General features: G+C 49.0%; 85 protein-coding genes, 2 tRNA genes and 1 pseudogene (1 of these 88 running past the window's edge). 25 read left to right on the plus strand and 63 right to left on the minus strand.

The features are described from left to right. Positions 1 to 2: 2 nt before the first annotated feature. Both LDN30_RS10485 and msrC (LDN30_RS10490) read left to right on the plus strand, forming a co-directional pair. Positions 3 to 1,247 carry an IS1380 family transposase gene (locus tag LDN30_RS10485; protein ID WP_223929452.1) on the plus strand — a complete coding sequence of 415 codons (1,245 nt, stop codon included), beginning with the start codon at positions 3 to 5 and terminating at the stop codon, positions 1,245 to 1,247. A 196-nt stretch (positions 1,248 to 1,443) separates the two neighbouring features. Next, positions 1,444 to 1,899: a free L-methionine (R)-S-oxide reductase MsrC gene (gene msrC, locus LDN30_RS10490; RefSeq protein WP_223928148.1), complete on the plus strand. Its 456-nt coding sequence runs from the start codon at positions 1,444 to 1,446 to the stop codon at positions 1,897 to 1,899. Between the two features lie 188 nt (positions 1,900 to 2,087). On the opposite strand, the pseudogene LDN30_RS10495 reads toward msrC (LDN30_RS10490), so the two are convergent. Together LDN30_RS10495 and LDN30_RS10500 are read right to left on the minus strand one after the other, a co-directional pair. Further along, positions 2,088 to 3,293 (minus strand): annotated as a pseudogene (locus LDN30_RS10495) (helix-hairpin-helix domain-containing protein). A gap of 115 nt (positions 3,294 to 3,408) precedes the next feature. Continuing rightward, entirely contained in the window at positions 3,409 to 4,299 is an 891-nt protein-coding gene (locus LDN30_RS10500) for a helix-turn-helix domain-containing protein (RefSeq protein ID WP_223928147.1), read from the minus strand. A 126-nt stretch (positions 4,300 to 4,425) separates the two neighbouring features. Here LDN30_RS10500 and LDN30_RS10505 point away from each other — a divergent pair, with 126 nt between their 5' ends. Beyond that, positions 4,426 to 5,037: an HXXEE domain-containing protein gene (locus tag LDN30_RS10505; protein WP_223928146.1), complete on the plus strand. Its 612-nt coding sequence runs from the start codon at positions 4,426 to 4,428 to the stop codon at positions 5,035 to 5,037. Positions 5,038 to 5,596: 559 nt separating this feature from the next. On the opposite strand, the gene LDN30_RS10510 is transcribed toward LDN30_RS10505, so the two are convergent. The 6 genes from LDN30_RS10510 to LDN30_RS10535 form a co-directional block, all read right to left on the minus strand. Continuing rightward, positions 5,597 to 5,923, minus strand: coding sequence for a hypothetical protein (locus LDN30_RS10510; RefSeq protein WP_223928145.1), 327 nt, complete (start codon positions 5,921 to 5,923; stop codon positions 5,597 to 5,599). A gap of 59 nt (positions 5,924 to 5,982) precedes the next feature. Further along, positions 5,983 to 6,492 carry a thioredoxin family protein gene (locus LDN30_RS10515; protein ID WP_223928144.1) on the minus strand — a complete coding sequence of 170 codons (510 nt, stop codon included), beginning with the start codon at positions 6,490 to 6,492 and terminating at the stop codon, positions 5,983 to 5,985. A gap of 194 nt (positions 6,493 to 6,686) precedes the next feature. Beyond that, a complete protein-coding gene (locus LDN30_RS10520; RefSeq protein WP_223928143.1) occupies positions 6,687 to 6,893 on the minus strand; it encodes an ACT domain-containing protein in 207 nt (68 codons plus the stop codon). Further along, a complete protein-coding gene (locus LDN30_RS10525; RefSeq protein ID WP_223928142.1) occupies positions 6,844 to 6,960 on the minus strand; it encodes an ACT domain-containing protein in 117 nt (38 codons plus the stop codon). The genes LDN30_RS10520 and LDN30_RS10525 overlap by 50 nt, the downstream gene beginning before the upstream one ends. 2 nt (positions 6,961 to 6,962) lie before the next feature. Continuing rightward, positions 6,963 to 7,466 (minus strand): pyridoxamine 5'-phosphate oxidase family protein, encoded by a 504-nt coding sequence (locus LDN30_RS10530; RefSeq protein WP_373316569.1) that lies wholly within the window; start codon positions 7,464 to 7,466, stop codon positions 6,963 to 6,965. An 84-nt stretch (positions 7,467 to 7,550) separates the two neighbouring features. Then, the gene (locus LDN30_RS10535) at positions 7,551 to 8,138 is read right to left on the minus strand and encodes a LysE family transporter (RefSeq protein WP_223928140.1); all 588 of its coding nucleotides are present in this window, start codon (positions 8,136 to 8,138) and stop codon (positions 7,551 to 7,553) included. A 261-nt stretch (positions 8,139 to 8,399) separates the two neighbouring features. Between LDN30_RS10535 and LDN30_RS10540 the strand changes: the two genes are divergently transcribed. The 3 genes from LDN30_RS10540 (at position 8,400) to LDN30_RS10550 (ending at position 12,232) form a co-directional block, all read left to right on the plus strand. Further along, positions 8,400 to 9,056, plus strand: coding sequence for a flavin reductase family protein (locus LDN30_RS10540; RefSeq protein ID WP_223928139.1), 657 nt, complete (start codon positions 8,400 to 8,402; stop codon positions 9,054 to 9,056). A 434-nt stretch (positions 9,057 to 9,490) separates the two neighbouring features. Beyond that, positions 9,491 to 10,891, plus strand: a complete 1,401-nt coding sequence (locus LDN30_RS10545) for a transposase (RefSeq protein ID WP_223929453.1) — start codon at positions 9,491 to 9,493, stop codon at positions 10,889 to 10,891. A 141-nt stretch (positions 10,892 to 11,032) separates the two neighbouring features. Further along, positions 11,033 to 12,232 (plus strand): IS4 family transposase, encoded by a 1,200-nt coding sequence (locus LDN30_RS10550; RefSeq protein WP_223925691.1) that lies wholly within the window; start codon positions 11,033 to 11,035, stop codon positions 12,230 to 12,232. A gap of 278 nt (positions 12,233 to 12,510) precedes the next feature. On the opposite strand, the gene LDN30_RS10555 is transcribed toward LDN30_RS10550, so the two are convergent. Beyond that, positions 12,511 to 13,374 carry a helix-turn-helix domain-containing protein gene (locus tag LDN30_RS10555; RefSeq protein WP_223928138.1) on the minus strand — a complete coding sequence of 288 codons (864 nt, stop codon included), beginning with the start codon at positions 13,372 to 13,374 and terminating at the stop codon, positions 12,511 to 12,513. A gap of 237 nt (positions 13,375 to 13,611) precedes the next feature. On the opposite strand from LDN30_RS10555, the gene LDN30_RS10560 reads away from it, so the two are divergent. The 5 genes from LDN30_RS10560 to LDN30_RS10580 all read left to right on the plus strand — a co-directional run bounded on the left by LDN30_RS10560 (position 13,612) and on the right by LDN30_RS10580 (position 21,704). Beyond that, positions 13,612 to 14,919, plus strand: a complete 1,308-nt coding sequence (locus tag LDN30_RS10560) for a TolC family protein (protein WP_223928137.1) — start codon at positions 13,612 to 13,614, stop codon at positions 14,917 to 14,919. Positions 14,920 to 14,921: 2 nt separating this feature from the next. After that, positions 14,922 to 16,127: an HlyD family secretion protein gene (locus LDN30_RS10565; RefSeq protein ID WP_373316561.1), complete on the plus strand. Its 1,206-nt coding sequence runs from the start codon at positions 14,922 to 14,924 to the stop codon at positions 16,125 to 16,127. Positions 16,128 to 16,151: 24 nt separating this feature from the next. Continuing rightward, a complete protein-coding gene (locus LDN30_RS10570) occupies positions 16,152 to 17,687 on the plus strand; it encodes an efflux MFS transporter permease (RefSeq protein WP_223929454.1) in 1,536 nt (511 codons plus the stop codon). A 515-nt stretch (positions 17,688 to 18,202) separates the two neighbouring features. After that, positions 18,203 to 20,311 (plus strand): choice-of-anchor J domain-containing protein, encoded by a 2,109-nt coding sequence (locus tag LDN30_RS10575; protein WP_223929455.1) that lies wholly within the window; start codon positions 18,203 to 18,205, stop codon positions 20,309 to 20,311. Between the two features lie 940 nt (positions 20,312 to 21,251). Continuing rightward, the gene (locus LDN30_RS10580; RefSeq protein WP_223929456.1) at positions 21,252 to 21,704 is read left to right on the plus strand and encodes a BRO-N domain-containing protein; all 453 of its coding nucleotides are present in this window, start codon (positions 21,252 to 21,254) and stop codon (positions 21,702 to 21,704) included. Positions 21,705 to 22,652: 948 nt separating this feature from the next. Here the strand turns inward: LDN30_RS10580 and LDN30_RS10585 are convergent. The 15 genes from LDN30_RS10585 to fabG form a co-directional block, all read right to left on the minus strand. Continuing rightward, on the minus strand, positions 22,653 to 27,101 hold the full coding sequence (locus tag LDN30_RS10585; protein WP_223929457.1) for a choice-of-anchor J domain-containing protein: 4,449 nt from the start codon (positions 27,099 to 27,101) through the stop codon (positions 22,653 to 22,655). Positions 27,102 to 27,381: 280 nt separating this feature from the next. After that, positions 27,382 to 28,674: a YihY/virulence factor BrkB family protein gene (locus tag LDN30_RS10590; RefSeq protein WP_223929458.1), complete on the minus strand. Its 1,293-nt coding sequence runs from the start codon at positions 28,672 to 28,674 to the stop codon at positions 27,382 to 27,384. Positions 28,675 to 28,714: 40 nt separating this feature from the next. Continuing rightward, a complete protein-coding gene (gene msrC, locus LDN30_RS10595; RefSeq protein ID WP_223929459.1) occupies positions 28,715 to 29,182 on the minus strand; it encodes a free L-methionine (R)-S-oxide reductase MsrC in 468 nt (155 codons plus the stop codon). 456 nt (positions 29,183 to 29,638) lie between these two features. Beyond that, positions 29,639 to 29,727, minus strand: a tRNA-Ser gene (locus LDN30_RS10600). 225 nt (positions 29,728 to 29,952) lie between these two features. Beyond that, the gene (locus LDN30_RS10605; protein ID WP_223929460.1) at positions 29,953 to 31,194 is read right to left on the minus strand and encodes a type IX secretion system plug protein; all 1,242 of its coding nucleotides are present in this window, start codon (positions 31,192 to 31,194) and stop codon (positions 29,953 to 29,955) included. Positions 31,195 to 31,264: 70 nt separating this feature from the next. After that, positions 31,265 to 31,846 carry an IMPACT family protein gene (locus LDN30_RS10610; RefSeq protein WP_223928125.1) on the minus strand — a complete coding sequence of 194 codons (582 nt, stop codon included), beginning with the start codon at positions 31,844 to 31,846 and terminating at the stop codon, positions 31,265 to 31,267. Further along, positions 31,846 to 33,102, minus strand: a complete 1,257-nt coding sequence (locus tag LDN30_RS10615) for a DUF1015 domain-containing protein (RefSeq protein WP_223928124.1) — start codon at positions 33,100 to 33,102, stop codon at positions 31,846 to 31,848. The genes LDN30_RS10610 and LDN30_RS10615 overlap by 1 nt, the downstream gene beginning before the upstream one ends. Before the next feature lie 49 nt (positions 33,103 to 33,151). After that, entirely contained in the window at positions 33,152 to 34,543 is a 1,392-nt protein-coding gene (gene glmM, locus LDN30_RS10620) for a phosphoglucosamine mutase (RefSeq protein WP_223928123.1), read from the minus strand. An 18-nt stretch (positions 34,544 to 34,561) separates the two neighbouring features. After that, positions 34,562 to 35,221, minus strand: coding sequence for a BamK family beta-barrel-assembly machinery protein (bamK, locus tag LDN30_RS10625; protein ID WP_223929461.1), 660 nt, complete (start codon positions 35,219 to 35,221; stop codon positions 34,562 to 34,564). A gap of 30 nt (positions 35,222 to 35,251) precedes the next feature. Further along, a complete protein-coding gene (locus tag LDN30_RS10630; protein ID WP_223928121.1) occupies positions 35,252 to 36,307 on the minus strand; it encodes a DHH family phosphoesterase in 1,056 nt (351 codons plus the stop codon). Further along, on the minus strand, positions 36,308 to 37,222 hold the full coding sequence (locus LDN30_RS10635; protein ID WP_223928120.1) for a glycosyltransferase family protein: 915 nt from the start codon (positions 37,220 to 37,222) through the stop codon (positions 36,308 to 36,310). A 100-nt stretch (positions 37,223 to 37,322) separates the two neighbouring features. After that, positions 37,323 to 39,725: a translocation and assembly module lipoprotein TamL gene (gene tamL / locus LDN30_RS10640; RefSeq protein ID WP_223928119.1), complete on the minus strand. Its 2,403-nt coding sequence runs from the start codon at positions 39,723 to 39,725 to the stop codon at positions 37,323 to 37,325. Next, positions 39,712 to 44,856, minus strand: coding sequence for a translocation/assembly module TamB domain-containing protein (locus LDN30_RS10645; RefSeq protein ID WP_223928118.1), 5,145 nt, complete (start codon positions 44,854 to 44,856; stop codon positions 39,712 to 39,714). Before LDN30_RS10645 ends, tamL begins: the two co-directional genes overlap by 14 nt. Then, positions 44,844 to 45,527, minus strand: coding sequence for an RluA family pseudouridine synthase (locus LDN30_RS10650; protein WP_223928117.1), 684 nt, complete (start codon positions 45,525 to 45,527; stop codon positions 44,844 to 44,846). The genes LDN30_RS10645 and LDN30_RS10650 overlap by 13 nt, the downstream gene beginning before the upstream one ends. A gap of 3 nt (positions 45,528 to 45,530) precedes the next feature. Then, positions 45,531 to 46,283 carry a 3-oxoacyl-[acyl-carrier-protein] reductase gene (fabG, locus tag LDN30_RS10655; protein ID WP_223928116.1) on the minus strand — a complete coding sequence of 251 codons (753 nt, stop codon included), beginning with the start codon at positions 46,281 to 46,283 and terminating at the stop codon, positions 45,531 to 45,533. Positions 46,284 to 46,653: 370 nt separating this feature from the next. Between fabG and LDN30_RS10660 the strand changes: the two genes are divergently transcribed. After that, positions 46,654 to 47,091 carry a lysozyme family protein gene (locus LDN30_RS10660; protein ID WP_223952288.1) on the plus strand — a complete coding sequence of 146 codons (438 nt, stop codon included), beginning with the start codon at positions 46,654 to 46,656 and terminating at the stop codon, positions 47,089 to 47,091. A gap of 118 nt (positions 47,092 to 47,209) precedes the next feature. Here LDN30_RS10660 and LDN30_RS10665 read toward each other — a convergent pair whose 3' ends face one another. Then, positions 47,210 to 47,635 carry a hypothetical protein gene (locus LDN30_RS10665; RefSeq protein WP_223929463.1) on the minus strand — a complete coding sequence of 142 codons (426 nt, stop codon included), beginning with the start codon at positions 47,633 to 47,635 and terminating at the stop codon, positions 47,210 to 47,212. A gap of 535 nt (positions 47,636 to 48,170) precedes the next feature. On the opposite strand from LDN30_RS10665, the gene uvrA reads away from it, so the two are divergent. Continuing rightward, positions 48,171 to 51,035, plus strand: a complete 2,865-nt coding sequence (uvrA, locus tag LDN30_RS10670) for an excinuclease ABC subunit UvrA (protein ID WP_223929464.1) — start codon at positions 48,171 to 48,173, stop codon at positions 51,033 to 51,035. Between the two features lie 672 nt (positions 51,036 to 51,707). Here the strand turns inward: uvrA and LDN30_RS10675 are convergent. The 4 genes from LDN30_RS10675 to LDN30_RS10690 all read right to left on the minus strand — a co-directional run bounded on the left by LDN30_RS10675 (position 51,708) and on the right by LDN30_RS10690 (position 55,241). After that, entirely contained in the window at positions 51,708 to 52,274 is a 567-nt protein-coding gene (locus LDN30_RS10675; protein ID WP_223929465.1) for a hypothetical protein, read from the minus strand. A gap of 251 nt (positions 52,275 to 52,525) precedes the next feature. Continuing rightward, positions 52,526 to 53,524 carry an acyltransferase family protein gene (locus tag LDN30_RS10680; protein WP_223929466.1) on the minus strand — a complete coding sequence of 333 codons (999 nt, stop codon included), beginning with the start codon at positions 53,522 to 53,524 and terminating at the stop codon, positions 52,526 to 52,528. Between the two features lie 2 nt (positions 53,525 to 53,526). Continuing rightward, positions 53,527 to 54,921, minus strand: coding sequence for a hypothetical protein (locus LDN30_RS10685; protein ID WP_223929467.1), 1,395 nt, complete (start codon positions 54,919 to 54,921; stop codon positions 53,527 to 53,529). A gap of 17 nt (positions 54,922 to 54,938) precedes the next feature. Continuing rightward, positions 54,939 to 55,241: a hypothetical protein gene (locus LDN30_RS10690; protein ID WP_223928108.1), complete on the minus strand. Its 303-nt coding sequence runs from the start codon at positions 55,239 to 55,241 to the stop codon at positions 54,939 to 54,941. A 309-nt stretch (positions 55,242 to 55,550) separates the two neighbouring features. Between LDN30_RS10690 and LDN30_RS10695 the strand changes: the two genes are divergently transcribed. Further along, positions 55,551 to 55,955, plus strand: coding sequence for a hypothetical protein (locus LDN30_RS10695; protein ID WP_223929468.1), 405 nt, complete (start codon positions 55,551 to 55,553; stop codon positions 55,953 to 55,955). 205 nt (positions 55,956 to 56,160) lie between these two features. Here the strand turns inward: LDN30_RS10695 and LDN30_RS10700 are convergent, their stop codons facing one another. The 8 genes from LDN30_RS10700 to LDN30_RS10735 form a co-directional block, all read right to left on the minus strand. Next, positions 56,161 to 57,756, minus strand: a complete 1,596-nt coding sequence (locus LDN30_RS10700; protein ID WP_223929469.1) for a hypothetical protein — start codon at positions 57,754 to 57,756, stop codon at positions 56,161 to 56,163. A 109-nt stretch (positions 57,757 to 57,865) separates the two neighbouring features. Continuing rightward, complete coding sequence (locus LDN30_RS10705) at positions 57,866 to 59,569, minus strand: helix-turn-helix domain-containing protein (protein ID WP_223929470.1); 1,704 nt, start codon at positions 59,567 to 59,569, stop codon at positions 57,866 to 57,868. A gap of 915 nt (positions 59,570 to 60,484) precedes the next feature. Further along, the gene (locus LDN30_RS10710) at positions 60,485 to 61,522 is read right to left on the minus strand and encodes a leucine-rich repeat domain-containing protein (RefSeq protein WP_223929471.1); all 1,038 of its coding nucleotides are present in this window, start codon (positions 61,520 to 61,522) and stop codon (positions 60,485 to 60,487) included. A 1,773-nt stretch (positions 61,523 to 63,295) separates the two neighbouring features. After that, a complete protein-coding gene (locus LDN30_RS10715) occupies positions 63,296 to 63,796 on the minus strand; it encodes a hypothetical protein (protein WP_223928072.1) in 501 nt (166 codons plus the stop codon). 104 nt (positions 63,797 to 63,900) lie between these two features. Further along, positions 63,901 to 64,224 carry a cation transporter gene (locus tag LDN30_RS10720; protein ID WP_223929472.1) on the minus strand — a complete coding sequence of 108 codons (324 nt, stop codon included), beginning with the start codon at positions 64,222 to 64,224 and terminating at the stop codon, positions 63,901 to 63,903. A 191-nt stretch (positions 64,225 to 64,415) separates the two neighbouring features. Further along, positions 64,416 to 66,449, minus strand: coding sequence for a TonB-dependent receptor plug domain-containing protein (locus LDN30_RS10725; protein ID WP_223929473.1), 2,034 nt, complete (start codon positions 66,447 to 66,449; stop codon positions 64,416 to 64,418). 80 nt (positions 66,450 to 66,529) lie between these two features. Further along, a complete protein-coding gene (locus tag LDN30_RS10730; RefSeq protein WP_223929474.1) occupies positions 66,530 to 66,898 on the minus strand; it encodes a hypothetical protein in 369 nt (122 codons plus the stop codon). A gap of 574 nt (positions 66,899 to 67,472) precedes the next feature. Then, positions 67,473 to 68,591, minus strand: coding sequence for a helix-turn-helix domain-containing protein (locus LDN30_RS10735; RefSeq protein WP_223929475.1), 1,119 nt, complete (start codon positions 68,589 to 68,591; stop codon positions 67,473 to 67,475). A 257-nt stretch (positions 68,592 to 68,848) separates the two neighbouring features. Between LDN30_RS10735 and LDN30_RS10740 the strand changes: the two genes are divergently transcribed. Further along, the gene (locus LDN30_RS10740; protein ID WP_223928067.1) at positions 68,849 to 69,553 is read left to right on the plus strand and encodes a hypothetical protein; all 705 of its coding nucleotides are present in this window, start codon (positions 68,849 to 68,851) and stop codon (positions 69,551 to 69,553) included. 303 nt (positions 69,554 to 69,856) lie between these two features. On the opposite strand, the gene guaA is transcribed toward LDN30_RS10740, so the two are convergent. From guaA to dnaB, 3 genes are all read right to left on the minus strand, one after another. Beyond that, positions 69,857 to 71,401 carry a glutamine-hydrolyzing GMP synthase gene (gene guaA, locus LDN30_RS10745; RefSeq protein ID WP_223929476.1) on the minus strand — a complete coding sequence of 515 codons (1,545 nt, stop codon included), beginning with the start codon at positions 71,399 to 71,401 and terminating at the stop codon, positions 69,857 to 69,859. Position 71,402: 1 nt separating this feature from the next. Beyond that, positions 71,403 to 72,230 carry a sugar phosphate nucleotidyltransferase gene (locus LDN30_RS10750; protein WP_223929903.1) on the minus strand — a complete coding sequence of 276 codons (828 nt, stop codon included), beginning with the start codon at positions 72,228 to 72,230 and terminating at the stop codon, positions 71,403 to 71,405. A gap of 324 nt (positions 72,231 to 72,554) precedes the next feature. Next, the gene (dnaB, locus tag LDN30_RS10755) at positions 72,555 to 74,078 is read right to left on the minus strand and encodes a replicative DNA helicase (RefSeq protein ID WP_223928064.1); all 1,524 of its coding nucleotides are present in this window, start codon (positions 74,076 to 74,078) and stop codon (positions 72,555 to 72,557) included. Between the two features lie 159 nt (positions 74,079 to 74,237). Here dnaB and ispE point away from each other — a divergent pair, with 159 nt between their 5' ends. Then, positions 74,238 to 75,077, plus strand: a complete 840-nt coding sequence (gene ispE / locus LDN30_RS10760; RefSeq protein ID WP_223929477.1) for a 4-(cytidine 5'-diphospho)-2-C-methyl-D-erythritol kinase — start codon at positions 74,238 to 74,240, stop codon at positions 75,075 to 75,077. Between the two features lie 193 nt (positions 75,078 to 75,270). On the opposite strand, the gene LDN30_RS10765 is transcribed toward ispE, so the two are convergent. From LDN30_RS10765 to LDN30_RS10785, 5 genes are all read right to left on the minus strand, one after another. Then, the gene (locus tag LDN30_RS10765) at positions 75,271 to 76,542 is read right to left on the minus strand and encodes an NAD(P)/FAD-dependent oxidoreductase (protein ID WP_223929905.1); all 1,272 of its coding nucleotides are present in this window, start codon (positions 76,540 to 76,542) and stop codon (positions 75,271 to 75,273) included. 236 nt (positions 76,543 to 76,778) lie between these two features. Next, positions 76,779 to 77,702, minus strand: coding sequence for an alpha/beta hydrolase family protein (locus LDN30_RS10770; RefSeq protein ID WP_223929478.1), 924 nt, complete (start codon positions 77,700 to 77,702; stop codon positions 76,779 to 76,781). A gap of 145 nt (positions 77,703 to 77,847) precedes the next feature. Further along, on the minus strand, positions 77,848 to 78,297 hold the full coding sequence (locus LDN30_RS10775; protein WP_223929479.1) for a hypothetical protein: 450 nt from the start codon (positions 78,295 to 78,297) through the stop codon (positions 77,848 to 77,850). Continuing rightward, positions 78,291 to 78,539, minus strand: a complete 249-nt coding sequence (locus LDN30_RS10780; protein WP_223929480.1) for a hypothetical protein — start codon at positions 78,537 to 78,539, stop codon at positions 78,291 to 78,293. Before LDN30_RS10780 ends, LDN30_RS10775 begins: the two co-directional genes overlap by 7 nt. A 33-nt stretch (positions 78,540 to 78,572) precedes the next feature. Continuing rightward, positions 78,573 to 79,790 carry a T9SS type A sorting domain-containing protein gene (locus LDN30_RS10785; protein WP_223929481.1) on the minus strand — a complete coding sequence of 406 codons (1,218 nt, stop codon included), beginning with the start codon at positions 79,788 to 79,790 and terminating at the stop codon, positions 78,573 to 78,575. A gap of 404 nt (positions 79,791 to 80,194) precedes the next feature. On the opposite strand from LDN30_RS10785, the gene LDN30_RS10790 reads away from it, so the two are divergent. Further along, positions 80,195 to 82,030 carry a helix-turn-helix domain-containing protein gene (locus tag LDN30_RS10790; protein WP_223929482.1) on the plus strand — a complete coding sequence of 612 codons (1,836 nt, stop codon included), beginning with the start codon at positions 80,195 to 80,197 and terminating at the stop codon, positions 82,028 to 82,030. Between the two features lie 322 nt (positions 82,031 to 82,352). On the opposite strand, the gene LDN30_RS10795 is transcribed toward LDN30_RS10790, so the two are convergent. Continuing rightward, positions 82,353 to 83,825 (minus strand): fibronectin type III domain-containing protein, encoded by a 1,473-nt coding sequence (locus tag LDN30_RS10795; protein WP_223929483.1) that lies wholly within the window; start codon positions 83,823 to 83,825, stop codon positions 82,353 to 82,355. Between the two features lie 27 nt (positions 83,826 to 83,852). Next, positions 83,853 to 84,395 carry a YncE family protein gene (locus LDN30_RS10800; protein ID WP_223928057.1) on the minus strand — a complete coding sequence of 181 codons (543 nt, stop codon included), beginning with the start codon at positions 84,393 to 84,395 and terminating at the stop codon, positions 83,853 to 83,855. A 767-nt stretch (positions 84,396 to 85,162) separates the two neighbouring features. Here LDN30_RS10800 and LDN30_RS10805 point away from each other — a divergent pair. Then, the gene (locus tag LDN30_RS10805) at positions 85,163 to 85,807 is read left to right on the plus strand and encodes a C40 family peptidase (RefSeq protein ID WP_223929484.1); all 645 of its coding nucleotides are present in this window, start codon (positions 85,163 to 85,165) and stop codon (positions 85,805 to 85,807) included. 12 nt (positions 85,808 to 85,819) lie between these two features. Next, the gene (locus LDN30_RS10810; RefSeq protein ID WP_223929485.1) at positions 85,820 to 86,224 is read left to right on the plus strand and encodes a nuclear transport factor 2 family protein; all 405 of its coding nucleotides are present in this window, start codon (positions 85,820 to 85,822) and stop codon (positions 86,222 to 86,224) included. A 136-nt stretch (positions 86,225 to 86,360) separates the two neighbouring features. Here LDN30_RS10810 and LDN30_RS10815 read toward each other — a convergent pair whose 3' ends face one another. From LDN30_RS10815 to ric, 7 genes are all read right to left on the minus strand, one after another. Then, positions 86,361 to 87,323 carry an HPP family protein gene (locus LDN30_RS10815; RefSeq protein ID WP_223929486.1) on the minus strand — a complete coding sequence of 321 codons (963 nt, stop codon included), beginning with the start codon at positions 87,321 to 87,323 and terminating at the stop codon, positions 86,361 to 86,363. 90 nt (positions 87,324 to 87,413) lie between these two features. Next, a complete protein-coding gene (locus tag LDN30_RS10820) occupies positions 87,414 to 89,006 on the minus strand; it encodes a glycoside hydrolase family 28 protein (protein WP_223929487.1) in 1,593 nt (530 codons plus the stop codon). A 253-nt stretch (positions 89,007 to 89,259) separates the two neighbouring features. After that, on the minus strand, positions 89,260 to 90,051 hold the full coding sequence (gene pflA, locus LDN30_RS10825) for a pyruvate formate-lyase-activating protein (RefSeq protein ID WP_223929488.1): 792 nt from the start codon (positions 90,049 to 90,051) through the stop codon (positions 89,260 to 89,262). Then, positions 90,038 to 92,284, minus strand: a complete 2,247-nt coding sequence (pflB, locus tag LDN30_RS10830; protein WP_223929489.1) for a formate C-acetyltransferase — start codon at positions 92,282 to 92,284, stop codon at positions 90,038 to 90,040. Before pflB ends, pflA begins: the two co-directional genes overlap by 14 nt. A gap of 120 nt (positions 92,285 to 92,404) precedes the next feature. Continuing rightward, entirely contained in the window at positions 92,405 to 92,899 is a 495-nt protein-coding gene (locus LDN30_RS10835; protein ID WP_223928050.1) for a pyridoxamine 5'-phosphate oxidase family protein, read from the minus strand. A gap of 210 nt (positions 92,900 to 93,109) precedes the next feature. Continuing rightward, positions 93,110 to 94,762, minus strand: a complete 1,653-nt coding sequence (gene hcp / locus LDN30_RS10840) for a hydroxylamine reductase (RefSeq protein WP_223928325.1) — start codon at positions 94,760 to 94,762, stop codon at positions 93,110 to 93,112. 48 nt (positions 94,763 to 94,810) lie between these two features. Continuing rightward, entirely contained in the window at positions 94,811 to 95,530 is a 720-nt protein-coding gene (ric, locus tag LDN30_RS10845) for an iron-sulfur cluster repair di-iron protein (protein ID WP_223928049.1), read from the minus strand. Positions 95,531 to 95,808: 278 nt separating this feature from the next. Here ric and LDN30_RS10850 point away from each other — a divergent pair, with 278 nt between their 5' ends. Then, positions 95,809 to 96,744 carry a LysR family transcriptional regulator gene (locus LDN30_RS10850; RefSeq protein WP_223928048.1) on the plus strand — a complete coding sequence of 312 codons (936 nt, stop codon included), beginning with the start codon at positions 95,809 to 95,811 and terminating at the stop codon, positions 96,742 to 96,744. Between the two features lie 98 nt (positions 96,745 to 96,842). Continuing rightward, positions 96,843 to 98,438 (plus strand): ArnT family glycosyltransferase, encoded by a 1,596-nt coding sequence (locus LDN30_RS10855; protein ID WP_223928047.1) that lies wholly within the window; start codon positions 96,843 to 96,845, stop codon positions 98,436 to 98,438. Positions 98,439 to 98,899: 461 nt separating this feature from the next. On the opposite strand, the gene LDN30_RS10860 is transcribed toward LDN30_RS10855, so the two are convergent. Next, positions 98,900 to 101,071, minus strand: a complete 2,172-nt coding sequence (locus tag LDN30_RS10860; protein WP_223928046.1) for a choice-of-anchor J domain-containing protein — start codon at positions 101,069 to 101,071, stop codon at positions 98,900 to 98,902. A gap of 354 nt (positions 101,072 to 101,425) precedes the next feature. On the opposite strand from LDN30_RS10860, the gene LDN30_RS10865 reads away from it, so the two are divergent. After that, positions 101,426 to 101,773, plus strand: coding sequence for an MmcQ/YjbR family DNA-binding protein (locus tag LDN30_RS10865; protein ID WP_223928045.1), 348 nt, complete (start codon positions 101,426 to 101,428; stop codon positions 101,771 to 101,773). 152 nt (positions 101,774 to 101,925) lie between these two features. On the opposite strand, the gene LDN30_RS10870 is transcribed toward LDN30_RS10865, so the two are convergent. Then, a tRNA-Val gene (locus tag LDN30_RS10870) sits at positions 101,926 to 101,999 on the minus strand. Positions 102,000 to 102,262: 263 nt separating this feature from the next. Between LDN30_RS10870 and LDN30_RS10875 the strand changes: the two genes are divergently transcribed. The 3 genes from LDN30_RS10875 to LDN30_RS10885 all read left to right on the plus strand — a co-directional run bounded on the left by LDN30_RS10875 (position 102,263) and on the right by LDN30_RS10885 (position 106,133). After that, positions 102,263 to 103,975, plus strand: coding sequence for a glutamine--tRNA ligase/YqeY domain fusion protein (locus LDN30_RS10875; RefSeq protein WP_223928044.1), 1,713 nt, complete (start codon positions 102,263 to 102,265; stop codon positions 103,973 to 103,975). Positions 103,976 to 104,044: 69 nt separating this feature from the next. Beyond that, positions 104,045 to 105,421 carry a tetratricopeptide repeat protein gene (locus tag LDN30_RS10880; RefSeq protein WP_223928043.1) on the plus strand — a complete coding sequence of 459 codons (1,377 nt, stop codon included), beginning with the start codon at positions 104,045 to 104,047 and terminating at the stop codon, positions 105,419 to 105,421. A gap of 61 nt (positions 105,422 to 105,482) precedes the next feature. Continuing rightward, positions 105,483 to 106,133, plus strand: coding sequence for a DedA family protein (locus LDN30_RS10885; protein WP_223928042.1), 651 nt, complete (start codon positions 105,483 to 105,485; stop codon positions 106,131 to 106,133). Between the two features lie 761 nt (positions 106,134 to 106,894). On the opposite strand, the gene LDN30_RS10890 is transcribed toward LDN30_RS10885, so the two are convergent. The 7 genes from LDN30_RS10890 to LDN30_RS10920 all read right to left on the minus strand — a co-directional run. Further along, a complete protein-coding gene (locus tag LDN30_RS10890; RefSeq protein WP_223929907.1) occupies positions 106,895 to 108,034 on the minus strand; it encodes a cytochrome d ubiquinol oxidase subunit II in 1,140 nt (379 codons plus the stop codon). Then, entirely contained in the window at positions 108,034 to 109,596 is a 1,563-nt protein-coding gene (locus LDN30_RS10895; RefSeq protein WP_223929490.1) for a cytochrome ubiquinol oxidase subunit I, read from the minus strand. The genes LDN30_RS10890 and LDN30_RS10895 overlap by 1 nt, the downstream gene beginning before the upstream one ends. Before the next feature lie 34 nt (positions 109,597 to 109,630). Then, positions 109,631 to 109,882 carry a DUF4492 domain-containing protein gene (locus tag LDN30_RS10900; protein ID WP_223929491.1) on the minus strand — a complete coding sequence of 84 codons (252 nt, stop codon included), beginning with the start codon at positions 109,880 to 109,882 and terminating at the stop codon, positions 109,631 to 109,633. Positions 109,883 to 109,967: 85 nt separating this feature from the next. Further along, a complete protein-coding gene (locus LDN30_RS10905) occupies positions 109,968 to 110,351 on the minus strand; it encodes a DUF4186 domain-containing protein (RefSeq protein WP_223928039.1) in 384 nt (127 codons plus the stop codon). 136 nt (positions 110,352 to 110,487) lie between these two features. Continuing rightward, positions 110,488 to 110,769: a hypothetical protein gene (locus LDN30_RS10910; RefSeq protein ID WP_223929492.1), complete on the minus strand. Its 282-nt coding sequence runs from the start codon at positions 110,767 to 110,769 to the stop codon at positions 110,488 to 110,490. Positions 110,770 to 110,811: 42 nt separating this feature from the next. Beyond that, the gene (locus LDN30_RS10915) at positions 110,812 to 114,819 is read right to left on the minus strand and encodes a DEAD/DEAH box helicase (protein ID WP_223929493.1); all 4,008 of its coding nucleotides are present in this window, start codon (positions 114,817 to 114,819) and stop codon (positions 110,812 to 110,814) included. A gap of 360 nt (positions 114,820 to 115,179) precedes the next feature. After that, positions 115,180 to 115,343, minus strand: partial view of a ferritin gene (locus LDN30_RS10920; RefSeq protein ID WP_223929494.1) — the 3' end only. It continues 358 nt past the right edge of the window; the window shows 164 of its 522 coding nt (coding positions 359-522); the start codon falls outside the window, past its right edge; the stop codon is at positions 115,180 to 115,182.

Here is a 115,343-nt window from a genome sequence, read left to right on the forward strand (position 1 = left end):
CTATGAACGAATTTAAACGCGCAGGACTGGACAAACTGGTAGACGGGCGGCTTAATCTCCGCTGTGCGAACTATGGCTACCAGTACAGCGATATTATGCTTGCGCTATTCTGCATATATCTCTGCGGCGGTGACCACATAGAGGATATTACAACCATATTGAACAAGTATCTGAGCACTGCCCCAGATGCGAGGATACCAAGTTCTGACACCATCGCCCGTGGGCTGAAGGAGCTGAGCGCCATGAGTATAGCCTATACGAGTAAAGCTGGCAATGTATATGCGCATGATCCTGCCATGAAACTAAACTCCTTGATGCTTGACATGGCATTGCTGCTTGGCCTTCTGAAAAAGGGGCAGGGCATTGATGTCGACTTTGACAACGAGTTCATCCCCGCTGAGAAAAGCGACGCGCTGTATTCCTATAAAAAACAGCGCGGCTACTTCCCGGGCGTGATGACATCCGGTCCGCTGATAATCGGCATTGAAAACAGGCAGGGCAACTCGAATGTCAAGTTTGAGCAAGTGGAAGAGCTGACACGCATGCTGGACAATATCGAGGCTCACGGACTTTATGTGCGCATGTTCCGTGCCGATTGCGGCTCGTTCATCAAGGAACTTGTTGAGGAGCTCTTTCTTCGGACAGAGACGTTTTACCTCCGTGCCAGCAGCTGTGCGGACCGCAGGCAGATGTATGAACAGTGCAAGGATTGGCGTCACACGTCGGTAAACGGCCAGGAGATGGATGTCACGTCATTTGAATTCACCGAATTCCTTTCCGACTGGCATTTGCGGCTTGTAGTGCAGCGCACCAAGATGGATGCGGAACAGGGAGAGCGGTTCCTGCCCGGCATGGAATATATGTACCGCGCCATACTGACCAGCGACCATAACAGCACCGAAGAACAAGTCATTGACAAGTACAATCAGCGAGGCGCCTGCGAGAAGAATTTCGACGTTCAGAATAACGACTTCGGTTGGGCTCATCTCCCGTTCTCAACCATGGAGGACAACACGGTGTTCCTTCTCTTTACCGCCATGCTGAAGAATTTCTATCAGTACTTGTTGTCAAAGGTCAGCGCAATCTTTCCCGGTATAGACATGAAAAGTCGCCTTAAGCGCTTTGTCTTTGCCTTCATTGTTGTTCCGGCTAAATGGGTCCGTGTCGCCAGGCAATGGACTCTGAATATCTACACTAAGAACAGATGGTTGCACTACTGGACCATTTTCAACGCCAGCTACGGATGAGCCAAACGTTTTGGAGGGTTAACAATTTAACATCCCTAATGGGGGTAAGGGGGGCTTTATACGCTCATATCAGTTAGGATATGGCAAAAAGTCAGTTTGAACAAGAGAAATCGCATTCTGGGCGGTTTTGACCGCAATGACCTGAGACTATTAGTAGGGTTGCGGAATTGAGGAGGCAGAGATAGAAGATTTCAAGATGGAGAAAGAACAGATTTATCGGCAGACCACTTCACAGATAAAGTCGCTTATTGACGGCGTTGACAACAAAGTTGGCGCTCTAGCCAATGTTGCAGCTGCATTGAAAGAGACATTCAGCTATTACTTCTGGGTGGGCTTTTATATTGTCAAAGGTGAGATTCTTGAACTTGGACCGTTTCAAGGACCAGTTGCCTGCTACACAATAAAGGAAGGAAAGGGCGTTTGTGGTACTGCTTGGAAACTGAGGAAAACTATCGTTGTTCCCGATGTCGAGAAGTTCCCCGGTTACATTGCATGCTCGTCAAAGTCACGTTCGGAGATTGTCGTACCAGTCTTCAAAGGCAGTGATGTCGTTGCTGTTATAGATGTCGACAGCGCCAACCTTAATGCCTTCGATGATAAAGACAAGGAAGGACTGGAAACTATAGCGAAAATGATTGAACCTTTATTCTGAATCTGTATAAACGGAAAGAGGGGCTATCTGAATTTCAGGTAGTCCCTCTCCGAGTTTTTGTGCCCGCCATAGAAGATTATTGATTATAATATGTTATCCATGCAATGAATAGTGTATGGGTATATAATCAAGAAGGGACTTGACTGATATATTGTTATTAATAGACTCCATTAATTTACTTGAGATAACTATGCGGAGTTGAGCAGGCTTTTTATCATCTCGTAAATCTCACGGTTCACTCGGGCAAAGTTTCTGTTCAGCATAACTTCCTTCTGACGGGTATCCTTGAAGGCGTAGATCTTGGGGAGGTCAACGTATTGAGCTTCTTCCTTCTTGATTTCTGCCATATTGAAGTTGGTCTTGCAAAAATACTTGGTTGTCTTGAACTCTGGACTATCCTCAAGATTGATGCTGCTGAAGGAACTGCGCTCCGTGGGGGTGAAGTCACGGGCAGCCTGTCCAGCAAGCCAGCCGGTGGCTATGTCGGGCTCTTTCTCGAACATCTTCTGCTGTCGGGTTGCTAAGAGGGTCTTGAGCTTGTTGGCGGTACCCACCTCACTGAAATAGAACGGTGGCAGCTAGATGGCCTCGTCCTCAGTCTTCAAGCCCTCGGCGGCAATCATTTGGTCAAGGGCGGACTTTATGGAGGCTTTGTCGGTTTCCAAGAGCTTTACTCCTGCTTCCACGAGTTGGTCGCGATGGGCATAGACGTGTCCTTCGTTGACCAATTGGTTGAGGGTGTAGAGGATGCCGCTTCGACAACGCCGCACGTCGTTCTTGCCGTAGCCCATTTTTGCGGCGATGGAGTCAGCGGTCTTGAAGCCGATGCCCCAAATGTCATCGGCAAGGCAATAAGGATTGGCCTTTACCTTGTTGATGCTCTCTTTGCCGTAGGCCTTGTAAATCTTGGCGGCGTAGGCGGTGCTGACACCATTGCCCTGGAGGAACACCATCACGTCCTTGATGTCGAGCTGCTTCATCCACGAGTCGTGAATCTTCTTGATGCGTTTGGGACCGATGCCGTCCACCTCGCCGAGCCGCTGGCTGTCCTTCTCGATAATGTCGAAGGAGTCCATGCCGAACTTGGTTACAATGAGCTTGGAGAATTTTGGACCGATACCCTTGACGAGTCCGCTGCCAAGATACTTTTCCAGTCCGAAGAGCGTGGCGGGCATGGCTTCCTCATAGCTCTCGACGACAAACTGGCTGCCGTACTGCCGGTTGACTTTCCACTGGCCGTCAGCGATGAGCACGGTGCCCACGGTCACGTCGAGCATGTTGCCGACCAAAGTGACGAGGTCGTCATACCCCTTCACCCGTGCCTTCAGTATCGAATAGCCATTCTCGCCATTTTGATATGTAATCCGCTCTATGACCGCGCGCAGCTTCATAATGATGATACAAAAGTACGAAGTTTTGGCGAGAATATATCGAAATATATGAAAAAGCCGGTACCATCAGAAAGGGCAACGGAGTCTGGCTACTGACAACGGTGAGCATGCAATACATCTACAAACTGTTTCTGTACGCCAATGGCGTGACTCCCGTCTGTTTCTTGAAATAGCGGTTGAAAGCGGTGGGCTCCGGGAAGTTCAGCCGTTCGCTGAGTTCGCAAATCATCATGTCGGAGTGCTTTAGCAGGAGCTTGGCTTCCGTCGTCGTTGTGCGATGTATCCAGTCCATCACTGACAGTCCGGATTGCTGCCGTACCACATCGCTGAGGTGGTTGGGGGTAATGTGGAGTTGCTCCGCATAGAAAGGAATGTTTCGCTGTGTGGTTCCATACTGCCGCAGCAAGTGGATGAAACGTGCCATTATTTCTTCTCCTCTTGACTGCCTGCTGTTATTCCCGTCATACATCGTCTTATTGAGGCTTGATGCATCGGCCACCATAGCAAGAAAGAGAAGACTGACGGCGGTGTCGCACACCTTGGCGCGCGTCATTTGTTCGTAAAGAAGGTCAAAGTAAGTGCCGAAGCGCTTGCTGTTGGTTGTATCCAATAACAGGTGTAGCATTTCCTTGGGCAGGAGGCGGCCGGTGCCATTGCTGTCAACACCTGGAAAATCAATAACCGTCAGAGCCTCAGCGGCAAAGTCCTCGCTGAGACTCTGAACCTCTACGACGGTATCTGAAGGAAGGACGAGTATCTCATTGCCTTGCAGAGGATGGTCGACCAGGTTGATACGATACGATGCCCTTCCGGCTAATATATGCAGCAGCCTCCATTCGGCAAGTCTCATAGGCTGCCCGATGATTATTTGTTTTTTTACAATTTCCGACTGTCTCACAAGGATGAAATGTTGTCCCACCACATTCCTATAATCTTGGTTGCGTGACACTTGGTCACCGCTGATGCGATTTTTGATGTCGGCGGCATCTATGGTCTCTATTCCTTTCATGATAAGATGGATTTTTTGCAAAGGTAATACTATTCCGTGAAATTGTACATAAAAGCGGGCTTTTTGTTTGTCTATGGCTTAATGATTCATAGTAATTTTGCATTCGAAATATAAAATATCAGAAAAATGAAAAGGTTTATAAAGTATTATGCGCTGGAAATTTACACCGTATTGGCTCTGTCGTTTATTGTTGCTGCGGCTGTTATAGGCAACTTGTCAACTGTTCAGAAACTTGTGGTCGTCGATGCGCTGTTGTTCGTCCTGCATGAATGGGAGGAAGGGCATTATCCCGGTGGGTTCATCAAACTGATTTCCGGCCTTGTCGGTATAAAAGTGGATGATGAGATGAGCCGTGCCAGCAGGATTCCCGCCGGTATTCTGCTGCTGACCCTTAGCATCGTACCGTTTGTTTTCGACACGACACCTTTGATAACCATTGCAGTGGCAACCTTTGGCATCATAGAATGCTTTGTACATACGCTTGGCATTCGTCTGTTCCACACAAAGCAGTTCTATACGCCCGGTATGGTAACGGCATGGTTGGAGTTTGTCGTAAGCGTTATGATGATAACCTATCTTGCAGTGAACGATATTGCCCGGTGCTATGACTATGTCTTTGGTCCATTGCTAATGATTGTGTGCTTTGGGCTTCTCCAGAAGACCATGACACTCATGGTGGGTATTCGTTACAGTGATATGCCGAAAATGATAAGACGGCAGTGGACGCGGCGTGGTTGAGCCCGCATGCTTTGAAAAATATAAACACCTTTTCGATACCTATCGTTTTGCGTTGCGAAACGGTCCGTTTGAGGACGCGAAACGGTCCATTTCAGCTCGCGAAATGGACTGTTTTGCAACGTCAAATGGGTCAACTTTGTATATGTCTGATACTAAAATAGTTACGGCGTCGGGTTATTTTGTTTGTTAGAACGAAAAATTATGACACTTCCCGCTCCTGCCATCAATTCTTTATGGATAGTCTTTCAGTAATTCTTTCGTCTGTGGGCGGTTGCACGAGTTAGCTTATGGTATCTGAAGGCTGACTTGGCGGGGAGATGCAGACAATAGCGGCATCCACTCGTCGGAAGGGCATCGTCGACAAGTCTGCTCCCTGCCGCGGATCTTGGAGGTTCCCGGGTGCTTCTTTCTTGCCACACGTGCGCGCCTCGGTGAAGAATGCCATATGATTGAGAATTATTGTAAAGTAATTCTGCCCTTGGGCTATCCTCTGCCGAGACCTTACTTATGCGTCTTTTAGTTGTTTCTCCTCAATATTAAAATAGATTTTGCGGATGATCTAAATGCGGAGAAGCCAAACGGCGAAGAAACCGTTGCTGACCATCTCAGAGATGGTTCCCCACGGCTCGGGAACATGTAGTATGCGCTTAAGAAACCATACAACAAGGTCAATGTTAAACAGCCAGTTCCAAATCTTATCCTTGTCGATAAAGGTAAGACATTTGCTTTCACCGATGGGGATATATACATCAGCCGACGATTCTATGAATTTGTACATACTGCGGATGGTCACTTTATATCTGCCGGGAGGTAATTTGACGTGGGCCTCATTTCCCTTGATCACGCCCAATAGCTGGTCGTTGATAAGCAGGTAATGAGGTCTCATTGCCATCAACTTGCCTTTTGGCGATATTATGAGTTGTGATTGCAGCATGATTATTTGCTTTACTTCTGCTCTACTGCCTTGGGGGTCCAGTTGTTGAAGAATCGAAGGACTTTGACTTTGTTGTAGCCTTGGCCTTCTTCCAAGAAGCTGGAGTCCTGAATGTGGATGACTTTACCGTTCGGATCAAGAACGACAAAGACAGGGAAACCAAAACGCTGCGGGTTGTCGAGACGCTGCATCAAGGCTTTTGCTGCCTTGACCTGCTCTTCACCGCCAGACTTGCGTGGATTGTAGTTGACGTGGATGTAGACGAAGTTATCGTTGACAACTTTTGCTATGTCGCTGTCCTTACTGATAAATTCGGCAAAGCGAAGGCACCACGGACACCAGTTGCCACCAACCTGACAAATGACATACTTTTCTGGATTGGCTAACTTTGCCGTTGCTACAGCCTTGTCAATCTGCTCCATAGGGTTGATGGTCTCATCATAGACTTTCTTCAATCCTGTCTGTGCGCTCGCAATGATTGTTACGAGTACAAATGCTATTGTAAGAATGTTCCTCTTCATAATACTACTGTATTTTTTACCACAAAATTAATGAATTAATTGGCAAAGACAAAGAAAGGCAGCCCAAAAAATAATAATGTGAATATAATTTGTTTATTCATAATTGCAGTCCTTTGTTGTTTACGTTGGCAAAGGTACTGCAATTATGCTTTAGTATAGTTTCCTCAAAAGTTATTTGTGTTTTATCGAGAAGTTCAATTATGATTGCGCATCCCTTGTAGAACATTCAAGGCTTTCTCTGCTTTATCGGTTGGCACAAAGATGTGGTCATGGTAGTATGCCGCAACCACATTCGCACTGATACCGGCATTGCCGAGTGCCGTAGAGAATGCAGCTGTAAGTCCTACTGCATCAAGCGATGAATGTACGTGAAGGGATATGAGACGGAAAACAGAACACATATTCGCCTGGCTTTAGTACTGGCTCCATTGAGCCTATAAGCGTCTGTAGATCTGTTATTCCTGACATATTTACTTGCGCATTCTCATTAGTTCAATAGCTTCTTTGCCAGTCATGTGCTCGATATCAAGTTCTATCATGCACATTGCCTTGAAACTCTTGTGAATTTCAGCCACTAATGCCTCTTCGTCGTTTGGATTGTAACGGTTGCCGAGCAGACGTACAGTCTTCATCTTGTCCTCGTCATTGTCCAAAATATGTATATGCCCGAAACAGATGACGGAACGGAAATAAGTCGTGTACTCCTTTGGCTTTACTTCATCCTTCTGAATGACAGAGAACGAAGCCTTGTCGCAACTTCGGATGGCGTCAATCTTATGTCCCTTCAGTGCAGAATGGAAGAAGATTTTACCATCGGCATAGACAAAACTAATGGGAAGTGAGTAAGGGTAACCGCCGTCACCTAACAGAGCGAGAGTGCCTGATGTAGCGTTGTTGAGAATATCAATGCACTCTTCCTCTGAGAGCTGCTGGTGCTTGCGGCGCATAGGACGGAATTCGAATTGTGTTGTCATCATGCTGAAACTGCTTGAAGTCCGATGATGGACAGGATTAATGTTGTGATAAAGAAAAATTATTTGGATTGGGCAAATATTACCTTAACTCAATAGAATATACACTGCGCAGGCTGCCAAAAGTAATGCCATAACTGTGTCAATCTGCCGTGGATAGCGGTTGAAAAAGTTATGTAGTTTTCCTCCGGCAAAGAGATAAACAAGGTTTGCACCGGGACCGGCTATCTCAAAGAGTGCAGTTACTATAAGCAGGTCAGATACTCTGTTTGAATAAGGCAATACGAATGTTGTGTATGCCATTAAGTCGAAGAGGATAATCTTTGCGTTGGTAAGCTGCACTATCATTCCAGAAAGAAATGTGCAAGTCTTGTCGCTTTCCTTTGCCTTGCTGGAACTGCGGTAGATCTGCCATGCTAAATAAAGGATGTATGCACAGCCGATATATTTTAGTATTACCACATATTTACCCATCATCGCTCCGACAAGATGAGTGATGATTGCCACAATGACTGCTGCAATGGTAAAGCCAGCTACCTGTCCGAACCACATAGTCATGGCTTTCCTCGCTCCATTCTTCATTGAGCAATGAAGCGAGAAGAGATTGGCAGGACCCGGCGTGAAGCCCACAAGGACGATTGCCATCAGAAGGGAAGGAAGTAATGTAACAGGCATTTTATATTGTTTCTTAGAATAGAGTAAGGGCATCGAGCATGTTGCCGACCAGAGTGACGAGGACATCGTACCACTTTACCCTTGTATTCAGTATCGAATAGCCGTTCTCACCTTTTCGATATCTAATTGGCTCTATGACTTTGCCCAACTTCATAATGATGTTACAAAAGTACGAAGTTTTGGCGAGAACATAGCAGTAGAGAGAGAAAAAAGCCAGTATCATCATACTATATGCTGGTGATACCGATTAAACAGACAACAATGGAAAAGAAAAACATAGGTGCCAAACTGGCACTCTACTCAACACCGGCGGTCGTCGTCAGAACCGTGGACGACAACGGCAAGGCCAACTTCCTGCTCGTAGCCCATGTGGGCATCGTGTCGCACAACAAGCTGCTGGCCAGCATGCACAATGCCCATTTCGGCAATCACATCATCAAGGAGACCGGCAAGCTGTCGCTCAACATCATCACGCCCGACTTTCTCGCCCAGGCCGACTATACCGGCACCGTCTCGGGAGCCCAGGTCGACAAGAGTCATGTTTTCGACTATTACCTCGGAGAGAACGGCACCCCGGTTATCGAAGCCAGTCCGCTGACCATGGAGTGCGAGGTGGTGGACCGCTACGACATTGACGGCTTTGAGAACTTTATCTGCTCTGTGAAGAACACTTACGTCGCCGAGGACCGCCTTGACGAAAAAGACAAGCCCGATATTCGCGTCTGCGTCCTGTACTCTTGGAGATGCCTACTTATAAGTATCTTGCCACCGGCGAGGTGCTCGGTGACTGTGTCAAGCTCGGCAAGGCATGGTACAAGGAGCAGGAAGAGAAAACAAACACTGCGGGATAACACCCATTGTTCTGGCCTTGCCTCTGTACGGAAAAGTTACGGACAGCGAAAAGCGAAGAAAGATTGACTTTAAGGAGAAAATGGAGTGCGTGAGAATGGCTGATATAAAGGATTGGAAAGACATGACCCTGCTCGAAAACAGGCAAGTAAGGAGACTGCTGGACCTCAAATGTAAGAAAAGAAAAACGGCTTAAATTTTTGACAGCCTATATGAATATATACGCTAAACAAACGAGTCGCATGATTTTCCCGAGCTGCACTTGGTAAATGCGATCAATGCATTAAAGAAACCTCCATTTGAGACACTATACAATTTGGCCCTTGCTTTGCCGTTTCTGGCTTAGCAAGGGCTTTCTTTCGTAGAAAGCCCGTTTAAACTTCCCCTTGTTTTAGTCTCTGCATAATTATTTTTGCCAATATTATTGGTAATTTCTTGCAGATATGGCCATTTATTTGTACCTTTGTATAGTTCTTTTAATTATATAGATACTATACATATTTATGGCTATTCCAGAAGAGATAAAGTCAGTCGCCCGCCCCAAAAGTACGATAGTCCGACAGAGAGGCAGTCGTTTTGTCGTCATAAAAAGGACGAGCAAAAGAATTAACGGGAAGCCTATCCCCGTAGACCAAGGAACGGTAGGAGAAATTGTAAACGGCAAGTTTGTCGAGGGCTCATATATGCGCAAGAAAAATCAAGTGGATATTAAAGATTATGGAGAGGTGGCTCTCTGTGACAAGTACGGCAGTGGACTTCTTCAAGAACTCGCCAAGGTTTGGAATCTCGACGATGCAAAGCGCCTCTATGTCATTGCCTTGCTCCGTGCTTCATATGGAGGCATCATGAACCGTGACTTGCAGATACAGTACCTCTGCTCATTTGCATCAGAGATGTATCCGGGAGTGCATTTGTCTGAGACGGCAGTGTCCGGGTTTCTTGTGAAGATAGGCAAGGCGTACTCCCTTATCTGTGAGTTCATGCGCAATAGGGTGAACACCTTTACCGGCGGTGACATGGTTATCGATGGCATGCTCAAGGACTACAATGCCAAGACGGGGAGTCTGTCGGAGTTCTCGCGCAAGGGAGCGAAGAAAGGCTCCAAAGATATCAGCTTGCTGTATGCTTTCAACCCATTGACGCGTGAGCCCATAGCGGCAAAGCCTTACGCAGGCAACATGCTGGATCAGACGGCGATAGACGACTTTGTAGCGGAGTATGAGATTAAGAATGGTCTGATGGTATTCGACAAGGGTTTCTACAACGACAAGCTTTTTGAGAAAGTCGACAAGATGGAAGGACTGGCATACCTGATACCGTTGAAGCAGAATTCGGCGTTCATAAAGAATTACAAGATGGATGAGCCGACAATGCCATTGAAAGACTATAAGGACGGAACGATTCTATACAAAAAGCAAAAAATGTCAAACGGCAAGTTCCTCTACTCTTTCCGCGACCCGAAGGCAGCCTCCGAACAGGAGATTGGATATGTGCAGAATGCCAACAAGAAAGATAACTTCAAGGCAGAAAGCTATGTCGAGAGGAAAGGTTTATTCGGTCTGATTGTCTTCAAGTCAAAAGCTGACCTTGACCCATTAACCGTCTATTTAGCCTATTCCCAGCGATGGTCTGTGGAGACTCTGTTCTGGCTATACAAGAATATCGTTGACCGTGACACGGTAAACGTGCATTCCGACTACAGCGTATATGCCACCGAACTGATTAATTTTCTCTCCGTCGTCATAACGACAAGGGTTAAAAATGAGTTTGTCAAGCTGGGGCTAAGCAAGAAATATTCTTACAAGGCTATATTCAGATACCTTTCAAAATACAAGAAGGTGAGAACCAAAGATGGTGGTAAATGGGGTACGGCAACCATGCTTAAATATATAGAAGAGCACTAGTGTCCACTTAAATCCTTTAACATTCGCTTAAACTGCCCTTAGGTCAGACATTTACAAGCATATACTTTACGTGTACTTTTCAATTTTGTACCTTTGCATGGCTATAGTCAAAAGTTACAAATTGTAAGTACATCGTAAAATATGCACAAAGGTCAGTTCATCTTCACTCAGGTCTGCAAGTTCTTGCCCAAACGAGCTTTTGATTGTCTTGTAAATAAATATGATGGCAATAAGTGGGTAAAGTCATTCACTTGTTGGAATCATCTCCTTGTTTTGATATACGGTCAACTCTCCAATAGAGAAAGTCTAAGAGACTTGGTGACATCACTCGCTCCCTTTCGTAATATGTTTCATCACCTCGGGTTTGGAGCCAACGTAACGAGGAGCAACTTGTCCAAAGCTAACGAGCAACGCGACCCAAGAATATTTGAGGAGTATGCACTCAAACTTATATCAATAGCAAGAGAGAAACGCACAGGCTTAAAGGACTTCTTCATTAGCAACAATGTGTATGCGTTTGATTCTACCACTATATCTTTATGTTTGTCTGTGTTTTGGTGGACGAAGCTTCATCACGGAAAAAGTGGCGTAAAGGTACATACACTATTTGATGTCAAGAACAGCATTCCTTCGTTTGCCATAATCACTGGCGCGGAAATACACGACTCGCAAGTCATGGATCAGATTCCATATGAGGTGGACAGTTTTTATATCTTTGACCGTGCATACATGGACACAAAGCAATTATATGCCATTGACAAGGTTGGGGCATTCTTCGTTGTGAGAGAAAAACAAAGGATGGTTTACGAAGTAGTAGAAGATAAGCGATACAACAATCCTAAGACGGGGGTCATGTCAGACACTTTGATTAAGCTTACCGGTCAAAAGACCAAGAAGCAATATTCTAAGCCATTGCGGAGAATCGTATTCTATGACAAAGAAAAGAACCGTACCTTCGTTTTTTACACGAACAACATTGAGGTGTCAGCGGAAGACGTAGCCCTGCTGTACAAATACAGATGGAGCGTTGAGCTCTTCTTCAAATGGATGAAGCAGCATCTACGCATAAAGGAATTCTATGGCACGACAGAGAATGCAGTAAAAATTCAAGTATACGCAGCTATCACAACCTATTGCCTTGTGTCTATCATAGAGACAGAAATGGCTGAGGAAATGACAACATACGAGGTACTAAGAGTCTTGTCGACTTCACTACTGATAAAGATGCCACTGAGACAGCTGTTAAGCAGTTGTCAAGAAGAATTACTTCTTGAAAATAAACGTGAGATAATTAACACCAACAAATATATTCAGTTAGAAATACCCTTCGACGAATGGTAAGTTACAATCAGTAAGCAAAGCCGAATGTTAAAGGATTTAAGTGGACACTAGTGATAGAAGAGCTAGTTGCTATGCTTGGTGTATAGTGTCTCAAATGGAGGTTTCTTTAATGCATGAATATGTACGCTAACTCACATTGCAGCTATATTTCTGCTAACCTCCTGATTTCCAGGACTCGTTTTTTTTGATATCTGAATTTAAGAGAATTTACACATAATTGCAGGGGTGAGCCGAGGGTCTGCTGCAATGTGGGTTAAAAGCAGAAATTATTATAGATGCTATGGCCTCTTTACCCATGCCGTTGGCGTAAGACCGGTGTGGGCCTTGAAATAGCGTGTGAAGAAGGCCATATCGGAGAACTTGAATTCGGCGGCAATCTGCTGAAGGGTCATGGTGGTGGAGCGCAGACGGAGTTTGAGCTGCAAGACGATATATTCATCAATGAGACTCTTCGGTGTGAGCTTGGCCTTCTTTGCAGTGATTATCCCAAGGTATTTTCGTGTTATACACATCTCATCGGCATAGTCACCCACCTCGTGCCACTCGCGGTAATGCTCCTCGATAAGTTCCATAAACTTCCTGAAGAGTTCTTCCGTCCGCGATGTGTAGCGACGCACACGCTGCGGATGAGCCTTTGTAATAAAATCGTAGAATCCCAAGAAAAACGTATTCAGCTGGAGCATCACAATACGGTCAATGCTCTGACAGAACTGCTCTTCGAAATAATAGCGCAGAAGATAGAAAAACGTCTTGCCTGCACATTGCGCTATCCGCGTATCAGTACATATCCTGTCATCTTTGAGTTCACGGAAGACAGCCTGCTCGATATTCAGACTCGACTCTCTGAGCAGTTGCGACGAATAGCGAATGATGTCCGCCTGGTAATCATCACTGCATTCAAGCCACCAAACGGTATCGCCGGGGAAAAGAGTCAATACATTGTCGGCATGCATCTCGAAGGTGTCAAAGTTCACTTGAATAGAAGCCCTGCCCGTGTAGCAATAGATTATTGCTCCATGGTCAATGACGTGCCGTTCGCGTTCAAGACTGTCAGCGCCCATTGACGCAAACTCCGATTCATCAGCTGTGTATGTAACACCATGCTTCCGGATAGTGCTATTTATTCCTCTATTGAATTTCATTACTTTTCTTATAACATTATGTAGTATATCATATTACATTATTAAAATAAGAATATTCTTGTTTCATCTGCAAAAGTAGTGATTTTTTTGTATTTATGTGAACATTATTCCCAAATCGTCAATAATCTTGGATTTTTACGAATAGATTTATCCGTCATTTAGCCGTACCTTTGCACCCGAAAAACAAGTACTCAGGAGATCCATGTTTTCAAATAGAATATGCTAACAATACGAATAATGAACAAAAGACTATTTTTGCTTACAATCGGTCTCGTGTCGGCAGCGTTCTGTTTTGCCCAGGGCACACGCCGCCTTACCATCAATGGTGTCTTTGATCTCATAGAGCAGAACAGCACTTCGCTCCGTGAGCAGAAGACCGGGATCGAGTCTGCCGCGGAAGGTGTCAAGGACGCCAAGAGCCAGCGCCTTCCCGACATCGGCACACAACTCTCGGGGTCATATCTTGGCAACGCATTAATGACCGACCGTTCCTTTGGCGACGCGCATGGCCTGCACACTCCTCACTGGGGTAACACACTCAATATTGACGTGCGACAGCCGATATATGCCGGCGGTGCCATAGATGCCGGTATAGAGATGGCCAAGCTCGGCCTCGAGAGCTCTAAGCTCAGCACATCGCTGAACCGCTCGGCTCTTCGATTCAATGCGCTGACGGAGTATCTCAACCTCGAAAAGATAGAGAACCGCAAGCGGGTGCTGAAGGCGAACATTGAGCTGACGCAGAAACTCATCGACGATATCAAGGCACGCTACTCACAGGGGGTAGCACTGAAGAACGATGTCACACGGTATGAGCTCCAGATGCAGCAACTCCGTCTTGCCCTGACAAAAATTGACAACCAGCGTGCAATCATCAACCACCAGCTGTGCAACACCCTCGGACTTCCTGAGGGAACAACAGTAGAGCCTGCCGACGACGTCACGCTGATGACCTTCCCGAAGGACGGTGAGGCCTCATGGCAGCAGACAGCGACTGCAAACAGTCAGCAACTGCAACTCTCTGAGGTCAATGCCAGTCTTGCAAAGCAAAAAGAAAAAATCGCACGCAGCGAGATGTTACCAAAGGTAGCAATCGTGGCCAATAACAACTTCAATGGTCCTATCACCTTCGAATTGCCGCCGATAGACAAGAACCTAAATATATGGTACGTGGGAGTGGGGGTGACTTATCAGCTGTCGTCGCTCTTCAAAAGCAACAAGAAGCTCCGTCAGGCAAAGCTCCAGAGCAGACAGGCACAGGAACAGACAGCCGTGGCACGCGAACAGCTCAACAATGCTGTCCAGGCGTCCTACACTGAATACCTCCAGAGCTATGTGGAACTGGAGACTCAGCAGAAGAACGTCCAGCTCGCCCGTGAGAACTATGATGTCGTGAACGAGAGATACAACAATCAGTTGGCACTTATCACCGACATGCTCGACGCCAGCAATATGCGCCTTGACGCCGAGCTGAGCGAGGCCGACGCAAAGATTGCAGTAGCAGAAGCTTATTATAAGATGAAATATATTTCAGGAGAAATTTGATTATGAGAAAGAGAAAGCAGGTCCTTCAGGCCTATAACATTGTAGTGATAGCCTTACTGGTTATCGGAGTTGTATATATTTGTGTTCGTTTCCTGCATCCGGGATTTAACGAGTGGACCGACAACGCAATGGTTCACCGCGATCTCACGCCGGTCAACGCCCGCGTTCAGGGATTCGTCAAGGAAATCCGTCTTCAGGAATTCCAGTATGTCCATAAAGGTGATACGCTCGTCGTTCTCGAGGATACCGAGCTTGCCCTTCAGGAGCAGCAGGCTGAGGCCAGCGAACAGGGAGCGCAGTCGGGTGAGCAGGCTGTATCAGCCGGTATGACCACCACCGACCGCAATGTTGCCACGGCCAATGCCGGTGCCGCTGTGGCAGGATCGGGCGAGCAGATAGCATCGGCGCAGACATCCGCTGCCGGTGCCGCCGTACAGTCGTCGCAGGCAAGCACTGACGAGATGCGCGTGGAGATGGAGAACGCACATAAAGACTTTAACCGCTACGAGCAACTCCTTGCGAAAGGGGCTGTCACCCAGCAACAGTACGACAACGCACGCACTGCCTATGAGAGTGCACGCAGCCGCTACCAGAATGCTGTGGCACGCCGCAACCAGGCCGTAGCACAGCACAATGTGGCACGTGCCAACCAGAAAGCGGCAAGTGCACGGCTCGCACAGGCGAACGCACAGACTCTGTCCACCGCTTCGATAAAGACACAGCAGGAGCATGCTCTCACACAGAGCCGCGCAGGTGTGAAGGCAGCACACTCCGGCAGTGAGCTCGCACGTCTGCGCCGGTCATACACCGTCATCACAGCACCATGCGACGGATATGTGGGCAGGAAGAATATATACGTCGGACAACTGATACAGCCAGGACAGTTCATCATCAATATCGTAAATACTGACCACGTTTGGATTATTGCCAACTATCGTGAAACACAACTGAAGAATATCACTGTCGGAGCTAAGGCTACCTTCCAGGCCGATGCCATTCCGGGCGTGACATTCAACGGTCGCGTCGAGTCCATATCCCTCGCTACTGGTGCGGCATACGGCAACATGCCTGTCGACAACTCCACCGGCAACTTCGTGAAAGTGGAACAGAGAGTACCGGTCAGGATTGAACTGACGAAAGACAACAACCCGAAGGAAGTGGCGAAACTCATTTCCGGACTGAACGTTGAGACGAAAGTGGATTATTGATTATCGATTAATAAAAAAACAACTATGCCAGGACCACCAATATTAAACGGGCCTTTCACTATGCCCATGGTCAAGGACTTCATACCACGCCGCATGCAGCCATGGCTATATATTGTCTTCGCTGTCATCTTCCAGATGGTCGGCGGAGTATATATGGGCAGCATGCAGCAGATGGTCGGCGAGTGGAGCGTGATGCGCGAGGACGTTACGTTCATAGCCATGTGCGGAATAGTGGGAGTGGCAATGCCATTCCCAATACTCTTCCGACTCAAATTCCGGTATACCAACCGCCAGCTCGAGATCTTCGCCGTCAGCGGAATGATCATTTGCAACTTGCTGACATTATGGGTACGCTGGATACCGCTGCTGTGTGTCATATCATACGTCTGCTGCTACATGAAACTGATGGCAACATTCGAGATAATGTCAAACATTCAGTTGTGGATGACTCCGAAACGGGACTTCCGCATATTCTTCCCTTTACTGTACATTATAGTATTGTGCGATATGAGTCTGTCGAGCTTTATGGCAAAGCAGCTCACCTACTATTTCGGGACATGGGAGGCGATGCAAGTGTTCATCATTGCCCTACTGTCGCTCGTGCTGATATTCTTCATGACATGCACTAAGGACTTCCGATTCATGAAACCGCTGCCATTCGTTTCCATCGACTGGCTCGGCGCGCTCCTCTGGTCCATCGTCCTTTTGCAGGTTATATGGCTCTTCACCTATGGGGAGTACTACAACTGGTTCGACGGAGCCGTCTTCCGGCACGTCCTGTATGCTCTGCCGGTGAGCATCTATTTTGCCATTCAGCGCATGCGGCATGTGCACCATCCGTACATCGACCCGAAGGCATTCCACTATAAGACTCTGTGGCCAATACTCTTCATGTTCGCCGTCGCAGAGCTGATGAACTCGACGCCTATGGCATTGGAGAATGTCTTCACAGGACAGATTCTGCACTATGGCTTCCTCACCTCATCACGCTTCGACCTCATAGTCATTGTCGGGAATATCACCGGCTGTCTGTTCTGTCTGTGGTGGATGAAGATGCTCAAGTTGCCATACACACGACTGCTGACCATCGGATTTGCTTTCCTGTTAGTCTACCAGATATGTATGTACGGACTTATCAGTCCGGTAATAGACATAGAGGTGCTCTACTTCCCGACCTTCATCCGCTCCTTCGGCTATACGATCTTCTTCGTCACGCTGACACTCTATCTTCAGGAGCTCATGCCTTTCGAGCACTTCTTCATGGGACTGACCATTGCGGGATTCATCCGCAACGGCGTCGTCGATTCTGTCTGCACGGGAGTATACTCTTATCTGCTGCGCTATCACGTTGCCGACAACCTCGCCCGCGCCCTGCCCTTCGACACCACGCAGAGCATCATGATGGGCATAAAGCAACTCTACGGCATCACCTGCATCGGAGGATGCGCCTTCATGCTGCTGATGATGCTCTACCATGTGCAGCCCGTCCGCTCCACGCTAAAGCATGTGCCATATTGGAACAAACTCGGACAGCAGATGCGGCGCGAGCTTGAACACTAGACTTAAACTTTTTCATACCCGGCCATGACCCGACCTCGACGGAGGCGGACCATGGCCTTTTTAGCAACAAGGATTCCGGAGCTATCGCTTGTCGTTCAAAAGTATTAGGAATTCATTCCGAAAAGTGTCTAAAACTTGTGCTTACAGTTGCCTTTGTTCATCGTACGATAATCTGGTACTGAGTGGATAAAATTTAACAAATCTCGGCTCAGCAAATGCGGTTTTTCAACCGCCAGGCTCTTAATCCCTTATAGGGAAGAAAAAATGTAAGAAACGAAAAACGGCTTATTTTTTTGACAGCCTACTTTAGGATAATATGTAGAATGTGGCTATCTTTATATCAGACAACAGTTGATTGTTGATTATTTTGCTGATGATACCATGCTACATTTACCGCAGAGTATCCGCAGAATATCGAGACGGATGCTGTAAAACTCCTTATTCGTTCTTATTTTTCGGAATAAAAAGACTACCTTTGTGGCGAGTTAGCATCTTAACTATTTAATAATTACATTATGAACAAACTTTTACTATTGGCAATGGCCGCTGCTTTGCCGTTGCAAACACTTTCAGCGCAGGAGAAGGTGCCCACGCTCTACGGCAACCTCATCTTCATGAACAGCTTCGAGAACACCTATGACAGCCGTTTGGGCGTCTATTCCTTTCCCGCTTCGGAGAACAATTTCGCTCTGACGCCATTGGCGACGAGTGTCAACTTCAACGCTACTGGCAATGGCGTTATGGATGGAAAGACGTATAACTTCCTCATGAGCGACTCTTATGACGGCGAGGATTATACGCAGCTCTACACCTACGACATGGAGACGTGGAAGTTAACGCGCAAGCCCATCGACGTCGACAACACCATGTGCGCGGCCGATTTCACCGTCGACCCCACTACTTGCAAGACTTACGGCCTCTGCACAAGCTGGAGCGGAAAGTTCGAACTCTGCGAGATGGACTTCACGAGCCCCGACCGTAAATCGTTAGGAGTTGTCGACTCTACTTACTGCACACTGGCTGCCGATGCCAAAGGCGACCTCTACTCTATCAGCGCCAAGGGTAATCTGGTTAAGCTCAGCAAGGCAGGTGTGCCTACTTATGAGGGATCACTGGGACTCGACAAGCAGAGTTTGGAAATCTACAACAGGGTCCAGAGCGCGACATTTGACCCGTCGACCGGGCTGATGTATTGGGCTGCACAGCTTTGGGACAATAAGAATGCCAAGTTAGTGAGTGCACTCTACTCGCTCGATGTGGCCACTATGACACTGAATAAGATTGTTGACTTCCCCGAGAACGCGCAAATCGTGTCGCTCTACATACCGAAGCCTAAGGCCGCCGACAATGCGCCAGGAGCGTCAACGGATATCAGCAAGCAGTTTGATGGTGGCTCACTGACGGGAAAAATTCTTTTCACCGCTCCTACAACCACTTATGGCGGTGGCGAGCTGAGTGGCAATCTGACTTACGAAGTCTCTGTCGACGGCGTAGTATTGGCTACCGGCAACACTACCCCCGGTGCCAAGGTCTCGGCCCCTGTAACCGTTGCAAAGGAAGGTACAGCACGCTTCGAAATCACCGTCAGCAACGATGCCGGCAAGGGAGAGCCCGCTGTATGGCGCAGCTATATTGGCCTCGACGAGACATCGGTGCCAACAGACGTGAAGATGACCGTTGCCGACGACAAAGCCACCATCACATGGCAGGCTCCCGACTCTACGCTGCACAAAGGCTATTTCGACCCTAACACGCTGAAATACAACGTATATGCATATCGTGGTACGAATAAACAACTTGTGGCTGAGAATGTTGAGGGCAACAAGGCTGAGTATGCTCTTGCGGCTGATGGTTATGCCAAGTATCAGTTTGGTGTCGTTGCGGTCAATGGTTCGCATCTCTCTGATGAGGCCAAGACTGCCGATTTTGCATATGGTCCAGCTGTCGACGTAACGGAGGATAAACCGTACAAGGAGACATTCGATACCGAGAGCTCTTTCGATGCTTATACCAGCATCGACGCCAATGGCGACAAGAAGGTCGAGGATTATCCCGACTATGGGTTCAGCATCAAGAGCGGATTCTGGGATTATGCCGCTTACGAGGAAGCTCTGGAGTATCAACCCAACAGTTTAGGTGCTGCCGACGACTGGGTGCTCACACCTCGCTTTAATCTCAAGAAGGGCAATACTTACGAGCTCTCGTTCACAGCCTGGAGACAGAACAAACGATACAACGAGAAGTTCCAAGTGGCTTATGGCCAAGGTTATGCCCCGAGTCTCTACACCAATGTCTCGGAGGTGTTCTCGCCCGATACGCTGGCCGGAACCGACAAGGTGGCTACCATCTATACGTTCAACATCAAACCGGAGGCTGACGGTGATTATATGTTCGGTTTTCACGATTTCAGTGATGCCGCTAACAGCTACTACGTTTATCTCGACAACGTACAGCTCAAGCTCGCAGCTGCAACGGGCATCGACGAATTGATGACCGAAGCACGTCCGTCGGCATTCGATGTTTACAGTGTCAGCGGTGTGCTGCTGCGTCGCCACGCCACTTCGCTTGCAGGACTCCCCAAAGGATTATATATCGTTGGCGGCCGTAAAATTTTGGTAAAATAACCTCACTCAGACTGATTCTTTTCGCACGGATTATGCATCCTTATATCGGGATATGTAATCCGTGCGATTTGTTTTATAGCTCCTCTCAAACATAACCATACATTCATTCTGTCGCTTTCAATATTTTCCTCTCGGGAATTAGATCTCTTCTTCGTCGCGGCGAGCGTTCTTATTAGGGCGCAATGGGTAAATGATTGTCTTGGCGTGTGGAAACAGCTCTATGGCTTTCAATATTTTCCTCTCGGAAATTCGGTTTTTTCGCCGTCGCGGCGAGGGTTTGTCAGATGTGCTGCCGGAATCTATGATTGTCGTGGCGGTGGGGGACCGCCCGTGGGGGAAATGGGAATTCGGTGAGGATTCGTTCTGTCGGCAAAGGTAGCAAACAAAATCGCCGATTCCAAATTTTCGCCCTATATTGCCGTTAAAATCTGTTAACAGCGGCCGAAAAACATCATTTTCCCATATTTATTGTTTGCGCGGGGCGTATTTATTGTATAGAAAGCGCATATTTATTGTTTGTCAGTCAATAAGCAGATGCCCATAAAGGGAATGTGGTAATAGGCGACAAAGCAGATTGCTTCCTGTAATATTGTCTACATGCGATAGCTATAAATGTTACGGTGTTACGCTGTTACGTTGTTACGGTTGGGGGAAATTAGGTCGAAGCCAATTAACAATGATGCTCCTAAAATCTAACCCAAAATTCCCATGCGTCGCACCGTCGCATAAGGCCGATTCTGACATGCGACGGGGAATTCGGCCAAAATGAGACTATAGAGTAAAAATATATTATATTATTATATATTATAATATAGTATATATAATTAATAATAAATACTTTATATAATTACATATTATTTCTTCTTATTTTACATTTCTAATTTTGCAGACATGCGATAGCTATAAATGTTGCGTTGTTGCGTTGTTGCGTTTGGGGAGAATGTTCGGAGACATCCGGGCTATCGAAAGAGACGGCGAACCGTGGTTAGTGGGAAAGGACGTGGCCGTGGCACAGGGATACGCTGACGCGTTCGGAGCACCCAAGAAGCATGTTGATGATGAGGATAAGCAAAACTGCCAAAACAGCAGTTTTGAATCTCCACGCGGCATGACCATCATCACCGAGTCGGGGCTCTACTCCCTCGTCCTCTCCTCCAAGCCGCCGCAGGCGAGGCTGTTCAAGCACTGGGTCACGGCCGAGGTGCTGCCCACAATCCGACGCCACGGTGCCTACGTCACGACTTCCACCATGAAGCTCATCACATCGCGCATCCGGAGTTTGGCATCATTACTTGTGCTGCACCTATCCACTTGCAGGGGCGGCCTTTATGGCCGTCCGGTCGGTCGCCAGACCGAATCTCTGCATTTATTTCCGACGCACAACCATGTCTAATGTTCTGCGTAACCATCTGATATTGAGACGTTTGCAGCACTCAACCACAGTAGGGGTGGGATTTATCCCAATCCTCGCTGCTGCTGGGCAATTGCTTTGTATCTTGTCCGCTGTTGGTAGGACGGGGATAAACTCCGCCACTACGGTGGATGAGTGCTGCAATGACTTCATCATCAAGTAATTACGCTCTTCTTCCCACGCTACAAATGCCAATTGATCATGGAATAAAGGTCAATGCTAATTGGATAGAAACGTTATTGAGACGGGTGAGGATGGGGTAACAAAATGTGACCCCATGTTGATCAGGTTGAACGATCGTTCACCCGTTTGCCAGGGTAAGGGAGGATTACGAAACGGGGGGAACAGCCTTCAGCATAGGAAGGGGGACTAAAACGGGGCAGCCTTGTAAACGGAGATTTACGCCCCTCGTCGGCTATAGGCTGCCATAGTGAAGCATAGGAAACTATAGGACTCGATAGGAAACCGCAGGACTCGATAGGCTGGCTATAGGAAACTATAGGAAATCATAGGAACTATAGACAACTATAGGCAACCATAAAACTCGATAGGCTGGCATAGCCTCGACAGACAGCCATAGGAAATTATAGGCAGCAATAGAATAATCGCTTGACCGGCAGCTGCTATAATGGCAATAAGGAGGGAAATGACGTTTTCAGGCTGCTTTTAACGGATTTTAACGGCAATAGATGGCTGAAATTTGGAAAAGCAAAAAGGATGCTATAACTTTGTGGAGTCGTTGCAGGGGGCATGGCGACATGTGGATATAATACTAGGAACGTGGGGGGGCTTACAGCGCTGAGCGGAGAAAATCGGGGGCATCTGAAAACAATGCGGGCATATTTTTTCCGACTTATTATAATAAAAACAAGATGCACCAAAAGACCTAAATCTTCCGGTGCATCTCCTTAAAATTATGATAATGCAGGGTTACTTCCCTATCACAATCTTCTGTCCATCAATAATATACACGCCTTGCGGCAGACCGCTGAGCGTCGTTGCACAATCGCGGACAAGAATGCCGTCGAGCGAGTAGACATTGGCAGGATGGGCTTTGTCGATTTGGATATTATCGATACCGTCGACGATGGTTGCTGTGACGGGCAGCGACTCGCCCTGGTCGTAAACCACACTCAGCTGATATGAATGTCCTGTCTTGCCGTCGCTCTCTATAGAGAATGTTGTAGCATTAGCACCTGCGGTAGCCACGAGCTTTCCATCGCGATAGATGTTATATCCCTCAATAACGAGCGTAGCTGGTGCGTAGGTGATGTCGTCAAGCATGAAAGCTAAGGCATCGTTAGCCACGGATACGACGCGGATGGCGAAGTAGCGTGCACCCTCCGGCAAATCGATATTGTATTCTGTCCAGTTCAGGCCACCGGGAACATTCTGTATGGTCTGTAAGCTTGTGAAAGCTGCCTGGTCGGATGTGGTCGTGGAATACAATACTTCGAATGTCTCGGGATACAACGAGGCCATACTCTTAGCGAAGAAGTTGATAGTCTGCGCCTTGCCCGAGAGTTTGGGGCTGATGAGCCAGTCGTTGGCTTTGTCGGCATACGACGGACTCGGGTCGAAGGCCACAAGATACTGATTGCCACTGTGAGGAGTGAGGAATTTGCGGAATCCGAGGTCGAGGGTCTCATAGCGTGTGTCGAACACCTCGAATGCCATTGGCTTTCCGGCGTTAGGAATCCAGATGTCGGAATATTGCATGGTGTTGACACCATCGCCGTCGTAGACCGTCCAATTGCCAATGCCGTCAGTAATCCAAGGCTCGTAGCTCTCAAAGTCGTCAGTCACTGGTTTGTTGTCTATCACGGGTGCCGTCCAGTTCAGCGTAGCAGTGTTCTGGTTCTCTTGAACGGTCAGCTCAGTAGCCACAGGATAATCCGGCTTACTGGTTCTCACGTTCACGGCTTTCGTTGTATAACTTATCTCACCCTCATCAGCACCGAATGTAACCTTTGCCAGCAGCTGGACGGAATCCTTCGTTTCGGTCACTGATGGATGATAGTTGAAAGTAAGTATCGTGTCGGCAAATGCCTCGATTTCCTCGCCGCTGAGACTGTCGACAGGCTCGCCGTCGGCATATAGCATAGCCTTCCAGCCGTCGACAGCCTCCACACCATTATTCTTCACACTGGCACTTATCGCATTGTCCTGTCCCATGCGGACTACGGCCGGGTCTTGCAGCTCTGCCGATAGGTCACGGGCCTTGAAATCGCGCACATTGATGTCGTCGATGACAAAACGGGTGTTAGTGTCGTTGCCTCCGCCTACAAACGCCAACGTTATGTATTTGGCATCTTTGAGCGGTGTAAGGTCGAAGAATGCCGGACGCCAGCCCACCTTGCCGTTGTCTGATGCCATATCGATGGTTCCAAGATGGGCCACGGAGTCGGTCTGCACTTTCGCGCCGACGCTTATTCTCACATCCTTGCCGGGAACAGCGTAGTAGTAGAACAGCAGTCCGGGGCGGCTGGCTGTAGAAATGTCAATCTTACCTGAATTCAGATATCCTTCACCACCTTGTTCAGATGCTTGGAAGAAAGTAGAACCCGGTGTGCTCTCGTTGCCGCCATCGTAGTTGATGAGGAAGTCGCCACCATCATATTTGGCTCCAAACCACCACATCTTGTTCTCCATGCCTCCATTAGGGAATCCCTCGTGGAACGGCAGTTTGTAAGGTGTTCCGGCAACGATATAGTTGCTCGTTCCGAGCTCGCCAATACCTCCGGCATTGGCTGCTGCCACGCCGTAATAGAGAAGATACTGTTCGCCGGTGCGTGCCGACAATTTGTCGCTGAACTGGCGGTCGGTGATATTACGGATCATGTTGTTGCCGTTTCGGTCGTATACATTATATTTCAGACTCGACAAATCGGCGTAGCCACCGTGCTCTCCCACCGTTGATGTCGGCGCGTCCCAGGTGATGAGGAAGTTGTTTGTCTGGTCTTTAATCTTGATGTTTGTGGGCATGAGCGGTGTGTCGATGCCTATCCATGCCGTAGCAGAGGCTTCTGCCCCGCGTCCGCTATTATTGTAAGCAACGACACTGTATTCATGGTTGCCGTTCGAGGGCTTGTCATCGGTGAAAGTAAGATGATCGCCCGGATTTACGTTTCTGAACACGTTAATCACTTTGCCATCCCTCATCAGTTCTACACTGTCAAGAGCAGTCGTCAGTGGTCCGGCCTTATACGATTTTGTGGGTGCGTCGAATGCAATATCGGCTTTGAGAGCGCCTTTGTCGGCGGGAGTGACAGTTATATTAGTGGCCTTACCCGGTGCAGCAAACAGAGTGCCCTCTGCTATGCTTATGGAGTCTACCGAGATTGTCCAGTTGTTTTTCTCGCTCAGCGCATGGAAGCCCAAGTGATAGTCGCCCTCCTCGCCGGTGGTTATCTCCTGCTCATAGGTGAGATTGCTGCTGGAGTTGAACTCTGTAGGTTCGAGCATGACATCGTATGTCGTCGGGTTATCGCCGGTTCCTATGGCCATGGCGAGTTTCTCGGTGTAAGTCTCCGATGCTGCCTTGAACTTGAATCCGATGACGTAAGAGCGGTCGTTCTTTAGGTGGATGGCAGGAGTGATGAGCCAGTCGTCGGCATCGTTTTTCTCACTGCCGAAGTATCGTGCATCCTGATAGCCATAGTTCCATGTGCTGCCGTCGTGATTGTTGTCGATGACGGTGAACAAATCGAAAGACGAGCGACTGTCGAAATCCTCGAAATAAGGTGCTTGCAGGGCATCGCCGTAAACTACGCGGGCTGATGACGCACTCTTGCCCTCATGTTTTCCGTTGACTGCCTTTACATTATAATAATAAGCTGTAAGGGGCTTGTTTGCAGGCAGATGGTCGGTGAATGTTGTTGCCTTAATACCTTTGGCTACAATGGTGTCGTCGGGCTGCCGTGTGACGGTATAAGTAATATCAGAGGCATTGACGTAGCCGTCGTGAACACCAGCCGTTGGCGCTTGCCAACTGAGAGCAACAGTTCCCTGAGCCTCATTGGCCGTAACGGTAATAGCTTTGGGCTCCAGTGGCTCGTCAGGACCAATCCACATGGAAGTCTGAGCCTTGGGACTCTTTCCTTTGTCGTTGCTGAGAGTTACTTCTATCGTTGCTGTGCCCTCCGGAGCATTTTCGACATTTGCCGTCACCACAGCTCCTGGCGTCGTCGTCCCAGTAGCCTTCTCCTCGCCGTTGATGCTGATGGCGTAGGTGATAGTGCCTTCAAGTTGGCTGCCGTCGTATGTCGTAGTGGGAGCCGTGAAACTAACTGTACCGGTCGTTGAGCCATTAGTGAACGATGCGCTGAGAGTGGTGACCGCTGCCGGAGCTTCATCGCTTGCCTCAGGAAGGAGAATGTATAATCCCGTAACCTCCTGAGCATCATTGAAGTCGGTCACCTTTGTGGCAGCACCTGTCTCGGTGTCGACGGTGTAGAGAGTAGCAGTGCCGTCGCTGAGCTGGGCTGCCCAATAGAGGATGCCGGTTTTAGGGTCGAAAGCGGCGCTCTGGGGAGCTGTACTGACACTGACTCCCGTTTCGCCGACCTGCTCATAGTCGAAGGTGTCGCCATCAATCTTGTAGAGAATGCCATCGCTGCCTATACCATAAATCTCGCCATCCTCATTAGCTGCCATACCCACCATGCGCAGGTCGCCAAGGTCTTCGTTGGCTGCATAGCGATATTGCATGCTGTAGTCGACATAGCCTAACACCCATCCATCGCCGTTGTCGTTGACAAAGCAACCGTCAACCTGGTCGTTTACGGGGTCATAGGTGAGGTCGGAGGCTACTAACGTGGCATCGTCGTAAGCTTCTTTCGTGGTTCGTTCCCATGTGTTGGCGTCATATTCGTAGTATACCACTTTTTCCTCGTTAGTGAAAGGATCGGTATATCGGGTGACGAAATGATAAGTGCCATCGTTGTAGTAAGCTCCGCCGTTGGCATAGAGGTCGTTGCTCTCTACTATCGGGGTGAACGTGGTGTTGTCATTGGCCGTAAAAGAGTAGATACCGAAAGGGAACGACTGGGCACCACTGTTCAGCAAGTCCTCCCACGACTTTGCATAGATTACGTTGCCGTAGAGCTTAGTGCCTGCGGCCGTAGTGTAAAGCGGTGTCGCCGCTTGTGACTTGTGTGTCGTGTTAAAATTTTTGGGAACAATTGGCAATGGTTTTTGACCAGTCCACCGCTGCGGTGTCTTGTCGTTAAAGATACCATGCCTTACGCGTTTTAACTTGGCATTGTCCACTTTTGGAAGTGTCTCTGCCATATCCGTCCGCACCTTATGCAAGGTTTGAGCCTGCATGCTTATCGGCACAACGCATGCCATAAGCAAAGTACTGACAAGAATTTTCATATTTTTTTCATTTATTAGGAAGTAAAAATTTTATTGGTTTGAGGGTGCAAAATTACAAAAAAATACGAAATAAGCGACAATTTTCAGCTATTTATTCGTTTCCGTGTGGACGAATTTAGGTTCATCAGCTTCGCATAACCTATAGACGACTGGCCTCATAGTCGCTTTTTGGGGAACTATGGTATTTGGCTTTTTGGTTGAAGTTTAAAATCTAATGTCGGTGGGGCTATTGCCACCAGAAATGAGTAACACCGGGGATTTGCGGGGAATGGCGGATTCGCTAAGCTTTGGGGCTGTCGACATGAATATGAAAGGTCTTTATCTTGTCGAGAACCTTCGGGTCCATGGGCTGACGACCGGAATCTTTCATGCGGGTGCTCATCAGTCGGACTATGACCTCATCGGCCTTGATGTTCTGAGTGTTCTGGCTAAGAGTGTAGATTGTGCCATTGCGGTGATGCGACTGCGATGCGTAGACGATGCCGCAAGTTTCCATCCGTGAGAGACACTGTGTGAGTTCGGGACGGGAGAAAAGGGTGCGTTGCTGCAACTGCTTGAGACTTAGCGGACTATGGCCTGCCTGCTGTCGGTCGATGAGAATGTCGAGGATGATGAGGCACTGAGCGAGAGACTCATTCATCGTGTATTCTGTAGTCTTGTCGACGTTGCCTATAGCCAAGTCCTGATTGGCGTGGGTGAGTTCAGCGCAGCCAATGCTGATATACCATGAAATCTGCAACCACAACAAAAAGAGAGGAATAGCGGCTAAGCTACCATAAATGATGCTGTAGCTCGTGACGAGAACCTGCAGATGGACATACGCCATCTGGAGCAGCATGATGCAGACACTGGCTAAAAGCGACGGCCACAGAGCATGCCGGAAAGGCACCGGAGTGTGTGGAATGCCGGTATAAACGCACAGAAAGAACAGCCATAGCAGCAGGATGGGTCCGATAATGGCTGTAGCCCAGTGCATGATAGGAGTGATGTACTGGATGGCTGGGAGGTAGTCGAGAAGAACGTAGCTATAGATGGTGAATGAGCTGCAAAGGATGATGACGATGGGTGCACAGAAGATGATGGCAACATAATAGATTAGCCGCTTCTGCAATGGCAGGTCTTCCTCGACTTCCCATATATCGTTGAAAACCCTCTCTATATCCATAAACAACCGGAAGACGCTCCAAAGCATGACGGCGATACCAGCAATGACGATGACGCGGGTGTGGACATACTGGATGTAGGACTCCGACAGGCTCACGATGGCTTTGTAGACTTGAGGTTGGGCCGAGAATACATACTTGCACCAAGAGAGGATATAACCCTCGAATCCTAATCCCTTACCGATGGCGAAGATGATGGCAAAGGCAGGGATAAGGGCCATGAAAGTGTTGAAAGTGAGTTGGGCGGCATAGTCCCAGTGACGCTTGACGAACAGATTCCGGTAGAGCAGATAACCGCGCTGTAGCAGATAGCCTCCAAAGTCGTCGCGCCACGGCAGACTGTAGCTCGTCTCCATCTTCACGCGGAGTTTGCGGATTATGCTGCGGAAGTGAATATTCAGTTTCTTCATACAGATTCGGTTAGTATTTCAGAACGGGCAGCGAGAGAATTCAATATCCCATGGCGAGGAGTGGTGCTACAATCCGGCCTATTGACTCCAATCCACGCTTGTCATCATCGTCGAAAGCATCAAAATCCTCGCTGTCGACATCGATTACGGCAACGACCTCATCGCCATTGATGACGGGTACGACAATCTCGGAATTGGATTGCGACGAACAAGCAATATGACCGGGGAAACGGTGCACATCGGGAACAACGAGCGTCTGGGCCTTAGCCCAGGCAGTGCCACAGACTCCCCTACCCTTCTCAATGCTGTAGCAAGCCACCGGTCCCTGGAATGGTCCGAGCTGCAAACAACCATCCTTTACGATATAGAAACCAACCCAAAAGAAACAAGGCATCTCCTCCTTCAGCAACGCAATCACATTGGCCAAAGCTCCTACCACATTGTCTACGCCATCGACCAGACTCCTCGTCTGCACCGCCATCTGCTCGTAAACTTTATTCTTGTCCATTGTTGCTTATCTTTTCGCTATCTTCTATATTTTTGAAGTAGCAAATGTAGTAACTTTAATCGGAAACAACAAATTTTTCATTCATTATTTGCCTCCTGCTGATAACGCCGCATTTGAACTGCTGAATGGTAAACAACAGTTAGGAGACGATAAGGTCAATGCATCAAGAGCCGGAGAGTTGAAAGTAATATAGAGGAACACTATTTTTCAATTCTTAGCTCTTCTTATTAAATAATTTAACATTGGTAATGCATTTTCTTTTTAAGGGTATTGCATAGGTATCGCACACGTCGGGCGTTATCGAGCATAATCAGGCGTTATAGGGCGTTCGCTTTTTACCATGTCTTTCCCTATATTACCCAATAAATCATTGATATATAAGCTAATAGATTCCTAACTCGTTGGTATATAACGAAAAAAGGAAGCTCACATTGGTCTTCCTTTTTCAGTGCTTTGCGGAAGGTGAGGGATTCAAACCCCCGATACCACGTAATGGGTATACCAGATTTCGAGTCTAGCGCATTCGGTCACTCTGCCAACCTTCCTTGCTTTGTTTGCGGATGCAAAGGTAATGAATATTTTGGAAACTAAGAAAAATTATCCATTATTTTTTCATCTATTGGCAAACTTCAGTTCATTATAGCCCGCTGTTATCCATATTTTTTCATCTATTGGCATACTTCACTTCATTATAGCCCGTTATTATCCATATTTTTTTCACCTATTGGCATACTTCAGTTCATTATAGCCCACTATTATCCATATTTTTTTCACCTATTGGCAAACTTCAGTTCATTATAGCCCACTAATCGATCATATCGTCCGCCAAGGGGGCGGTAGTAGACAAAGGCTTGATAACGGTTTTCCGTCTGATAGAAGTTGCCCTCATAGGGGAGTCGCGATATTTGTCCGTCGGCCGATGTCATTAAATACTGATAGTTGTAATAACCGAATTTAAGTGGTATAACAGCCTCGTAGCGTTGAGAGTTCGGGTTGTAGTTCATTTTGTATTCCGGCAGAAAACGGTCGTTGGTGAACCATCCGTTGACGTAGACGTCGGCTCCTTTTACTTCGGGGCACTGGAGCTGAAAGTGGACGAGCATATAATCACTTTCGTTTTCGGCATTATAGTTATCGGAATTGCGGAGTAAGAATGCGCCGTCGGCATCCTCGTCATATACATAATATGGCCTTGAGGTGTTGATGAATGGGTAGGCATGATATTCGACGGAGTCCCACGATATACGATCGACCCCCATCGATGCAGCGTCGGTCTGAAGTATTTCGAATTTATGATATTCGTTGCCGGCCGGAAAGATTAGTCCGCGGTTGTGTTCCCATCTGAGTTTTCCGGCCATAATATATTGTGGTTTCAGATTGACTCGCGCATCATGCCATTGTCCGTTTTGCAGGACAACGGTTTTTATTTGCGATTCGGGCTGGCTGACGTTATAGTTGTCGAAGCTCACTTCCATGCTAATCTGCTGGTCAGTTTGATTTATCGAAGCGTCGGTGTTGGTGGTGGCACTAAGGCTTACTCCCATCGATTTTTCTTTTGGCTCGGCAACCATGAAATAAGCTTTTATTATGGGGTCGTCATTGTCGTTGTTGTCGTAAACAGTCACGAGATAGTTGCCCGAAAGCAGTATGCCGCTGATATTGAACTTGTAATGTGTGTATTCTTTTGTCGTAAGGAGTGACTCCTTGACATCCTCTATGATGTTGTCGGACGAGAAATCGCAAATATAATCGCTCTCAAAGAGTTGGTCGTTGACGGTCCAGTCGGCATTGCAAGGTTGTATCTTATATGCATAACGGTGGTAGGTGTGGGTCATATCGTCGAAACCAATTTCGATACTTCCACCAAGCTGCACAACCGGCATCGACTGCCAATTTTGATCGGCAACAACGGTAAGGGACCGGATGTTCGGGGCTAAAACCTCATTGCGCTGAGCAAAGGCGCAAAGCGGTGTTAAGGCTATGAGACAGATAGATATCAGTAACTTCATCATAATAGAATTTCGTATGATTATTATTGCTTTGTGGTCCACCCTGCCCGAATGTTCAATACAAGCAAGTTGATTAGTATATTTTGCTTAGTCGCGAGAGCAGCTCTTCGGCCATACTCTTCCTAATGGAGATGGTAATGGAGCAATTGTTGTCGAAGTGCTGCGCTACGATTTTTGCCGGCATAGATTTAATAACGTGCATAACAGAGTTCATCATGGGATAAGTGAACTTGTATTCTATTTTCTCCTCGACAATACGGTCCTCAATCTTACAGTGGCTGATGGCGTCGGCAGCGGCTGTGCGGTAAGCGACGATGAGTCCGCCGGTACCTAAATTTACACCGCCGTAATAGCGTATGACGACGATGAGTATGTCGGTGAGTTCATTGCTGTTAATTTGTCCAAGAATTGGCTTTCCTGCTGTTGACGACGGTTCGCCGTCATCGTTGGCACGAAACTCATTCCTCTCAGGACCAACCATATATGCATAACAGCAGTGGCGCGCATCATAATACTTCTTCCGATATTGCTTTACGATTTCCATGGCCTCATCGGCTGATTCTATGTGATGCGCAAAGGCGAGGAACTTACTACGTTTCTCGGTGTAGTAGCCCTCGCCAATGTTATTGTCTATAGTTCTGTAGGTATCTTCCATCAATCGAGTTTGTGGACAATAAGACCAGAACGGAGTTTCGGTTCAAACCATGTTGCCTTTGGCGGCATAATCTTTCCGCTGTCGGCGATGTTCATAATCTGCTTCATGGTGACAGGATAGAGAGCCAGAGCCCAGCGCATCTCACCATTGTCGACGCGGCGTTTGAGCTCCTTCAGTCCACGGAGTCCACCAACGAAGTCGATGCGCTTATCGGAACGTAAATCCTTGATTCCCATAAGCTTGTCGAGGATCAGACGGCTTGAGATGTCGACATCGAGCACACCGATTGGGTCGTTGTTGTCGTAAGTGCCCTCCTTAGCTTTCAGACTGTACCATTCGCCGTCGAGATAGAGAGAGAACTCATGGAGCTCTTTTGGACGGTATTCGTCGGCACCCTTCTTTTCGACAGCGAAGTCGTCGCCGAGTTTCTTGAGGAATTCCTCCGAAGTCATTCCGTTAAGATCCTTCACGACACGGTTGTAGTCGAGGATAGTGAGCTGTGACTCCTGGAAGCATACAGCCATGAAGTAGTTGAACTCTTCTTTACCGGTGTATGTGCCCTTAGCCTTAGCCTCTTTGGCTTTCTCCTCACCGACACGATATGCAGCTGCTGAGCGGTGATGGCCGTCGGCGATATAAAGGCTCGGCATCTTGCTGAACTCACGTGTAATAGTATCGATATCGTTCTTGTCGCTGACAATCCAGAATTGATGGCGGAAGCCGTCGATAGGAGCTATGAAGTCGTAGACGGGCTCTTCCTTGGCGTATCTGTTGAGCAGGTCGTTGAGAACACTGTTGTCGGGATAGGCGAAGAATACCGGCTCCATGTTAGCGTTGGTGGCAAAGACATGCTTCATTCTGTCGTCTTCCTTGTCGCGACGTGTAAGCTCATGACGCTTGATGACCCCATTGCGGTAGTCGGGAACATAAGCTCCAAGGACGATTCCATACTGGGTCTTGCCGTTCATGGTCTGAGCATAGATGTAGTAGTGCTCATCCTTGTCCTGGACAAGCCATCCGTTGTCCTGGAATTTCTTGAATTGCCGTGTTGCCTCCTCATAAACGCGTGGATCGTACTCGCTGGTGCCCGGTTCGAAGTTAATTTCCGGTTTGATGATATGATAAAGACTCATCTCGTTGTCACCAGCCTCCTGACGGGCCTCCTCAGAATCGAGAACGTCATACGGACGCGATTCTACTTTCTCAACAAGGTCCTTAGGCGGACGAAGTCCTCTGAATGGTTTAACTGTTGCCATAGTTAGAATGATGTTTTATTATGTTATGAATTAGTTGATAAAAAACTATTTACTGTTGCTGACGCACAATCTCCATGAACTCCTTGCCCAGTTTGTCGGCCTCCTCTAAGGTGTGGGCCTCACTGTAAACTCTTATAATCGGCTCAGTGTTGCTCTTACGGAGGTGAACCCACTTGTCGGGGAAGTCGAGTTTCACACCGTCGATATCCGTGACATGTACATCCTTTTCTTTTCCGTACTTCGCCTTAACATTATTAAGAATAGCGTCGATATCCGTTGACGGAGTAAGGTCGATGCGGTTCTTGGCGATGAAATACTGTGGGAACGTCTTTCTGAGCTCTGATGCTTTAACCCCTTTCTGTGCTAAGGAAGAGAGGAAGAGAGCTATTCCCACGAGGGCATCACGTCCGTAGTGAAGTGCCGGATAGATGACTCCGCCGTTGCCCTCACCACCGATTACAGCACCAACTTCCTTCATCTTCGTGGTCACATTGACCTCACCGACGGCTGCTGCATAGTATTTGCATCCATGTTTCTCGGTGACATCGCGGAGAGCGCGGGTGGAACTGAGATTCGATACTGTGGTGCCCTTAACGTGGTCAAGAATATAGTCGGCTACTGTTACAAGCGTGTACTCCTCACCATACATTTTGCCATCCTCCTGAATGAAGGCCAAGCGGTCGACATCAGGGTCAACGACGATGCCAAGGTCATATCCGCCTTTTGCCATCTCACCCATTATTCCTCCGAGATTCTTCTCGAGAGGTTCTGGATTATGCTGGAAGTTGCCATCGGCAGTTCCGTTGAGGAACTTGTAGTCAACATGCAGAGCGTCAAGCAGTTTCGGAAGAATTATTCCACCGACAGAGTTGATTGAGTCGACGATAACCTTGAAGTGTGCATTGCGGATAGCAGTGAGATCGACGAGGCCGAGGGCTGTAACGGCCTCAACGTGTTTCTGGTCGTAAGTATTGTCCTCAGTATACGAGCCAAGAGTGTCGACATCAGCAAATGTAAAGTCCTCTTTATCAGCAATCTCAAGCACTTCGTTGCCGTCATCCTTTGTAAGGAATTCGCCTTCGTTGTTGAGTAGTTTAAGAGCGTTCCAATGGCGCGGATTGTGGCTTGCGGTTATTATTATTCCACCATCGGAATGGCTCATTCTGACGGCAAGTTCTGTTGTTGGTGTTGTGGCGAGACCGATGTTTATAACGTCAGCTCCCATACCCATCAATGTTCCGCACACTACATTCTTAACCATCGGTCCGGAGATGCGTGCATCGCGACCGACGACAATCTGCAATTTCTTTTCTGGATTCTTTCTTCCGATGAAAGTGGCGTAAGCCGAAACGAATTTCACAATGTCAAGCGGATTAAGCGTATCGCCTGACCGTCCACCGATTGTTCCGCGTATGCCCGATATGGATTTGATAAGTGTCATATTCTTAAAATTTTAAATTTATCTTCCACGCTCGAAAGTTATCTCGTAATAGCATGGATAAACGGCTGTTGTAGCGTTCGACTGTCCTTGCGTCGACGGGACTATAAGCCTGACCTTTGCCAACTGATCCGTGGCATTAGCCGGACGTCCCACATTGATGAATGCAAACGGCACTAACCATCCCGACGGCACAGCGGTACCTGATCCTGTAGAACCATAGATTTGGTACATCAGACTCGACTTGGTATCGAAATAGCCAGAGAAGGTTCCACTGGTGTTCGTTACGGTCATCTTGTCGACAATGGCCTGATAATAAAGCACATTATTCGTCGACTGGATGCTGTCAGGACCATTGAGGATGTTCACCTCCGTGTATCGGCATAGAACTCTTGTCGTCTCGCCACGCTTAATCTTCTGTCCGCACCCTTTATTTACAATCTGCATGTAAATGCCTGAATTATGGAAGAATACATATTCGTTGGCAGCTGTATCGGTGACAGAGTCCTTGGCATAGAACTCCGATTCGCTGATGACCTTAATGTGCTTTGTGCTGATATAGCTCTTAATAGCTTTATTCTCACTTTCAAGCTGGTCAGCATAAGTCTCATCATCGTTGCATGATGTCAATGTTGCTGCCACCATGGCGAGTAATAGGAGTAGTGTCGTTAAGTGTTTCATCTATAATAGTTTGAATCTTTAATATTCTTTTCAAGCTTCCAACTGGCTCTTGTAAGCGAGTATAGCCCTTAGAGCAGTCTTCTCGGCCTCTTCAATCGAGCAGTAGAGTTTGCCTCCAGCCGCATCCTCATGTCCACCGCCGTTGAAGAATTCCTCTGCCATTTTACGGCAGTGGAAGCCACATGACGAGCGCAGGCTGACGAGAATGAAGTTTGGTCGGTCGCGGTCCTCACGCAGTGATATCGACAGCTTATGCCCCTTCAGCATCAGCGGGATATTGACGACGCCTTCAAGGTCTCCTTTAATGAAGTGATATTCCTTCATCTCGCTCTTCGTCACCGTATAATATGAGGCATGCAGAGTCTCGACAAGCCGGAGTTTATCCTGGATGATGTGGGCCCTAAAGCGCAGCGCATTGGCACTATAGTTGTGGAACACCTTGTTATAGATAACATCCTTGTCGATATTTTTGCGCAGTAGCTCTGATATAATAAGGTATATGTCGGGATTTGTGCTGTTGAAAGTGAATCCTCCGGTGTCGGTCATCATTCCACAATATACGCACACGGCAGCATCATGGCTAATATCCTGTGTGCCAGTGAGCTGGCTCATAAGCCTGAAGACGAGCTCAGAGGTACTTGAGGCCGCAGGCCGCGAAACGGTGAGTATTGATGGAATTTTCGGTCCTACATGGTGGTCGACGACAATTCTCTTTGCCTTTGAGCCTTCGATGACGGGTTGCATCTCCTCGGTTCTCGACAGTTCGTTATAGTCGAGACAGAACAGCAAATCGGCGTCATTCACGACTTTCTTTACATCCTCAGCGTGCTTGTCATAAGTTATGATGGTGTTGTACTGTGGCAGCCAGTGAAGAAAATCGGGAGCTGCATCGGGAAGTACGACAACAGCATCCTTACCGAGAGCAGCAAGATAATGCTTCCAGGCCAGCGTTGATCCCACGGCATCGCCATCGGGCGACTTATGGGCTGTGATCACAATTCTGTTGGCAGACGAGATGCTGTCTTTCAAGATGCTCAGTTCCTCGTCTGTCAACAGAAATAAAGTATTGTCTTGGATATTGTCCATTTAGAAGAGTTTGTTTGGATAAACGCCGTCGTCGACGAGTTTCTGTATTTTAGCAACGACTCCCGGACGGTCGGCAGAGTATGTCACACCGAACCATTTGCTTGTGGTGTCAAGCACTTCGCATGTGGCTGTTCCGTCATTGATGAGTTTGTTCACGACCCAAGGAATAAGGTATTCAGCCTTCGGATTTGTCTTTGTCGTAGGAGCGTCGAGGAAGTCCTTGAAGAACTTGTCGCTGTATTCGAAATAGTCGGGAGTGAATCCCCATACGTTCATGCTCACCGGTGTAGTGTCGGCAATGTTCACCCACTCGCCATTCTCGTCCTTGTAGGCTACTTTTCCATCGTCCTGTCTTACGATTTCCGTACGCTCTACAACAGTCGTAAGGTTGTTATTTTCATCGGTAGAGCAAACTCCGCGGCTTACACTTCCATTCTCACTCAAAGTGTTGCCTACGCGGAAACCAACCATGGCATATTTATTCTTGCTGCCCTCTGGAAGCTCCGAGAGATACTTGCCAATGACCTTAAAGCAGTCGCGATTGTAGAAGTCATCGCAGTTGATGACGCAGAAAGGCTCGTTGATGACTTTCTCAGCCATCATTACGGCATGGTTTGTACCCCATGGCTTCTGCCTTCCCTCAGGAACACTATAGCCCTCGGGCAGACTGTCAAGGCTCTGGAAGACAAGCTCGCAGGGAACGTGACCCTCATATTTTGAGAGAATCTTCTCACGGAAGTCTTTCTCGAAGTCCTTCCGGATAACCCATACAATCTTGCCGAATCCAGCCTGGATGGCATCGTAAATAGAGTAATCCATAATTGTCTCACCATTGGGCCCCAGTCCATCGAGCTGTTTCAGACCACCATAACGGCTGCCCATTCCGGCAGCAAGGAGTAACAAAGTCGGTTTCATAGTACAAATTCCTTTTATATTGTATTCTGTATGTTTAATAGTGCAAAGTTACGAAAAAGATTGGATAATCACGTCATGCTATGGTTATTTTATTAATTTTTTAGAACGGAAGCCCAATAGCGAAGTTCAATGTCTGAGCATCCTTGAAACTGTCTACATTGTAGAATCCATGACTGTCGGCATAGGGGACGTGTATTCCTATTCCCCAGTCGAGACGGATAATGAAGTATCCGAGGTCATATCTCAGTCCGACACCAGTGCCCAAAGCCATCTGATTGAGGAAGTTCTTAAATTCAAATTTACCCCCTTCCCTAACGATACCGTCTTCGGCCCTATCCTCATGCATTGTCCACACATTTCCTGCATCGACGAAGAGGGCACCATAGAGGTCACCGAGGATATGAGGACGGTATTCGAGGTTGGCGAGGAATTTAATATCTCCGGTCTGCTCAACATAAGAGAAGTTTCTCTCGGCCGACCGGTATTTGCCAGGTCCGATGCTCCTGACGTTGAAAGCCCTGATACTGTTGGCTCCACCGACATAGAACTGCTCAGAATACGGCGCCACCCTGCTGTTGCCATAGCTATAAATCACTCCCGCGCTGGCGTGGGCCGCTATAGAGCTCTTGTCGGCTATCTGCCACAATTTTGTCAATTCTGTTTCTACCTTAAAGAACTGAGCATAAGGGTTCTTGAACATTGTCTTCCCCTTCTCGTTCCATTTGTCACCGGCACACAGGTATCCAAGCGACACAATATTTGCTGATTCGCTGATTGTCGATCTCCATTTGATGGGATTCCTAAATGCCGACGGTGAGGTATAGATATATGAGAATTCGGCCTTTGGCATGAACTGGTCGGCCATGGAGGTTTTCAAATATGGCATAGAATCCTCCATTTCCATGAATTTCTTTGTCCGGCTCTGCATATATTCGTATGTAAGAGTCAGCGGACTGAGCTTAAACTGACTCGTTTCTGTAGGGCGCCAGCTGTAGGTCAGCTCCCCCGAAACGACATGACGCTTGAAGAAACTGGCACGGTTAAGCACGTCGAATGATGCTTTCAGCGTTGTTATCGGGGTCTCATAGAACTCCTTAGGCTTGCGCGGCATCTTCACTTCCCTACCCTGTTGTGCGGCAAGCATCATCTGACGTCTCATTTTTTCCAATCTCTTACGAATAGGAACCCTAAAAGGATTCACAATGCGAGGGAAGTCGAGACTGGCCTCAGCACCATACTCATAAGAATTTATCTTCGAGTTTGAACCCTCATTGCTATGGCCTGTCTGCCACTCGTAAGAGCCGTGGAGCCGCAAGTTCAGCAATTCACCGGCACGAAAGGCATTACGCTTAGTCAAACCAACTATAGCCTCCGGTCCATACTTGCCGCTGGTCTTGCCCCGGCCATAAGCTTCTACGTAGAAATCATAGGGCTTATCAAATGTCAGATCGACATTCATGTTTATCGTATCGCAGTCGGATGTTGAATCTTTTGGCGTATATGTGATGCTGCTGCTTGAGAAAATCCCGAGCGAGTTGATTTTTTGCTTCGACAGTTCGTCCTTGCTTGCGTTGTAAAGGTCACCATGGCGCAGTTTCAAGTCGCTGAGAATGACTCCCAATCGGAGCGGACTTTTCTTCCCGTTATAGTTGACGGTATAATGACGGAAACTGCGGCTGTTTTTCAGTTGCTCCATCATCTGCCGGCGAAAGTTTACTGTAATGTTGCCGATATGCCATTTTCTCATTACGTTATCTTGCAGACTGTCAGCTAATTGCAGTCTAAGCAGCACCTTTCCGGGCACAGAAATAGTGTCGGCCATATATGCGGCATACTCCTTACTATAATAGTAATAACCATTATTCCGGAAAAGAGAAGCCAAATGCTGGCGTTCATTCTCAAGGCTACTAAGATCGAAAGGATCACCATTGCGAATGACGCTGTTAGCACTGTCTTTTGATATAAGACTGTCAGCATCGGCTGGGAAGTTCACATATTTTATTGAGTCATATCGCCACAGCGGTCCCATGTCGACAAAATATTGCATTTTCATCTTCTTAGGATTCTTCTGAGGGATAAGCTTGTAGCTGATATTTCCGTGGAAGTAACCTCTTTTTGCCAGTGTGGCCTCACCCACCGACTCGTGCAGCGCGGGGTTGGCGTAACTCATCAATACCGGTTGCGAGCCGAAGGCCTTAACTATCCATCGGCTCAACTTTGTGTTGCTCGGGTTGAACGCATTCCATATCCACAGTCCGAAAGGGAACGGCGAGCTGACTGTAGGACTGCCGAGGAGTGAGGCGTTCGGCTTTGTGGCAAGAACGATATCGAGCTCCTCCTTCGTGTTTCTGAAATGCTTATTATCCTCAAAATCAGAGTATTCCGTCGGCTTCATACCAGTATAGAGCTGTTCACCGTCCGGTATGCCGCTCGTCGTTGAGCATGCCGACATGATGAGTGCTCCAAGGCTGATGATGGCTATGAATATTTTATTTCTTGTCATTGTTGTTGAACCGAATTAATGTGTCAGCATTTAGTCTGTTGGATGGAGGCACCGGCTGCTGACTATTGTTGGAACGGAACCTTATTATATCCTTGAAATGCTGCAACTTACGCCTCCACATGAAACCAGCACCAAACTCGCTGACATCGCCTTCGAGCCAGTCGTAAGCCTGACGGTCATAGTACAGTTTCAGATATTGGGTCTCGTGCTGATTCAGACGATATTCAATGGAGAAATTGTCGAAGTATGCTCCGTTGTCCTCACCGGCTTGTGCACCTGTCGAAACCCTTCCACCCATCATTATTCTGAGCCTGTTATTCCACAGCCGCTTTGAGAAATTGAATGTATAGTCGGTATGCAGTCCGCCCTTGGCATCGGCACTGCTCTCCATATTGGCCGACAAATCAAGTCCCATGGAGCTCAGAGCTCTGCCCGTGATATTGTTTATCTGGTTCTGCATGAAACTGGCCAGGGCACCGCTCATGGCGTAGTTGCCACCTTTTCCGTTCGAAATATACATTCCTGAGGCTAACAGCGTGATGGCAATCTTTCCTTTTTCCTCCTCACTCTTAGTGTTAAGGTCGTTCTGGGCCTCGGTATCATCAGGTGCATCGACGATGAACGTCACACCCGGTGCCGAAAGAGTACCTGTGAGTTTCACCCCTGCCGTAAAATCGACAATACGGTCGTTGCCCCCGGCACTGCTGTAATTAGCTTTTACATTGTCAGTTGCCGTGATGCTCAGAGCCGGGTTCATGGGCTCTCCGGTAAACTCAATGTAGCTGCCTTCCTGGATATTGAACGTACGGAGAGGAATCATATTTAGCGAATATTTCATATGCCCTGAGTTCAGGGTGTACCGTCCTCTGAGGGTTATATTGTTCGTGGGGTCGTAATGAAGTGCCAAATCACCGCCACCGATAAGGTCGATGTAATTGCTATGCTCGGCATTGAGGGCTGCTACGATGTGGGCTTGCTCGTCGATATTCACGCTCAGATCCATCTTCATTCCCTTGATTGTCGGTCGGACGACAACATCCTCGGTACTGTCATTGAAATTTGTGAACTGTATGAGGTCGCTCGGCGAATCGTCGGTCGACAGCGGCGTATCGTGCATGACATAGGTCATATCGGTATTTCCGAGCACTTCTAACCGTCCGCCCATACTCAGATTGTCCATGTGGCCCCGCATTCCGCCAAAGAAGTTGACGTAGGCATCGCCGTAAATCGTCGACCTCACATTTTCTTTCGAGTCAATCAATTTAAAATTCGTGGCCCTCATCCGTGTGTCGATATACATGTCCGACGGATTATGGAAGTCGAGATACCCCACAATGTCGAGTGGTTGGTCGTTGTTGGCAAACATTTCGAAGTTCTCAAATACCACTTTACTATCCTTGATAGTCACCGGATCGTCGGCAAAACGCATGGAAACACCATAGGGCTCACTATAAATATGTGACGAATCGAGATAGACCTCACCGTCGATATCAAGGTCGTCGAGCGGACCTTTCATCGTCAGCTCACCATCGCCGTGGCCATCAAGTCCGATAATCTTATCGGGAACGAATCCATTGACAAAACTCAGCGGGAATCTGTCGAGCGAAAGTTTGGCATCGAGTGAGCCTTTCCCTTTACTGTCGTAGGTTCCCGACAGCTGCCCCACATCATTGCCGTTCTGAGCTATTAAGGCATCGACATAGTGTGTGCCGTCTCCCTGTGGCATGTAAACCATGTTCACTCCGACATCGCCCATAGGACAATCGTCGTAGACCATATTGCTTACCGTCATATCACTCGATACCGTGAGCTCCTTAGATGTCTGTATAATATGGTAGTCGCCGTTGAGGACACCACTAATCTTTGGTGCAAACGGTAGGACAGTGAGCAGTTTTCCAAGCTCAAAATTATGCATTCCGAGAGTGATATTCTGCAGCGACGTGGTGTCGTTATCATCCGTATACAACTGAGCACCAGCACCGTCGGCAGCAAGAAGCTTCATACTCGCAGAAACCCTTCTGTCGCGTCCTACATAAACATAGTTTGAATCATTGACAGCAAACGATTTATATCCGAGAATGGAATTCTTCGATGTCACCGACATCTTGATGCCGTCGCCCTCCATAGCAGCAATAAGTCCTACAGCTACAGCAGTTTTGCCGTGCTTGTCTATGACATTGGCGTCAGTCGTTATACCCTTTTCGAGGACCGTTCCCGTGAGTGTTCCCTTGTATGGATATTCATTGTCTGGATTGTTTACGACTGCCACGTCATAATTAAGATGCCCGTTTTCTGATTTCAGCACGAGGTTAACTGAGTCGGCTCTGGTCCCGTTGTAGACCAGTGAGTCGACGATAGCCGTTCCGTTGAGTCCAGTCAACGGTGACGATTTGAGGTCGATATTGGCATTTTTGAATGCTATACCGTTCTTCGACAGGATATTTGATATGATATTTGTCGAGCCAGTCTTAAGTATTACACTTGCCACGGGCAGTTTAGCCTTTAGTGCCGACTGATTGATTTCCTTGTTCTTTATTTGTGACTTCAGCTCCTTTGCTATGGCTCCTAAGGCATTAAGAGTTCTCGTGTAAGTTCCTTGTGCGTCAGCTTTTAGTAGGAAGTCGCCGCCGGCAATGGTTGCATGGGTGGTATCAGCGGTCGAAAGCAAGTTAACCGTCATCCCCGATGTGGTGTAATTGCTCTTTCTGTCGGCAATGGTCATATTGCCAATCTGTCCGTCAAGGTAGATTTTGTCTTTCTGATTGGTCTCAAAAGTAAGATCGGCCGACCCCGATGTAGATAACGGCTCGTCGACAATGCCTAACTGATAGAGGTCTGCATTATTGATATTTCCGTTGAATGCCCCACCGATATCATTTCCTCTGAGATTCGCCTTGGCAATGAAATCGCCCGAGACGAGCGGTATAACCGTCTTTCCGCGGTGCTCTGTCATCTTGAATTCATCGGCATTGACGGTAGCGTTTATCAGATATGGCTTCGAGATGTTGCCCTTGACATCGACAACTGCCGCAGCCGAAACCATATACGGACTGCCTGTAACCCCAAGTCCCTTGAGATTGGCTCCGTCGATATCGCCGTCGAGATGTGTCTCAAGAGCTTTTCCCCTTAAACTTCCACTGAATGTCAGCCCTTTAGCGTTGACAAGACGTATCACTCCGCGCCGCCGTTGCTCGCTGATGCTCAGGTAGCCGACTCCCCCACGAGCATAATAATATTTGTCGAGGTCCGACTTTATCCGCAGGTCGGTCCTGGCCGTAACCGACCACGGCTTGTCGGTCAGTCCCCAGGCCCTCAAGTTAAAATGCGATATGTCGCCGGAAAGACGTACATCAAGCAGTTTGTGCGCCAGTCGGCCGTTGATATGCACGTTGCCGCCGGCCATGGCGTTACGGCTGTTCACATGAGCGTCAATACGGCCACCGGTCATATTTACTTTTCCTTGAATGCCGTCAAGAGTATATTTTCCAATCTTCAGTTTTCCGACATTGGCCTGGAGGGCCACTCCCGTAGCCGAACTCGGGAACGTGATGCCATGGCCGTTGGCCTTCACCGATGCCGTGACGCTGCCAATTCCGTTACCGAGAATGATATCTCCAAGACGGAAATTATTGGCTGAAGCAACAATATTATATGTATTGTCGGCACCATTGAAGAATCCCTTTGCTTTAAGCAACCCCTTTGCATAGATGGCATTAAAATCGGCAGCTACAAGTTTCCGGTCTATCTTGAAGATTCCGTCAATGGTCATCCCACCGGGGATATTAATCTTTTTCCTTGTTCCCAAAGGCATGAACTTCTTGACGAAAGCCATATTCCTCGTCCGTAGTCGCAAGCGGGCTTCAGCTTTTAATCTTTCGCTGTTCGTGACATTGGCTACATATCCGTTGCCGCTCAAAGAGAATGCTGACGGAAAACCGATGTCAATATTCTTAAAGCTAATTCGCTGCAGATTACCATAGAAGCGTCCGTTCAGACGCAAGGGCTCTCGGGGCAGATTCGCAAGATATTTGTTCGGCACCGAGATGAGAAACGGTCTAATATCGCCGACACCTACATATCCTTTCAAATCGGTAAAAAACTGCCCCGGCACTGAATCGCTGAACGCATTGAGGTCCATACGGTAGTTACCGGCAATGTCAGTCGATGGCATCACCAGACGGAAGTTGTCGGCCTTGAGTTGTTTCTTGCCGATATACAGCCGACCATTCAAGCCATTGATATTCAGTCCACTATTCTCCTTGAGGTTTGCAGCCCTTATGGTCATAGAGATGTCGGGCTGAGAATAGACGAATGAGTCGATGCCAATATTTATGTCATTGGCAGATATATGATTGCTGTCGAATCCCTTTACGGTGTGCCGCTTATATGGAATGTCATAGTCCAGGGCGCCGCCGTGCCAGTCGAAGGCTCCTACCTTATATATATTGTCGTGGAGAAGAAGATGGGTGTCGTTGGCTATGGCAAGGTGGAAGTCGGCATGTATATTCATCGAGTCGCCGGGCATGTGCAGGCGGAAATCTGTTTGAGCAAGGCTCACCTTTCCAATATTAATCTTCCACAGTGTTTTTTTCTTTGTAGTGTCCTTAGGTATCGTGTCGCCGAGAGCCACGTCCACCCATCCGTTCTCAATCTCCGTAAAGTCGACATTGGCCGAATCACCGTTGAGGCTGATACCGTGACTATGTATGTGCAGCTTCTCGAGATTAGCCTTAATGCGCAAATCACCTATAAAGTTGGTAGTATTGGCTTTTAAGTGCTTGAGGGTCAGTTCGTCGACATTAATCTCACCCCTTAATAATGGCAGGAGCTGGACACTGGCCACGAGTGTGCGGACATCGGCCACGGTATCGGTGACATTCTTCAACGAGTCGTTGGGGTGCAGCATACGGAAGTCCGACACTTTCAAGTCGAGGGGATAGCTCAGCGACACCCGGCCCACGGTAATGCTGTCGCCGGTTTTCTCCGATGCATAGCTTGCCACGCCATGAGCCACCCAGTTTTGTACCGGCGGGATATACAGCAGCACCGTCAGCACAATGAAGACAACTATCGGCGTCAGCACGATGGCTGTCAGAATCTTGAGTGTTTTCTTAGCGTTCAGCCTTTGCATGCATCTTTTGCCAGTGACTCCCACAACCGGTCATGGGGCAGCGGACTTTCGACAATGATTGTTTTATGACTCACGGGATGAACGAATTCCACCCTATGGCTCAACAGACTTATACTTCCGTCGGCATTGCTACGACGCGCACCATACTTCAGGTCACCCTTTATCGGACAGCCGATATTTGCCAATTGGCATCGAATCTGATGGTGACGACCCGTCTTCAAGTTTACCTCGAGTAGTGAATAGTTATCTCCGTGTGTCAGAACTTTATACGAGAGTATTGCCTTCTTTGATGCCGGTACCTCATGGTCGTAGGCAAAGCTCTTGTTTATCTTCTCCTTTCTTAGTATCCAGTCAGTCAGCGTGGCCTCGTCGTCAGCCGGACAGCCCTGGACGATGGCCCAATATGTCTTGTGGATTTCACCCTCACGAAACATCTTGTTCAACCGTGCGGTAGCCTTCGATGTCTTTCCGAAGACAACAATACCGGCTACAGGACGGTCGAGACGGTGCACAACACCGAGGAAGACGTTCCCCGGCTTGTTGTGCTCCGTCTTTATCCATTCCTTCACAGTCTCCGAGAGGGGCTTGTCGCCGGTCTTGTCGCCTTGCACGATTTCGCCCGCCTCTTTGTAGACTATGATAATATGGTTATCCTCGTAGAGTGGTGTCATTGCTTACATGTTCATACCACCGTCGACCTGAATCACCTGACCGGAGACATAGCTCGACATGTCGGAAGCAAGGAATGTAGCCACATTGGCGATATCGTCGACCGTTCCAGCACGGCGCAGAGGAATATTCTGGATCCATGCCTTGCGGATATCCTCCGGCAGAGCCTGGGTCATAGCTGTGTCGATGAATCCGGGAGCAATAGCGTTGGCGCGGATGCCGCGGCGGCCGATCTCCTGACCGATACTCTTTGCCAGAGCGATGAGTCCAGCCTTCGATGCGGCGTAGTTGCACTGTCCAGCGTTACCGTGAACACCGACAACCGACGACATGTTGATGATTGAACCACCACGCTCATGCATCATGATAGGGGTGATTGCATGGATGAAGTTGAAGGCACTCTTGAGGTTGACGTTGATGACGGCATCCCACTGCTGCTCAGTCATTTTCAGCATCAGTCCATCTTTGGTGATGCCGGCGTTGTTGACAAGAATGTCGATATGACCGAAGTCCTTGTTAATCTGGTTGACAAGAGCCTCTGTCTCAGCGAAGTCGGCAGCATTGCCGGAGTAGCCCTTGGCCTTCACGCCCTTAGCGGCAATCTCGCGCTCGGTCTCCAGACCTCCGTGCTCCTCGTCGATGACAAGGTCAGTGAAGGCGATGTCGGCACCTTCGTCAGCAAATTTCAGCGCAATGGCTTTTCCTATTCCACGTGCGGCACCTGTAATCAGCGCCACCTTACCTGTTAATAATCCCATAATAATAGTGATTAACTTTTAATGAATTATAATGTTTTCTACTTCTTATCGAGTGTTGTTTCGTTCTTGATTGGCTTATTAGTGCAAAGATACTATTGTTTTTTCTTATATGCAAGAGATAAGTGTAAAACTAAATAAAATTAACAGTGAGAAAAGTCAGATTTGGCTATTCGGATTTTTTTTCGTACCTTTGCCGACGAATTGATAACTGGAGCTCATGCACAGGGTAACTCCATCTCACATAGGACTGTGCAGTGAACGTTGTTTTTATTCTCTCGATTAAAAACATTTTCGGTCGTTAGAACATTGTTGTTCAATGGTTTGAAGAAGATTGTCCAATCTTTGGCGTTCAGGCTCCATAAAATTGTTTATGATGAGATTTTTAAAAGAACTGAGAGTATTTTTTGTAGTAATGATGTTGGCATTTGTGTCGACAGGTGCAAATGCCGCCAATGAGAATGATGATTTCGACTGGTCTCCCGTTGTGGATGCAATTATCCATGTTGAGAGTCGCGGCAACGCCAACGCACGCAATGGTCAGTATGTTGGTGTGCTGCAAATGTCGCCAACTGTTGTTAAGGCTGTCAATCAGATACTTAAACAGAAAGGTCTCAAGCGCCGCTTTAGTCTCGCCGACCGCTATAGCGTAAGTAAATCGCGCGAGATGTTTGAGATTTTTATGTCGTATTATAATCCCAACAACAGCATAGAGAAGGCCATAAGAATGTGGAAAGGCGGAACGGGATATTCAATCCGCGCTACGCAGAAATATTTCCGTAAGGTGATGCAACACATCGACTTCGACTGATTGTATATCATGATTCTTGATGAAGAAAGGGCATGTCAGCAATGGCGTGCCCTTTCTTCATATATTTTTATGTAGTGCGTTCACCTAATCACTAATACAGCTCAGAAGAGGATGGAAATCATATCTTCTTGACAAGTTTGTTAAGACCGTCGAGATGCTCCTGCCACTGCGCTATTTTTCTCTCTATTTTTCCCTTGTCGAGATCCATTGGGAATATCGACGGATTGTCGCGTTCGTACTCCAACAGTTGGATATACTGCTCCACGAGGGCAATCTTCTGCTTCACAGTTTTCTTCTTGGGATAGCCGCGCTTAGCAGTCTCCTGGTCTATTTGTGCTGCAACGTCGTTAATCTCCGTGCCAACCTCTTCATACTTCGACTGCCATTTGAGATATTCGTCGTTGAGCTTAAGGTTATTCTCATTGGTCACAGCGGCCACGTCAGAATCGTTCTGGGTTATCGGCGTATAAGTAGATGTCGACTGGGCATTAGCACCGACAACGATAGCCATGGCAAAAGTCAATACAAGAATCTTTCTTTTCATAATCTTTCCTTTTTTATATATTTTCCTTATTAATGCAAAAGTAAGCATTTTAATATTAATCAGCTATAATTTGGAACAATTATTGAATTTTCTTTGTAAACATTAAATGTCAGTCCATTTTAATTCACACCAATTCAGTCTTATCTTTATTATTCGTCCACATTTACGCAGACAATCCATCGTCAATCACTGGTATCTCAAAGTTCTTATGTTCTGCCCGTGACATCTATCTGAATTTATAATTGATATTTTGTGTTCCTCATGAATTCTTAATGCAAAGCTACAAAATTTTTAAGCCGAATGCAAGTTTTTCGGCGATTATTTTTCTGCTTATTTCTAACGGTCTGAGACAATGATAGATACAGTCGAGCAAAAAAAAGCTTCTGATAAGAAGAGATGCCCTATAATAAGTTTTGACGTGCTGACATGAGTCTAAGCTCGGCTTGGAAGATAAAATATAATTCCCGACATTCTTCTTAATTTGAGAATTAATCCGTAACTTTGTAGATTGAAAGGCTATAATTTTATGTCCATTATGAACGACTACATTGAAGTGAAAGGTGCGAGGGTTAACAACCTCAAGAATATCAGTCTGAAGATACCGCGCGACAAACTCATTGTCATTGCCGGTGTTAGCGGCTCTGGCAAGAGCTCGTTGGCTTTCGACACTCTATATGCCGAGGGGCAGCGGCGATATGTCGAGAGTCTCAGCTCTTATGCCCGTCAGTTCCTCAGCAGAATGACGAAACCAGAGGTCGACTATATCCATGGTCTGCCGCCGGCCATAGCCATTGAGCAGAAGGTCGTTGCGCGTAATCCGCGTTCTACTGTCGGCACGAGCACCGAGATATATGAGTACATGCGACTTCTCTTTGCGCGCATTGGCCGCACCTACTCGCCCATCAGCGGTCAGGAGGTGAAGAAGAACAGCGTCGAGGATATTATCGCTTGCACCCATACTTACTCCGATGGTACGAAATTCATGGTCCTTGCACCCCTTCATGTCAGTGAGGGGCGCACGGTGGAGAAACAGATGGAGATGTACCTTCAGGAAGGCTATGGCCGTGTGCTCTTTAGCGGTAAGCCCGTGAGGATTGACGATTTGTTGGAACAAGTCAAAACTGAGGCCGACGGCTGGCTTGAGAAGCATCGCGCCGACATCTATCTCATCGTCGACCGTATGTCGGTGAGTCATGAGAAAGGCGACATCTCACGTCTGTCAGACTCCTGTGAGACAGCCTTTTACGAGGGTGATGGTGCCTGCCGTCTCGTCTTTCTGCCGGGGAATATCGCTTACGATTTCTCCACGCGCTTTGAGGCCGACGGCATGACATTCCAGGAGCCCAACGACAATATGTTCTCGTTCAACTCTCCGGCCGGTGCATGCCCCACATGTGAGGGTTTCGGCTCGGTTATAGGCATCGACGAAAAACTTGTTATCCCGAACACGACATTATCGGTTTACGACGGCTGCGTACAGTGCTGGCACGGTGAGAAGATGAAGATGTGGAACGAGGAGTTCTGCCGCAGGGCTGCACACGACAATTTCCCTATTTTCAAGCCATACCTCGAGCTTACGCAGAAGGAGAAAGATATGCTCTGGCATGGTCTTCCGTCGGAGAAAAATCGCGATATCCACGACAAGATATGCATCGACAGTTTCTTCCAGATGCTCAAGGAGAACCAGTATAAGATTCAATATCGCGTTATGATGAGCCGCTATCGGGGCAAGACCGTCTGTCCCGACTGCCACGGCACACGTCTGAAGAAAGAGGCCGAATGGGTGAAAATCGCCGGTCGGAGCATCTCCGACCTTGTCGATATGCCAATCGTCAACCTCAAGGAGTGGTTCGATAATCTCACTCTCGATGCCCACGACGCAGAAGTCAGCAAACGTCTGCTCGTAGAAATTAAGAACCGGCTGCAGTTCCTTGTCGACGTTGGACTTGGCTACCTCACTCTCAACCGCCGTTCCAACTCACTGTCGGGAGGAGAATCCCAGCGCATCAACCTCACCACGAGTCTCGGCAGCAGCCTCGTGGGCAGCCTTTATATCCTCGACGAACCGTCGATAGGCCTTCACAGCCGCGACACCGACCGCCTGATACATGTCCTCAAGGAGCTCCGCGACTTAGGCAATACCGTCATTGTCGTCGAGCATGACGAGGAGATTATGCGGTCGGCCGACTATCTTATTGATATCGGTCCCGATGCCGGCCGCCTCGGTGGAGAGGTAGTCTTCGAGGGCGATATGGCATCGGTAGTGGCCAAGAGCAAGGACGAGCAACCGGCTCTCAACTCCGAGCTCCTTAAAGAATATCCACAGTCATACACCATCAAATATCTCACCGGCGCCGAGACTATCCCCGTTCCTGCCAGTCGTCGGCCGTGGAATATGGCCATCAGCATTCGTGGAGCTCGGATGAACAACCTCAAGGGTGTCGACGTTAAATTCCCGCTCAATGTTTTTACCGTTGTCACCGGTGTCAGCGGCTCGGGTAAGAGCTCCCTCATCAAGGGCATTCTCTACCCTGCTCTGAAGCGTCATCTCAATGAGGTTGCCGATGCTCCCGGCGAATATCTCGCTCTCGAAGGCGATTGGAAACAGATTCACCATGTCGAGTTCGTCGACCAGAACCCTATAGGTAAGAGTACGCGCTCTAACCCAGCTACTTACGTGAAGGCCTATGACGAGATAAGGAAGGTCTTTGCCGACCAGCCGTTGGCCAAGCAGATGGGATTCACACCACAATATTTCTCCTTCAACACCGACGACGGCCGTTGTGAGGAGTGTAAGGGAGCAGGGGTTATAACCGTAGAGATGCAGTTCATGGCCGACCTGACATTAGAGTGTGAGGCCTGCCACGGTAAGCGGTTCAAGAAGGAAATTCTCGATGTCCAGTTCCATGGCAAGAGCATCAGCGATGTCCTCGATATGACGGTCAGCGAGGCCCTGGAGTTCTTTACGAAGTACGGCAAGAAGTCGGTGGCCGCAAAACTGCGTCCGTTGGAGGATGTCGGATTGGGCTATATCAAGTTAGGTCAGTCATCGTCAACGCTGTCGGGTGGTGAGAATCAGCGTGTTAAGTTAGCTTACTTCATCGGTCAGGAGAAGCAGGAACCTACATTGTTCATCTTCGACGAACCGACAACTGGTCTTCATTTCCACGACATACAGAAACTTCTCAAGGCGTTCGACATGCTTATTGACCACGGCCACAGCATCATCGTCATCGAGCACAACCTCGATGTTGTCAAGTGTGCCGACTACGTTGTTGACCTTGGTCCCGACGGTGGCGACCGTGGCGGCAATCTTGTCGTAGCCGGAACACCGGAGGAGGTGGCAAAATGCAAAGAGAGCATCACCGGCCGCTATCTGAAGGACAAGTTACGTGCATAGATTACGATGAATTCGCAGATTCCGGCGCACTGGATATTTTCCATGGAATCATGTGATATGAAATACAAATCTTTATTTTGTCATTATCGCATTGGCATTTTCAAACGGAAAACGTTGGTCGGCGAAGGGATATATTACATGTATGCTGCACCTACCCACTTGCAGGGCGTGATTATCACCATTCTAATGAACATAGGTTATTTCCTCTGCCAACGGAAAGCCCCGTCGGGGCTGGTAGAGACAAAGGGCAAAATCCTCTCGCAAAGGCCGCAAAGGATACGCCAAGGGCCATAAATCTCGCAATCAACGGATATGCGGCACAGTGCGGTTGCAGCTTGTCCGTTATTGAATCTGCCGAATCTGCGTACGAATTCCATCACGCTGATATTCTTGCTAATAGTGGGAAACGGCGCATCGCAGTTGCATGGGGCGTATAGCAAGGTTAGTGTCCCGTACAATCGGTCGTATAACCGAATCTCATCATTTTTTCGGACGACCACGCTTCATCATGAATATTTCCCGGAGATAGCGGACGACCACGTTTGCACAAGAATTACCAGCAGATTTCAGTCGGCCACACTGGCCACACCCGACAAAAGGATATAGATTTCAAAAATGAGCACAACAAGTTAGATGCCCTATTTTGCAAACATCTGACGGCAAAAATCATTTCTATTTCTTCACCTCACCCTCAACCTTCTCCTTGTCATACTGCATTGCGACATCGCGTTTGAGGCGGAAAAGCTGGTTTAGCCAGGAGATGAAGTAATCGTCTGGGAAAGGAAAATTGCTGTTCAAGAGAAAGTCACACTTAGAGAAAACAGTGAACTTTTCTTCCTCGGTATCTATAACATAACATGCTGTGGCACAATTTCTTGCATTGCAGTAGTTCACGGCTTTCTGCATATACGAAATTTCTTCGAGGTCGTCGAGCGTACACTCAAACCACTGTGCGTCATAGATGCGCACCCAATAGGAATCGTCGGAGAATCTCAATGCAAAGTGCTCACCCTGGTAAGTGAACCATATATCGTCGTCGTCGCCCTCTTTGTAGGTGCAGTTGAGACGTTTCAGAATCGACTTCAACAGTTCTCCGGACTTCATTGACGGCAGGACCTTGTCATTTCCATTATATTTTCCATTGACGTCATAGCCCCCCTTCGAGCCGAAGTCGGCGGTCTCGTCATCAGAATCCGATAGCAAATCATCATCTGAGGCTCTTTTTCTCTTGTTGATCATATAAATAATGACAACTAAAAGAGCCACGATTATTGTAAAAGCTATTATCAGCACAATGTCATTCATCAGCTATTATTGAATAATTCAAATAAAAAGTCAGTCCATTTCTTCCACCCGTCTCTCTCCCACAGTATTTTTATGCATTTTTGCAGGCGCGATTCAGGATCGTTGTTTGGATGCAAAGATAAACAAAACAAATGAGAAAAACGGCACCATTTTCAAGAATTTTTCTTGTGATGATGTCATTTTCTTTAAGAATTAATAAGAAATCGTAGCTTTTGTAGGGGTTTATTGACCATCCACGTTATAACCGTCGATACCGCATAGCCGATGACAAGAACCAGTAAGATGCTGCTGTACATGCCACTGTAAGTCAGTCCAATACGGCCAAACAGCATACTCACGGCTAACGGTACGGCACTGCAAAGGAAATAATATACAAGACTGTGGGCTCCCGTCCAAGCTACCCTCGACACCACCGGCAACCTTTTAACAACAGCTATAGCAAGGATTATGCCAAGGGCATTGTCGATGAAGAACAACGGCCACGACCCGATATTTATCGGATCGACACACATCGGCATTATATGCGTGTACTCAATGATTTTAGCACACACCAGTCCTGCAGCGGCCACAAGCAGATAGGGCCACCGACAACGACGCTCGCAGTCCTTCTCATACCTCCGATACTCATAACCGGCGAAGAGAAACGGCAGGGCCAAGAGCGCATTCTCTGCATGCCACGGCAGTCCGCCGCCGCAATAGTGCAGGGTCAGTGGCAGCAGGGGCGCACAGATATTCACCACTAACAAGAACATTTTCAATCCGCTACCGCGACTTATCCATAGCAGCAACAAGAAAATAATTTCGGCCACAATGAGTGCAGCCACAAACCAATAGGCACGTCCCATGACAATGTCCGTAAGCAGTTGGGAAAGGCTAATACCACGAACGATACTCTTTGGCAGCGACAGAGCCGCCGACAGCAGGAAATAGGGCACCAGCATACCGCCGACAACCGACCGCAGTTTGTGCTTGACAAAAGCGGCATCAACGGTTTTTCCTTTCTTTATAAAGAGATAGCCGGAAACGAAAAAGAATATTGTCAGGACATTATCGACATAGAATGAATACGGTATGACGGCATCACCGGTATAATAAACCTCGGTGTGAAAGAGCAGAATGGCTATTATGCAGTAGCCCCGCAACATATCTATCCACGGCAGACGGCCCGATGATGTTATCTCCATAGTCATTTTCCACACTCCTTTCCGGCCTTTCGCCAAGAATAAAAATGTTGCAGTCCGGACCCGACAACAATGAAGATAAACGGCATAAAAGGCTCCTTGAACCTGGTTTCGCCATGAACAGCCAAGACGATGGCTAACGATCCGCCGACAACTATGAATACAGGCAGAAATAACTGTTTGATATTCACCCGCTTAACCAACATTACAATCGTGGTCACTACAAATCCTGCAAGGAGAAAAAGGTAGTAAACGAGATTCATCACGGCCAATTTCTGCACCCCAGACAGACTCCCAATCTCGGTGAGCAGATGACGGTAAGGCAGTGTGATGTAGTTATTTTCGGCCTTCGACTTATCACTGAGGAAAGCCGCCAGGTTGTCCATATCGTTCACGTACATATACATCAGTCGTCCCGGAACTTTCTCCAGATAGTCGATTTTATGGTCTTTAAGCCATTCCAACGATCTCTCCCGCCATATTGCCGAGCATTCTATGGCCGTCATGTGTTCGCGTCCGGCAATATATCTTGCTGTACCCCGTGGGTACATCTCGCTGCCATAATGTGGCGCTACTGATGTCTCATAAGTTGCCTCCGCCATATTGAACCATAGCGTATCACCCTGATAGATAAAGTATCCCGTCCGCATCCAGCAGCTCGTTCCCACGATGATGATAAAAGCAACGTAGCCTACCATCAACGGAACGAAACGGCTTATAATCTGCCGACGGCTGAAAATGAGGTAGTAGAGAAAGAAAGCCACGAGAAAAACGAGCGATATCGACCTGAACCAGTTGGCCAAAGCCAACAGCGCTCCTGCCGCCATAGCCCTCCACGGTACCGTTTTTAGGACATTCTTACTGTGTCCAAGTCCTTTATTATCCTTGAAAGGTCCGTAATTGCTATTGTTTTTAGTGGTTCCGCTCCCCTCTCCCACCATCATCGCCACAGCTGTCATCGCAAAAGTAATGGCCGGAATCTCGGAGAGAATCATCGTGCTCTGTCCCCAGTTATTGGGATAGAGGACGAAGAGAACGATAGCCGCCAGACCGGCATACGGTCCAAAGAGCTTGCGGCCGGTTGTGGCCACGAGCAAAGCCGTAGTCGCTTTCATGACACACATCAGCACCACCACGGGCATAATCGAGCCGGTAGTCCACAACGACAGGGCAATGAGATTAATCTGACCGATATTCCATATAAACGGCTTACCGTAAATAGTTGGCCAGCAGGGATATGGCTCACCATAAGCTATCGACTGCCGCGCCAACTCTATATATCCGTTGCTGTCGTTGCAGGGGGTGTAACCCCATATCGCCACCACCGCAAGGAGCGTTGCAAGATAGACGGCGGCTATCGCGCAGTAAGTTTTTTGAATATTGACATTGATGGTAATCATCGTTTCTGTCGTGGCGGTTAATAATAGGCAATGTCAAATTCGGCGCTGACATCGATACTGTCGACAAAGCTGTCGCCGTCATATTCGATGCGCAATCCGCTGAAATCCGTTGGCACATAAATTCTTCCCGTGACGAAGGTCCACTTCGGTTTGCCATAGTCGTACGACTTTCCCGACAGTATCAGGCGTCGCGACAAGTAATCGACCTCCCAGAATCCGCCGCCAATACAGGTGTCGCCAGGTTGAAGGAGGTCCTTGTGCATCTTGACGCTGCCTATGCGCAGGTGTCCGTCGAGGGTGAGGATAAATTTCGGTTCCATTATTTTCGTGTCTTTAGCGGTAACGTTTCTGCCGAAAAATCATTATTCCGGATACCGCCCGTTAACTGCTCAGCTTTCTGTTTATATTTTCATTGCAAAGATACAAAACATTTTCGGTCCTGCAAAAATCCATGACCATGATTTGACTATACTCTCCTATCGAAGAAAAAAGAAATTCCGAACAAACGAGGAAATTCAGTAGAATAATTGTATCTTTGCATTCGAACAGTGGTAAGCCGAACAGAAGAAGAACCAAATCAGGCATATTCTGATTTCGTTCGGGGCCGCATAATTAAATAGAAAATACTTATGGAGGTATCAAAGAAAGACAAACGCATTTGTCGGGAGTTAATCCACAGAGCACTTGAAAAAGAATGTGAGAGATTCGTAAAGAGCATACAGAGGCTTGCCAGCAAGCCAATACCATTGGCTGTACTTAACGAGCCCTACCGCGAAGATAACGGGCGGAGTGTCGAGGGACCGTGGCATAAGATTTACATCCAGATATTTAAGAGAGTGCACAACTACGACCGTCACGTCGCACACCGCTACAACAACTGCTACGGCAGCCATCAGCTTAATGTTATCAAGGAACTCTACTTGGATAAACTTGTCACCGACGAGGATCTGCAACGTTTCAACCAGCCCCTGCGGGATCATTTTAATGAGTGGATAAAGCTCTGCAAATTATATGGCGAGATAGACGACGATTAAGATTAAAGAAGCGGTGGAACGAAACCCCGTAACATTCTATGTCACAACGTCTGTTATCCAGCTTACTGAATAAGAAAGAGGATGAAGACAAAAGTAAAAAGAATGAGGTTAGAAGACCACCTACCGCAATTAATATAATATGAATAATGGGGAGCTGTACCAATCGGCGCAGCTCCCCATCTTCAGTTATCTTGTTAGCAATCAGTTACTTGACGGTCACCTTACTTGTCGACCGCGAGCCATCAGCATGCTCCACGACCTTCACATAGATGCCCTTCGACGGATTGGAAATTTCCCGACCGGAGAGGTCATAATATACAGTTTTCACTGCTTCAATGCTCTTGGCAGCGCTGATGCCGTCGGTCTCACCGTAGTAGACTATCGGCGAGCGTCTTGTCTCACCGCCCATAATATATACCGTCTGCAGGCCGATGCGGGTGGCAGTGACATTATGTAATGTGATTCCATGGTAGTTGCCGTCGACATAAGCCACATCCGAAGCATACGGAATCATGGTCATATCGCTGTCGAGTTCGTCATAATCCGCAGCCTTCAGAGTTATCGGCTGGTCATCGTTGTAGATGATATAATAAAGACTGTCAGGGTTGATGAACTTGTCATTCTCATCCTTGCTGTAGATATTGAACGACAAACTTGAGCTCGTATCGTAGCTCCAACAGTCAATCCATTCCGGCTTTGCGGGTGTGGCAGCCACCGGATCGAAGTAGTTGAAAGCCACAGCCTTATAGAGATTATAATAGAATAGCGAATCGGTACCGTGATTATCAATCAAATTATCGGCCGAAACTAAGGTGCCGTCGATGGCATCATAGTCGAAGGAGATTGAATCACGGATCTTCTGCTCCGTCACATCAATCATCTCGCCATAAGATTCCTCTTTGACTATTGTGTCGCTCGAAGTCAGCAGATAAGCATAATATTCATCCTTCTTGTCGAGAGCCAATAGCTGACGGCTCGGCATAACCATCTTGTTGCCATCGATATATCCTTTGACTACCGCCTCGGGGAATTTTTTACTGAATCCTTTGATATACAATTCGTTATCCTTCGTAGCCACGCTAACCATTCTTGTCACCCTATCGCCATAGCTTGGCTTATACTCGAAGGTCCAGGTCTCGGGTACGACGCCCTCAGGCATCTGTGCCATAGTGTCCTTGTTGATGGTGTAAACGACATTGCTCATAGCGAACTGCGACCATGCATTGTTGTATGTCGCATTGGCGAGACCAATGAATTTGGTCGGATCGGTGGAAATGATGCTGTCGTCACGCATCACGAAGTCCATCTCCGTATATGTTGTATCTGTTTGATAGGTATAGACCATCTGGCCACCGGCATCGACGAGCACCTTGTCGAAGGCCATTAAGGTATAGTCGCGTTGACTGAAACTGCTGCCCATCGTATAGTATTTCTGCGGCAGGGGAAAAAGGAGGGTGTCGCCGTCAATCTTGCCTTTAATCCAACCCTCGACACCATAGAGGTGGACGATAAAGTTGCGGACGTACACATACCCGTCGTTACCGAAGACAATCTGTTTCATTTTGTGGTCGATATTATCCTCACCCAATGTGCCGTTGCTCTGCCAGAGATTGTGCGACGACTCCGAATATATAACCTCACGGCCGTCGGGGCGGTTGGTGATGATGGTGTCGGGCAGAATCGATGCCAGACTGTTGTCGGCAACCTCATGATTTGCGGTCTGCGGCCATACCGACGAGCAGACCGACAGGAAGATAGTCAGGACTGCCAAATGCTTGCTCAAAGTAAATCTTCTTCTCATAAATAAACCTTTTTGTTGTTTCGAATTTCGGTTGCAAAAGTAACAAAAAGACAGCAGCATCGGGCTTATTTCTTCATCTTATATGTGCCAAAACATGATTTGGCACCCTTTAATCGGTTTTTTCTTCCTCTTTGCTTATCTTCTGATACACCGACGGCGACATTCCCGTCACCTGTTTGAAGTAGCTGTTGAAGTGACTGCGGCTCTTGATACCCACACTAATGGCCACCCCCTCAATGGTCAAGTGGCCGTAGTTGGCATCGGTAAGGCGACGGCAGGCCTCCCGAATGCGGCACTCGTTGAGCAGGGCCTTGAAATTCTTGCCGTAGTGTTCATTGATTACCTGCGACACCTCTTTATAATTGCTGTTCGCAAGCTCCGCAAGACGGTCGAGATTGAAGTCGGAATTGCAAATTTCATCAGTATTCTGCATCACGGCATCGATGCGCTGGGCCAACTGTTCCTTGTCGTTGTCGGTAAGGCGCGATCCCTTATATTTCGCGTTCCCCTCCTCCCGGCGTAGCGAGTCCTGCACGTTGCGGTAAAGGATGCGGTTCGTGCGCATGGCCCTGCGATAGCTCCGGAAAAGGAAAACAAGCAACAGACTCACGATGATGGCAAAGACGATGATGACCGTCGTGATAATATTCTGCCAGTGCTTCTGCTCCGTCAGCCTCTCCACGGTCGTGTTCGCTTCACGGAGCTCATAGAGAAATTCCAACCGCGACACACTCTGAAGATTGTTCTCCGTGAGAATCTTTTCTTTCAATTCGAGGTAGTCAAGGCGATACTGCTGCGCCTTGGCACTGTCGCCCCGCGAAAGGAAGAACCTGTTGAGCATCACATAGAAATGCATGAGGCCGTCGTCGATATGGTTCGCCTTACAGAGGTCGACACCTTTGAGCATCGTTTCCACAGCCCGCCGGTCGTCGTGCATGAGGCTGAAAATCTTTGTCCGCAGTCCCAAGGCATCGGCAGCAAACCGTTTGGGGGTGTCGCGCGACTCTATATTCCGCTCCATGGCATAAGTGGCAGCGAGGGCCCTGGCATAATTGTGACTCTGAATAGCTTCCACACAGCTTATCGTTGCATTGGTGAAGTCGAGCAGCGGGGTTCCGGCTGGAATGTGCATGCGCTTAAAAGCAGCGATATCCTTCCTTAGCTGTGAATAGAGCAAAGGTTCGCCAACGAAATTCTCATCAAGCATATTCGTGAAAATCCCCACCGCCAACGGCCATTTTCTTATCTCCACCGACTGATAGAAGGCTTTGCGGTATAATTGCAGCGTCGCCAGTGCCAATTGTGGCTGGTCATGCTGCACATCGAGGAATACGCTCTTAATGTTGGCCATGTTGAGGTTTATCATTGCCTCATTATACTTGTCGCCGCTCTTTGCGGCCAATTGCAGGGCCTGTCGCAAAGTGGTGTAAGCCTTGTTGTAGTCGTTGTAGAAAGCATAATAGAGGTATCCGACGTTGTTCATGGCCGTGATGCATTGCCTTCGCTCAGCGTCGCCGATGCCGTCGTCGTTGTAGCGGTTGGCAACGATGGTGTAGTAAAGCAGTGCACTGTCCTGACCGTTCGGCGAATGGAGGAACATTCCGGCCTTCGTCATCAGCATCGCCGTCGACTTCTCCGATAACCGTCGATAAGTTGCCATGTCGGCTGTGGTGGCCCTCAGTGGGTGGGCTGTCAGCGACAATGCAAATGCTAACAGAACGATTGTCAGACAGACAGTTAGCAGATGATGTGCCGACAGTGCCACCGCCACACATCTATTATCACCCGAACCTGTCTTTCTGTTGTATTTCATACCTTTGTCGTCGTATATGACGCAAAATTACAACTTTTTATTCAAAATAGGATATAAGAAGGAAAGAAAATGGTATAGACGGCAGCTGCAACAGCCGTTTGCAACTAACATTATTGTAGTGTGCGGTAGCTTGATGATGTAAGGTATAAAATTAAGCAAGTAAACTGCAAAAAATTAGCTTATGGCGTCACACATCCGTCATAGATGCGGGGGTATTTCAGTCCTCGCAACTATATGGATTTGTCCTAAATCTCGTTATTGGCAGCAGGACGGGGATAAACCCTGTCCCTATGTTGAATATGTGCAACACATTAATTATCAAAGTGTTGCTCAAGTCCTTAAAGACTGCCTATGATTATTTTCCTTGAGTTATGGACCTCTCTACCCAATTATAGATAATTTCCTCTCGCAAAGTCGCAAAGAGCGCAAAGGTTATGCTCAACTAACGACAAGAACAATCTTTGCGGAATCTTGGCGTACTTTGCGACTTGGCGAGGGTATGTTTTTGCTGCTAACGAAAGCCCCGCTGGAGCTTGTGGTAGCAAATTCCGAAATCTGCGGATACGAACGGACATTGAAAGATCAACTACAGGAAAACACGGGAAAACTAATTTGAAAGGGAAGAAGATAAATAATTTATGTAAATATAATTCATAATACGATTCTTTTCGAAACGGATGCGTAACCAATTGATTATCAATCCGTTTCAAATACATACCGTTTGACGTTGCGAAATGGTCCATTTGGCAATGCGAAACGGACCGTTTGACAATGCGAAACGGTCCATATTGGAACGCGAAATGATATGTATTGGAATCGTGTAAAAACAATTCAAAAAAAATGTTCCTGCCGAAGTATATCAACAGGAACATTTTTTGTTTGTGGCTTTGAGCCAAAATATGATTGAAGACGATATTACTTATTCAGCACCTTCTTTGATGTGCCGTCGCTGTAACGCTCGATGACAACACCCTTATAATCCTTAGCCACAGCCTGACCGGAGAGGTTATAGTACATTGTGGCACCAGCTTTCTTCGCAGCTGCAACGTTGTCAATCTTGTTGACCTCACCGTTGTTCTCGCGGATGTCGAAGAAGTTCTTCCATCCATTGGCCTGGCGGTAAGCGTCTACCTTACCAACGGGAACGTAGAGAGGCACATTCAAATATGTAGCATTGGTAAACTCAGGATCGAAGAGAGTAGGATCTTCGATGTCGGAGATGATGGTTATGAAGTTGTTGTCCCTCGGGAAAGCATTAGTTTTCAAGCTGGCTCCGAGCTCAAGGACCTTGATCGAATCGACATTTGTTGAGGTATCAAAAGGCCGACCCACATACAAGTAATCAAGGATATCACCGCTCAAAAGCCACCAACCGGTACGTAAAGAATTCTCAGAATCTTCGATAATAACGCGCTTAAGCTTGGGGCAACCACCCAAAGCTTGGTCGCCAAGAAGAGTCATGTTACTTCTCACAGTGAACTCAGGACCAAAAGAACTGCAGCCGTAGAATGCACTATAATCAATGACCGTCACAGAGTCAGGTATAGATACATTCTCGAGTGATTTGCAGTAATAGAAGCAAGTGCTTGGAATCTTTGTTAAACTATCTGGAAGATCAACATGAGTCAGCAACGAACAGTACTGAAATACGCCGGATGGCAATTCCTTGATGGTGTTAGGCAGAGAGACTGAAGTCAGACTATCACTGCCGCTAAAGGCCTTATCAGCAACACCTACAACGGTGAACGTCCTGCCCTTGTAAGTGAAACTTGCAGGAACGACAACCTTACCTTTATAATAGGCAGTAACGTTCTCTGTACTTGGATCGGCCACAGTAGCCGTCTGGTCGGTGAGATTAAGATTGTAGTACACGCTGTCGACCATGACATCGTAGGCGTTGGCAGTGATGCACATAAACAACAGCACGAATGCGCTAAGTAATTTTGTTTTCATAAGCTTTGTATTTAAGTTAAAATGTTATTATCTCCTGTACCATTGGACAAAAAAAGACGTGGATGACAGATAGTCTATCCTTGTCTCAGGCCTTCGCATTGCCAACATACAGGATAGGCAACACGTCAGCCACGCCATGGGATATTATACAGTTGTCTTTCGACATGGAGATAATACACCACTCGTGGACATTCAGTTGCCGTATCTTCTGTATGTTTTCAAGAGTTGCGAAGTCTGAGACAAGAAGATAACGTTCCAAAACGTCCTTTGAGCTCGGGGCCACGAAACACGCGTGTTCCATTCGGCCGGGAGTATCAATTCCAACGAAAATTTGAACAGTCGAACACAGAGTATTCTCCTATTCGGGTGCAAAGTAAAGAAGATTTTTTCAATCCTGCAACTTTTTTAAAGGAAAATTAGAATATAATTTCGTTACATAAACATGGTATTCCTTTGAACAGCGGGCAGAGTTAATGATTCCTTTGCAGGAGCGGGTAGGCAGAAATAGGGCCGTCCGGTCGGTCGTCAGACCGAATCTCTGAAATTTCTTTTATTCGGACAGTCATATATTTATCCAATATCCGCGACGGCCCTACCCATCAAAATACTATGTAAACCACTGATACTGTGTCACTTGCAGCACTCAGCCGCCGTAGGGGTGGGGTTTATCCCCACCCTAGCTGCTTAGGGGTATTTACTTTTATTCTCGTCCGTCGCTGCTAGGGCTGGGATAAACCCAGCCCCTACGGCGGTTAGATGCAACACATTGATAACCAACAAGTTGTTAGCGTGTTCCACTTGCAGGGGCGGCCCTCGTGGCCGTCCGGTCGGTCAACAGACCGAATCTCTGAAATTTCTTTTATTCGGACAGTCATATATTTATCCAATATCCGCGACGGCACCTATCCCATCAAAATACTATGTAAACCACTGATATTAAGTCACTTGCAGCACTCGCCCGTAGGGTTGGGTTTATCCCCACCCTACCAGCTGCGGGTTTCTACCGTGATTATCGTCCGTCGCTGAGAAAGGTATAAACCGACCCCTATTTCCACAAAAGAAGTATATTTCACTACCAGCCCCGACGGGGCTGAATCGTCAATAACCCCGGACTAAGCGAGCGAAAGCAAGCGCAGTCCGGGGATCATAGATGCCGATAAACATTCAGTCAGTGCCTCGAAGACGCACAATAGCACGGAGTGCGCAAAAGCAAATATGTTTCTGCGCGTTTCGCTATTCAACCTCTTCGAGGCTGGTCGTGGATTTCTTGCGTCCACGTTCTACCCCAGACTGCGGTCGCTGCGCTCCCTTAGTCTGGGGTTATTGAGAATTAAACCCCGTCGGGGGCATTGCGAGAGAAAATTATCCACGAGGCAGTAGGATGGGGATAAACCCCACCCATACTGGTGGCTGAATGCAGCAACATGTTAATTATCAATGTGTTGCATGTATCATTCTTGCATGAGGTGTCTGTGTGATGCAAGTAGATTCTATGAAGGTACAGCCATCCACGCGGCATCAGCGGTTTTCCTGGTTTTCCTTGCCGTGATGCAAGCCTGAGGAACGAAGGCTGTTTCTTTCCGGTTCCGGCGGGCCGAAGCTTGCTTCGAAGCAAACGGCACCGGAAAGAAACAGAGGGCACAGCCCTTGCATCACGGCAATGGTTTTTACCGGTTTTTGTCGAATAAAGATGCCATTTCCCGGCTTCGCGTTCTTTGCGGCTTGGCGAGAGAAAATCACCAACGAGGCAGTAGGATTGGGATAACCTCACCCTTACGCAGATGCGTGCAACACATTAATTATCAGTGGATTTCCGACGTGAACCATTGGCAGGGGCGGACAGGTAGGGTTAAGGGCCGTCCGCAAACAACGGACAAATAAAATCTGACCAACAAAAAAAAGCCGAGATTCGGTCGAAAGACCGAATAAAAACGTATTAATTTGCCTTTTCGAGGCAAACAGACTGAGTAAAAATCGCGGCGTCAGCGGTTTTCCTGGTTTTCCTTGCCGTGATGCAAGCCTGAGGAACGAAGGCTGTTTCTTTCCGGTGCCGGCGGGCCGAAACTTGCTTCGAAGCACGACGGCACCGGAAAGAAACAGAGGGCACAGCCCTTGCATCACGGCAATGGTTTTACCGGTTTTTGTTGGAAAAAGATGCCATTTCCTGGCTTTGCGTTCTTTGCGGCTTTGCGAGAAAAAAATCAGAATAGAAATGTATGTTTTATTGAAAAGTGATGAAATTAGGAAAAAATGACCATAGCCAAGGTTTCCCACATTGAGAATCCTTGGCTATGGCCATAAACCTAATAGCTGTCAGCGAGATGGTCACACGACGACTGGTCATAGGCCATATAATCTAAGCCAACGGCTCAGCGGAACTACATATTGTCGCAGTGCTCATTCATATCGCGGGCGACCTTCTCACCCTTCTTCAGCTCACGGGCCTGATAGCCGAACTTTGGGAATGTGGCCTCGAGTTTGGCCTTGTCGGTCTTCTTTGGGTAGAAGACGATGGTCACGGTCTGGTCGTCGACGCTCGTAATGATGTCCTTAACGCCCTTCTCGAAGCGCAGACCGTCCTTGATTTTATTCTCACAGTTGGCACAATGCATCTGCGGAGTGGTGGTGACGACGAGGGTGTCGTTCTCGCTCTTGGCATTGGCTGTCAGGGCCATAGCGGTAAGAGCAATTGCTAAAATCATCTTTTTCATTTTTCTTCTCTCCTATGTTTGTTCGTTATTTTTGTTATGTTCAAGAAATATTTTCGTGGCAATGGCAGGGGAAGCATGCCGATGCAGCATCAACGATTTCGTATCCGCAGCGGTGGATACACATCAACCACTTCTGCCATCGGTGTGCTTACCCACTTATTATCAAGTATTTACCACCATACTCAGAACTTATATCTGATGCCGATATATGCGCGGGCTCCCTCGACGGGTCCCCACACCATTGTAGGGTCGAAGGTGCTGCTCCACGGGTTGGCGGCATTGATGATTGGGTTCTTCTGCTTGTAGCCCGTGAGATTCTCGCCACCGACATAGACCGAGAACTTGCGGAACCAGCGCGTTATCTGGGCGTTGAGTTGGGCAAAAGCCGGATATGTCGACTCCCATGACGGGGTGCCGTCAGCGGTGGTGTAGGCCTTCGGCATACGGCCGCCGCCATTGAGCGACAGTGTGGCATCGAACTGCCACAGGCCGAGGGGCGTCTTATATGATGCCGTGAGCAGACCCTTGTATTTGCTTGTCAGAGGCTGGCGCAGCAGCTGTCCGCCGTAGGTCGACTTCACATTATTATATCTATATGCTGCCGTAACGGTCATTCCACGGAAGAAATCGTAGGTGGCATCGACCTGGAAAGTGTGGGAGTAGGACCGTCCCCTGAGGTTGGAGATGGTTATGCGTGAGGGATCGCTGTCGTAGTCGATGACGGCCTGGTTGCCGAAGTGGGTGTAGTAGTATTCGGCATTGACTTTCAGCGTCCTCTTGGCGATGGGAATATTCAGGGCCGCGCTGACGCCATAGTTCCACGCATTTTCCTGACCGAGCTTATCGATGGTAAGCTCACGGCCGCTGGCGAGCAGATAGTTGTTCTCGGCGAGGGCGTGGACGGTGCGTAGGCCCTTTCCTACCGATGCACGAAGGCCGAGGATGTCGTTGACCTGCCACTTCACGTGAAATCGCGGGGTGACGAAAGTGCCATGCTCCGAGCTGTGGTCGAAGCGCACACCGGCCATGGCCACAAGATGCTCGTGGAGGTTGTAGGTGTACTGGGCATAGGCTCCAACGACATTCTCCTTCTCGTTCATGCGCTGTCCGAGGTAGGTCTGACCGAGGTAGTCGTGGTTGAACGATGCACCGAGGGCCAGATTATGCTCAGGGGTGAAATTGGTCTCGAACATCAACTGTGAGTAGACGTTCTTCTCATTGACGTCGTAATCCTTCTTTCCGTAGACGGCATCCATGAGATGCATCGACGCCGACGACATCCAGGCAATGTTCGTTCCGTGGTCGGGGTCGAGGATAAAAGCGTGCTTCATATACCCCTCATAGCGATGAGTGTTAATATTGATGCGGTAGAGGGGTTCGGCTTGATGGTCGAGAACGCCCTCATGATTAGTCTGACCGCTCTCGCGCTTCTCGTCGAGCATGCTCAGTCCACCGTGGAAGATGTAGTTGCCGGTTTTTCCGAACCAACGGTTCTGGAGGTTGAACTGCCGTGTCTTCGGGTTGTCCATGAATCCGTCCTTATTGTCGTCGTGCTCGGTCAGTGCATCCTCATAATGGCCGAGGATTTCTGTACTTAATCCCTTGGTTATGTGGATGTTACCATCGGCATTGGCCTCGATACGGCTCATGGTGTTGCCATAGAGATTGACGTGGACGGCCTCGTCGTCCTCTGGCTGGAGATACTGCACGTTGATTTGTCCGGTCATGGCCTCATAGCCGTTCTTAACGCTGGCGTTGCCCTTGCTGACCTGGATGCTCTTGAGCCACGTTCCGGGGGTATAGCCCAAGGCGTAAGGGAGGGCCGCACCGCGGAAGTTAGGCATATTCTCGGTGAGCATCTGGACATATTTGCCGCTGAGTCCGAGGAGTTTAATCTCTTTGGCTCCCGTAGCGGCATCATTATAGCTCACGTCGACCGACGGATTGGTGGTGAAACTCTCACCGAGGTTGCAGCAAGCGGCCTTGAAGAGCTCCGATGCGTTGATGATACTGCCGTTCATGGCACCGCGCATACGAGTGGTACCGGGCATACGTGTGACGACCTGCACCTCCTTCAGCGACTGGTCGGGCATGGTGGCTAAGGTGTCGGGACCGTTGACAGCGGTTGAATCAGCTTCAGGAGCCGGTGCGTGCTGGGCAAGAGCCGATTGTGCCAGCATCCCCATGATGCCGACAAGAAAAATATGTTTGTTCATTGTGTTCGTTGCTTTGATATTACCTTGATTATGAATTAATTAGAATGATTCTCCTCCTTTCAGTTCATCAATCAAGGTGTTCAAAGCAGTAGCCGCCGAAGAAGATGCAGATAGGTCCGCGGAGGGGCCTTGGCTGCAAAGACATACTCTGAAGGAGCATTTATGGGAGTGAAGTAATGGGCAAGAGCCGACAGTGGTGCTGCAGGAACAAGGGCTACGATGGCCGGAGCGAAATGGAACGTGAGCTGCTCGGCCATGGTCACGGGAGCGAGCTTCACGGTCTTCACCACCATGCAATGGCGCATCGTGTGGCAGTCGTGAGAGCCCTGAGCCTCAGCGATTTGGGCTACCTCTATACGACCGGAGTGAGAGCATGTCTCCACACTGATGCCAGCGCTCATCGCTATAATCAGCAATGAGAGGACGAGAACCGGGATTATGCTCAACATTCTTTTCATGGCGGCAAAGGTACTAAAAAGATGCCATCCGAGAGGGGCTTAAAGACTTAATAAATGCAAAAGTCCAAGAGATTATAACATTACGCCAAAATATTATAAAGGAAGATGCCCATTCTATATTTCGACGTGAACATCCGTACATTGTACAAATATAAATATGTGGGGAAAATTTGATTTCCATCGCCCTACCCTCCTTTCTATCCCCCTTTCTACCCTGCTGAAATTTGGATTCGGGAAATTTATTTTGTACCTTTGCATCGAAATTAGTAACGGCTAAAACAAAGATTAGACTTTTGTCGGTATTATCCCCGTCTAAAGACCAAAGTGTCATAGCAATCGTGAAGTTCGTGCTGTTAGTGCAAAATGAGACGTCGCACGAGAAACACGAAACGACGATATCCGGCAAGCCGAAAATACAATTCGTTATTCATTGAGGGGCAAGCACACGTGAAGTTCGTGTTGTTCGTGCAGTAACGACATATATGCTGATAACTCAACGACTATAATTTCCCGTAGTCGTTCTCTCCGTAGCGTAATCCACTGCAATTCAATAGGATATCCGGCATCATGAATCCTTCTGTTCACTGTTCTCTCGTCGGTACGCCCCTGGAGTCTTGCCCGTGGAGGCAGTGAAGTAGCGGCGGAAACTGCTCATGGAGTTGAATCCCGACTCGGTGGCGACATCCTCCAATGGCATGTCGGTAGTAGTGAGAAGGTCCTTGGCGCGGCCGACCCTCCAACTGTTTACGTATTCGTAGAAGGGAGTGTGGAGTTGCTGATTGAGATAATTGGAGATGTAAGTGCGGTTGGTGCCTACTGCCATCGACAATTCGACAATATTCAGTTCGGGGCGGAGATAGATTCTGTCGTCCTCGAAAGCCTTGCGGAACCGCTCCTCAAACTTGTAGTTGTGCGGTTGAGCCGTGGCAGAGCCCTCTGCGTCGGTCGAGAGTGTATCATCGGTAGCAACATCACCCGCCGTTTCGTCAGCGGCCTCAGCATTGATAGTTACGAGGGCACTGAGCATATCCTCCTGACGGTAAACGAAATAGCAGAAAAGACTGAAGAGAGTCATGACAAGGATATTGTAGATGAAGATCATTCCGTCGGAAATATATATCGTCGCGGCTGTCCACACGATAAGCAACAGAATATAGATAATCATTATGTACTTGAGCCAATAGAGGGAAAGGCTCTCATCGGAAAAGTTCATCTTCAGCCGTCGGTTGAACTTGTTGACAGCTACGACACCGTAGACGATTATTCCGATGGCATAGATGATGGTGAAACCGAGTATGACCTTATACAACGTCATATTCCATGTGAAGCAAAAGATAAAGAAAGCACCATAATAGGCTACGGCATTTGGGATTATCAGTTTCCACTGACGCGTCAACGGACTCGTCAGCCGGATGATGATGAGCAGAGCGCAAGGCACGATACTCATCTCGAGGATGTCGGTCAGAGGACACGTCATAACACTATGGACAGGGCAGACGAGATAGAAATAGACAAACTCAAAGATGGAGACGAATATCAGGTAGAGCATGAACCGGAACATCATTAACTGAAGATTGTGGCGCCGCCCCTTGGAATGGAGGGCCATGGCACAAGCCAACTGCGACATGAGGAGCATGCCGAAGGTTACGTCGGAAAGCGATTTAGATATGTCAGGTGCTATCATCAGCAAATAATTTTGTCATCAACAGCCAAGTTAGTCGGTGGAGAGATATGGCAGTGAGATGAATATTAGTTATTTAAGATTGCAAATATAGACAAAATATTCCGCAATATTGAACATACGAGTGGATATTTTTATTTCAATCGGTAAAATTTGGTGTCAAACGGTACAAAAATACTGGCAGAAAGTACAATTGACTCCCTACTATTGCTTTTGTCAACGAAGTGTAATATCTTTGCAGAAACTTGAAATTATCAACTATGAAAGCTGCATTACATTCAATCCTGTTAGCTACAATAATCGTCGGATCGTGCGGGGACAGTCAGCTGCCTCCAAACGGTCCTTTCGGCAACGTGCCGGCGATAGTAGCGGAGAACGAAAAGGAGGTGAACGACATCAAGTCGAAGATTGAGAAAGATGGAGACGGAGGAGAATCTTATATCTATGAGATTAAGCTCCGCAATCAGATTCAGTTGCTCGAGGAGAGGCTCCGCCACACAGCACCAACAGTTGTCGGGAGCCAGATAAACACCGAGACCGACAAGAACATCTTCATCACCATCACCAAGCCGATGACAGTGGAGGAGGTCAAGACCGACGGCGATATTGTCATTGCCGGGGAGGGAGAGCTCGAGAGTGCCGCCAGCCTATGGGAAGGCAACAGTCGCGTAAAGCTCAACGAGCTCGGCCTTGTGTTCCACTCCCACGACACACCGTCGTTCTATGCCGCCCACATCGTGGCAACACCCGAATCGACGACGATCGCCAACGGAATATATCCCAAGGGTACGAAAATAAAGCTCAAGGCCACCGTCGACATCGAACCGTGGAATGCTTATCACATGGCTGTGCTGCGGTCGGTGACGCTCACAAGCCGCAAGCGGGATATCTACCACGAGGCAACACTCTTCGAGAGACAGACAAAGATTGAAATGGAGGCCAACAATGTTATTGCGGAGGAATAATAAGAGGTAAAACTATGGAATCCAATGGGTTATAATGAGACGACAAGGAAAAGATTTTGTCGGTGGAAATAATTGCTTTCAGGTGACGTGAGGTTACTTATTTGCCTTTAGATATTGACGTGAAAATAATTGCTTTCAGGTGACGTTAGGTTAGTTAGTTATTTAATTTTAGAAAAACATTATCTTCAGTAGGTCTAATAAAAGCTAATACTGCGGAAACATAAAGCCCCCACCATCCACGGTTATTCCCCACGGAGGATGAGGGCTTGTTTATATTATGGTTATAGAAACCGCAGCGCGGGATTACTCCCACTCGATAGTTGCTGGCGGTTTTGAGCTGACATCATAGCATACGCGGTTGACGCCCTTCACCTTTCTTATTATCTCATTAGAGACATCAGCGAGGAAGTCGTAGGGCAGATGGGCCCAGTCAGCGGTCATAGCGTCCATACTCGTCACAGCGCGCAAAGCCACCGGATGCTCGTAGGTGCGCTCGTCGCCCATCACTCCGACGGAGCGGATAGTGCTGAGGAGCACGGTACCGGCTTGCCATACGTGGTCGTAGAGTTCTGTGCCGTCGTCCATCTTGTAGTCGTGCATTTTCTCGATGTATATGTCGTCGGCATCCTGAAGGATACGCACTTTCTCACGAGTGATATCGCCGAGGATGCGGACAGCCAATCCCGGTCCGGGGAACGGATGGCGCTTGATGAGCCGCTCGGGCATTCCCAACTGATGACCCACACGACGCACCTCGTCCTTGAACAGCCACTTCAGCGGTTCACAGAGCTGAAGCTTCATGTCCTTGGGCAGTCCACCGACGTTGTGGTGACTCTTGATGGTCATTCCCGTAATGCTCAGCGACTCGATGCGGTCGGGGTAGATAGTGCCCTGGGCAAGCCACTTGGCATCAGTAATCTTCTGAGCCTCAGCGTTGAACACCTCCACGAAGTCGCGGCCGATAATCTTACGCTTCTTCTCGGGGTCGGTGACACCTTCGAGGTCGCTGAAGAACTTCTCGCTTGCGTCAACGCCTATAACGTTGAGTCCGAGACCGTTATAAGCCTCCATAACTTTCTTGAACTCGTTCTTGCGGAGCATGCCGTGGTCGACGAAGATACACGTGAGGTTCTTGCCGATGGCACGATGAAGCAGTGTAGCACAGACACTGGAGTCGACACCGCCACTGAGTCCGAGGATTACGCGGTCGTCGCCAATCTGCTCACGTAGCTCCATCACCGTCGACTCGATGAAGCTTGCGGGACTCCACTCCTGTCGTGAGCCGCAGATGTCGACAACGAAGTTGCGCAGGAGTTCCTTGCCCTGTGTGGTGTGAAAAACCTCGGGATGGAACTGTACGCACCAGACGCGCTCGTCGTCGTTGGCGAAAGCAGCGTTGTGCACGTCGCCCGTAGAGCCAATGACATGGAATCCGTCGGGGATGGCGGTGATGGTGTCGCCATGGCTCATCCACACCTGTGACCCTTTCTTAAAGCCTTTGAATATCGGCGACGAGGTGTCGACAGTGTCGAGATTGGCACGGCCATACTCGCGGGTGCCGGTCTGCTCCACCTTTCCTCCACCGGAATAAGCGATGAACTGGGCACCATAGCAGATGCCGAGCACCGGCAGCCGACCGACAAACTGGCTCAAGTCGACCTTGAAAGCCTCCTTGTCGTGGACGGAGAAGGGACTTCCCGAGAGGATGACGCCGATAACACTGGGGTCGTCCTTAGGAAATTTGTTGTAGGGCAGAATCTCGCAGAAGGTGTCGAGCTCGCGCACACGACGGCCGATGAGCTGCGTGGTCTGTGAGCCAAAGTCAAGAATAATAATCTTCTGTTGCATATTATTTGTGTTGAATACGTTTCAGAGTGTCAATTTTTCCCACATCGACGAGATTGAGATCCGGCTGCTCATAGCCTTTAATGAGACTCGTGGAGCAGTTGTCGAGATAGAAGTCGATGATTGGGAAAGCGTCGGGATAACGCTCCATCCGACTGATGAGGCGCGGCGCTATGCAATGGATGCCTGAGAAAGCGAGTGCCCGCAGACGGACGTGGCCGTAGCCGAGCAGCCGGTGCTCCACCTCGATGTCATCGTGATGGTCGGGGATAGTAGTGAACGTCGTTGGACTGTCGGCCGCAAATTCGCGCAGCCAGCGGTAGGGACTCTTCACTTGCCCCGTCTCGATATTCGTCCATCCCACGAGACGCATGTCCTCATCGAAGAGCAGATAGCGTTTCGTTGGACGCCACGAGACGAGGAGCGTTGCCGAGGCATCGATTGTTGATCCACTGCCGTAGTTGGCTGTCAGTGGACCTTCGTGGTAGAATTTGTCGAGGTCGGCGTTGCTGAGGATGTCTACATTATGGATGAGAATCTGCTCGTTGGCATCAAATAGCGGAGCAGCCTTGCGGAGGCCACCGCCGGTATCGAGGAGTTTGTCGCTCTCGTCCGAAATCTTTATATCAATGCCGAAATCATGAGTGCGCAGATAATCGACTATCTGCCCGGCAAAATGATGCACATTGACGACAATATGGTCGAAACCGGCAGAGCGCAATTTCTCGATGACATGCTCTATGAGAGGCTTGCCATCGACCTCGACCAGTGCCTTCGGCATTGTATCGGTAATGGGGCGTAGGCGAGTGCCTAATCCCGCCGCAAAAATCATTGCCTGCATATATCTGTTTATAAGCCTAACCTTTCAGTTGGCGAAGTTACACAAAAAAATTAAATTACACGCAATATTTGCCACTTTTCTTTCTTTTCGAGTTGTAGCGGATTGAAAAATGCTCCGCTCCGCTTTCCGTTTCGAACTGTGGCAAGGGTGAAGAAGCTCCACTCCGCTTTCCGTTTCAGCCCGTATTAGCGTGGAAGAAGCTCCACTCCGCTTTCCGTTTCAGCCCGTATTAGCGTGGAAGAAGTATTACTTCTCTTTCCGTTTAGGACTGTTTTAGCGTGGAATAAATGCTACTTTTTTGAATAAGAAGCGGCATTAGAATGGAGGAGTATCACTGTCGGACGATAGCGATGGGAGCGGTCCGTCGTTCATTCTGCTGCCGATAATCTCACCGCCGCTGAACGGATTGTCGCCGTCGTCGGCCGGAAGCTGTGTGAAGTCCTCATCATCAGGATTGGCAAAGCGCGTGAACTCGCCACGGAACCGCAGTGTTACGTCGGCTGTGGCACCCTTACGGTGCTTGGCAATGATGATCTTCGCCATACCGTGCATATCGTTGCCGTTGGCATCCTCATAAATATGGTAGTATTCGGGACGGTGGACGAAGAGCACCATATCGGCATCCTGCTCGATAGCTCCCGACTCACGGAGGTCACTGAGCTGCGGCACCTTACCATCGGGACCCTCACGCTGTTCTACGGTACGGTTCAACTGCGACAGGGCGAGGATTGGGATGTTCAGCTCCTTGGCCAGACCCTTCAGCGACCGTGATATCGTAGAGACCTCCTCCTGACGGCTGTTGAAGCGCATACCGTTGGCATTCATCAGCTGGAGATAGTCGATCATGATAATCTTCACGTCGTGCTCGCGGACGAGGCGGCGCGCTTTGGTGCGGAGCTCAAAGATACTCAGCCCCGGGGTGTCGTCGACAAACAACGGTGCTCCCGAGAGTTTCTGGATATTCTTATCGAAGCGTTCCCACTCGTCAGCGGTAAGGTCACCACGCAGAATCTTCGTTCCCGAGATGGAACAGACATTAGAGATGATTCGGTTGACGAGCTGCACGCTGTTCATCTCGAGCGAGAAGAACGCCACAGGCTGCCGCAGGTCGACAGCGATATTCTTGGCAATGCTCAGGGCGAACGACGTCTTACCCATGGCCGGTCGTCCGGCTATAATCACGAGGTCGGAGGGTTGCCATCCGGCAGTGATGCGATCGAGCTCATGGTATCCGCTCGGCACACCGGTGAGTCCCTTCGAGTTGGCGGCCTGCATCAGCACGTCGTGAGCCTGCTTGACGATGGCATCGATCTGCTGGAAGTCCTGAGTCATGTTCGTCTGCGAAATCTCAAAGAGCTTTCCCTCAGCCTTCTGCATGAGGTCGTCGACATCGACGGTCTCGTCGAAGGCATCGGTCTCAATCATCGACGCAAACTGAATGAGCTGACGGGCGAGGAACTTCTGCTGGAGGATGCGGGCATGATATTCGATATGCGCCGAGCTCGCCACCTGGCTCGACAGTTCGACGATATATCCAGGACCGCCGACTTCCTCGAGAGTGCCCTCCTTCTTGAGTTCCTCGGTTACGGTCATGATGTCGACAGGCTTCTCAGCGAGGTTCAGAGTCTGCACAGCCTTGAAAATCTTCTGATTGCGAGGCTCATAGAACGTCTCGGGGCGGATAATCTCCGAGACAACGGTGAACGCGTCCTTGTCGATCATCAGAGCACCGAGTACAACCTTCTCTATGTCCAAGGCCTGAGGCTGGAGATGACCGTAGTTAGTGTCGATGGGCGTCTGATTTCGACGGCGTGGTCGTGAATTACTACTTTCTGGCATTGCTATAGTATAAGATATTTTCTCGTATGACAATTAAGTTTTGCAAAGGTAGTAAAAAAAGTGCGGTCGGATTAATTGTCTACGATATTTTTTTATAACTTTGCATCATCAATCATTCGGATATCACTGTTAATCCATTGTTAATAAAAGACTAAGACTATGATAACGTTTCCTTGTTGCAAAATCAACCTCGGACTGAACGTCGTGGGTCTGCGCGAAGATGGTTTCCATAATATTGAGACCGTTTTCTATCCCGTTCCACTCACTGATGTATTGGAAATCAAGAAGATGGACGACCGCTTTCCCTGCCGCGGGAATATCGACATCCACGTCAGCGGTGACTTTGAGGCCGGCAACGAGTCGGACAATCTCGTGGTGAAGGCCTATAACCTCATTGCCGCCGACTTCGACATCCCCCGCATCCACGCCCATCTCTACAAGCGCATTCCCGTCCAGGCTGGTCTTGGCGGCGGTTCGTCTGATGCTGCTTTCATGATTCGTCTCCTCGACGAGAGATTCCGCTTGAACATGGGCAACGCCGAGATGGAGCACTATGCTGTCCAACTTGGTGCCGACTGTCCGTTCTTCATCAACGCTGAACCGGCTTACGCTACGGGCATCGGCGAAGAACTCGAGCCTGCTGATGATGCCGACGGCAATCTCGACGGCTACTGGTTAGCTATCGTTCGTCCCGACATTGCGGTGTCGACAGCCGAGGCTTATAAGGCGATCACACCGCGAGAGCCCGAGAACAACTGCCGGATGGTCGTCAGACAGCCAATCGATACGTGGCGCGACAATCTCCGCAACGACTTCGAGGAGCCAGTATTCAAGATGCACCCCGAACTGCAAGCCGTCAAGGAGCAGCTCTATGACATGGGTGCCCTCTACGCACAGATGTCGGGAAGTGGATCGGCTCTCTATGGAATCTTCAGGGATGCTCCCGCGGAAGTGGCAGAGACCTTCGAGGGAATGTTTACAGCCGTCGTGAGACTTTAGCAAAAAATATAAGGCATTAGGATGTGGATTGTCCACAGTCCTAATGCCCTTATGTAATTATTCAATCTACATCTCTAATCAATTGAAATACAGAAGATAATCATAGGAACAGCGGAAATATTTAATAACCCCGAAAAGGGATTATTACTACGGCTCTCGCATCTGCTATGCCGCCCGCTGATTCATCCGAGTTTCACTTCTTCGACCTTAAAATCAGCCGCAGACTCTGTTTGTAATTCACGTAGTTCCACATCCAGTTCAGCAGTACGAAGAACTTATTCTTCACACCGAGAATCGACCTCAGATGGACTACGAGCCACAGCAACCACGCTGTCAGTCCACCGAACTTCCACTTGCCAATCTCGGCCACAGCAGCCTTACGGCCGATTGTGGCCATCGTTCCGAGATTCTTATAGACGAATGGCCGTAGTGTCTCACCATGTTCCTCGCGGATGATATTCCGTGCTACGTTGGCAGCCTGCTGCAGAGCCACCTGAGCTAACTGCGGATGGCCGAGTTTCCATTCGGGATCACCCTCGATGATGCTCTGGTCGCCGATGGCAAAGACATCCTTCAGTCCCTTCACACGGTTCATACGATCGCAAATCAAGCGTCCTGCATGACCGACGACATCGGCAGGGATACCGCCGATAGCGTTGGCTCTCACACCGCTGACCCACACTACGCAGGCCGAGTCGATAGTCTGTCCGTTGTCCATCGTCACCACACTGCCGTCATAATCGGTCACGCGCCATCCGTTGCGCACATGAACGCCCATGCGCTCGAGGTCCTTTTCAGCCTCCGCCGACGACTTTGCGTCCATAGCCTTGAGAAGGCGGTCACCGGCATTGACGAGATAGATATGCATACGGTCGGCGAGGTCGGGGTAATCGCGTGGCACCACAAACCGCTTCATCTCGGCAAGTGCACCGGCAATCTCCACTCCCGAAGGACCACCACCGACGATGACCACATTCATGTATTTCTGCCGTTTCGCTGCACTCGTCTCCGTCTCGGCAATTTCAAGATTATGGAGAAGATGATTACGCAGGGCCATAGCGTCCTCGACAGTTTTCATCGGGAATGCATTTCGTTCCACATTCTTGTTGCCGAAGAAGTTGGTCGTGGCTCCCATGCCAAGGACGAGATAGTCGTAGTGGATTGTGCCTATGCTCGTAGCTATGCATTTTTCGTCGCTGTCGATGCTCTTCACATCGGCCATGCGGTAATAGTAGTTGTCGTAACCCTGAAAGAGCCGTCGTATTGGGAACGCGATATTGCTCGGCTCGAGTCCTGCCGATGCCACCTGATAGATGAGCGGAGGAAACTGATTGTAGTTGTTCCTGTCGACGACGACAACCTGGAGCCCGGCGTGGCGCAGACTCATGGCGAGTTTCAGTCCGCCAAGTCCGCAACCCACAATGACGACCCTCTTCTGTCCGTCCCGCTTGATATTCGCTCTCATTGTTCCAAGTCCGGTGCTGTTGTCATTTCCCATAATGTTATCTCCTATATTAATTCACCCATCAGCCCACAAATATCGTACCACACTGCGATGAGGTAACAATTGTGGCGGTCGAGGTCACTGGAGAAACATTAATGATGCCGCTTGGCGTTATAGCTTTCTATAGCTTCTATAGTCTACTATAGTTTCTATAGTTTCTATAGCTTACTATAGCTTACTATAGCTTCTATGGCTCCCTATGGCCTTCCAATCTTATTCCCTAAGAACTCGGCCGTCAGATTTGCCAACCGATGGATGTCCTGCGAGAATCCGTGGTCGAAGCCAGGCAGCTCATCATATTCACTGCCTTTCCACAGCTGATGGAACCGCAGCCCATAAGTGTAAGGCACTATGCGGTCGCCGGTACCATGGATGATACACGCCGGACCGTGATAGTTGGCCGCCGTCTCATAGATGGGCAGTCGGAAAGCCGTCCGCACGTAGTCAGCACCGAGTCGCAACCGTCCGCCGGCAATCTCGATTACTGCCGGTGGGTTCAGCGGATCGTACATCACACCGAAGGTATTGCCCCGGATAGCGTCGTCGCGGAGCACAGCAGCAGGAGCCATGAGCACCACCGCAGCCACGAGACTGTCGCCGAGCTCACCGGCAGTCATCGCTGCTACTACACCGCCCTGCGAGTGGCCTGCAAGGGATATACGTGTGGTATCGGTCCACGGCTGCTGTCTCACATATTTATATATACACTTCGCATCCTCAATCTCGTTGGGAACGGTCATCTCTTCAAATTTCCCCTCACTCTCACCGTGGCCGTTGAAGTCGAAACGCACTACGGCAATGCCACGTGAGAGAATAGAGTCGGCGATGGTCGACATAAACACGCCGTCCTTGCTCCCGCCGAAACCGTGCATGAATATTGTCACCGGTACGCGGCCCTTAGCCCCTGCCGGACGTTGGATGATCGTAACGAGGCGACCCTTGCTGCCCATGACTTTAGTGCGGGTCTCAACGATTTTGCCCTGTTTGTCAGTTCCGCGGTCAATGTTCACTTGTTTTGCCGCAGCAGTCCTCAGTTGCTGTTCCACCACTGCCCTACTCGTTATTGGCACTACCGTCAGCAACAATGCCACAGCGATAAGAAGGAAGTCTCTTGTCTGCATATTATTCCGATTGCTCTTGAGCCGAAGAAAAAGTGCTCCGGCAATATTGATTAGTTCACTGCAAAAGTACACAAAACATTTCAAAATACAAGCATTATGGCACTAAAAGTTTCTGAAATATTCATTCGCACGCGTTTGCATTCAATCATATATAGTAATATCCATCATCCGAACCACGTGTGGTCGCACGATCGCTATCCCTTGAAACGGCATTATCCATCTGTGCACGAAACAGTTGAATTACAGTGTTCTGAGCCTTAATGGTTTCATCCTTTGCCGCAATGATTGTTTTCATGCTTTCTACTTGCATGCTCAGCGACTTGTTTTCCATCATCAGCCCCATGTTTAACGAAGTATTCCCGTCAGCATTCGACTGTAAGTTTTTGGCCTTGAAGCCGTTGCCCTGTCTGAAGTAATCGAGCGGCATACCGAAGAAATCGGCCAACACCTCAAGTTTCGAGAGAGTAATGTCCTTAGTGCGATGGAAATAGCCCATTGACTGCTTGCTCTTGTTAAAGAGCTTCGTTATCAATTCTTTCTGACGCTCCTTAGGGAGCGAAGCATAGAGGTCGTCTATCAATTCCAGGTTCAACATTGTTGTTTTGTTTTAAGGGTTGCATTTAAAGCGACAAAGGCAGAAAGATGCCGCAAAGTTTCAGTCGACAAATTTACTATATTTTTTCCAAAAACATGAAGCTTATTGACAAAAACAATCAAATTTTCCAACCTCTGCTGCTCATCTCCCACCGCAATAAGATAAACTGAGCCGGCAACTCTTCCCCGCAATAAGATGAAAAGAGCCGGTCGCAGTACGGCCAGCTCTTTGATGTTTCTCATAGTCAGATAATATTATTCAACTCTTAAATCACATTATTTCACTATAATCTTCTTGCTGCTCTTACCGTCGTTGACGATATACATGCCCTTCTTCAGGTTCATTCCCGCAGCAGGACCGTTATATACATTCATGCCCTGGGCGTTATAGACGCTTACGCCATTCGACTCCTTGCTCACCGGAGCGGTAATACCCGTTGGCAGACTGCCGTCCTTACCCGGAATCCACATGCAGGCCAACGAAGGACGGTTCTCAATGCCCGAGATGAGCGTTACCTTTCCAGTCTCGACATCGACCTCATAGAGGGCTGTGTCGTACTTCCGATTCGTGCGCCACTGCTTGTCCGACAGCGGACCGTAAGAGCCCCAGTCGTTGTAGCCCATACCGTTGTTGACGAAACCGTTCCAGTACATCTTGCCAGTGGTATAGTCGAAACATGCGGCCTGACGCTTGAACTGCGACTTCACACCTGATGGCTCGTACAGGTTCACTTCCTCCTTCTCACCATTCTCGTTCTCTACGGTGCGTGTCTTGATAAGTCCTGTAGTGCGGTCAAACTCCACGAGGGTACCGCTGCTGGTCATCGAGAAGATACGTCCGTCGGGAGCACAAGCCAGCGTAACGAAGTTGTCGTAATATATTCCCGGTGTAATCTTCGTTATCTCCATCGTGTTCAGGTCGATAGTGGCCAATGCATAGCCGGCATCAGTGGTGTCGCCCTGCTGAACATCCTCGGGGTCGAGTTCGTCGGTGGGCACGGGCAGTGCCACATCAGTAAGATAGAACAGACCATAGACCTTTCTGTCGACGGGATTGTAACTCATTCCACGCGACTCCAGATTGGCCTCCTTCGGGAATGTAGCCTCACGAATCAGCTCACCGTCGGCAGCTTTCCACCACCTAACCTTGAATTCCATCTTCGTGGCATCATCGTCGCTCTCCCTCGAATAGACGGTCACGATGGTATCGTTGACGTACACGGCTCCCGAATTGGCATACATCAGATTGTCGCCGTAAACGACCTCCGATGTCACCGTGTCGGCCGTTACCGACAGTTTCCACACCCCCTGGTCAACCTTGAATTTGGCTTTACCCGTTTCGTAGTCCCAGCCAAGGTATTCGTTGTGCGATGTTTCGCCGTCGTCATATCGTGCGTTAGCCTTAACACCTCTGAATTCGAGCGATTGTGCCTGTGTTGTAGCAGCGGAGCAGAGCAGTGCAGCCCCCATAAGGAATGATGTAAAAGTTCTCATGTAAATTTTCTTCGTTTATATATATTAAAAGTAGTTATGTTTGTCTCTTTCACCCCTATTCGGCTCTAAATGGCCCCACGGGTGTTAGTTTTCAATCATCAGCATAACGGTCGCCACCGAATCAGACTCTGTCTTATGGCTGTTGTCTGATGGACATCGTAAAATCCAAAAGAGCTGTTGCCTTATCTCGTATTTCCGATGCGACAATCGGGTTCTCAACCGCAGCGATGATTTTTTCGTTGGTAAAATTACACAAATCCTCCGACAGACGCAAATTCTTGGTTTCCATGAGCGACAATTTGCCGAAAATAGACAAAAATGGCATCTGTTTCGGCCATATCCTTTGTTTTTCGTCGTAAAATTGCTACATTTGCAATCAGAAATAGCAAACTAACAAATGCATCATGGCCTACCTAAGGATATTCTTTTTTGTCGGATTCATCGTGCTTTCGTCGCTATATGGACGGTGCGACAGTCAGGAGCATCGCATTCAAGCCTTATGGCAGCAGTGCGAGAGGGCTCGCAGTCTGTCGGCATACCAGCGGCTCGACACGCTCTCGCTACGTTTCCTCCGTCAATTGGGCTCCCACCACGACAGCCGCATGCAGGCCTACGCATCTTACTATCGCGCCACAGCACTCGTCTTTACCGGTCGGGGGCGTGAGGCTCTGCCGCTGATGGACCGTGCATGGAACCTCTCCCGACAAGCCGCCAACGACTCGGTGGGGGCGTTGGTGATGAACATCCGTGGCATATATCAGGCCATGTACCAGAACAATAGTTTCCTGGCTCAGCACTACTTCTTCAAGAGTCTTGCCCTCGCACGATCATCGCGCTACGAGAGTCTTAAAATAAGGGTCTACGGCAATCTGCTCACCCTGTCGAAATCGCCCAACGACAAGACGCTCTTGGGCTATGCCAAGGCCATTTATCAGTATGGACTGCGCCACAACGACTTCGAGCAGACATACATGGGGGCTTATTATCTGGCTCTCTACTATAAGCTCAACCGCCAGTACCGTGAGGCTCAGGGCTATCTCGACAAAGCCCTCAGCCTCTACCGTCAACGGCCTTACGACGATGTGGCATCGGTCTATGTGCTCTACTCCGAAACCGAAACCGGATTAGGCCATCTGTCGGCAGCCCGGCAGTGGGCCCGTCAAGCCGTGGTCTTAGCCCGTCAGTGGCAGCAGACGAGCCTCCTTCCCGACGCTTATCTGCAAGTGGCTATCGTCGAGAATAAGGACGGACAGTATGCCGAATCGAACAGGAATGCGCTGAAGGCCGTGGAACTCTCGAACGAACACGAGCTATCCAACAGAGTCATAGACTGTTACCGGCTCATCGCTGACAACTTCCTTAAACTTGGCAACAGCGCCGGAGCCATCGAATACCTTCAAGCGGCCAACCGCGGCATGGACACGCTGAGTAGCATTAACATGCAGAGGCTCATGCGCGAGCGCAGCATGCAGGACTCTATCGAGAAGAAGGAACAGATTGCCGAAGTGCGGATGCAGAAGATTACCGACCAGCGGCGCATGCTCACGGCCGTATGTACCTTAGCCATTGTCCTGTTGTTGCTGCTCATTATCATCATCATAGTTCTGCGCAGCCGCAACCGGATGATAAAGAGCATTGTGGAGCAAAACGTCAGAGCAGTCGAAAAGCAGAAGGCATCGAAACGTCATATAATGCTGATAGAGCAGCAGTTAGATGCTGCGCGTCAGGAGTTGGAAACTCTAACGTCATCCCCTACCATAACCGGCGACAGCCCGTCAAACGATAAGAAAAGCATCGATGAGCAACCGGACGACAGCCCCGGTGACCACTCTTCTGGTCTTCTACTCGACGACGACGGACGCATGCAGAAACTCTACGACCGCGCCTGTCACGTCATGGAAACCGACAAGCCATATCATGAGCCGAGGCTTACAAGAGAGAAACTCGCTAAGATGTTGGGCACCAACCGCACTTACCTCTCCACGGTCATCCACGCCAAGGGCGGTATGAGCTATCAGCAGTTTGTCAACACCTACCGCATCAATGAGGCCATAGAGGTACTCTCCGATGCCTCGCAGATCGAACGTCCACTGAAACAGCTCTGGAGCGAACTCGGATTCACCTCTCCCTCAACGTTTTATAAGCTCTTTCAGCAGTCGGTGGGTATCACTCCCCTCGCTTTCCGCAAGCTGATTCCTGGCATCAAGAAACCTACAGCGCAGCAGGACGACACTGATTAGCCATCGATGCAAGCTGGGCAAATTTTCCACCCTCAGCAGACCGCCAGCAGGGGCGGGGTTATCCCCGTTCTACATACTGCTGGCAAGATTCTAAACAAATTGCCCGCAGCTGCAATGGCTGGAATGAACCGTTTTATAAGTGAGAACCCCCAAATAAATACCCCGCAGATGCGAGGGCGGGGACAGCCCCCGCCCGCTACGACTGATAGGTGCAACACACTAATTATTAATGTGTTATCACGCTAAGTTTATGCGACACATTAATCATCATTTTGCTATAACATTGGACACATGCTACACAAAATAATCATCAATGTGTTAATTACTTCACCATAACTTTCTTTCCGTCGACGATATAAACGCCGGGGGCCATCGAGCGGAGGCTATTGCTGTCCTTGGCCACCATACTGCCCGTCAGCGAATAGACGGCGCCATGACGGCTGTTGGGAGCCGCGTTGACATCGGTGATGCCGTCGGCAATGGCCTTTGCCGTGATATCGACAATCTTCACACCACCGACGAGCAACATCTGCATGGCTGGATCGCTCTCGCACTTCACGGCGATGAAACTTGCAAACTTATCCTCCTTCGTGGCCTTACCATCATCGGGATGATTAATGGTGATAGGATCGGTGAGGGCCTGACCGACGATGGCACCGTGAGGGGCATTGCCGCCCATGGTGTAGACGGTAAACGCCTCGGGATAGGGAGCAAACGAGTTGCAAGCGCTGACGGTGATGTCGTAGGCATGGCCTTCGGTGAACTCCAATGGTGGCGAAACGAGGAAGTCGGCCGCATAGTTCGTCTCGTGAGCCTGATAGATATAGAGGTATCGGTCGAGGATGGAATACTTGTGCCACTCGAACGTAGAGTAGTCGCCATTGGCATTGAAAGGAGTCCAGAGCATCGCATCCGCCTCATTGTTGAAGTCGGCCACATACGCCGTGTCGATCGTAGCTGCCGGACCGTTGACAATGAACGAAGCTAACACGCTATCGCCCACACCATCGGCATTCTCAGTGTAGACAGCATACTGATAGCGTTGCAGCGTTGGCAGGTCGTCGTCGGTGAAAGTGGAGTCGGCAAGGTTGTCGGCAAGGGTCTTCATGTCGTTCATGCGCACGAGACGGTATTTCAGCGAGGCCCTGTCATAATAACCACCGTTCTTTCCGCTCTGCGGGCTGTGCCACGTAATGACATTGGACACCTTGTTGCTGCCGTAGAGGTCGGCAAAAGCATAGACGGGCTTACCTGGAACATCGCGGCCAACGAAGGTCTCGACGAAGCGGTCGGCACTGCCTCCGGCCTTGTTGTATGCCACCACATGATATCTGTATCTGTCCGACCGCAACACGCTAACCGTAGCTGTCGACCGCTTGCCGGGCTTGGCATCGGTCACCACGGCTACGACGCTGTCGGCAGTGCTTACGACGACGCTGTCGAGTTCAGTCAGAGGAGCACCGCTGACCGTCGAGTCGGGATTTATCCACGACAGACTGACAGTCATTCCGCCTTTCTCAGCCGGTGTAGCCGTCAGCGAGTCGACGCGCTGCGGAGCTGTCAGTACACTTGGAGCGTAAGGGGCATCGAGGCCCACAGTCCAGTAGCCCTCGCCGTTGTTCACGCTGCCGCCGATGACTCCGAGGAGCGTAGCTGCACCGGTGGTGGTGTTCACCTCGTAGAGGTTGTTGACGTAAGAGCCATTCTGCTCCACAGCCCAATAGAGTTTATTCGCACTGCGGTCGAAACCCATCGACGAGAATGTCATGCGCGGGCTCACTCCCGTGGCTCCCACCTCGTGACTACGGCGCGTGGCTATGTCTTAGGTGCAGAGAATGCCGTCGCGGGTGACATAGTACATCGTGCCGTCGGCAGCAATACTGAAGGCACGGGCATAGAAACCGAGGTCGGCGACGACCGACTTGAACTTTCCCGTCTGCAGGTCGACGGTGCCGAGCATTGACGTGCTCACGTCCTCATTGGCCGAGTTGGTGATGAAATACATCTTCTCGTCGTTGTAGTTGTAAGCCATATCCTGCGGCGAGCCGTAAGATTCGGGTACTGTGCTGATCTTCTTAGCCTTACCGTTGGTGATGGCCACACTATAGAAGATAGTGTTGAAATCGTCGTCAAATCCTACGACATACATCACCGAGTCCTTGATGGCTCCGGCTGTAGGAGTGACGTTGCCACTGGTCAGCGTGGCATTCTCAGGATGCTCCGGGGCGATTGTCACCAGTCCCGGCGAACTGTAGTTGCGGGCGTAGCCATAGAGCGTAGCGTTTTGTGCTGCCGAGCTCAAGGGCATCAATGCCGACACAAAGCATGCCAGCACAATAGAACGTAGCGTTTTCTTCATTTTCATAATGTTGTTTTAGTATCTTAGTTTATAGATTTGTGCAAAATTAGACAACTTATCCGACAAATCATCAAAACGAATAGAATTATTTTAAATCTTTAACAGACATCATTCCAATTTCCCCCTACCGGCATCCGGAAACGCATACCATCGGCATTCTTATTGAAGATATGCTGGTGGGAATCGTGGTTCTTTCATTAGCTGACATCATTATAGAAAAGCACGGGGCGATAAGAAAGTACCGACAATGGGATGTAAGAATAATTCACATTGTAAGAGTCATCGCCCCGACTTTGTATTATATTGACTGTCAGCAGGTTACTGATACATGTCGTTTTGCGTTGTAAAACGGTCCGTTTTAGAACGTAAAACGGACCGTTTCGTGAGATGAAATGGACCGTTTTGAAGGCCAAAATGATACGTCTTGGAATGATGTAAATATATTTCAATGCCGGATAATTATTACGTTGCCTTTTCAGAGCAATAAGGATACTTGAAAACTGCCATGCTACTGATTTATCATTGCACTAAGCGAGTTTTACCAAGATACATCTAATTTAAGGATATATAAAAATTCCAGACAATGAGTCAGCTGAACTGACAAACGATTAATACTAACTCTGAACAACCGTCAATGAGTAAATTTAAGTGTCAATGGGTAAATTTATACTTCTGTTTCATAAAATTTATCGTGTGAACTTGTAATTATGAAGTTGATGTTATAACTTTGCGGTAAAACCAAAATAACCTGACTGATGACCATACTGACGGCAATGACTAAAAGCTTGAACGTTTGCAGACAGCTGCGAACAGCCGTCGTGTTGGGACTTTTGTGCATAGCGGCTCTTTCGTCATGTGAGAAAAGGGAGATATTCCACAGCATTATGCCAGCCACGGTGAAACTCCACAGCGGCGATGTTGTTTTCCGTCGTGGAATGAGCCTAACGAGTCATGCCGTCCTCGCCGCTGACGCTCAGGGCAATTACTCTCACGTTGGAATCGTCGTCGACTCGGCTGGGAAAAAGATGATAGTCCACGCGGTCCCCGGAGAACCAGACTTCGACGGCGATGTCGACAGAGTGAAGATGGACGTGCCGGAGAAGTTCTTCTCCTCGGAGTATGCCTCAAAGGGAGAGGTTTGCAGGCCAACGGATGAGGCAATGGCTGCTAAGGCTGCACAAACGGCACTGCGACTTTATAAGAAACGGGTGCTGTTCGACGATGATTTCGACGACAGCGACACGACAAAGATGTACTGTACGGAACTCATTGTCTACGCTTTTAAGCAGGCCGGCGCCGACATTAGCGAAGGCCGACGGCACAAGGTCGACATACCGATAATCAAAGCTGACTGCATTCTGCCGTCCGACATCCATTCGTCGCCATACCTGAGGACAATAATAATGTTTCACAAATAAAACTCATTAGCTATGAAAAGACTACTATCAATTGCAATCTTTGCAGCTATGTGCGTAATGTTGATAAGCTGCGGAAAGTCGGAACCACGGCGAGTAGCCGAAAAGGCCCTCGACAGCGTCATCGACGAGGACTACCGCGGATACTTCGACTGTGTCTACTTCCCTGCCGACAAGCAGGAGGAGAAGGAGACTGCCATCTCCATTATCGAGGAGAAAGTTAAGAAAGCCAAGGAGAAAGGGACCAAGGACAACAACGTCCCCGTCAGTTACGAATTCGTTTCGGAGCAGGTCAATGATGACGCAGGAACTGCCATTGAGACTTTCAACATCAAATATGCTTCGGGAAAGACCGAGAAAAGCGAAGTAAATCTGAAGAAGGAAGAGGATGGCAAATGGTATATCGAGAACAAGAAATAAGGAACTGGGGATACAGCTTTGGCTATAGGAGCAATAGAAGGCTATAGGAGCTATAGGAAGCTATAGGAGCTATAGATAGCAATAGAGCCGCAGAAAACGAAGGACGGCTGCAAAGCATTAAGTGCCCAGATATACCCTATGCCGCTCTCGACAGCAGAGGGCGGGCAAGGACAATCTTTCTAACGTCAATCCTGGAGCAGAGGATGAGATAGAACTCACCGATAACAGCAAGGAGAGGGAATGAAGCCGATGCCGCATGGATGACGAAAGGAATTAGACTGACGGCAGCTAACGGTGGCATGGTGAGGTGAGTGAGTTTCATTGCCATCAGAGCCAAGGCCACAGTGATGGTCAGCGCGATGTACAATGGCAGCGACATACGGTCGAAAAAGATTATCCGACCCATCGTGCCGCATGCTGCCGTGAGTGCCGTGGTGACGATTATGCGCCGTGGCTGACGCCGCAGTCTGTTTCCCGGCTGACAGAGGGTGACGAATACGACCATTAGCGGTGGTGCTATCAGAGCCGTGAGATGTGAGTATTCGGCAACGGCGATTATGGGTAGCAAACCGACGCCAATAATCATCCAATGGCGTAACCGGCTGGCAGTGAGACGATGATGATGCCGAGACGATTGCGAGACAGCACTCCTCCACCCCATCGCCACCGCAATCCGCGACAGCGCCACACAGAGCGTCGATACAGTCAGGACCGCCACGGGATAAACCAATGACGGCGAATGGAGGACGATGGGCAGCAGACAGGTGGCTATGACGGGGAAGAGCGTTGCTCGGCCGATGATGAGGATGGCTACGGCGATGACAAATGCCGACGCCATAGCAATCACTGGATAGTCGTGGAGCCATAGTTCCAATGCTGTTCCAGCTATGGCTGCCACGGTCAACAGCCATGGTGCAGAACGCAAGGAGACTGTCCACGGGCGGCGGTCAGCGATGATGAGTCCGACAACGAGGGCAGCGGCGGGAGGATAGATTATCGATCTGTCGCCGAACAGCGACGACATTGCGCCCATCAGTGCTATCGCCATAAGACTCAGCACATACCTGATTATCAATGTTCTACCGCCCTTATTATTCATTTCCTTATGTTTCTTATCTATCGTGTAATGATATTCAGCAAGGGGGCATCAGAATGATGCCCCCTTTCAGTATAATCCTCTGCCGACAGATTATTTTCGCCCTACAGCAATCTTCTTACCACCAAGGATGTAGATACCCGGACTGAGTTTAGAGACAGCGCTGACAGTGGTGTTGCGAGCAACCATGCGGCCGCTAAGGTCGTAGGCATTGGCCGTCGACATAGTAGATGCTGTGGGTGCAGCTACTCCGTCAGTCGTCGAGCCGTCGAATGAGCCCGTGTAGTTGGCCTTATACTCTGTCTCAATGAGTTTCGACGGGTTCTTAGTGTTCGTAATCTTACAGCCGTTGATGAATTTTATTCCGTCGCAGTAAGCTAAGAACATGCCCTTGGCGGCCTCGACCTTTACATTGTCGAAAGTGACGTTGCGCACATGACTCTCTGGGAGTCCGAAGATGTTTATGGCAAAGTTCGACTTGTAGCTCGATTTATACGGCGTTCCCGTCGACGTGACGTTCTGAATGAGGATGTCGTGGAAGTAAGGAGTCGTGGCCGTACTGTCCTTGACAGCTGCCGAAGCCGGCGATGAGGGGCGTCCGTCGTACCACGCGTCGATACTTATAGGATTGTTGACATTCTTCATCGTGCAGTTGCGCATCGTGAGATTATATACGCTGCCGCTCCTTCCGCGCTGGCTCTTGAGACGGAATCCGCTGTCGGTGCCGTCGAAGGTGATGTTCTCATAGATGATGTCGTGCATGTGCTGGGTGTAGCTGCCGAACGATGCTCCGTGTCCGGTGCCAAACTGACAGTCCCACACATGGACATACTGGGCCTGTGAGTCCATTACGACGTTATCGTCGCCGTTGCTGATATCGCAGTTGTAGATGTTCACATGGTCGGTCCATACGGGTATTCCGTCGGTATTGTGGCTTGGGAACGAATTCTCGGCCGGCCGGAACGGCAGTGTAGAGTCGGGTTCTCTTATGACCACATCGTGGATAGTGCAGTTGCTGCCCTTTCCGCTCTTTCCGGCAGCGATATTCACTCCAGGAGCGTTCTGAATTCTGAGGTTTCGGACGAGGAACCGCTGTGCACTCGTTGTGAAACGGATGACGGCTCCACGCTTGATGTAGTTCCATGCCGCAGCCTTCTCGTCGCGCAGCCGCCACCAGTCGGAGCCCTGTCCCTCGATGACTGAGGTCTCCTTGCTCTCACCCTCGATGATAAGGTCGGAGGCGTTGTTGTCGGCCGGTGTGATGAAGTCCTGCAGCGACACCGACTTCGTGATATTTCCCACTGTTCCGGGATACTGTCCAAAGGGCAGGAGCTTGAGCGTTGCACCGGCCTTGAGGTGTAGCACGGTGCGCGCCTTGAGTTTTATGGGTCCACAGAGCCATGTGCCGGCGGGAATGACAACCATTCCACCCTCATCGGGAACAGCATTGAGCGCAGCCTGGATAGCAGCGGTATTGTCGGCCGACTCTTCCGTGGCTCCATAGCTGACGATGCTCATGGTGTTGGCATCGGTGATAGTCGGGATTGACGGCAGGGCCACAGCAGTCCAGCCATCAGGAGTATTCTGTGCAGCAAGCTCGGCACTGACGTCACTCTGTGCTATCATTGTTGCCGGCATAAGCATTAACGCCGCCAGCAGCGAAACATGAAAGAAAGTTTTTTTCATTGTTGTATTTAGAAAGTTTTCAAGTTGGATGCAAAATTATTCAATATCTTCCACAATTCCAAATAATTGCCGTATAATTTAATGGTATTAGAATTTTATAATCAGTGTAAAGGTCAATAGCGCAAAGAGTTGCGGACTGAAAAAAGAAGAACAAACCGCAACCAAACAGAGTCTTCTCTGCTTGATTGCGGTTATCAGTTTATCGTTCAGATCCCTGAGGGCGGACGATTTTTTCAATGTCAAACGACCGATATCACTTCTCGGAAGGACGCTTACAGAGAATATTCTCGGCCTTTCGGACCTCTTCTTTCGTTGGTGTCGGTACCCCGTCGAGCGAATAACGCAGACCTAATTCTCGCCATTTATATACTCCGAGGGTATGATAAGGCAGCACCTCCACCCGTTCAACGTTAGTGAGAGTGTCGATGAAAGCGCGCAGACGCCTCAGCGACTCCTCATCATCGGTGATTCCGGGAACGAGAACATGTCGGATCCATACCGGCACTCCCACATCCGACAGACAGCGGGCGCAGTCGAGGATATTCTCGTTGCCGTGGCCGGTGAGGTCGCGGTGCCGTGCCGAGTCGATATGCTTGATGTCGAGCAGCACAGTATCAGTGCTCTGCATCAACCGTAGGAACTTGCCATAGAAAGGCTCGCGCCGCGTAAATGGCTGTCCGGCAGTGTCGAGACACGTGTTGATGCCCCGTCGGTGAGCCTCCTCGAAGAGACTGATGACGGCATCAATCTGCAGCAGAGCCTCACCCCCGCTGACCGTTATTCCGCCATCCGAGCCCCAGTAGGCCCGATAGCGCTCGGCCATATCGAGCAGCTGGCTGACCGTTGTGGCCTTATCGCTGTCGGAGGCCATCCGCCACGTGTCGGGATTGTGGCAGTAGCGGCACCTCATGTGGCAGCCGCGGAGGAAGATGACGAACCTCACCCCCGGACCATCGACAGAGCCGAAGGACTCGGTGGAGTGTACGTAGAGCACGGCCTCGCCATCATGTGGTGCCGCCGTGCCGCCGTTGTTAGAGCCGCTCATGAGCCTGACGAGCTATAACATCGAGCTGCTGCTCGCGTGTGAGGTCAATGAACTTCACTGCATAGCCGCTGACACGGATGGTGAAGTTGGCATACTCCGGCTTCTCGGGGTGCTCCATGGCATCCTTGAGTTTGTCGACACCGAAGACATTGACGTTCAGATGGTGAGCGCCCTTGTCGAAGTATCCGTCCATAACGCTGACGAGGGTCTTGGCGCGCTGCTCATCGTCGTGGCCGAGGGCACTCGGACTGATGGTCTGGGTGTTGGAGATTCCGTCGAGCGCATATTTGTATGGCAACTTAGCCAGAGAGTTGAGCGATGCTAAGAGACCGTTCTTCTCGGCACCGTACGATGGGTTTGCTCCCGGAGCCAGCGGTGCACCAGCCTTTCGTCCGTCGGGCATATTGCTCGTATACTTACCGTAAACCACATTTGAGGTGATGGTGAGGATCGATGTCGTAGGCTCAGAATTGCGGTAGGTGTGGTGCTTCTTGACCATGCCGATGAAGGTCTTGAGCAGCCAAACGGCGATGTCGTCGGCGCGGTCGTCGTCGTTGCCGTAGCGCGGGAAGTCGCCTTCGGTCTTGAACTCGAGAGGGAATCCGGTCTCGTCGCGGACGATATTCACCTTAGCATATTTGATGGCCGAGATAGAGTCGACGACATGTGAGAATCCGGCAATTCCCGTAGCGAAGGTACGGCGCACATCGGTGTCTATAAGAGCCATCTCCTCAGCCTCATAGAAGTATTTATCGTGCATGTAGTGGATGAGGTTCAGGGTCTTGACGTAGACAGCTGCGAGCCACTCCATCATATCCATGAACCGGGGCATAAATTCCTCGTATGTGACCACATCGCCCTCGATAGGACGATAAGCGGGACCCACCTGCTGCCGTGTCTTACTGTCGACACCGCCGCTGATAGCGTAGGTGAGGCACTTGGCGAGGTTTGCGCGGGCTCCGAAGAACTGCATCTCCTTACCCGTCTGTGTAGCGCTGACGCAGCAGCAGATGCTGTAGTCGTCGCCCCACACCGGCCGCATGACGTCATCGTTCTCATACTGTATGGAGCTGGTTTTCACAGAGATATAAGCTGCATAGCGTTTGAAGGTCTCGGGCAGCCGACTGCTGTAGAGCACGGTGAGGTTTGGCTCCGGCGACGGACCCATATTCTCCAGTGTGTGAAGGAAGCGGAAGTCGTTCTTCGTCACCATGTGGCGTCCGTCCTGTCCCATTCCTGCCACTTCGAGCGTAGCCCATACGGGATCGCCGGAGAAAAGCTCGTTGTAGGAGGGGATGCGTGCGAACTTCACCATGCGGAACTTCATCACGAGATGGTCGATAAGTTCCTGTGCGTCGTCCTCGGTGATGGTGCCCTCATTGAGGTCGCGGGTGATGTAGATATCGAGGAAAGTCGACACGCGGCCCACTGACATGGCAGCTCCGTTCTGCGTTTTCACAGCTCCGAGATAGCCGAAGTAGAGCCACTGCACAGCCTCACGAGCGTTCGTTGCAGGCTGCGAGATGTCGAAACCATACTGAGCAGCCATCTCCTTCAAGCCCTTGAGAGCTTTGATCTGCATGGCAACTTCCTCGCGCAGACGCACTACTTCGTCGACCATCTCACGCTCACCCATCGTGGCGAGGTCGTTCTTTTTCTCCTCGATAAGGCGGTCGATACCATAGAGGGCCACACGACGATAATCGCCGACGATGCGTCCGCGGCCGTAGGTGTCGGGCAGTCCGGTGAGGATATGGTTGTGACGAACGAGCTTCATCTCCGGTGTGTAAGCATCGAAGACACCGTCGTTGTGCGTCTTTACATAGTTATGGAAGATATCGTGGAGCTTGGCCGATGGCTCATAGCCATAAGTGGTGCAGGCCTGCTCAGCCATCTTTATACCGCCGTAGGGCATGAAAGCGCGTTTCAGCGGTTTATCGGTCTGGAGGCCGACGACACGCTCGAGGTCCTTGGTTTTCTCGTTGATGTAGCCGGGACCATAAGCGGTGAGACCGGAAACAACTTCTGTCTCCATGTCGAGGACACCACCCTTGGCTCGTTCTTCCTTCTGAAGCTTCTGCAACTCTCCCCAAAGGGTGTTGGTGGCATCAGTAGGACCGACGAGGAAACTCTCATCACCATCGTACTGGGTGTAGTTATTCTGAATAAAATCTCTAAGATTAATTTCTTCCTTCCACTGTGTTCCGCGGAAGTTACGCCATGCGTTGCTCATAATAACGTGGTTGATGTTAAAATTTATAAATATCGATGTGGTTCAATATCCTTTCCCCAAGCATCTGTTTCATTAAGGCCCGCAAAGGTAGCCATTTTCTCTCAAATACGCAAATTTTTCTTAATCTGCGTTCGGTACGTGCTTACATTTTCCACTGTACTCGCTAAAGTCGACGCGGATGATGTTCACACGGTGGAACGATTTCTCGCTGTATTTATAGCCTATAGAGCGGTAGTCGGGCGACAGTTTGTCGACAATGAGGTGGAGGGCTTTCATGCGTTCTTCGGCCGTGAGATGGATGTGTGCCGTCCCCTTGAGGATAACACTCTCATACTCAGTCGTAAACCGCGACGGCAGGAGGTGAACATTACCGATGATGCAGAAGCTCACCCCCGGCTGTCGTTCCAGTGCGTCGAGCTTGTGGCCGTCAGGAGCGCAATGGATGTAGATGGAATCGGCACCGTCCCATACGTAGTTGACGGGAATGCCGTAGCCGGTGCCGTCGGTGTCGGCCATCGACAGCACACCATATTCACTTGTCCGCAGCAGTTCGCGGGCCCGATCTTCGTCCATCAGTCGGTCCTGACGGCGAACAGTATCGTTGACATATTTCATAAGCTGAATGGTTTTAAAAGTTTTGTTCTGCAAATGTATGCATTTCCACTGAGACCGGCAAGTGTTTACTGTCTGATGTAGGATCGTTATTTTCGCGGAATCGAATGGACTCGCATTGACGCTCTGACTGCCATAAGCTTCTGCCGTCCCCAAAAAGAAAAGTCCCGGAAGCCATCATTTTCCATGTGGCAACCGGGACGAAAGAATATATTATTCAACGAGATTCTTTATGTCCTCATCGACAGTTGTTATGCCGCCGAGACCGAACGACTCCTGGAGTGTCTTCAACACGTTTGGCGAGACGAACGCCGGGAGCGTAGGACCGATGTGGATATTCTTGATGCCGAGGCTCAGAAGGGCCAGCAGAACGATGACGGCCTTCTGCTCGTACCATGCGATGTTGAACACTATCGGCAGGTCGTTGACACTGTCGACACCGAAGATCTCTTTCAACTTCAGAGCCACGACTACCCATGAGTAGCTGTCGTTGCACTGTCCGGCGTCGAGAACGCGCGGAATGCCGTTGATGTCACCGAGATTGAGCTTATTATATTTGTACTTGGCGCAGCCCGATGTGAGGATGACGACATCCTTCGGCAGGGCCTTTGCGAAGTCGGCATAGTACTGGCGGCTCTTCATGCGGCCGTCGCAACCGCTCATGACGACGAACTTGCGTATAGCACCGCTCTTTACGGCCTCAACAACCTTATCAGCGAGAGCGAATACCTGGTCGTGGGCGAATCCACCTACAATCTCACCGTTCTCGATCTCGTCGGGAGCTGCTGAGTGGCGTGCCATCTCGATGACCTCAGAGAAATCCTTGTGGCCGTCGGGACGCGTAGCTATATGCTTCCAACCTGGGTAACCCGTTGAATTAGCGGTGAATACGCGGTCAGCGTAGTTGGAGTTTGGCGTCGGCGGAACGATACAGTTGGTGGTGAAGATGATTGGACCATTGAAGTGGGAGAACTCCTCACGCTGTTTCCACCAAGCATTACCGTAGTTTCCCACGAGGTGGCTGTACTTCTTCAGCTCCGGATAGTAGTGTGCCGGAAGCATCTCGCCGTGGGTGTATACGTCGATGCCTGTTCCCTCGGTCTGCTCGAGAAGGTCGGCAATATCATGAAGATCGTGACCGCTGATGAGGATACCCGGACGCTTGCCCACACCGATGTTCACCTTCGTCACCTCCGGTTTGCCATAAGCACCAGTATTGGCCTTGTCGAGGAGTGCCATCACGTCGACACCATATTTACCGGTAGCAAGAAGGAGCTGGAGCAAATCGTCGCCCGTAGCATCGGGATTGGTTATGCCGGTGAGAGCCTTGGCCATGAAAGCTGCGATTGATGCGTCGCGCTGTCCGAGGCGTGCAGCATGCTCGTAGTAAGCGGCCATACCCTTGAGTCCCAGGACGATAGTCTCCTTCAGCGAGCGGATATCCTCGTTGGCGGTGCGGAGCACGCTCTCGCGGTCGCCCTCAGCGGTGAAGTCGCTCTTCTCGCCACCCCACTCTACCTCATGATAATCGGGCAGACGGAGGCCGCGGTCTGCGGCTGCAGCGAGCAGTTGTTTCTTCACAGCCAGACCCTTGTCGACCTTAGCGAGCAGAGCGCTGTCGTCGAAATTGGCATTGGTGATGGTAGCGAAGAGTGCATCGACAATGAAGTCGTCGACGGTAGTGTCGTCAGCCATTCCGTTCTCGAGAAGCGAATGGTATATTGTTCCTACACCACGTGTGACACTAAGCAGCAGGTCCATCCAGCGGCTTGTCTCCGGTTTCTTACCACACACACCGCGAACGGTGCAACCAGTGCCCTTGGCTGTCTCCTGACACTGAAAGCAAAACATCTGATTCTCCATAATATTATTCTTTTGTATAAAGTAACTCTTGTTTTTGTTTATTGTTAATTATTATTCCTGCTCCATGCGTATGAAACCGGGGAAGATGAGGTTGTTCTCGAGGGCGATGTGCTCCTTGAGGTTCTCGAAGAACTTATAGAGCTCGTGGTTCATGAGCCTGTACGACGCACAACCGTCGGTAGGAGTCGTGAAGTTCTCGGTGATCTCAGTGATATGCATCCATGTATCGCCTGTGGTGTCGTGCTCGAGCATCATTTGGCGGATGGGGTAAGCCACTGAACCACAGTGGAATGGTGCTGGCTCACGACCCTCTTCACGAGCGTTGTACATCTCGTAGAACTGGGGGAAGAGCACCTGCTCCTCTTTAGCGAAGTGGGAGTCGAGCTCCTCAAACGAGCCCTCAACGAGTTTTCTCACCTCATGGAGCTCGGGATGCCGCTCGCCATGTACGCTCTCAACCTTCTTCACGAGGTTCAGCAGCTCCTCATGGTGGAGGTGGAAGTTGCGGTGATGCTTCTTCAGCACGTAGTCGACGAGCAGGTCGAGGGGCCACTCAGCGAACTCCGGTGCCCTGCCGCCTTCGGGTGCGGTGGTCTCGATGCTTGCCAATACGTCGTCGGGGTTGAGGTTCTGCTTAGCGCAAGCACTCTCGAGAGTCTCGCTGCCGTGGCAGCAATAGTCGATGCCAAGGCGGTCGAAAACTTTTGCGCGGTTGAAATCGTCGGCGACAAGTGCGCCTACACTCATGTCTTTTGTCAGCTTGTCATTCATATCGTTTTCCTTTCTATTTTGTTTTCTGGTGCAAAGGTAGCAACAATACCGCACCGTTATTATCGGGATTTAAGGATTGTTTCTATATAATTAATCGATATTTTCGATGAATCTCGAGAAAAAGCCGTATATTTGCAGTCGGACGAGCACGATACTGGCAGAGGAAAAGAAAGTTAATCGACTGAATATCAATGTAATATGAGATTAGGATATTAATGTAGAATCATCTGTCAGCTATATGTTTCCCGACTAAAACGAAAATCAACAGAGAAAAAAATATGGAGATAAGACAACTAAAATATTTCGTCAATGCAGCAACAACGATGAATTTCACTGATGCTGCCCGACTCTCGAATGTGGCTCAGAGTACCCTCTCGCAGCAGATACGGCAGTTGGAGACAGAGCTCGACGTGCCTCTCTTCCACCGTCAGGGCAAGCATGTGCAACTCACTGCCGACGGCAAATTGTTTCTTGTCGATGCCCGACGCATCCTCGACGACGCCCGTCAGGGCCTGGAGCGGCTTGCCGATGCCAAGGCTGTAAAAACAGGAACAGTGCACATCGGACTGGCCTCAGGCCTCGGAATCTCGGCACTGATGGCCGATGTTCTGACGGAGTACAACCGTGCCCACCCCGGTATCTGTCTGCATATCGTTCAGACGGCGGCTCCCCGACTGCCGGAGATGCTGCGGAAACACATTCTTGACGTGGCTATGACATTCACTCCGCGGACTGTCGACGACGATCTCGTGAGCCGTCCACTCTTCGGCACAAGGCTCTGCGCCGTCGTCGCCGAGCATCATCCGTTGGCAATGAAGGATTCAATAGATATCCAGCAGGTTGTCAGACAGCCGTTAGTATTGCCGTCGGCGGCAATGCTCATCCGCCGTCGTTTCGACTCCATAGCCAAAGAGCAGAATGTGGAGGCGCATCCAGCTGTGGAAATCGACGACCTCTCCCACATTATATATATGGTGCGCGGTGGCCGATGGGTGAGTATTGTGCCCGACGTGGCTACTCTCGCCGTACGCGGAATAGTTAGGTTGCCGCTACAGCCGACGGTTCTCCTGCCGACATCGGTACTGACCCTCAAGGACAACTATGAGCGGAGGGCCGTCAGCGAGTTCCTGCGGATGCTGAGCGCCAGCGCCAATCTCCTACTGCGAACAAAAAATGAGTCGTGCGATGTCTGTGGCGAGACATTTATAGTTTAATCCCCATCGAGTAAGAAAAATTAACTTCGGCATCAGCTGTAATCCAGATTGACTACAGATTCGCTGTTTATCTTTGCGCTCGAATAAAAGATTGTATTATGAGCGAGAAGACAAACAGATATCTGCTTTACGCCGGATTCATCGTGGCTGTGCTGCCGGTGATAATTCTCCGCGACTTCACCCCGTCGAATGAGTTGCGCTATCTGAGTATTGCCGACGAGGCCCTGCGCAACCACACTTTCTTCGTATTCACCAATCACGGAGTGCCCTACGCCGACAAACCGCCACTGTATCTGTGGATTATCATGCTCTGCCGCTGGCTGACGGGAGCCCACAGGATGTGGCTGCTGTCGCTGTTCTCGGTCGTTCCGGCCCTTGTCACTGTCGATACCGTCGACCGCTGGACCGTAAACGAGATGGGAGGTGAGAGCCGTGCCGCTGCCCGACTGATGACGCTCACGACAGGACTCTTCCTCACCGCAGCACTGACGATACGCATGGATATGCTCATGACGATGTTCATCGTCCTCGCGATGAGGGAGGCGTGGAATATCATCAACGGTGACAGCCGCTGTGGAAGTAGCCGGTGGCGATTTCCGCTGTGGCTGTTCCTCGCTGTGCTGACGAAGGGTCCCCTCGGACTACTTATTCCTCTCACGACGACCGTGGTCTATCTCATCATCGTTCGCCAGCCATGGCTGATAAAGCGATTGTGGGGATGGACCACATGGATTAGCTTCGGTGGGCTCACAGCACTATGGCTGACAGCCGTATGGAACGAGGGTGGCTCCGGCTATCTTTACGATATGACTGTGCATCAGACAGTTGGCCGTGCCGTAAACTCCTTCCATCATAAGGCATCGGTGGTCTACTACCTCATTCATTACTGGTACTGTGTGGCTCCGTGGTCGCTGCTCGTGGCCGGAATCATCGTCAAGGCCCTCGGCCGCGGGGCTAAGCGCAATGCCCTTCAGCTCTTTTTCCTCACAGCCGCGCTGTCGATAGTGGCCATGCTGTCATGTTTCAGTGCCAAACTGCAAATATATATGCTGCCAGCCGTGCCGTTCATGACCTACTCGGCTGCAATGTTCCTTGAGCGTTACAGCCGTTGCCCTTGGCTGCGCTACGCCTTAGCCCTGCCGTCGGCGATAATCGTTGTGGCTCTCCCCGCTGTGCTGATAGTAAGATGGAAGATAGTACCTGAAATTAACACTACAGCCATCGTCTTGGCCTCAACGGTGCTATCCGTTATAGGCATCGTCGCCCTCTGCCGCCTTTTCAGTGCCAACAGCCACGGACGACTGCTCACGACGATAAATATCCTTGGCAGCGGCATACTCATTGCCGTATTCATCGGTGCTTCGGCACTGCCTCGGCTAAACGCTTATATCGGCTACAGCACTATCTGCCACGAGGCCCTCACCGTTGCTTCACGTTTCAAAACCACCGATATCCGCGTGTGGCGCATGAAGCGTGCCGAGAATATGGATGTCTATCTCCATAGTCCCGTCACTGTCATACCATCCCCTGCGTTGCCATTGCCACATATTGCAACTTCCTCCAAATCTTCATCATCAGATCCGGCAACTGCGCCCCAACCCTATGTCATCATCTCTAAAGCGAACCTCCTGACATGGCGTGGAATTACTATTGTGGCACGAGCTGGCGATAATGCGGTAGGTGTAGCGAAATAAACTCACATGATGATTATTCATCGGCCTCAGCCATGCAAAGGTAATGCTGTGAGAACAGCAGAAGACTTGCACACATATCGAGTCGTGAATTGCAATCACGAAAGTCCAGACGATATATTATGGTATTGAACTCTCCATACAATTTCATTGCACAAACGGGCAATTCACACCAATAAGGCAACGGAACCGTAGCAGACCATGCCTATTGATGGCACGAACCAGCATAATGACGACGCAAGATTTATTGCGCAGCAAATGCCAAACAACAGTCCATTATGCGTTAGAGATGAAATGGACAGGGCTGACTTCTATATAATTATATACAGAAAAGAAGAGGCCACAAAAGGGAACAAACAGGGTGGCAAAATGTAAAATAAAATTCAAAACTGACCCATCCGCATTACTCCCTAATAATCAACGACTTACGAAACGGGCCATTTGACGTTGCGAAACAGACCGTTTCAGGCTGCGAAACAGACCGTTTTAGACTGCGAAATGGACCGTTTCGCAACACGAAATGACCTACTCCTGATTACTGTAAACATATTTCGCAATTTCACACCAGCAAACCCCGCACTTGGAGATGTTAAATTACGAACACGGTTTTCCCCCATACAAAAAACAAATGTATCCTTGTCGTCGCGGACAACATACACATGGTCGATGGCATCGAGGGCATCGCCATTGGCGTTCTTCGACGGTGCCGTGAAACTGATATTTACCTTCAGATCACCATCGGGGTCGGCTGTGGCACGCAGAGAGCCCACTGTATCAGGCACTGCGAGGGTTCCACCTTGCGTTATCGACAGCGAGTCTATATATAATAGGTAGGCGTTGTTAGGGCTGATGTCGTGGATTCCGACATTATACGTGCCGTCGGCGGATACCTTCACGGTAGCGGAAAACTCCTTCTGCTGGCTCTCTTCGAGGATGATGTCAGTGACCTTTCCGACGGTTTTGAACTTCGACGGATCGGTGCCCTGACCGAATCCCACCTCAAAAGCGTTGCCGGCGTACTCGGAATAGCCCGGCAGACCACCCCAATAGCGGAAGGCTATCGTGTAGATTCCGGGCGCAAAATGGATGTCGGGGGTAATGAGCCAGTCGTCGCTGCCATTGTCGGGACCGGCCTGTGTGTAGGCATGACCCGAATAGTCGTCCCACCACGTGGTGTAGTCACCGTTGGCGTCGATGACGGTATACCGGTCTATCCATCCCTCATCGAAGGGCTCGAAGTAAGGGATGTCGTAACCATTGCCCACAAGCACCTTATTGCTCTCGGCATAGGTGCCCTCATTGCCCATAAACACGGGCGTTATGCGCCAGTAATAGCTCTTCATTCCAGCCGAAGACGACAGCTGGTCGGTGATGGTGGTATCCTTAACGCCGGTGGCTACGGTCACCTCGTCGGGGTATCTCACCACATTATATGTGACGCTATCCTGCTCAAAATAGCCTTCGTTGATGGCTCCTTCGGACTTCTGCCAGCTGATTGTGGCCTTGTTGTCGGCATCGATGCTGGCTTTAGCCTCCCAGATACCCATAGGAGTAGCCGCTCCGATGAACGCCGACTGCTTGTATTTCGGACTGAAACCGGCATCATTGCGTGTCAGGACGGCAAATTCGACATAGTCGTTGGCGACGGTCACCTCAGGAGTCGTAACCTCGCTGCCCGCTGGTCCGCTGCCGGTGGCTACGGTGTCGCCGTCGGCTAAGAGATACCAGGAGAGGTCGCCGGAGAGCTCACCGCCGGCGAAGGTTGTCGAAGGCAACTGGAAACTGACGGTTCCAGTCGTACTCGGACCCTCGAAATGGGGTGTCAGCGAGGTGACAGCGGCAGGGGCATCGTCGGCTGCCAATGGTTTTGATATAAACAGCGAGGCAAATTCCTCACCATTGGGGAAGTCACCAAGCTTTGTGGCCGTAGCTGTAGTAGGGTCGACTTCGTAGAGTGCTGACGAGGTGGCGCTGAGCTGGGCGGCCCAGAGAATTTTACCCGACGTGGGATTGTAAACGGCACTCTGGATGAGAGAGGATGGTGCTACGCCGGTAGAGCCCACAAGAGTAGCCTCACCAGTGCTTTCGCTGACGGTGTAGAGACTGCCCTGAGCGTCAATGGCATAGAGGGTACCACTGTCGTTGTCGGCCATGGCAACGTATTTTGAACCTATCGACCGGATCTTTGTGCGCTGCGGGGAGTGCGACGAGAGGTCGAGGGTTCCAAATTCATAACCCGTTTGCGCACTGTTGCTGAAGCAACCGTATATCTTGTCGGTGCTCGCATCGTAAGTCATCGTGGTGGCAATGAGAGTTGCATCTACAATATACTTTCGGCCGGTCGATTGCCATTCGCCCATAGAAAAACCGGTAATGAAACCGAAAATTTCGCCGTCGCTGCCAAAATCGCTGACTTGGGTGACGTAGACTTTGTCGTTGGTTGCTACACTTCCGCCGTTGCCCTGCATATAACTGCTCGTAGCCAACTGGGTGGGAGTAAGGTCTCCGGAGTACGGCTTGAAGTTGTAGATGCCGGGAGTTGAGCCGCCTTGGGTTTGCAGCTTGTCACCGGCAAGGACAAGATTAGTGTCGCCGCCGACATCATTTGGGCGTCCCTCTGCAGGGAGAATGGCCATCAATGTCAGCGGTAATGATAAGAGTAAATTACGTTTAAACCTCATAAAATATTACATTAATGATTTAACCTCAGTATGATTAGTTCTTGTCTATATTGATTTTTTGAAAGCAAAATTAGTAATTTTATACAAAACTAACAAAGCAATTACGTGAAATTTTCGTTATTGTTCGCATTTTCTGACTCCTAAATCAGTTTACTGCCGCTAAAAAAATAATTCTACACCGATTATTTCATGCTGACAAATAAATGATGTATCTTTGCGGAAGATAATTCTGGAAGGTCTTTCCGGGATTGGAGAATCATCAACGATAACGGTTGATGAGGATAGTAGAGAACAATAAAAGAACGGAATATGAATATAGAAGAACTGCGCGACTACTGTCTGTCGTTGGGTGATGTGGAGGAGAAATTCCCTTTTGCCAAGATTAAAGGTGGCGAGAGCGTACTGGTGTTTTATGTCTGCGGCCACATGTTTGCGTTTCTCGACATCGCCGATTACGATCTCGTGACCGTCAAGTGTCAGACGGAGCGGATTGCCGAACTGCGTGAGCACTATGAGTGGGCCGACAAGCCATCGCACGAGAACGGGAAATACTGGATTGGCATCCACGCGAACATCGTTCCTGACGATATGGCTCGCGAACTTATTGCAAACTCCTACAATCTCGTAAAGCAAAAATACAGTAAACGAAAGAAGTAATAGTGTAATCCAATACCCGCGGCTGGGAAAAATTTGAGCTAAAGGGATATAAACAGCATTGGACTGAGGAAGAATACTAAACCATAAATCTGAAGGATGCATCTAACGATAAAAGCCAAACAATTGATTATCAACTGCTTGGCTTTTTGATGTGTCGACACTTGGATTCGGACCAAGGACCCCCACCATGTCAAGGTGATACTCTAACCAACTGAGCTATGCCGACGAAAAAATTCGCTTCAGATTTATGCGTCATTGCGCTTGTTCTGAATTGCGGGTGCAAAGGTACATGATTAATTTCATATAATCAAATATTTGCCATGGATATTAAGTTATATTAACAATAAAAGCTTCCTACGACATATTCACAACCTTTTGAAATAAAAACAAAAATACACCGGTTTTCTTTGTTATATCAACCAATTGCATTAACTTTGCAGTCTAATATTACCTTATAATATATTAAACGGGATAATAATTACAGAAAAGATGAATACTGAGACTAACATTAACGAAGAGAAGCACTCTCTGAGTTTCGTAGAACAGCTCGTAGAGGAGGACCTCGCGGCAGGTAAGAACGGCGGACGCATTCAAACCCGTTTCCCGCCAGAACCGAATGGTTATCTGCACATTGGCCACGCAAAAGCTATTTGCATGGACTTCGGTGTGGCGGAGAACTATGGCGGGGTCTGCAATCTCCGTTTTGACGATACCAACCCATCGAAGGAAAACACTGAATATGTTGAGAACATCCTCAACGATATCAAGTGGCTCGGGTTCAAATGGGGACATATATATTATGCCAGCGATTATTTCGACAAACTCTGGGACTTTGCCATCTGGATGATCAAGAACGGCAATGCATACGTTGACGAGCAGACATCGGAGCAGATTGCCCAGCAAAAGGGCACTCCGACGGAGCCGGGAACACCGAGTCCATACCGCGACAGACCCGTGGAGGAGAATCTGCGCCTCTTCAACCAGATGAACACTCCCGAGGCTGTGGAGGGAAGCATGGTGCTGAGAGCCAAACTCGATATGGCCAATCCGAACATGCACTTCCGCGATCCAATAATGTATCGTATCATTCAGACTCCACACCATCGTACAGGAACTAAGTGGCACTGCTACCCAATGTACGATTTCGCACACGGACAGAGCGATTACTTCGAGGGGGTAACCCACTCTATTTGTACTCTCGAGTTCGTTCCTCACCGTCCGCTGTACAATAAATTCATCGATTTCCTGAAGGAAATGGACGGAACAGCTAAGGATGGCCTCGACGACAACCGCCCACGACAGATTGAGTTCAACCGTCTGAACCTCACATATACTGTGATGTCGAAGCGGAAACTGCACACTCTCGTCGACGAGCACCTCGTCAACGGATGGGACGACCCACGGATGCCGACTCTCTGTGGTATGCGCCGCCGCGGCTATTCGCCCGAGAGTATCCGCAACTTCATACGTTCCATCGGATATACGAAGTTCGATGCTCTGAACGATGTTGCCCTTCTCGAGGCCGCTGTACGCGATGATTTGAATAAGCGGGCCACACGTGTGAGTGCCGTTCTCGACCCAGTGAAACTGGTTATCACCAACTATCCCGACGGAAAGAGCGAGGAAATGACGGCCATCAACAATCCTGAGGACGAGACAGCAGGAACACACACTATCACATTCACGAAGAATCTGTGGATAGAACGCGCTGACTTCATGGAGGATGCGCCAAAGAAATTCTTCCGTATGACACCCGGAAAGGAAGTGCGACTGAAGAATGCATACATCGTAAAATGCACAGGATGCACCAAGGATGCCAACGGAAATATCACGGAAATTCAGGCCGAATATGATCCCGAAAGCCGCAGTGGCATGCCGGGAGCTAACCGGCGCGTGAAGGGAACGCTCCATTGGGTGTCGGCCGACAACTGCATGAAGGCAGAGGTCAGGGAGTATGACCGTCTTTTCAACGTCGAGAATCCATCGGCTGACGACCGCGATTTCCGTGAGCTTCTGAACCCCGACAGTTTGAAAATACACGAAAACTGCTACGTGGAGAACTATCTTTCCAGCGTAAAACCTGGTCAGTATCTGCAGTTCCAGCGCATCGGCTACTTCATGATGGATCCCGACTCTACTGCCGAGCACCTTGTATTCAACAAGACTGTGGGTCTGAAAGACAGTTGGAATAAAAAGAAATAACAACGATAAACAAAAAAATGAAAGGCTTACCTCACCTGCAAGAAAGGAGGAGGTCTGGTAAAACCAAAAATGGACAGATATTATAAATCAAAAGAGTTCAAGGCTATTCTCGCCAAATACGAGAATGCCGATAAGCCGAACGCCGTCCTCAGTACTGACGAATATGCCGACATAGCACAGTACTACCATGAGGCCGGCGACGACGACAAAGCTTTGCAGGCGGCACGGACAGCTGTCGAGATTTATCCCGGCAGCGTTGCTCCGTTGTCGTTCTTAGCACGCTATGAGATTCTCGAGAATCGGAATAGTAAAAAAGCAAACGAAATCGCCGAACAAATTTCCGACAAGGATGATCCTGACTATCATCTACTTATCGCCGAAATAATGCTTGCAGACAAAAAGATAAAGGATGCCGACGATTACTTGGAGAGGACTTGGAACGGATTCTATGGCGACGACTACTACGATGATATGCCTCTCGACGTGGCTGTACTATTTGCCGACTACGGTGAATTGTGGCTGGCTGAAAAATGGCTCAACCGCTCCGACGAGACTGAAGAGACTGACTATCAAACGGTAAAGGCTAAGGTTCTTATCAACAACAAGAAATTTGCCGAAGGCGAAAAGCTCATCGACAAGCTCATCAACGATGATCCCTACTCGGGTGAGTACTGGAATCTGATGGCAATATTGCAGATAGAAGACGGAAGAGCCTCTGACGCGGTGACATCAGCTGACTATGCTCTGGCCATAGACCCTAACGACCTTGGTGCTCTAATGAACAAAGGAAAAGCTTTTGGAGAATTAGGAAATCTACGAGGAGCAGAGAAATGCTACAAAAAATACATCAGCCTCGAGCCTAATGATCCTCAGATTTATAAGATGTTATCCGGCATTCTGGTCTCAGAAAATAGGATAGTTGAGGCTTACAAAGCTATAGTTCGTGCTATGGACCTGGAGAATGTCAGAAATGACGGTCAAGGATGGAGAAGGAAACGCGATATAATTGATCACATGGTTAGCTTTGGGGAGGCATTAAACAATTTCGATGAAGCTCACAAACTACTCGATATTCTCGCCGATGTCTATAAAGAGACCTTTGGAATCTACCCTGGATTGCCTGAACATTATTACTCTGATGTCGATTGCATGAGAGCGCATGTGTTTATGATTCAAGGACTTCCAGAGCAGGCCATAAACTGCTACGAAAGAGCTATCGCCGAAGCAAAGAAAAATCAAGACATTTACATCAGGGTGGCCAAGGAAGCATACGACTTAGGACTTATCGAGTACGCATACAAGAAACTACAAGAACTGAAAGACCAGAATGTGGCTAAGAGACCGGAATTCTATAAGTGTCTCATCAAATGCTGTAAAAAGCTGAATAAGAATGAAGAACTGCAGTGGGCCGAAGAGGAACTTAAAAATTGGGATCCGGACGAATAGGAAGATTTTTAAGGAACAAAAAGAAATAATAATCAGATAGCAAACAAGCGATTATCACATTATGCTGACATCACTTTTGAATAATCTCACCTACTGGTCGATATTCATCCTCATGCTTCTCGAGAGCACAGTAATACCTGTGCCCTCTGAGTTTGTCATAGCTCCGGCGGCATATCACTCGGCGGCCGGGAATATGAATATTTGGCTCGTGGTACTTTTCGGTACAATTGGAGCCGACGTTGGTGCAACAATCAACTACCTTGGCGGTTACTATCTTGGCCGGCCAATCATCTACCGCTTTGCCAACAGCCGGTGGGGACACATGTGTATGCTCAACCAAGCGAAGGTAGAGAAAAGCGAAAAATACTTCGACGACCATGGAATGGTGGCTACCATCACCGGACGTCTCATCCCGGGTATCCGACATCTTATATCAATTCCCGCTGGACTGGCTAAGATGAAATACTGGCAGTTCATCCTCTACACTACTCTCGGAGCAGGTGTATGGAACTGCATACTGGCCGCACTCGGATGGTGGCTTCACACTTTCGTACCTGAAGAGCAGCTCGATGATAAGATTATGGAGTATGGCGAATACATCAAATTCACCATTCTTATCCTCTTGGCCGTTGCCCTACTCTACTTCATGGCTAAGTGGTTCATTAAAAGGCAGAAACGAATCCATGCCGGAGAGGATCCTAACAAGGATTGAACCACATTCAATTCGTATAAACAAGTACATAGACTGAGTCCAGGTTTCTTGTAGACTTGGACTCTTTTCTTTTTGTCTTATATTAACTTGTCCTTACATCCGAATTGTCCAACAAGGATTGTTTTCGATTCTCTAAAGCAAGCAACTATGGTCCTTTCATTAGCCTATATTATTTAGGAGAAGCTTGGAGCAGCAAGAGAAAATCAATGACAAGATGTAAAAATAATTCGTATTACTTAGTATTTCAACGCATCTTTGTACTTCTTTGATTCTCAGCCGGTTACTAATACATGCCATTTTGAGTTCTAAAACGGTCCGTTTTAGGACGCCAAACGGTCCATTTCGCAAGCTGAAACGGACCGTTTGGGAAGCCGAAACGATAGGTTTGGGAATGGTATAAAGATATTTCGATATTTGTTTTTGGTGCGTTTTCATCTCTGAGTCGTGAGGATGATAGACAAAGCACTCTGCCATTGATTAATCTCTGCACCCAAAAAATTCACTAGAAAGCCTAAAATATTAGGGATATAAATAAAAGATACTAAGCTGCATTTGCCTTGGCCGGTATTGCTTAGGCCATTGGTTATCAGAATCTTGCTATAGATAGAACTCATCGGAAGAGCGCGGCTGCAATTATCGTGCCGCGTTTGCCAAAGAACTTAAATGAAAGTGCCACCGCAAAAGGACAAGAAACAATAGGGCAATGAGCAATAAATGATTAAGTTACCAATCGAAAATTGCTCATTGCCTATAACCGTTTACTAATAGATATCACCGCCTTTAAGTTCCTGACGGTCAAGTTTTTTACTGTCGATGGAACGCCAAGCGTAGTAAATATAAGCCAAGACGAACGGAACGAGCAGACTGACAACAGCCATTGTTCGCAAGGTAAACTCACTGCTACAGCTGTTGGCAATAGTCAGAGAGCTCTGTAAGTCAACATTCGACGGATAATATGCAGTGTTGTTCCATCCCGCCATAAGGAAGATGGCAGTCACCGCCATTACAGTGCCAAAGCCAGATAACCATATTCCCTTGATGAATCCGCTCTTCACTATGGTCATGATGATGCCTGCAAGAAGCGAAACAACACCCGCCAACAGAAGAATCAGGACAAAAGGATTGGCAAAAAGGTTATGGAGATATTTCATTGGCTCCATGACAATTACTCCGTCCGAATAATACGCATAGCCGTCCTTGACGAGGACATGAACGAAGAAAATGAGGAAGAATACAAGGAATGCTGCTGAGTTCCATATCAGCGACCGCCTCATCCGCTGGCGAAGACTATCGTCGTCGATATTGTTCGTCATATACAGCAGCCCCAAGACGCGGGCAAGGAAAAGCACTGCAATGCCGAAAATCACATTATATATATCGAGCAGTGCATCGAGTCCGCAGCTGGCATTGGCCCAACGGCTGATAACCGGCTGAAAACTGTTGGCAATATTCATTTTGTCGACAGTGAAATTGCTACCGTCGAAGAAGGTGGCCACGGCTCCGCCAAGCAGCAGCGGACCTACAATGCCGTTGATAACAAGACAAATCTGGAACGTACGCGGGCCAAGGAAATTTCCAATTTTGTTCTGGAATTCATAGCTAACGGCCTGAATGACAAACGAGAAGAGAATTATCATCCACAACCAGTAGGCACCTCCGAAACTCGTACTGTAGAAGAGTGGGAAACTGGCAAAGAACGCTCCGCCAAACGTGACGAGCGTAGTGAAGGTGAATTCCCACTTCCGTCCGGTGCTGTTGATGACCAGACGACGTTCCTCACTGGTCTTTCCGAGACTGAAAATCATCGTATTAGCGCCCTGGACAAAGAGCAAGAAGACGAGGATTCCTCCCAACAGACTGATGATAAACCACCAGTAATGCTGCAAAAAGCTATATGTTATCATAGTGTATCGTTGTTTGAGTGTTCAGGACCTTTCTTTATTTGTTTGCAAAGAATGCTGATTTCCACGGCTAAGAGAGTCGTGAAGAGTGCCAGGAAGAGGAAGAATGTGATCATGATGCTACGTGGCTGAAGGTCGGAAACAGCCACCCACGTCGGCAACATATCCTGAATTGTCCATGGCTGTCGCCCTATCTCGGCTACCATCCATCCGCTCTCACTGCAAATCCAGGCCAACGGAATGGCGATAAGCGCAAGAATATGAAGCCAACGGAATTTCCTCTCGCTGATATCTTTACGGAAGACGACGAAAAGAACGACCGCAAAGAAGAGCATAAAGAAGGTGCCGAGCCCCACCATCGTACGGAAGAGCCAGAACGTTATGCCTATCGGCGGCACCGTCCGCGATGCGTCCTTAACGTATCCATAACCAAAATATTTCACATTATCGGCCACAGTGCGCCGCGTTTTCTCCGATTTGTTGCCCATAGTGCGGTATAGCGCAACAGCATCGATAGCCTTTTTGCCCATGTCAACCTTCTCGGCTAACGATGGCTGGCGCTGTCCCTCATTGTCGGTATAACCGTTTATAATGTCGTTAATGCCAGGCACATAGCCATTCAAGTCGTGAGTAGCGAGAACGGATAGCAGGTTTGGAAAAGCAATGCGGCATGCCGGTTCCTTCTGAGAGGCATAATCGGGCTGTGCAAAGGGGTTGACGGCTGCGAAGAGCGTCAGACTCTGCGATTTTCCGCCGTTATAAAGAGCCTCCATAGCAGCAAGTTTCATGGGTTGAGTGCGGGCCACCATATATGCCGAATTATCTCCGGTGGCGAAAGCGGCAAGCGCAGCGAAGAGTCCCACCGAAGCTCCAATCTTGATACTTCGCCGTGCCATAACAGTCTCACGGCCTTTGAGCAGATACCAGCACGACACCGCTACACAGAAAACGGCACCGATAAGCCACGAGGAAGTGACGGTGTGAAGGAATTTGTCGACGGCAAACGGCGATAGAGCAACATCGGCAAAGCTCGACATTTCGAACCTCATAGTGTCGGGGTTAAACTGCTGGCCTATAGGATATTGCATCCACGCGTTGGCAACAAGAATCCACCACGCTGATATTGTAGCTCCCAAGCCGGTGAGCCAAGTAGATGCGAGATGGAAGCCGCGCGACACTTTCTTCCATCCGAAAAACATTACGGCAACGAAAGTCGACTCCATAAAGAACGCCACAATACCTTCTATGGCCAGAGGAGCACCGAAGATATCGCCTACAAACCATGAATAATTACTCCAGTTTGTGCCGAATTCAAATTCGAGGATGATGCCGGTGGCAACGCCGATGGCAAAATTTATGCCGAAGAGTTTCTCCCAAAATCGGGCCGTATCGCGCCACGACAGTTGCCCGGTACGATAATAAATTGTTTCGGCAATACCCATAATGACAGCCAATCCGAGGGTCAGCGGCACAAAGAGCCAATGGTAGGCGGCTGTCAGGGCGAACTGCGCACGCGACCAGTCGACGACTGACGGTGCAATTTCTAATAAAAGATGGTTCATATTGTCATAGTTGGTTTTAAGTTATTTAATCGATTCATTGTCCCAAACCGGGCGTTCGTTGTGGTGGCGGAGCCTCCTTCAGCACCTGCTTTCGCACAAAATCGCTTTTTCGCATCGTTCCGCGGTGAGTGGCAATATAATTAGGAAAAAAGAAAATACGCAACAGAACGAAGATTATCACTAACTTCACGAGGATAACAATCCACAGCGTCCTGCCCCACGTCATGTGGCGGAAACCGTCAACATAGAAATTGACAATGCCTGTTATCGTTCTTCTCAATTCCATGTTGCAAACTTAAACAAATTATTTTAAAATCTCCTATTTTCTCCGAATATTTTTGTTTTTAGTTCAAATTTTCGGTTTTCAGCCGTCAAAAATCGTTATCGCACTGCCGGTGCAGCCATGTCATGACAACGCGGGTTAGGAGAATTTGCTCCTTGACGGTGAGCTGCCGCCCCTTTGGAATGCCGTACCACTTGGCGAGACACCCACGACAACAGCATCCCGTAGCGTGCTGGGCGATGAACGGAGGGAAGACCCCATGGCGCATGGGCGTCTGTCGGCCATCATTAGGTATATCGGCTGGAGCGAGCCGCCGGGCTATAGTCTCACCCACCCCCTGCTCTATCTTCGTCCATCCGTGTTGACGGATATACTCCTTATCCTTGGCGTTGAGATAGAAAGAGCTGCGGAACTTACTCTTGGCAAGACGTTCGAAAAGCGGCTTCAGGTCAATGGCTTCGACCTCTTTCATTAATTTCGCTTTTTCTTCATTCTCTGGTTCATCAAAAAGACTTAATTCTCTGTAAACCATTCAATTATCCTTTGTTATTAAATCTTGGCGTAATCAATATACCAAAGAAATTTCTGTCACCCTCCGGCACAACCGTTTACTCGTACTCACGCGCTCGTTCTTCCTTCTTACGCATTTCTTCTATACGTATTTTTCTGGCCGCATCGTCCTCCCGTTTGAGCCTTTCCTGGAAATTTTTATTCCATTCTTCCCTTTCTTTCTCCTCCTTGTCCATCTCATTTTTTTCATGGGCGCACATGCCAAGGATAAAAACGATGACGATGAGAGGTCCTATCACCTTACCAAAGACGGCAGTGCTTCCGGTATAGAGGAATACACCGACGACACCAATCAGCATAAGAATGAAAAATAATTCCATAAAAAAGCTCAATTTATTCTACAAAAAATCACGACCAAACGACTACGCCAACAGTTCGAGGAGCTCCTCCTGAGTGAGAGCGTGGCCCATGTCGGTACCCTCAAGCAGCGAGTCGGCAAGGTCGCGCTTACTCTTATGCAGTCGGAGAATCTTCTCCTCAATAGTGTGCTGAGATATAAGATGATAGACGGTTACATCCTGTTTCTGCCCTATACGGTATGCGCGGTCTGTAGCCTGCTGCTCAATGGCCGGATTCCACCATGGATCGAGATGGATGACATAGTTAGCTCCGGTAAGGTTTAGACCCAATCCGCCGGCTTTCAAGCTTATGAGGAAGAACGGGCACTCGCCATGTTGGAATTTCTTCACGAGGGCCTCACGCTGTCCCATCGGTGTGGAACCGTCGAGGTAGAGGTAAGGCAGCTTGGCCTTATCCATGGCTTTCCTCACCTGATCGAAGAAACTGGTAAACTGGCTGAATACGAGAGCCCTATTGCCGCTGTCGTTAAGATTCTCGGCAAGGTTGACAAAAGCAGCCACCTTGCTCGATTCATGTTTCCACTTCTTATCGACGAGCGAGACGCTGCATGCCATTTCGCGCAACTTGGTAATCTCTGCTAAGGTGCTGACCTTCACTGTTTTATCAGCACGGACAGACTTCTCCGCCATACGGCGATGCACCTCATATACTTTCATCTCCTCATCGCTAAGTTCTACGGGCATCGTTATCTCGTTCTTCTCCGGCAGTTCGTCGAGCACATCATTCTTCGTCCGTCGCAGCAGGAAAGGCGAAATAAGACGACGCAACTGCCTCTGGCGTTCCTTATCGTGCTTATTTTCAATCGGCTCAATGAATTTCTTACCGAACTGCTCAGCACTGCCGAGGAGTCCGGGATTGATAAACTGGAAGAGGTTCCACAACTCCGACAGATGGTTCTGAATAGGCGTTCCCGTGAGGATCACCTTTCTTTTAGCTTGCAGCATCATCGCAGCCTTCGACATTTTCGTGTTCGGATTCTTGATTGTATGGGCCTCATCGAGACAAACTACGTCCCATTCCTTCTCCGAGAGTTTCTTGTGCTGGATGTTAAGCAGAGCGTATGTCGATACGATGACATCGCCGGCACCCGCCTCGTCGATAGCTTTCTCACGGTCGTCGGCACTGTTGAGGATAGTGACGTTGAGCGTAGGCGCAAACCGTGCGAGCTCGTTGCGCCAGTTGGGAACCACCGATGCAGGTGCCACAACGAGCGCGGCACCATTTTCGGCCTGGTCGAGGAGGAGCGTGATTGTTTGCAGAGTCTTACCGAGACCCATATCGTCAGCCAGGCAAGCTCCTGCTCCCCAGGACGTTACGCGCCACATCCACTCATAGCCCTCAAGCTGATAGTCGCGCAGAGTGGCATTCAAAGAATTCGGCACCTGAGGCTCACTCGTCGTACTATCCTTGATACGCTTGCGCAGGGCCTCAAGTTCCTTATTCTTACCTACATTGAGATTGTTATTGTCGATGACATCGCCGATGAGCCCTGCTGCCGCCGTAGACATCTGGAGGTGATTACGGCGGTCAGTGGTGACGGTGTCGAGGCGCTTCAAAATTCTCTTGAGCTCACTGCTGAGACTGATATATTCATTGTCGCCTACCTTTATATACTTACGGTAGCCCTGCTCGTGCATCATCTCCAAGAGTTGCTGGAGGGATATGATTTCATCCTCATCGATATGTATATCTCCCTCAACATCAAACCATCCGTTCTTCGACTTAAAGTTGATATTTACCGACTTGGCACCAACCGCAGGGTGATACTTCAAGCGTTCGCCCTCAGGCCACTCCATCTCGCAGATGTTGGAATTATTCTTAACCCACTCCATAATTTCGAGGAAGGCGCCGGTGCCTACGCTTAAAGTCTCCGTCGTCATCGTAGGAGCAAAGTCGTTCTCGTCGTCGATGACCCCGACATTGACCAACTCCTGGGTGAACAGATGCATATTTCTCTTTTCGACACGCAAGTGGCGCACCACCTGGACTTTCTTACCATTACTCGTGGCGATGGCATTCACATTGCCCTCACCGGGCGCAAAGCTCATATCCTCGAAAACATGTACCGAAACTGATATTGCGAATGTAATGGCATCGATGGGCACACACCGCAGAGTGAGCTTCGTCTGACCGTCGACGCGCTCCAGATTGTCGAGTTCCACAACCATGTTGGAGTGGACTTCCGTCTTGCCTCCCAACGTAGCTATGAGCTTCATTATCAGCGGCTCAGCCTCCTTAGGGTATTTCCGCTGTGAGAGGATCTGCGCGTAGACCCTCTTCTCGAATGTCGTCGGCGTGAAAACAGAGTAGTCGGTGTCGGTATTTTTCCTGTAATATGCTGCCCGCGTAGTCGCTGACGCGAGTTCCTCAACATTGGTTGTCACTGAGAAAGAGCCGTCCTTCTCCTTGTCGATAATCAGGAAGGGCTTGTCCTCATGGATATTCACCTGATGAAGATCGGTGACATCACCGGTGAATATATGGTCGCAGCCCACCAATTTATCAATATTATGAGGCAGAGAGATATAGTAATCGTAATAGCTTTGCTTATCAATGATTTTCTTGTCGTTTTCGTCAAGAATCTGCGGACTGTCGACTTTCAATTTCTTCAATGCCGTAGTATTCATCCTCCGGCCCGGCGACCACGTTCCGTCCTTCTTCTTTTTCTGTAACAGCGCCTGCACATACGTATTGTCGATGATGTATAAGAGCCGTTCCTGTCTGTCGGCATCATCCTTGGCTTTATCGTTTCCGGCATTGATAATCTCCTCTAACTTCGTCTCCCACAGAGGCTTAATCTTCAGTCGACCGAACACAGAGTCAGGGAATTTCAATCCTTCAGCATTGCCGACGAGCCCTGTAGGCCGGAGCTCCGCGCGCAGCCAAGCCCAGTGGGGAGCCATCGTGAAATCGAGTTCTACACCTCCTTTAGGCAACGTCCACGTGAGCTTAGCCACCATCCATGCAAGAAGATAGGGTGCCTTCACCGTCGGATCCTGAGCTATTTGGTTTACCGAAGCGGATTCAAAATCGATTTCCTTATGATCGAAGAAGAAGGTTTTAATCAATTTAAAGACAACGTTGAACTTATAGTAAATGGTAAACGAATCCTTATTGTACAGAGCCGACAGCTTCTTCGTTGCGGCCTCCGAACCGTTGAGCATCATGCAGAGCACGTAGTAATAGTTGGCGGCAAACGAGCTGAAACTGCCCTTATAACCATAGCTCGCAAGCTTGTTATGCGCTGTCATCGCCTTAGTGAATAATTTGAACGATTCGGCATAGTCTTTCTCGTAGAGCTTCTTTATGGCGACAATCAGAAGAGAGCTTTCATCAACCTTAAATGAATTGATATCGCCAACCAGCTCACCCGTACCGAGGTAATAATAATAATTGAACCGAGTGATGAGCCCGGGGCGATTAAGGTCTACCGTGGTCTGGCTGCAATGATCAATAAACAGTTGGCGAATGTAATCCCATGGCAAATCCGTATCGGCAACGATGGCTTCGCCAAAGAATTTATCCAATACCGGAATTAGAATTTCATCGCAGAGCCCCAAGACGATATTGCGATAGTCGGGGTTAGTAAAAATGCAAGCAACCTCTTTGACGAGCAGGGAGAAGCTGGCATGATAGGAGGAATACGTGCTGGTATGGCAGTTCTGAATGAGTCGGATGGCATAGGCGACATCCGTCAGGACCGTTATATTCCTAAGTTTCCTTGTGGTTCTCGCTATTCGATTGAACCAAAGCCTGTTATCGGGCTTCAGAAGCATGGTGAGATACTCAAAAAATATGCCATCAGCAAGCCGAAATGACTTTCTGCCGTAATAATAGTTGTGTTCTTCCTTGAGCAGCCCCTTACGAACCAGACCGTTAACTGTTGTTGTTATCTGCCTTGCAGGAGTATTGCTGTCGAAGAATTTCTTAATAGTATCTAATGACAGATCTTGCCCAGCCAGATAGGCCATGAGCATTAATATCTTCTGCTCGTCACTGTTTGTTGCCATAAATGGAATAATGTAATTTCAGCGTTTAATTCGATCGTAGCAAGCAAGCGCATCCTCCGATTGCATTGACCGGAATGCCTTTCAGCCGACCTTAGTTTTAAATTTCCGCCAAAGTTACAAAAAATATCCGAGAATAAAGAGCAAAAACGAAAAATAGCAATACGAAATTGGCAATCTAAAAAGCCATAATAGGAAAACTGCTAACTACAAACAACAAAAGATTAACAAGGAACTGACGACGGAGAACGATAGCTTATCCCCACCCGACGGTATGACTTTACGTCAAACCAAAAACCGGGGTGGGGACAAATATCTGCTTAGCCCCTTACAAGGAGCTCACAGTCAATCGTTTATCCGATATCAGTTCTTAGCTGCGAGAGGAGCTGCCTGGGTGTAGACACGTGTGGCAAGGTCCTTGTCGAGGGTGTAGAGGCCATAGCCGTTGTCACCAATCATGCGCAGACTGTCGATGATTGTCTTTGCACTTTCTTCTTCCTCCACCTGCTCGTCGATGAACCATTTGA

The organism is Prevotella lacticifex, assembly GCF_019973375.1.
Classification (GTDB): Bacteria; Bacteroidota; Bacteroidia; order Bacteroidales; family Bacteroidaceae; genus Prevotella; species Prevotella lacticifex.

What these genes read in the sequence shown, in the direction of transcription:
- LDN30_RS10720 (WP_223929472.1), bottom strand. Translation starts at nt 64,224, where the DNA reads ATGATTTTAGCAATTGCTCTTACCGCTATGGCCCTGACAGCCAATGCC.
- LDN30_RS10770 (WP_223929478.1), bottom strand. Translation starts at nt 77,702, where the DNA reads ATGCAGACAAGAGACTTCCTTCTTATCGCTGTGGCATTGTTGCTGACG.
- LDN30_RS10775 (WP_223929479.1), bottom strand. Translation starts at nt 78,297, where the DNA reads ATGTTGAACCTGGAATTGATAGACGACCTCTATGCTTCGCTCCCTAAG.
- msrC (WP_223928148.1), top strand. Translation starts at nt 1,444, where the DNA reads ATGGAGAAAGAACAGATTTATCGGCAGACCACTTCACAGATAAAGTCG.
- LDN30_RS10905 (WP_223928039.1), bottom strand. Translation starts at nt 110,351, where the DNA reads ATGAAAGAGGTCGAAGCCATTGACCTGAAGCCGCTTTTCGAACGTCTT.
- guaA (WP_223929476.1), bottom strand. Translation starts at nt 71,401, where the DNA reads ATGCAACAGAAGATTATTATTCTTGACTTTGGCTCACAGACCACGCAG.
- pflA (WP_223929488.1), bottom strand. Translation starts at nt 90,051, where the DNA reads ATGAGCGGCTCTAACAACGGCGGCACGGCGGCACCACATGATGGCGAG.
- LDN30_RS10550 (WP_223925691.1), top strand. Translation starts at nt 11,033, where the DNA reads ATGCACAAAGGTCAGTTCATCTTCACTCAGGTCTGCAAGTTCTTGCCC.
- LDN30_RS10610 (WP_223928125.1), bottom strand. Translation starts at nt 31,846, where the DNA reads ATGGAAGATACCTACAGAACTATAGACAATAACATTGGCGAGGGCTAC.
- LDN30_RS10590 (WP_223929458.1), bottom strand. Translation starts at nt 28,674, where the DNA reads ATGAAGAAACTGAATATTCACTTCCGCAGCATAATCCGCAAACTCCGC.
- LDN30_RS10805 (WP_223929484.1), top strand. Translation starts at nt 85,163, where the DNA reads ATGACTAAAAGCTTGAACGTTTGCAGACAGCTGCGAACAGCCGTCGTG.
- LDN30_RS10915 (WP_223929493.1), bottom strand. Translation starts at nt 114,819, where the DNA reads ATGGCAACAAACAGTGACGAGCAGAAGATATTAATGCTCATGGCCTAT.
- LDN30_RS10485 (WP_223929452.1), top strand. Translation starts at nt 3, where the DNA reads ATGAACGAATTTAAACGCGCAGGACTGGACAAACTGGTAGACGGGCGG.
- LDN30_RS10750 (WP_223929903.1), bottom strand. Translation starts at nt 72,230, where the DNA reads ATGATTTTTGCGGCGGGATTAGGCACTCGCCTACGCCCCATTACCGAT.
- LDN30_RS10850 (WP_223928048.1), top strand. Translation starts at nt 95,809, where the DNA reads ATGGAGATAAGACAACTAAAATATTTCGTCAATGCAGCAACAACGATG.
- LDN30_RS10835 (WP_223928050.1), bottom strand. Translation starts at nt 92,899, where the DNA reads ATGAAATATGTCAACGATACTGTTCGCCGTCAGGACCGACTGATGGAC.
- LDN30_RS10910 (WP_223929492.1), bottom strand. Translation starts at nt 110,769, where the DNA reads ATGGAATTATTTTTCATTCTTATGCTGATTGGTGTCGTCGGTGTATTC.
- LDN30_RS10565 (WP_373316561.1), top strand. Translation starts at nt 14,922, where the DNA reads ATGAGAAAGAGAAAGCAGGTCCTTCAGGCCTATAACATTGTAGTGATA.
- LDN30_RS10700 (WP_223929469.1), bottom strand. Translation starts at nt 57,756, where the DNA reads ATGAGAAGAAGATTTACTTTGAGCAAGCATTTGGCAGTCCTGACTATC.
- LDN30_RS10560 (WP_223928137.1), top strand. Translation starts at nt 13,612, where the DNA reads ATGAACAAAAGACTATTTTTGCTTACAATCGGTCTCGTGTCGGCAGCG.
- LDN30_RS10810 (WP_223929485.1), top strand. Translation starts at nt 85,820, where the DNA reads ATGAAAAGACTACTATCAATTGCAATCTTTGCAGCTATGTGCGTAATG.
- LDN30_RS10545 (WP_223929453.1), top strand. Translation starts at nt 9,491, where the DNA reads ATGGCTATTCCAGAAGAGATAAAGTCAGTCGCCCGCCCCAAAAGTACG.
- LDN30_RS10555 (WP_223928138.1), bottom strand. Translation starts at nt 13,374, where the DNA reads ATGAAATTCAATAGAGGAATAAATAGCACTATCCGGAAGCATGGTGTT.
- LDN30_RS10505 (WP_223928146.1), top strand. Translation starts at nt 4,426, where the DNA reads ATGAAAAGGTTTATAAAGTATTATGCGCTGGAAATTTACACCGTATTG.
- LDN30_RS10635 (WP_223928120.1), bottom strand. Translation starts at nt 37,222, where the DNA reads ATGAAACCGACTTTGTTACTCCTTGCTGCCGGAATGGGCAGCCGTTAT.
- LDN30_RS10645 (WP_223928118.1), bottom strand. Translation starts at nt 44,856, where the DNA reads ATGCAAAGGCTGAACGCTAAGAAAACACTCAAGATTCTGACAGCCATC.
- LDN30_RS10650 (WP_223928117.1), bottom strand. Translation starts at nt 45,527, where the DNA reads ATGACACCACTCTACGAGGATAACCATATTATCATAGTCTACAAAGAG.
- LDN30_RS10725 (WP_223929473.1), bottom strand. Translation starts at nt 66,449, where the DNA reads ATGAACAAACATATTTTTCTTGTCGGCATCATGGGGATGCTGGCACAA.
- ispE (WP_223929477.1), top strand. Translation starts at nt 74,238, where the DNA reads ATGATAACGTTTCCTTGTTGCAAAATCAACCTCGGACTGAACGTCGTG.
- LDN30_RS10790 (WP_223929482.1), top strand. Translation starts at nt 80,195, where the DNA reads ATGGCCTACCTAAGGATATTCTTTTTTGTCGGATTCATCGTGCTTTCG.
- LDN30_RS10860 (WP_223928046.1), bottom strand. Translation starts at nt 101,071, where the DNA reads ATGGCCATTCTCCCTGCAGAGGGACGCCCAAATGATGTCGGCGGCGAC.
- LDN30_RS10615 (WP_223928124.1), bottom strand. Translation starts at nt 33,102, where the DNA reads ATGGCAACAGTTAAACCATTCAGAGGACTTCGTCCGCCTAAGGACCTT.
- LDN30_RS10660 (WP_223952288.1), top strand. Translation starts at nt 46,654, where the DNA reads ATGATGAGATTTTTAAAAGAACTGAGAGTATTTTTTGTAGTAATGATG.
- bamK (WP_223929461.1), bottom strand. Translation starts at nt 35,221, where the DNA reads ATGAAACACTTAACGACACTACTCCTATTACTCGCCATGGTGGCAGCA.
- LDN30_RS10815 (WP_223929486.1), bottom strand. Translation starts at nt 87,323, where the DNA reads ATGAATAATAAGGGCGGTAGAACATTGATAATCAGGTATGTGCTGAGT.
- LDN30_RS10880 (WP_223928043.1), top strand. Translation starts at nt 104,045, where the DNA reads ATGGACAGATATTATAAATCAAAAGAGTTCAAGGCTATTCTCGCCAAA.
- LDN30_RS10520 (WP_223928143.1), bottom strand. Translation starts at nt 6,893, where the DNA reads ATGTGTTCTGTTTTCCGTCTCATATCCCTTCACGTACATTCATCGCTT.
- LDN30_RS10570 (WP_223929454.1), top strand. Translation starts at nt 16,152, where the DNA reads ATGCCAGGACCACCAATATTAAACGGGCCTTTCACTATGCCCATGGTC.
- LDN30_RS10705 (WP_223929470.1), bottom strand. Translation starts at nt 59,569, where the DNA reads ATGAAATACAACAGAAAGACAGGTTCGGGTGATAATAGATGTGTGGCG.
- LDN30_RS10525 (WP_223928142.1), bottom strand. Translation starts at nt 6,960, where the DNA reads ATGTCAGGAATAACAGATCTACAGACGCTTATAGGCTCAATGGAGCCA.
- LDN30_RS10735 (WP_223929475.1), bottom strand. Translation starts at nt 68,591, where the DNA reads ATGATAGCACCTGACATATCTAAATCGCTTTCCGACGTAACCTTCGGC.
- LDN30_RS10500 (WP_223928147.1), bottom strand. Translation starts at nt 4,299, where the DNA reads ATGAAAGGAATAGAGACCATAGATGCCGCCGACATCAAAAATCGCATC.
- LDN30_RS10895 (WP_223929490.1), bottom strand. Translation starts at nt 109,596, where the DNA reads ATGAACCATCTTTTATTAGAAATTGCACCGTCAGTCGTCGACTGGTCG.
- LDN30_RS10710 (WP_223929471.1), bottom strand. Translation starts at nt 61,522, where the DNA reads ATGAAAACAAAATTACTTAGCGCATTCGTGCTGTTGTTTATGTGCATC.
- LDN30_RS10510 (WP_223928145.1), bottom strand. Translation starts at nt 5,923, where the DNA reads ATGAGACCTCATTACCTGCTTATCAACGACCAGCTATTGGGCGTGATC.
- LDN30_RS10515 (WP_223928144.1), bottom strand. Translation starts at nt 6,492, where the DNA reads ATGAAGAGGAACATTCTTACAATAGCATTTGTACTCGTAACAATCATT.
- LDN30_RS10740 (WP_223928067.1), top strand. Translation starts at nt 68,849, where the DNA reads ATGAAAGCTGCATTACATTCAATCCTGTTAGCTACAATAATCGTCGGA.
- uvrA (WP_223929464.1), top strand. Translation starts at nt 48,171, where the DNA reads ATGAACGACTACATTGAAGTGAAAGGTGCGAGGGTTAACAACCTCAAG.
- LDN30_RS10540 (WP_223928139.1), top strand. Translation starts at nt 8,400, where the DNA reads ATGGAAAAGAAAAACATAGGTGCCAAACTGGCACTCTACTCAACACCG.
- LDN30_RS10680 (WP_223929466.1), bottom strand. Translation starts at nt 53,524, where the DNA reads ATGGAGATAACATCATCGGGCCGTCTGCCGTGGATAGATATGTTGCGG.
- glmM (WP_223928123.1), bottom strand. Translation starts at nt 34,543, where the DNA reads ATGACACTTATCAAATCCATATCGGGCATACGCGGAACAATCGGTGGA.
- LDN30_RS10535 (WP_223928140.1), bottom strand. Translation starts at nt 8,138, where the DNA reads ATGCCTGTTACATTACTTCCTTCCCTTCTGATGGCAATCGTCCTTGTG.
- LDN30_RS10865 (WP_223928045.1), top strand. Translation starts at nt 101,426, where the DNA reads ATGAATATAGAAGAACTGCGCGACTACTGTCTGTCGTTGGGTGATGTG.
- LDN30_RS10685 (WP_223929467.1), bottom strand. Translation starts at nt 54,921, where the DNA reads ATGATTACCATCAATGTCAATATTCAAAAAACTTACTGCGCGATAGCC.
- LDN30_RS10730 (WP_223929474.1), bottom strand. Translation starts at nt 66,898, where the DNA reads ATGTTGAGCATAATCCCGGTTCTCGTCCTCTCATTGCTGATTATAGCG.
- LDN30_RS10675 (WP_223929465.1), bottom strand. Translation starts at nt 52,274, where the DNA reads ATGATCAACAAGAGAAAAAGAGCCTCAGATGATGATTTGCTATCGGAT.
- fabG (WP_223928116.1), bottom strand. Translation starts at nt 46,283, where the DNA reads ATGGGATTATTAACAGGTAAGGTGGCGCTGATTACAGGTGCCGCACGT.
- LDN30_RS10695 (WP_223929468.1), top strand. Translation starts at nt 55,551, where the DNA reads ATGGAGGTATCAAAGAAAGACAAACGCATTTGTCGGGAGTTAATCCAC.
- LDN30_RS10630 (WP_223928121.1), bottom strand. Translation starts at nt 36,307, where the DNA reads ATGGACAATATCCAAGACAATACTTTATTTCTGTTGACAGACGAGGAA.
- LDN30_RS10885 (WP_223928042.1), top strand. Translation starts at nt 105,483, where the DNA reads ATGCTGACATCACTTTTGAATAATCTCACCTACTGGTCGATATTCATC.
- LDN30_RS10605 (WP_223929460.1), bottom strand. Translation starts at nt 31,194, where the DNA reads ATGATGAAGTTACTGATATCTATCTGTCTCATAGCCTTAACACCGCTT.
- LDN30_RS10765 (WP_223929905.1), bottom strand. Translation starts at nt 76,542, where the DNA reads ATGAGAGCGAATATCAAGCGGGACGGACAGAAGAGGGTCGTCATTGTG.
- tamL (WP_223928119.1), bottom strand. Translation starts at nt 39,725, where the DNA reads ATGACAAGAAATAAAATATTCATAGCCATCATCAGCCTTGGAGCACTC.
- LDN30_RS10820 (WP_223929487.1), bottom strand. Translation starts at nt 89,006, where the DNA reads ATGAAAAAAACTTTCTTTCATGTTTCGCTGCTGGCGGCGTTAATGCTT.
- LDN30_RS10800 (WP_223928057.1), bottom strand. Translation starts at nt 84,395, where the DNA reads ATGAAAATGAAGAAAACGCTACGTTCTATTGTGCTGGCATGCTTTGTG.
- LDN30_RS10665 (WP_223929463.1), bottom strand. Translation starts at nt 47,635, where the DNA reads ATGAAAAGAAAGATTCTTGTATTGACTTTTGCCATGGCTATCGTTGTC.
- LDN30_RS10580 (WP_223929456.1), top strand. Translation starts at nt 21,252, where the DNA reads ATGTTCGGAGACATCCGGGCTATCGAAAGAGACGGCGAACCGTGGTTA.
- LDN30_RS10585 (WP_223929457.1), bottom strand. Translation starts at nt 27,101, where the DNA reads ATGAAAATTCTTGTCAGTACTTTGCTTATGGCATGCGTTGTGCCGATA.
- LDN30_RS10875 (WP_223928044.1), top strand. Translation starts at nt 102,263, where the DNA reads ATGAATACTGAGACTAACATTAACGAAGAGAAGCACTCTCTGAGTTTC.
- msrC (WP_223929459.1), bottom strand. Translation starts at nt 29,182, where the DNA reads ATGGACAAGAATAAAGTTTACGAGCAGATGGCGGTGCAGACGAGGAGT.
- LDN30_RS10575 (WP_223929455.1), top strand. Translation starts at nt 18,203, where the DNA reads ATGAACAAACTTTTACTATTGGCAATGGCCGCTGCTTTGCCGTTGCAA.
- dnaB (WP_223928064.1), bottom strand. Translation starts at nt 74,078, where the DNA reads ATGCCAGAAAGTAGTAATTCACGACCACGCCGTCGAAATCAGACGCCC.
- LDN30_RS10530 (WP_373316569.1), bottom strand. Translation starts at nt 7,466, where the DNA reads ATGACAACACAATTCGAATTCCGTCCTATGCGCCGCAAGCACCAGCAG.
- LDN30_RS10855 (WP_223928047.1), top strand. Translation starts at nt 96,843, where the DNA reads ATGAGCGAGAAGACAAACAGATATCTGCTTTACGCCGGATTCATCGTG.
- LDN30_RS10900 (WP_223929491.1), bottom strand. Translation starts at nt 109,882, where the DNA reads ATGGAATTGAGAAGAACGATAACAGGCATTGTCAATTTCTATGTTGAC.
- ric (WP_223928049.1), bottom strand. Translation starts at nt 95,530, where the DNA reads ATGAATGACAAGCTGACAAAAGACATGAGTGTAGGCGCACTTGTCGCC.
- pflB (WP_223929489.1), bottom strand. Translation starts at nt 92,284, where the DNA reads ATGAGCAACGCATGGCGTAACTTCCGCGGAACACAGTGGAAGGAAGAA.
- LDN30_RS10785 (WP_223929481.1), bottom strand. Translation starts at nt 79,790, where the DNA reads ATGAGAACTTTTACATCATTCCTTATGGGGGCTGCACTGCTCTGCTCC.
- LDN30_RS10780 (WP_223929480.1), bottom strand. Translation starts at nt 78,539, where the DNA reads ATGAGAAACATCAAAGAGCTGGCCGTACTGCGACCGGCTCTTTTCATC.
- LDN30_RS10690 (WP_223928108.1), bottom strand. Translation starts at nt 55,241, where the DNA reads ATGGAACCGAAATTTATCCTCACCCTCGACGGACACCTGCGCATAGGC.